This window comes from Lactiplantibacillus herbarum, from assembly GCF_001039045.1.
In the GTDB taxonomy this organism is placed as follows: Bacteria; Bacillota; Bacilli; order Lactobacillales; family Lactobacillaceae; genus Lactiplantibacillus; species Lactiplantibacillus herbarum.
The window spans coordinates 134383-229388 of record NZ_LFEE01000001.1 but is presented as its reverse complement, the minus strand read 5'-3'; the positions used below and the strand labels follow the sequence as shown (position 1 = coordinate 229388).

The 95006-nt window shown below is 44.4% G+C and carries 89 protein-coding genes, 1 tRNA gene, 1 pseudogene and 1 riboswitch; of the genes and pseudogenes, 29 read left to right on the top strand and 62 right to left on the bottom strand.

Annotated elements, in window-relative coordinates; genetic code table 11:
* Window positions 1-226 precede the first annotated feature (226 nt).
* Window positions 227-1335 (top strand): annotated as a pseudogene (locus tag ACG95_RS01050) (NADH-dependent flavin oxidoreductase).
* A gap of 88 nt (window positions 1336-1423) precedes the next feature.
* Here the strand turns inward: ACG95_RS01050 and ACG95_RS01045 are convergent.
* The 3 genes from ACG95_RS01045 to ACG95_RS01035 form a co-directional block, all read right to left on the bottom strand.
* A complete protein-coding gene (locus tag ACG95_RS01045; RefSeq protein WP_047998711.1) occupies window positions 1424-2950 on the bottom strand; it encodes a hypothetical protein in 1527 nt (508 codons plus the stop codon).
* Between the two features lie 226 nt (window positions 2951-3176).
* Complete coding sequence (locus tag ACG95_RS01040; protein WP_047998710.1) at window positions 3177-3740, bottom strand: cadmium resistance transporter; 564 nt, start codon at window positions 3738-3740, stop codon at window positions 3177-3179.
* 128 nt (window positions 3741-3868) lie between these two features.
* Entirely contained in the window at window positions 3869-4543 is a 675-nt protein-coding gene (locus tag ACG95_RS01035; protein WP_047998709.1) for a metal-dependent transcriptional regulator, read from the bottom strand.
* A 120-nt stretch (window positions 4544-4663) separates the two neighbouring features.
* On the opposite strand from ACG95_RS01035, the gene ACG95_RS01030 reads away from it, so the two are divergent.
* Together ACG95_RS01030 and ACG95_RS01025 are read left to right on the top strand one after the other, a co-directional pair.
* Window positions 4664-6268 (top strand): Nramp family divalent metal transporter, encoded by a 1605-nt coding sequence (locus tag ACG95_RS01030; protein WP_047998708.1) that lies wholly within the window; start codon window positions 4664-4666, stop codon window positions 6266-6268.
* A gap of 2 nt (window positions 6269-6270) precedes the next feature.
* On the top strand, window positions 6271-6702 hold the full coding sequence (locus ACG95_RS01025; RefSeq protein WP_047998707.1) for a universal stress protein: 432 nt from the start codon (window positions 6271-6273) through the stop codon (window positions 6700-6702).
* A gap of 113 nt (window positions 6703-6815) precedes the next feature.
* Here ACG95_RS01025 and ACG95_RS01020 read toward each other — a convergent pair whose 3' ends face one another.
* The 9 genes from ACG95_RS01020 to ACG95_RS00980 form a co-directional block, all read right to left on the bottom strand.
* Window positions 6816-8510, bottom strand: coding sequence for an oleate hydratase (locus ACG95_RS01020; RefSeq protein ID WP_047998706.1), 1695 nt, complete (start codon window positions 8508-8510; stop codon window positions 6816-6818).
* A gap of 577 nt (window positions 8511-9087) precedes the next feature.
* A complete protein-coding gene (locus ACG95_RS01015; protein WP_047998705.1) occupies window positions 9088-9543 on the bottom strand; it encodes a nucleoside 2-deoxyribosyltransferase in 456 nt (151 codons plus the stop codon).
* A 132-nt stretch (window positions 9544-9675) separates the two neighbouring features.
* Complete coding sequence (locus tag ACG95_RS01010) at window positions 9676-10548, bottom strand: aldo/keto reductase (protein WP_047998704.1); 873 nt, start codon at window positions 10546-10548, stop codon at window positions 9676-9678.
* A gap of 73 nt (window positions 10549-10621) precedes the next feature.
* A complete protein-coding gene (locus ACG95_RS01005) occupies window positions 10622-11470 on the bottom strand; it encodes an aldo/keto reductase (protein ID WP_047998703.1) in 849 nt (282 codons plus the stop codon).
* Between the two features lie 423 nt (window positions 11471-11893).
* Complete coding sequence (locus ACG95_RS01000) at window positions 11894-13087, bottom strand: CynX/NimT family MFS transporter (protein WP_047998763.1); 1194 nt, start codon at window positions 13085-13087, stop codon at window positions 11894-11896.
* A 64-nt stretch (window positions 13088-13151) separates the two neighbouring features.
* Window positions 13152-13451 (bottom strand): ArsR/SmtB family transcription factor, encoded by a 300-nt coding sequence (locus ACG95_RS00995; protein ID WP_047998702.1) that lies wholly within the window; start codon window positions 13449-13451, stop codon window positions 13152-13154.
* 95 nt (window positions 13452-13546) lie between these two features.
* Window positions 13547-14779 carry an MFS transporter gene (locus tag ACG95_RS00990; RefSeq protein WP_047998701.1) on the bottom strand — a complete coding sequence of 411 codons (1233 nt, stop codon included), beginning with the start codon at window positions 14777-14779 and terminating at the stop codon, window positions 13547-13549.
* Window positions 14780-15007: 228 nt separating this feature from the next.
* On the bottom strand, window positions 15008-15430 hold the full coding sequence (locus ACG95_RS00985) for an Hsp20/alpha crystallin family protein (RefSeq protein ID WP_047998700.1): 423 nt from the start codon (window positions 15428-15430) through the stop codon (window positions 15008-15010).
* Between the two features lie 153 nt (window positions 15431-15583).
* Window positions 15584-16057: a MarR family winged helix-turn-helix transcriptional regulator gene (locus tag ACG95_RS00980; protein ID WP_047998699.1), complete on the bottom strand. Its 474-nt coding sequence runs from the start codon at window positions 16055-16057 to the stop codon at window positions 15584-15586.
* A gap of 112 nt (window positions 16058-16169) precedes the next feature.
* Between ACG95_RS00980 and ACG95_RS00975 the strand changes: the two genes are divergently transcribed.
* The gene (locus tag ACG95_RS00975) at window positions 16170-16772 is read left to right on the top strand and encodes an NADPH-dependent FMN reductase (protein ID WP_047998698.1); all 603 of its coding nucleotides are present in this window, start codon (window positions 16170-16172) and stop codon (window positions 16770-16772) included.
* A 58-nt stretch (window positions 16773-16830) separates the two neighbouring features.
* Window positions 16831-17025, top strand: a complete 195-nt coding sequence (locus ACG95_RS00970) for a PspC domain-containing protein (RefSeq protein WP_047998697.1) — start codon at window positions 16831-16833, stop codon at window positions 17023-17025.
* Window positions 17026-17118: 93 nt separating this feature from the next.
* Here the strand turns inward: ACG95_RS00970 and ACG95_RS00965 are convergent, their stop codons facing one another.
* Window positions 17119-17886 (bottom strand): nucleoside phosphorylase, encoded by a 768-nt coding sequence (locus ACG95_RS00965; protein ID WP_047998696.1) that lies wholly within the window; start codon window positions 17884-17886, stop codon window positions 17119-17121.
* 290 nt (window positions 17887-18176) lie between these two features.
* On the opposite strand from ACG95_RS00965, the gene ACG95_RS00960 reads away from it, so the two are divergent.
* A complete protein-coding gene (locus tag ACG95_RS00960; protein ID WP_047998695.1) occupies window positions 18177-20912 on the top strand; it encodes a cation-transporting P-type ATPase in 2736 nt (911 codons plus the stop codon).
* An 85-nt stretch (window positions 20913-20997) separates the two neighbouring features.
* On the opposite strand, the gene ACG95_RS00955 is transcribed toward ACG95_RS00960, so the two are convergent.
* From ACG95_RS00955 to ACG95_RS00945, 3 genes are all read right to left on the bottom strand, one after another.
* Window positions 20998-21780 (bottom strand): alpha/beta fold hydrolase, encoded by a 783-nt coding sequence (locus ACG95_RS00955; protein ID WP_047998694.1) that lies wholly within the window; start codon window positions 21778-21780, stop codon window positions 20998-21000.
* 32 nt (window positions 21781-21812) lie between these two features.
* The gene (locus ACG95_RS00950; RefSeq protein WP_047998693.1) at window positions 21813-22502 is read right to left on the bottom strand and encodes a hypothetical protein; all 690 of its coding nucleotides are present in this window, start codon (window positions 22500-22502) and stop codon (window positions 21813-21815) included.
* A 106-nt stretch (window positions 22503-22608) separates the two neighbouring features.
* Window positions 22609-23979, bottom strand: a complete 1371-nt coding sequence (locus ACG95_RS00945) for an amino acid permease (protein ID WP_047998692.1) — start codon at window positions 23977-23979, stop codon at window positions 22609-22611.
* A gap of 231 nt (window positions 23980-24210) precedes the next feature.
* Here ACG95_RS00945 and ACG95_RS00940 point away from each other — a divergent pair, with 231 nt between their 5' ends.
* Window positions 24211-24669, top strand: a complete 459-nt coding sequence (locus ACG95_RS00940) for an NUDIX hydrolase (protein WP_047998691.1) — start codon at window positions 24211-24213, stop codon at window positions 24667-24669.
* 404 nt (window positions 24670-25073) lie between these two features.
* Here the strand turns inward: ACG95_RS00940 and thiE are convergent, their stop codons facing one another.
* The 3 genes from thiE to thiM are packed head-to-tail and all read right to left on the bottom strand — an operon-like array spanning window position 25074 to window position 27359.
* Complete coding sequence (gene thiE / locus ACG95_RS00935; protein ID WP_047998690.1) at window positions 25074-25721, bottom strand: thiamine phosphate synthase; 648 nt, start codon at window positions 25719-25721, stop codon at window positions 25074-25076.
* On the bottom strand, window positions 25711-26535 hold the full coding sequence (thiD, locus tag ACG95_RS00930) for a bifunctional hydroxymethylpyrimidine kinase/phosphomethylpyrimidine kinase (RefSeq protein WP_047998689.1): 825 nt from the start codon (window positions 26533-26535) through the stop codon (window positions 25711-25713). The genes thiE and thiD overlap by 11 nt, the downstream gene beginning before the upstream one ends.
* A 26-nt stretch (window positions 26536-26561) precedes the next feature.
* Window positions 26562-27359 (bottom strand): hydroxyethylthiazole kinase, encoded by a 798-nt coding sequence (gene thiM, locus ACG95_RS00925; protein ID WP_047998688.1) that lies wholly within the window; start codon window positions 27357-27359, stop codon window positions 26562-26564.
* Between the two features lie 78 nt (window positions 27360-27437).
* A riboswitch (TPP riboswitch) is annotated at window positions 27438-27543 on the bottom strand.
* 158 nt (window positions 27544-27701) lie between these two features.
* On the opposite strand from thiM, the gene ACG95_RS00920 reads away from it, so the two are divergent.
* On the top strand, window positions 27702-28673 hold the full coding sequence (locus ACG95_RS00920) for a zinc-binding dehydrogenase (protein WP_047998687.1): 972 nt from the start codon (window positions 27702-27704) through the stop codon (window positions 28671-28673).
* 206 nt (window positions 28674-28879) lie between these two features.
* On the opposite strand, the gene larE is transcribed toward ACG95_RS00920, so the two are convergent.
* Genes larE through larA form a run of 6 tightly spaced genes read right to left on the bottom strand, consistent with a single transcriptional unit; the run spans window position 28880 to window position 33834 of the window.
* Window positions 28880-29710 (bottom strand): ATP-dependent sacrificial sulfur transferase LarE, encoded by an 831-nt coding sequence (gene larE, locus ACG95_RS00915; RefSeq protein WP_047998686.1) that lies wholly within the window; start codon window positions 29708-29710, stop codon window positions 28880-28882.
* Window positions 29711-29739: 29 nt separating this feature from the next.
* A complete protein-coding gene (gene larD / locus ACG95_RS00910) occupies window positions 29740-30456 on the bottom strand; it encodes a D/L-lactic acid transporter LarD (RefSeq protein WP_047998685.1) in 717 nt (238 codons plus the stop codon).
* Between the two features lie 2 nt (window positions 30457-30458).
* On the bottom strand, window positions 30459-30893 hold the full coding sequence (larC2, locus tag ACG95_RS14875) for a nickel pincer cofactor biosynthesis protein LarC2 (protein WP_047998684.1): 435 nt from the start codon (window positions 30891-30893) through the stop codon (window positions 30459-30461).
* Window positions 30894-30931: 38 nt separating this feature from the next.
* Window positions 30932-31780, bottom strand: a complete 849-nt coding sequence (gene larC / locus ACG95_RS14870) for a nickel pincer cofactor biosynthesis protein LarC (RefSeq protein WP_047998683.1) — start codon at window positions 31778-31780, stop codon at window positions 30932-30934.
* Between the two features lie 38 nt (window positions 31781-31818).
* Complete coding sequence (larB, locus tag ACG95_RS00895; RefSeq protein WP_047998682.1) at window positions 31819-32559, bottom strand: nickel pincer cofactor biosynthesis protein LarB; 741 nt, start codon at window positions 32557-32559, stop codon at window positions 31819-31821.
* Window positions 32560-33834 (bottom strand): nickel-dependent lactate racemase, encoded by a 1275-nt coding sequence (larA, locus tag ACG95_RS00890; RefSeq protein ID WP_047998681.1) that lies wholly within the window; start codon window positions 33832-33834, stop codon window positions 32560-32562.
* Between the two features lie 252 nt (window positions 33835-34086).
* On the opposite strand from larA, the gene ACG95_RS00885 reads away from it, so the two are divergent.
* From ACG95_RS00885 to ACG95_RS00865, 5 genes are read left to right on the top strand one after another with little or no spacing between them, the layout of a single operon-like run.
* Complete coding sequence (locus ACG95_RS00885; RefSeq protein ID WP_047998680.1) at window positions 34087-34752, top strand: Crp/Fnr family transcriptional regulator; 666 nt, start codon at window positions 34087-34089, stop codon at window positions 34750-34752.
* Window positions 34753-34766: 14 nt separating this feature from the next.
* The gene (gene cbiM / locus ACG95_RS00880) at window positions 34767-35753 is read left to right on the top strand and encodes a cobalt transporter CbiM (protein ID WP_047998679.1); all 987 of its coding nucleotides are present in this window, start codon (window positions 34767-34769) and stop codon (window positions 35751-35753) included.
* Window positions 35728-36549, top strand: a complete 822-nt coding sequence (locus tag ACG95_RS00875; RefSeq protein ID WP_047998678.1) for an energy-coupling factor transporter transmembrane component T — start codon at window positions 35728-35730, stop codon at window positions 36547-36549. The genes cbiM and ACG95_RS00875 overlap by 26 nt, the downstream gene beginning before the upstream one ends.
* Window position 36550: 1 nt before the next feature.
* On the top strand, window positions 36551-37282 hold the full coding sequence (locus ACG95_RS00870; protein ID WP_047998677.1) for an energy-coupling factor ABC transporter ATP-binding protein: 732 nt from the start codon (window positions 36551-36553) through the stop codon (window positions 37280-37282).
* Between the two features lie 19 nt (window positions 37283-37301).
* Window positions 37302-37535 (top strand): hypothetical protein, encoded by a 234-nt coding sequence (locus tag ACG95_RS00865; protein WP_047998676.1) that lies wholly within the window; start codon window positions 37302-37304, stop codon window positions 37533-37535.
* Window positions 37536-37625: 90 nt separating this feature from the next.
* Here ACG95_RS00865 and ACG95_RS00860 read toward each other — a convergent pair whose 3' ends face one another.
* Window positions 37626-38387, bottom strand: coding sequence for an aminoglycoside adenylyltransferase domain-containing protein (locus tag ACG95_RS00860; RefSeq protein WP_047998675.1), 762 nt, complete (start codon window positions 38385-38387; stop codon window positions 37626-37628).
* A gap of 100 nt (window positions 38388-38487) precedes the next feature.
* Window positions 38488-39237 carry a hypothetical protein gene (locus ACG95_RS00855; RefSeq protein ID WP_047998674.1) on the bottom strand — a complete coding sequence of 250 codons (750 nt, stop codon included), beginning with the start codon at window positions 39235-39237 and terminating at the stop codon, window positions 38488-38490.
* A gap of 654 nt (window positions 39238-39891) precedes the next feature.
* On the opposite strand from ACG95_RS00855, the gene ACG95_RS00850 reads away from it, so the two are divergent.
* Window positions 39892-41535: a peptide ABC transporter substrate-binding protein gene (locus ACG95_RS00850; RefSeq protein WP_047998673.1), complete on the top strand. Its 1644-nt coding sequence runs from the start codon at window positions 39892-39894 to the stop codon at window positions 41533-41535.
* A 59-nt stretch (window positions 41536-41594) separates the two neighbouring features.
* Here the strand turns inward: ACG95_RS00850 and ACG95_RS00845 are convergent, their stop codons facing one another.
* Window positions 41595-42026 carry a hypothetical protein gene (locus ACG95_RS00845; protein WP_047998672.1) on the bottom strand — a complete coding sequence of 144 codons (432 nt, stop codon included), beginning with the start codon at window positions 42024-42026 and terminating at the stop codon, window positions 41595-41597.
* Window positions 42027-42212: 186 nt separating this feature from the next.
* On the opposite strand from ACG95_RS00845, the gene yaaA reads away from it, so the two are divergent.
* A complete protein-coding gene (gene yaaA / locus ACG95_RS00840; protein WP_047998671.1) occupies window positions 42213-42959 on the top strand; it encodes a peroxide stress protein YaaA in 747 nt (248 codons plus the stop codon).
* A gap of 105 nt (window positions 42960-43064) precedes the next feature.
* Here yaaA and pepI read toward each other — a convergent pair whose 3' ends face one another.
* Window positions 43065-43949 (bottom strand): proline iminopeptidase, encoded by an 885-nt coding sequence (pepI, locus tag ACG95_RS00835; protein WP_047998670.1) that lies wholly within the window; start codon window positions 43947-43949, stop codon window positions 43065-43067.
* A 153-nt stretch (window positions 43950-44102) separates the two neighbouring features.
* On the opposite strand from pepI, the gene ACG95_RS14570 reads away from it, so the two are divergent.
* A complete protein-coding gene (locus ACG95_RS14570; RefSeq protein ID WP_173425497.1) occupies window positions 44103-44255 on the top strand; it encodes a hypothetical protein in 153 nt (50 codons plus the stop codon).
* Window positions 44256-44351: 96 nt separating this feature from the next.
* Here the strand turns inward: ACG95_RS14570 and ACG95_RS00830 are convergent, their stop codons facing one another.
* Complete coding sequence (locus ACG95_RS00830; RefSeq protein WP_047998669.1) at window positions 44352-44660, bottom strand: ArsR/SmtB family transcription factor; 309 nt, start codon at window positions 44658-44660, stop codon at window positions 44352-44354.
* Between the two features lie 168 nt (window positions 44661-44828).
* Between ACG95_RS00830 and ACG95_RS00825 the strand changes: the two genes are divergently transcribed.
* Window positions 44829-45833 carry an NADP-dependent oxidoreductase gene (locus ACG95_RS00825; protein ID WP_047998668.1) on the top strand — a complete coding sequence of 335 codons (1005 nt, stop codon included), beginning with the start codon at window positions 44829-44831 and terminating at the stop codon, window positions 45831-45833.
* Window positions 45834-45838: 5 nt separating this feature from the next.
* The gene (locus tag ACG95_RS00820; RefSeq protein WP_047998667.1) at window positions 45839-46516 is read left to right on the top strand and encodes a type 1 glutamine amidotransferase domain-containing protein; all 678 of its coding nucleotides are present in this window, start codon (window positions 45839-45841) and stop codon (window positions 46514-46516) included.
* 117 nt (window positions 46517-46633) lie between these two features.
* Here the strand turns inward: ACG95_RS00820 and ACG95_RS00815 are convergent, their stop codons facing one another.
* The 5 genes from ACG95_RS00815 to ACG95_RS00800 all read right to left on the bottom strand — a co-directional run bounded on the left by ACG95_RS00815 (window position 46634) and on the right by ACG95_RS00800 (window position 50637).
* A complete protein-coding gene (locus ACG95_RS00815) occupies window positions 46634-47137 on the bottom strand; it encodes a GNAT family N-acetyltransferase (protein ID WP_047998666.1) in 504 nt (167 codons plus the stop codon).
* Between the two features lie 41 nt (window positions 47138-47178).
* Entirely contained in the window at window positions 47179-47355 is a 177-nt protein-coding gene (locus tag ACG95_RS14975; protein ID WP_420324091.1) for a hypothetical protein, read from the bottom strand.
* A gap of 15 nt (window positions 47356-47370) precedes the next feature.
* Window positions 47371-47595, bottom strand: coding sequence for a hypothetical protein (locus tag ACG95_RS00810; RefSeq protein WP_047998665.1), 225 nt, complete (start codon window positions 47593-47595; stop codon window positions 47371-47373).
* A gap of 189 nt (window positions 47596-47784) precedes the next feature.
* On the bottom strand, window positions 47785-49779 hold the full coding sequence (locus ACG95_RS00805; RefSeq protein ID WP_047998664.1) for an elongation factor G: 1995 nt from the start codon (window positions 49777-49779) through the stop codon (window positions 47785-47787).
* Window positions 49780-49965: 186 nt separating this feature from the next.
* Complete coding sequence (locus ACG95_RS00800) at window positions 49966-50637, bottom strand: type 1 glutamine amidotransferase (RefSeq protein ID WP_047998663.1); 672 nt, start codon at window positions 50635-50637, stop codon at window positions 49966-49968.
* Window positions 50638-50789: 152 nt separating this feature from the next.
* On the opposite strand from ACG95_RS00800, the gene ACG95_RS00795 reads away from it, so the two are divergent.
* Together ACG95_RS00795 and ACG95_RS00790 are read left to right on the top strand one after the other, a co-directional pair.
* Entirely contained in the window at window positions 50790-51236 is a 447-nt protein-coding gene (locus ACG95_RS00795) for an ASCH domain-containing protein (RefSeq protein ID WP_047998662.1), read from the top strand.
* Between the two features lie 84 nt (window positions 51237-51320).
* On the top strand, window positions 51321-52736 hold the full coding sequence (locus tag ACG95_RS00790; protein WP_047998661.1) for a 4-hydroxyphenylacetate 3-hydroxylase N-terminal domain-containing protein: 1416 nt from the start codon (window positions 51321-51323) through the stop codon (window positions 52734-52736).
* Between the two features lie 66 nt (window positions 52737-52802).
* Here ACG95_RS00790 and ACG95_RS00785 read toward each other — a convergent pair whose 3' ends face one another.
* The 9 genes from ACG95_RS00785 to ACG95_RS00745 form a co-directional block, all read right to left on the bottom strand.
* On the bottom strand, window positions 52803-54146 hold the full coding sequence (locus tag ACG95_RS00785) for a threonine/serine exporter family protein (protein ID WP_047998660.1): 1344 nt from the start codon (window positions 54144-54146) through the stop codon (window positions 52803-52805).
* A 221-nt stretch (window positions 54147-54367) separates the two neighbouring features.
* Window positions 54368-55039 carry a beta-phosphoglucomutase gene (pgmB, locus tag ACG95_RS00780; RefSeq protein ID WP_047998659.1) on the bottom strand — a complete coding sequence of 224 codons (672 nt, stop codon included), beginning with the start codon at window positions 55037-55039 and terminating at the stop codon, window positions 54368-54370.
* 256 nt (window positions 55040-55295) lie between these two features.
* On the bottom strand, window positions 55296-56837 hold the full coding sequence (locus ACG95_RS00775; protein WP_047998658.1) for a PucR family transcriptional regulator: 1542 nt from the start codon (window positions 56835-56837) through the stop codon (window positions 55296-55298).
* Between the two features lie 163 nt (window positions 56838-57000).
* On the bottom strand, window positions 57001-57654 hold the full coding sequence (locus tag ACG95_RS00770) for a nitroreductase family protein (protein ID WP_047998657.1): 654 nt from the start codon (window positions 57652-57654) through the stop codon (window positions 57001-57003).
* Window positions 57655-57681: 27 nt separating this feature from the next.
* Window positions 57682-58527, bottom strand: a complete 846-nt coding sequence (locus ACG95_RS00765) for an acetoacetate decarboxylase family protein (protein WP_047998656.1) — start codon at window positions 58525-58527, stop codon at window positions 57682-57684.
* A gap of 32 nt (window positions 58528-58559) precedes the next feature.
* Complete coding sequence (locus ACG95_RS00760; RefSeq protein ID WP_047998655.1) at window positions 58560-59420, bottom strand: SDR family NAD(P)-dependent oxidoreductase; 861 nt, start codon at window positions 59418-59420, stop codon at window positions 58560-58562.
* Between the two features lie 280 nt (window positions 59421-59700).
* Complete coding sequence (locus ACG95_RS00755) at window positions 59701-60537, bottom strand: metallophosphoesterase family protein (RefSeq protein WP_047998654.1); 837 nt, start codon at window positions 60535-60537, stop codon at window positions 59701-59703.
* Window positions 60538-60597: 60 nt separating this feature from the next.
* Window positions 60598-61065, bottom strand: a complete 468-nt coding sequence (locus tag ACG95_RS00750; protein ID WP_047998653.1) for a GNAT family N-acetyltransferase — start codon at window positions 61063-61065, stop codon at window positions 60598-60600.
* A 36-nt stretch (window positions 61066-61101) separates the two neighbouring features.
* Window positions 61102-61317 carry a DUF3923 family protein gene (locus ACG95_RS00745; protein ID WP_047998652.1) on the bottom strand — a complete coding sequence of 72 codons (216 nt, stop codon included), beginning with the start codon at window positions 61315-61317 and terminating at the stop codon, window positions 61102-61104.
* Between the two features lie 217 nt (window positions 61318-61534).
* On the opposite strand from ACG95_RS00745, the gene ACG95_RS00740 reads away from it, so the two are divergent.
* The 4 genes from ACG95_RS00740 to ACG95_RS00725 all read left to right on the top strand — a co-directional run bounded on the left by ACG95_RS00740 (window position 61535) and on the right by ACG95_RS00725 (window position 64291).
* Window positions 61535-61960, top strand: a complete 426-nt coding sequence (locus ACG95_RS00740; protein ID WP_047998651.1) for a flavodoxin family protein — start codon at window positions 61535-61537, stop codon at window positions 61958-61960.
* A gap of 169 nt (window positions 61961-62129) precedes the next feature.
* A complete protein-coding gene (locus ACG95_RS13905; RefSeq protein WP_053072624.1) occupies window positions 62130-62954 on the top strand; it encodes a DUF2785 domain-containing protein in 825 nt (274 codons plus the stop codon).
* Between the two features lie 210 nt (window positions 62955-63164).
* The gene (locus ACG95_RS00730) at window positions 63165-63812 is read left to right on the top strand and encodes a FusB/FusC family EF-G-binding protein (protein WP_047998650.1); all 648 of its coding nucleotides are present in this window, start codon (window positions 63165-63167) and stop codon (window positions 63810-63812) included.
* Between the two features lie 179 nt (window positions 63813-63991).
* Window positions 63992-64291, top strand: a complete 300-nt coding sequence (locus ACG95_RS00725; protein ID WP_047998649.1) for a bacteriocin immunity protein — start codon at window positions 63992-63994, stop codon at window positions 64289-64291.
* A 101-nt stretch (window positions 64292-64392) separates the two neighbouring features.
* Here ACG95_RS00725 and ACG95_RS00720 read toward each other — a convergent pair whose 3' ends face one another.
* Entirely contained in the window at window positions 64393-64974 is a 582-nt protein-coding gene (locus tag ACG95_RS00720) for a uracil-DNA glycosylase family protein (protein ID WP_047998761.1), read from the bottom strand.
* A gap of 169 nt (window positions 64975-65143) precedes the next feature.
* On the opposite strand from ACG95_RS00720, the gene ACG95_RS00715 reads away from it, so the two are divergent.
* Entirely contained in the window at window positions 65144-65554 is a 411-nt protein-coding gene (locus tag ACG95_RS00715) for a hypothetical protein (protein WP_047998648.1), read from the top strand.
* 60 nt (window positions 65555-65614) lie between these two features.
* Entirely contained in the window at window positions 65615-66331 is a 717-nt protein-coding gene (locus tag ACG95_RS00710) for an NADPH-dependent oxidoreductase (protein ID WP_047998647.1), read from the top strand.
* Window positions 66332-66862: 531 nt separating this feature from the next.
* On the opposite strand, the gene ACG95_RS00705 is transcribed toward ACG95_RS00710, so the two are convergent.
* From ACG95_RS00705 to yycF, 9 genes are all read right to left on the bottom strand, one after another.
* Window positions 66863-67624 carry a hypothetical protein gene (locus tag ACG95_RS00705; protein ID WP_047998646.1) on the bottom strand — a complete coding sequence of 254 codons (762 nt, stop codon included), beginning with the start codon at window positions 67622-67624 and terminating at the stop codon, window positions 66863-66865.
* Window positions 67625-67761: 137 nt separating this feature from the next.
* Entirely contained in the window at window positions 67762-69207 is a 1446-nt protein-coding gene (locus tag ACG95_RS00700) for a hypothetical protein (protein WP_152668253.1), read from the bottom strand.
* 94 nt (window positions 69208-69301) lie between these two features.
* Entirely contained in the window at window positions 69302-69781 is a 480-nt protein-coding gene (rlmH, locus tag ACG95_RS00695) for a 23S rRNA (pseudouridine(1915)-N(3))-methyltransferase RlmH (protein ID WP_047998644.1), read from the bottom strand.
* 557 nt (window positions 69782-70338) lie between these two features.
* Entirely contained in the window at window positions 70339-71601 is a 1263-nt protein-coding gene (locus tag ACG95_RS00690; protein WP_047998643.1) for a S1C family serine protease, read from the bottom strand.
* A 271-nt stretch (window positions 71602-71872) separates the two neighbouring features.
* Complete coding sequence (locus ACG95_RS00685) at window positions 71873-72688, bottom strand: MBL fold metallo-hydrolase (protein ID WP_047998642.1); 816 nt, start codon at window positions 72686-72688, stop codon at window positions 71873-71875.
* Window positions 72689-72830: 142 nt separating this feature from the next.
* Complete coding sequence (locus tag ACG95_RS00680) at window positions 72831-73694, bottom strand: two-component system regulatory protein YycI (protein WP_047998641.1); 864 nt, start codon at window positions 73692-73694, stop codon at window positions 72831-72833.
* An 11-nt stretch (window positions 73695-73705) separates the two neighbouring features.
* Window positions 73706-75034, bottom strand: coding sequence for a YycH family regulatory protein (locus tag ACG95_RS00675; protein WP_047998640.1), 1329 nt, complete (start codon window positions 75032-75034; stop codon window positions 73706-73708).
* On the bottom strand, window positions 75015-76889 hold the full coding sequence (walK, locus tag ACG95_RS00670) for a cell wall metabolism sensor histidine kinase WalK (protein WP_082137270.1): 1875 nt from the start codon (window positions 76887-76889) through the stop codon (window positions 75015-75017). The genes ACG95_RS00675 and walK overlap by 20 nt, the downstream gene beginning before the upstream one ends.
* A gap of 13 nt (window positions 76890-76902) precedes the next feature.
* A complete protein-coding gene (gene yycF, locus ACG95_RS00665) occupies window positions 76903-77610 on the bottom strand; it encodes a response regulator YycF (RefSeq protein ID WP_047998639.1) in 708 nt (235 codons plus the stop codon).
* Between the two features lie 318 nt (window positions 77611-77928).
* Here yycF and ACG95_RS00660 point away from each other — a divergent pair.
* The 3 genes from ACG95_RS00660 to ACG95_RS00650 all read left to right on the top strand — a co-directional run bounded on the left by ACG95_RS00660 (window position 77929) and on the right by ACG95_RS00650 (window position 81553).
* Window positions 77929-78001: transfer RNA gene (locus ACG95_RS00660), tRNA-Lys, on the top strand.
* A 166-nt stretch (window positions 78002-78167) separates the two neighbouring features.
* Entirely contained in the window at window positions 78168-78599 is a 432-nt protein-coding gene (locus ACG95_RS00655) for a pyridoxamine 5'-phosphate oxidase family protein (RefSeq protein ID WP_047998638.1), read from the top strand.
* Window positions 78600-78832: 233 nt separating this feature from the next.
* Entirely contained in the window at window positions 78833-81553 is a 2721-nt protein-coding gene (locus ACG95_RS00650; protein ID WP_047998637.1) for a glycoside hydrolase family 65 protein, read from the top strand.
* A 263-nt stretch (window positions 81554-81816) separates the two neighbouring features.
* Here ACG95_RS00650 and ACG95_RS00645 read toward each other — a convergent pair whose 3' ends face one another.
* From ACG95_RS00645 to proB, 8 genes are all read right to left on the bottom strand, one after another.
* Window positions 81817-83676 (bottom strand): glycoside hydrolase family 13 protein, encoded by a 1860-nt coding sequence (locus tag ACG95_RS00645; RefSeq protein WP_047998636.1) that lies wholly within the window; start codon window positions 83674-83676, stop codon window positions 81817-81819.
* A 16-nt stretch (window positions 83677-83692) separates the two neighbouring features.
* Entirely contained in the window at window positions 83693-86095 is a 2403-nt protein-coding gene (locus ACG95_RS00640; RefSeq protein WP_047998635.1) for a glycogen/starch/alpha-glucan phosphorylase, read from the bottom strand.
* A gap of 9 nt (window positions 86096-86104) precedes the next feature.
* Entirely contained in the window at window positions 86105-87544 is a 1440-nt protein-coding gene (gene glgA / locus ACG95_RS00635) for a glycogen synthase GlgA (protein WP_047998634.1), read from the bottom strand.
* On the bottom strand, window positions 87537-88709 hold the full coding sequence (glgD, locus tag ACG95_RS00630; RefSeq protein ID WP_047998633.1) for a glucose-1-phosphate adenylyltransferase subunit GlgD: 1173 nt from the start codon (window positions 88707-88709) through the stop codon (window positions 87537-87539). The genes glgA and glgD overlap by 8 nt, the downstream gene beginning before the upstream one ends.
* A complete protein-coding gene (locus ACG95_RS00625) occupies window positions 88706-89845 on the bottom strand; it encodes a glucose-1-phosphate adenylyltransferase (protein ID WP_047998632.1) in 1140 nt (379 codons plus the stop codon). The genes glgD and ACG95_RS00625 overlap by 4 nt, the downstream gene beginning before the upstream one ends.
* A 2-nt stretch (window positions 89846-89847) precedes the next feature.
* Window positions 89848-91743 carry a 1,4-alpha-glucan branching protein GlgB gene (gene glgB / locus ACG95_RS00620; protein ID WP_047998631.1) on the bottom strand — a complete coding sequence of 632 codons (1896 nt, stop codon included), beginning with the start codon at window positions 91741-91743 and terminating at the stop codon, window positions 89848-89850.
* A 420-nt stretch (window positions 91744-92163) separates the two neighbouring features.
* Window positions 92164-93402: a glutamate-5-semialdehyde dehydrogenase gene (locus ACG95_RS00615; RefSeq protein ID WP_047998630.1), complete on the bottom strand. Its 1239-nt coding sequence runs from the start codon at window positions 93400-93402 to the stop codon at window positions 92164-92166.
* Window positions 93403-93422: 20 nt separating this feature from the next.
* Window positions 93423-94220, bottom strand: a complete 798-nt coding sequence (proB, locus tag ACG95_RS00610) for a glutamate 5-kinase (protein WP_152668257.1) — start codon at window positions 94218-94220, stop codon at window positions 93423-93425.
* Window positions 94221-95006 lie beyond the last annotated feature (786 nt).

Below are 95006 nucleotides of genomic sequence, written 5' to 3'. Positions count from 1 at the left end.
CTTTTGTCGCACGTTTCGACTGTAAATATGCGAAGATGAAAAAACGAGTTTGGGCTTTGTCCCAAACTCGTTTTTGACTCCTGTATTATTCGACATTCAGAACCCCGTTATGCTGATAACGAATAGATAAGGGCGACTTTAAAATTGCTAACCCAGTTAAGAACCGCTAGACTAAAAGTGACTCTTACATAAAGTAAGCATTCTTAGCTTGAAAGGAAGTTTAACTGTGACTAATTTTAACGAACCACTTCAATTCAAATCTGGTGTCACCCTTCGCAACCGCTTGATGATGTCACCAATGACCACCAAACAGAGCTTTTACAATGGTAGTATCACTCGCGACGAGATCGGCTACTACACTCAACGCGCAGCTGGTCTAGGTGCTGTGATCACTGGTGCCGCCAACGTAGAAGATCTTGGCAAAGGCTGGGACGGCGAATTAAGTATCGCTCATGACACGATGTTACCCGGACTGAGTGCACTGGCTAAAGGGATTCAAAGTCAGGGTGCCAAGGCAATTGTCCAGATTGTTCATGCAGGACGAATGACTCAGCGCTCCGTTTTAGGTGGTCACCAAATTGTTTCAGCAAGTGCTGTCGCAGCTCTACGTGATGATGCAGAAATGCCCCGAGAGATGACTACTGAGGAAGTCCAACAAACGATTCAGGCCTTTGGTGATGCGACTCGCCGGGCAATCCAGGCTGGTTTTGATGGGATTGAGCTTCACGGTGCCAATACTTACCTGATCCAACAATTTTTCTCACCACACAGCAACCGCCGAACTGATCAATACGGCGGTGAGACGCCCCAAGAGCGTTATCGCTTCATTGATGAATTACTCACGGCCGTCTTTAAAGCAGTCGATCAGTACGCGGATCGCCCCTTTGTGGTTGGTTATCGTTTCTCACCAGAAGAATTTGAAACCCCAGGAATTCGTTTCAGCGACACCATGTGGCTCTTAACGCAATTACGTGAAAGTCGCTTAGATTACGTTCACGTCTATTAACAGACTACAATCGCGTGGCTCGTGACCCTGACTTCCAAGTTAAATCAATCATGAATTACGTCCACGAAGCCCTTCAAGACAAGCTTCCATTAGTTACTGTCGGTGGTGTTCGAACTCGTACTGATGTTGAAAACATTCTACAGGATTCTGAACTAGTTGCCGTTGGTCAGCAACTGATTTTCGACCCAACTTGGGCCGTTAAGCTGGCTCACAACGCCGATGACACCATGCTGACCGCACCTTTTGAAGAAGCGGTTGAGGTTGCACCTCTTAGTCGGCCACTGTACGAATTTGCAGCTGCTCGCTATCACAGCAAAATCAACATTTAGGCTAAAACAAACGCACCACAACTTTTAATCCGAAAGTTGTGGTGCGTTTTTACTTTGCTAGTTAAAATGTTTCACGTGAAACATCTTGTCACTTGTCGCCCTCTTGCAACAACCAACGGACATTCTGTAACGCCTGCTGGTGATTACCCGCATACTGATTAGCGGCATAATAGTAAGCTAACGTTTCTTGCGCCGTCGTCTGTTGATTCGACTCCAACTGATAATGTTCCATGAAGGTCTGTTCAAAATCAGCTAACGTAATATCTGCAACCAGCTCACGCTGACAAAATTGTTGTAGATCAGCTCGGCTTAACCGGTCGCGAGCAATGGTTTTGAAATCCAATTGCTTCGTTAATCGCCGATCTAGCTCACGTTGCATCGTTACGTCCGCATGCTTACTTAACCATTCATTTACCGCTGCAACATCTGTCCGTTCAGCCAATTGTTCAAACCAATCTAACGAGAGTGCTTGTCCCCAGCGCGTCGCTAATAACCGTTGCCAATCACCACGCTGCTGCGCTAGTTGTTTATAATGCCAGCCCCAGCAACTATTGAAGACATCATCGTAGAAGCGCGTTGTTTGTTGTTGATCCAGTTGTTGTGTCACTTGGTTGAGATCTTCGACAAATTGGTGATCCATCATCGCTAACCGGCGCAATTGGATTTTTCCAGTTTGACGGTACTCGGTGACCATTTGACCAAACTGATACGAATTCACCAGTGGCCGCGCTGTCTTCGGTGCTGATAATTTTTCAAACTGCTGTTTAGCTTGCTGACGATCTGGCCGCGTCACGATAATCCCCGCTAATTTAGTTAAGTAATGACGGTAAATTCGGCTCTGACGCAACTCTTGTTCAGCAGTAACCGCCGTTTCTTGTGCGCGCTGCTGTTGCTGTTCCTTGGTCTTTTCAATCTGCTGCTGAGCCGCTTGTTTAGTCGCTTGAATAGCCGTTTGCTCACTAGCAGCTAGCTGCCGATAAGTCTGTTCAGCTGGTTTTAACTGGGTTAATGGTAATTTCGTTGTTCGTCGTTTTAAATAAGTCGTCACAGTTTGCGTCGTTGTATGCCGTAATTCACGAGCTTGCGGTTGTTGCTCGACCGGCAACTGCGGCAGCCATGGCTGATCAAACATAATCGTCGGCACTACTGGCACAGCCGCTGTTAACGTCTGGTACTGGGCAACCGCGTAGAAGTTATCTTCAGTCGTAATCACCATTAGGTAGCGTGTTTCTGCGTTCATAAATTTCTTAACGCATTCCGACCCTACAACTAGTTCACGATGGTTATGCTTGTTTTGGACGTGATATTCATAACGAACCGGCTTATGACACAACTCGCAATGTTGCCAGTGCTGCCGTTCTTCATTAGGATTCACAACGTACGGCAGACTGGCTAACAATTGCCACTCATGGCTGCAAGTCGTTAACCACTGTGAGTGCTCTTTCAGAATTAAATTACGGACGGTTGGCTTCAAAAATTCACTGTCAGCTTTCACCGTAACGTGTTCCCGTAATAAGGGACTGATCTGTTGTAACGTCGATTTACGTCGCGCCCGTTCACTCAATAGAAAAAAGCGATTTTCGGCGGGTGTAATTAAAGTCGTCATTGCCGGCATGTTGTCGAACTCCTCTCAATAAAAATACCGTTCTAGCATACCATAATTGCAGCTAAAAATGCGAACGTTCGTTCTCAAAAATCACTTTTTCCTACCTCGCCATTACCAGACACACACCCTCAAGTTTTCCAACACTGTCCCTACAGAATCGCACCTAATAAAAAACCAACGCTTGCTGACCGCGCTGGTTACATGTTCTCTATTCAAATAAAAATGGCTAATACAATTAAAATAATGCCATGAGATGACTGATCAAACCACTATCCCAAAAGACGTAGAGCCCAATCAGAACGTAGCAGACTTTCATTAACCGTTCCCCCTGGGCCTCCATCACAGCAGATACAACCGGAATATTAGCAACTAGTTTGATGACGAGAACGACAAGTACCGTTAAAATACCAATAAAAACTAGGGTCATGAGGAAATTCATTCCCGTTTCACCAGCTAAAACTGGTAAGAAAATCGATAAATTACAGCCCGCACATACAGACAAATAAGTAACCAAGACACTCAAAGTCGGTGATTGATGCGTCTTATCCCCGTCGTCATCATCGTCATCTCGAAAAGCCATGTAAATTGGCAGAAAACCTAAGACTCCGAGTATCCACTCTGGTAGAAATGCCGCCAACGCCTTGCCAATAAAGAAGCTAGCTGTCAGTAAAATCAGGTTACCTAATAAGTACCCCACCATGACTTGGCGAACGCGATACTTCTTCAGCAAGAAAATTAACATAAAGAAAAAATCTAAATTAACGCTTAAAAATGTCAGTGCTAGAATCCAATAGTTCATGACCAGCCGCCCGCTCTCTTTTAATGTCATTTATTATATGCTAAAAGTGACATATGTCAAAACCTATTTAGCTAATAACTTCACGGGCATTGCGTAAATTAGATTGAACGAGTATGTTACTGACCCGGTTAAACCGTTGCAACCACCTCATTCTGGACTTCACCATACAAGTAACAAGCCACCGCAGCATTGATTAAATACTCTTGCTGCTGAGCATCCACCAAGGTAATGACCGGAATCGTTTTACTACAGTTAGTCACAGTCAGCACTTGTTGCAGCTGTAAACCCGTATGCTGAAAATACTTCACCGTACTCGAATTTTCCAAGTAGCTGGTCATCTTGATTCGACTACCGATTGGAACCCTATTTAACGATTCAGGTTGGTTGCCAAAACGTTGCTCGAAATCTGGTAAATGCAGCACGCCCCCAAATGGACTGACTCGGGGCTCTCCTAATTGGTGATTTAATTTAGCAATCAATTCCTGATCATTAATTTCTGACATCAACCAAGCTTGGGTCGGTATCCGTACCAACGGCAAATTAATTATTTTGGCTAGCCAAACTTCGCATAACCGATAATGATACATCCGTTCAGCCACTAATTGATACCCCGATTCCGTTAATGCGATCTCATGATAATTATTCCGAACAACTAATCCATCAGCCACAAGATTGTTGATAGCTTCAGTTACAGAGCCTGGTAGCACATCTAAAATAGTCGCAATTTGCTTATTACTCGTCCCCGCTTTTGTGTAGCTTGCTTCATAGATGGCTTTTAAATAATTATTAACACTCTTGCGCATTCTCATTCATCTCCAACTATATTTTTTGTAGGCGTACCTAAAAAAACATTTCCATTTTATATTATTTATTGTACAATAACAAATGCTCAGAGAGTTAAGTTCAGAAAGGTGGAGTTTTAATTGAGCCAAGAAAACAAAGGGAACGGTCGGAAGCATAAGTTAATCGAATATGCGAACGGTCCTTCGCTAGAAGAAATTAACGGAACCATCGAAGTACCTAAGAACCTCAGCTTTTGGAAAGCCTTATTTGCGTATTCAGGTCCTGGTGCCCTAGTTGCTGTTGGGTACATGGATCCTGGTAACTGGTCAACTTCAATTACTGGTGGGCAAAACTTCCAGTACATGCTCATGTCTGTCATCTTGATTTCAAGTTTGATTGCGATGTTGTTACAATACATGGCAGCCAAACTTGGTATCGTGAGTCAGATGGATTTGGCCCAAGCCATTCGAGCTAGAACCAGTAAATCATTAGGGATCGTTCTGTGGTTACTCACCGAATTAGCCATTATGGCGACTGATATCGCCGAAGTTATTGGGGCTGCGATTGCCTTATACCTCTTATTCCATATTCCACTAGTTATCGCAGTTTTCATTACCGTTTTAGATGTTTTAGTTTTGCTATTATTGACCAAAATTGGTTTCCGTAAGATCGAAGCCATTGTCGTTTGTTTAATTGTTGTTATCCTATTAGTCTTTGTTTACCAAGTTGCCTTATCGAATCCTGATTGGGGTGGTGTCATTAAAGGCTTGGTACCTACTGCAGCAACCTTCTCAACTTCGAAATCCGTTGCCGGCATGACACCATTATCAGGCTCACTAGGGATTATTGGGGCGACCGTTATGCCTCATAATCTATACTTGCATTCAGCGATTTCACAAACTCGTAAGATTGATCACAATGATGAAGAAGACGTTGCCAGAACCGTGAAGTTCTCAGCTTGGGATTCAAACATCCAACTGACCTTTGCCTTTGTCGTTAATTCACTGCTCTTAATCATGGGGGTTGCCGTTTTCAAAACCGGTGCCGTCAAAGATCCCTCATTCTTCGGTTTGTTCCAAGCTTTATCAGATACGTCAACTCTAAGTAACGGTGTCTTGATTGGTGTTGCCAAGTCAGGAATCCTATCCGTCTTATTCGCCGTTGCCTTACTCGCTTCTGGGCAAAACTCAACTATTACGGGTACTTTGACTGGTCAAGTTATCATGGAAGGTTTCGTGCACATGCGGATGCCACTATGGTTACGTCGCTTAGTTACTCGTTTAATCTCAGTAATTCCAGTTCTAATCTGCGTGTTGATCACTGGTAGTAAGAGCGCTATCGATGAACACGTTGCGCTGAATAATCTGATGAATAACTCACAAGTCTTTCTAGCCTTCGCGTTACCATTCTCAATGCTGCCATTGTTGATGATGACCGATAGCAAAGTTGAAATGGGCGAACGTTTCAAGAACTCAATGTGGGTCAAATTATTAGGTTGGGTTTCCGTAATCGGTTTAACTATCTTGAACTTGATCGGTTTACCAGACGCCGTTTTAGGCTTCTTCGGTGATAACCCTAGCGCTGCTGATGGCACGATTTCAAAAATTATCGCGTACATCTTAATTGCTGCGATCCTGGCACTTCTCGCTTGGACCACCTATGATTTGTACCGCGGTAACAAGCGGTATGCTGCTAAATTAGCTACACATGCAGATCGTCAATCTATTAGTAACGAGGGTGAATAATAATGGAAGCAGATTTTAATCGAATTTTAGTTGGGGTGGATGATTCTGCCGATGCCAAGTTAGCCTTTAAATACGCGATTCACCGTGCCAAACAGGATGGCGCTGAACTAGTGATTGTTTCCATCCTCGAAGACGACGATATGAACGTTTATCAAGCACTCAGCAAAGATTACGTTCACGGTGAACGTGACGAGCTTGAACAACATATTTTAAAATATCAAAAAGAAGCACAGGACGCCGGCGTTGAGAAGGTCCGCGCCATGATCGCTGAAGGTGAACCTGGGGAAACCATCGTTAAAGACGTGATTCCTCACGTCCAACCAGATATCTTGATCATTGGTTCTGAAGCCAAAAAAGGCATCAAACGTCACTTAGGTAGCCAAGCTGCTTACATGGCTAAGTATTCGCCAATCTCAGTATTGGTGATCCGCTAGACGTGTCTTAGCAATATTCAGAAATCCAAACAAATAAAAATAGAGCCGCTGTCCAACAACTAATTCGTTGTGGATAGCGTCTCTATTTTAGTCTCTAATTCTAACTGAGAAGACTATTCAAACATCTTCTTCGTAGCTTTAAGCAAGGTCTTAGGATCCTTGTCGTAACGTGGTGTCTTAACCAAGTTGTCCATTGGAACCCCAGCAAAGTGGAAGGCTGCGATTTCACCAGAACGAACTGCACTCTGTTCCGTGAAGATCATCTGGTATGGTTGTTCTACGAATTCACCGGTAAAGGCTAAGTTAGTAGAATGCTTTGGCAAGACTTCTGGCCGGTCAGACTTCGCACGGTTGTTGAACAGTGCTGAAGCGTATGGCATGTAGACTGGGATATTGTTAATGATGCTATCCAAGATTTCCTTTTCTTTGTCCTTGATGTTACCAGGACCAGGATCAACCTTCGATAATTGCCCAATCAATTCTTGTGCCATTTCTTTACCCGTCATTTCAATGTAAGGCTTGTGGATGAACTCACCTTGACGACGTGGGTAGAGGAAGTAGCCCCAGAGAACTGTTTCATTAGGGTTTTGAGTCGTGAAATGTGGTTGGTGGTGAACCACGATCGACATGTTAACATCCTTTTGATTCAATGGCGTGATTGGCGTCGTTGATAAGAAGGAATTCAAGGCATTCCCGGGTTCTTGAGTGGTAATCCGCACAATTTCATTCAAGAAGAGGTGATCCTTAGTCGTCAACGTGAAGCTTGACCATTCACTAGCGTTACGATCGTTGAAGAACTTGTCCGGCGTCCCTAAGTTGTAGAAGCGTTCCGTGGCTTTCTTCCAGAGAGCAGCACTGATCCCGTATTCCATATTTTCAGGTGCTGCAGTATTGTAGTCACCCATCGTTGCGGAGTCGGTAATTGAACCGTTCGTAAAGATAACGGCCGTATCTTCGTCAACTTCGACTTCTTCGGTTTCACCAGACTTAGCGTCTTCTACGACTAAGCCGGTAACGGTAATTTCATCTTGCATTGGTGTGTCTTTGAATTTCCAGTCAGTGACGATCTTGTTGTCGATGAAGGTCACATTCTGTGCTTGCAAGTATTTGATCAGTGGTAAGATCATACTTTCAAACTGGTTATAACGGGTCCGATTAACCCCAACTAAATGTTCAATTTGAGTGAATTCATAGATCATTTGGTGCATGTAACGACGTAATTCTTGCGCTGAACTTTGTGTTCTGAAGGCAAAGGTGGTTTCCCACATGTACCAGAAATTAGTTTGGAACATGTGGGGATCGTCTTTGAAGTATTCGGCGATCGTCACGTTATCCAACTTCGTTTCTTCACTATCAGGCATCAGAATTAATTTCGACATCAAAGTCCGGTCTTTATTGTTAAAGCCTAACTTGCTGGCATTTAAAATACCCTTACCACCCTCTAATAGACGGGCAATATCGTAAGTCCGATGTTTTGAATCGAAGTCACGTGTGTCTTCTGCTGCTGTCATCCCCGGTTCCGTTACTGACGGAATCCGGTCCAATAAATCCATTAAGTCAACGTAAGTCCGGTAGTTCAGCATCCGACCACCACGAGCAACGTACCCCGTCGTGTTTTCCATCGGATGATTCTTGTTCCAATATTCATTAGAAAAATCAGTCGTAACCCCACCATCATTGGCACCATGCATATCAACGCCGTAGAAAGTGATGTCCTTACCGTTCCAATGTCCATCTTGAATCAAATAGACTGCCGCGGCCATGTTTGATAACCCGGCACCAATCATAATTGCTTTACTTTTAACCATAAATAACGCCCCCAAAATTAGGTAATATAGGTACTGATAACGTTTACAACCTCATTATACAACTTGGATAATGATTGTCTAGTTTGAATTGAAAGTTTTTCACATCTTGCCACTTTCTTAAGGTTTTCAATTCGTTGTTATTTATTAACTTGTTAGTCATAGTAGCAGGCGTTTGTGACTTTTGTTGGAGTAAAAGGTTAAGTTTTAGGGGTCAAAGAGTGCGTTATCAGGCGCTTAGTTTGCGAGCATTAATGTGAAACCGGCAACTATTCCTGGGCTTGGAATAGTCGTTGGTTTCAGCGTTAAGCGGAACAAACTGCCTGAGAACGCACGTTTCGACACTAATTGAATTAGCGACAAAATAGGCTACTTCAGAAGTTTAATCTCTGAAGTAGCCTATTTTTAGTTATGCTCTGGCGCTCTTAATATTAATAGTCGAAACGTGTGGAATCAGGCAGCGACCTCCGTTTAGCTACGGACAAGCAACGATTGCACAGTACGCAATCATTACTTGTCCTAGGCTATACTCGGTCCCTAACCGCCTGATTCCACACTCTATCTTGACCATTCATTCAACTTACCGAATCGTACCCGTATATTGGAACGCATCCGACGTTGGATCCTGTAGAAACGCCTTTAAATCAGCCATATTTTCAATCGTAGCCTTACCAGACTTAGCTAACATGACGTTAAAAGTCCCCTCGTCCAAGGTTTCACCGTAGTAGGCCACCGGAATATCCAAACCATAAGCCGTACCCGTTTCCCAGATCGTCCCGGTATCAAAGCCATCAACAACGGCCACAATTAGCTTAGCTTGCTTGAGGTGATCGACATTGTCAGCAAATACCGCGTTACGGTCTGCTTCAGTCGCATCCGGCGTCAGATCAATGCCATCTAAACGGGGACTGTAATAAGTTAGTTGCATCTCATCCATCAACTGTTCAATCTTAGCCAAGCGTTCTGGCTGACCTTCCGTAAACCAAGGCCCAGCTAAATAAATTGTAGGTTGTTCACTCATAATCCGAGTACTCATCTTATCAATCCTCTTTCTAACCAATATTTATAATGTTTATCCATTTTAACTGTCAATTAGCCGTAATTCAAGGACTGGAATTGGCAGTAACCACCAAAAAAGGAGCCATTTTACCAGCTCCTTCCATAAAGTTTATTTAGTGCTTAACTGACTCAAACCATTGAAATCGGCCGTAGATAAATCCACGTTTGCCGCTGCAATGTTATCCCGTAAATGTTCCACTGAACTCGTCCCAGGAATTGGTAAGATGTTGTCAGAACGCTTCAATAACCAAGCCAACGCAATTTGAGCGGGACTAACTTGGTACTTCTGCGCCATCGTACTCAAAACGCCACCAGTTTGGGCTAGTTTTCCAGTTGCTAATGGGAACCATGGTAGAAAGGCCATATGCTGACTAGCCGCATAGTCCACCACGTCGTCATCGCGATGATCTGACACATTATACAAGTTTTCAATGGCATCGATCTTCGCCACTTTTTGCGCTTCCTTGATCTCTTCAACAGACACTTGGCTCAAACCAATGTGCTTGATCTTACCTTCGTCCTGCAGCCGTTTCAGTTCACCGACTTGTTCCGCAATTGAGAAATGCGAGTCGATACGGTGGAGAAAGACCAAGTCTTCGTGGTCGATTCCAAGCGTCATCATTGAGACTTCAACCTGTTGCCGCAAGTAATTAGGTTCACCATGTGGCGTCCAAATATTAGGACCTTGCCGCGTCTGACCGACTTTATCTGAAATAAAGATCTGATCACGGTTAGCCGCACCTTTTAGGCCAGCCGCCAAGTAACGATCGGCGAACCATGGCCCGTATGAATCGGCCGTATCAAAGAAGTTAACACCATATTCCAGTGCTTGCTTGATCACTTTAACACCGTTCTCAGGATCAGCCACTGGCCCCCACGTACCCGGACCAGTCAATTGCATGACGCCATAGCCTAATCGATTGACTTTAAACGTATCATCAAACGCGTAAGTGCCCGCGTTAGCAGCATTAATTGTTGTCATTTAATCGCTCCTCATTGTTTAGTTAAATCTAGTGTACTCCCATGAACTATGGTAACGTCACTATTTTGTCTCGTTATCCTTGCGTTGGATTGTGCCAAAAACTACCCGCTGCGTCTGGCATGTCATTTAATTTCTGCATGTCCGCCGCACTGATTTCAAAGTCGAGTTGGGTATTAGCTTGAATATGGTCTGGATTAACTGCCTTAGGTAAAGGTAAAACGCCATTTTGGAGGATAAAGCGGAGAGCTAATTGCGCAACGCTGACCCTATATTTATCCGCAACCATTTGAACCTGCGCATTATTGAGAACGCCCCCCGTTGCAAGTGGTGAGTAAGCTTCCACTAATAAACCGTTAGCTTCTGCAAAACTAGTAATTTTAGGTTCCGTAAATCCTAGGTAATATTGAATCTGATCAATCATTGGTTTGACCGTTGCTTGCTTGAAGATATTTTCAAGATCGCGCACCGCAAAGTTTGAAACACCGATTGCTTTGGCCTGACCGTTCTTATAGATTTCTTCCATCGCTTGCCAAACTTCTAAGTTGGCCTCGTCGTAAGGACGGCCGATTTGACTCCATGGCCATGGCGCGTGTACTAAGTAGAGATCAACGTAATCTAAGCCTAAGTTCTTCAGTGACTCGTTAAGATCCGCCAGCGTGCCGTCGTAAGACTTGGTCTCTGCTGGTAGCTTAGTCGTTACAAAAATCTGGTCACGAGGTATTCCTGAGTCTCGAATTGCCTGACCAACACTAGCTTCGTTACGATAGGCCAGCGCCGTATCGATATGCCGATAGCCTGCTTTAAGTGCTGCCGTAACAGAGTTATACGCTGCATCGCCACTAGGAATCTGCCATGTACCAAAAGCGACCTTAGGAATCTGAACACCGTTTGCTAGCGTGTAAGTATCCGTTAAAATTGTCATATTAATTATCTCCTCAGTTAAATGATTACTTAGTTAGATTTATTAGTTACTTCGTTTTTTAATTCGTTGCTGTTTAGTTGGATCGCCAACCAGGGTTACCGCGGCAATTGCCACAACGACAACCGTTAATACTTGAATAATCGCCATCAACCACGACCTCCTTATTTGAATAATTCATAGTCTAGCCCCTTAGAGTAGCTCTAAGGCAATTATAAAGTCTCGTAAGTCACATAAAAATTATCTGGTTGCTAAGTACTAGCTATAGAGACTGATAAACATCCATTTGCCCTATTAATTCACTTTAACTAAACGGGCACCACTATCTGCTAATTCCTATTTTCAGCTATTAATAATTAGACTTAGATACACAAAAGACGTTTGGAATTTTCTCCAAACGTCTAAATAATTTCTGCCCGTATTTAATTAATCATAAATTGTCCGGTGCCGGAAGATCACACCTCCAGCCAAAGTTAATGCGGCTGACAGCATAATGGCAATCCATAAAACGAGTGACCAACCTAGCTGACTCCCGAGCCAACCGAATAGCACTGGACCAACCGCAGCTAGTAAGTATCCTGCCGATTGAGCCATACCAGAGAGGTCGGCCGTTTCAAAACCATTGGTCGTTTTCTGGGTAAAGAAGACCACTGCCAAGCTGAAGGCAGCTCCTGATCCTAAACCAATCAAGACCGCTGATACGGCAGCCAATGCGAAGTTAGCTCCTGGTAATAAGACACCACCGATACCCGCAATAAAACCAATTCCAACAGACGCAATCATAGTCAGTACACCGGCCCGTTTACCGGACGTCGCTGGTACCAAGTATGACATTGGCAAGCCACTTAATTGCATGATTGTTACGAGATTACCGGCCGCAATCAATGAGAATCCATGGGCGGCAAATACCGTTGGCAACCAAGTTAATAGTGAATAGTAGACTAGCGCTTGCAGGCCGAAGAACGCCGTCACAACCCAAGCCAACGGCCGTCTCCAGACGCTGCCGTGCGACGACTGCGTTTTAGAAACCGATGAATTCGTTACTTCTGCAGGTGCTTTGTGATTATATTTAAGATTAGGTAACCATACAACCAGGTTCAGTAGACCGATTACTGATAAGACAGCCATAGTAAGTGGCAATGACCAGTGAGCGGCTAGCACGCCTGAAAGCCCCGTCCCTAAAGAACCAACTAACAACATTGATAGTGTGTATTGACTAGTCGCTACCGGAATATTAGTTGGAAAGTTATCTTTAATGATAGCCGGAATTAAGACGTTCCCACCATCAGCACCGATCCCGACTAGCAAGGTCCCGATAAATAGCGCGGGAATCGTTGGTATCACTCGTAAGTAACTCCCCAGCGCTAAAATCACGAGCATCACGTAAATAATTAATTCATTACCAAACCGGCGCCCCCACCGGGCAATCAAGGGTGACATCACGGCAAACGTTAATAATGGAATGGTTGTTAATAAGCCCGCCATCGAGCTAGGTAGCCCTAGCGTCCGTTTTAAACTACTAATCAATCCTGGCATCATCGTTATCGGCAAACGCATATTAGTTGCCGCTAACATCATTCCAAGGGTCAAATAACGACTGTGTTGATGTGTTTCAGTCATCATTATTGTTCATCCTCCTTCTAAAATTCTAATTCGATAAATATCGAACTAAAAAAGCAAAAAATTATAGGGTTGCTAAAAATCCAGGTAAATACCGCTCAAAAGTTGTGAACTGTAATGAGAGGTACTTTGTCTGTGCAACTTGTCGCGTATTAGTTAGTCCCACCAACCGTAATGCTTTGAAATGATAAGATACGGTCGACTTACTGATATTCAATTGCGCCCCCACTTCACTGCAAGTCATTTCCCGCTGTGCCTGATAGAGCACGCGGATAATCCGTAATCGATTGGCATCAGCTAACGCTTTAAATATCGCCACGCGTTGTTGATCATCTTGATGTTGTTGACTTATTTCGATATCCATAGAACTACCGTACACTCCTTGGCAGTAACGTGCAACTTTAGGCGCAATAAAAAGAGTAGTCGGCTATTTAATTAACCAACTACTCTCTACTTAAATTAAGCTGTTGTGTGGGACCCATTCTTCCATATTCCGGGAACCAGCCACAATATCAGCCCTAAATTAACCAATAATAGCACTGCCGTCATAATAAAAACTGCGTTGTAGTTGAACCAGCCAGCGACCAAACCACCTAACAACGCCCCCAACATATTCCCAATCGCTTGAAATGATTGATTGTAACTGAAGATCGTTGAAGTCAGATTAACTGGTGTGTTCTTAGTCAATACCGTTTGAATCTCGGGGTATAGCGCTCCATCTGAGATCCCAATAGCAAAGCGTAAAACACCCAATGCGATTACGCTCGTTACCATCCCTTGTGGGAAATACATAATCACCGCAAAGATATAACCAAACAATAGTACCTTACCCGATCCATGCTCATCACCGTAGCGTCCTAATCGAGGCGCACAGAAGATGTTGGAAATCCCGGGTAACGCGGCAATTATTCCGGCGACCACCGTAATTGGTCCGCGGTAATGCATCAACTCACGGACGTACAGACTGATAATTGGTGCAATCGAGGCATTCCCAAATTGCACGATAGCCGTTGAACAGAGCATCACCAGAATCAAGCGAGGATTCTGGAACGCCGCTAACGGATTACGGCTACTTCCTGGTTCACGTGTGTGTTCAACCGGCTTAAAGTGTTCCTGCACGAAGAACAGGCTCAGCAGGAATGCTCCCATTAACAATCCCGCTGTAATAAAGAAAGTGTTCCGAATTGAGAAGAGCTGGGCTAAGAAGCCCCCAATTACGGGTCCAAATAGTTGGCCACTGACCGCACCCGTAATTAAGGTGCTCAATGCCCGCCCACTATATTTACGTGGTGTCTGTGAGGCGACCAAAGCCTGGGCATTTGAGATAAAGCCCGCAAAGACACCTTGTAAAGCTCGTAAAGCCACTAACTGCCACACATTCGTGACAAAGCCCATTAACCCCATTGCTACGGCCATCCCTAATGAGGCCCGTAACAACATGATTTTGCGACCCTTTTTATCCGCAATGATTCCCCATAATGGTGCCGAAATTGCAGAGATCGCATAGTCAGCCGCAAAGGCCAAGCCACTATAGAAAGTGATCTGTGCCTTGGTGAAATCGCCCAGCTGACTAACAAATAATGATAGAAATGGCATAATTTCACTGAATGCCATCCCAGCAACGAACGTACAGAACCATAAGACGATCAAATTACGATGCCATGGTCCCTGCTCGCGTTCTGCGTCATCCACGCTTGTCATCTCCAAATCTAGTAATACTAATTTCTAGTAAGTATATCTCGATAACCAGCTTATCATATTTTGGCAGGGCCGATGCTAATTATTTCCCGGGAAATTTTTTGTGTGATTTTGAATTAAATACAGACTCAGCTACATCGTCTGCCAACCAATTAAAACCAATCTAAAAACAAAAAATGGTGCCGCAGACAGATTATCTGCGGCACCATTTTCATTTGTTGATTACTGAATTTCAATTTGACCATCATCATTACTTGGTTGAGTCTTAGGTAGGGTAATCGTTAAGACACCGTCAGCTTGTACCGCGGTAATCTTATCCGCCGCAATGTTTGGTAATGCATACTGACGTTGTAACGTGCCAGTACGACGTTCATTCATAACCACATTTTGGTCTTGATCCTCATGATCTTCAAAGCTGTCTTTTTGAACCTTAATCGACAACGTGTTATCGCGATAATCTAATTTGACGTCCTGCTTATCGATTCCGGGTACATCAACTTTAACTTGATATTGATCATCCGTTTCATTGATATCCGTCTTCAGCACTTGATCCAAGCTTTCCATTGGTTCCCACAAAGAACGTGCCATCCGTTCAAATGGATCTAACATCCCATAAGCATTCCGATTCATTAAAGTATTAGTCATACTAACAATCCCCTTTCAAAATTTTAATTGGTTATTGAAGCTGGTCAGTAATTCAAATATTCATTTGACCTTTCCTGACCTTCGACTAATATCTTAGCACCATCTTTTTAGAATGCAATTATTTAGCACTCGTATATAGCGAGTGCTAAATAATCAAATTTCAATCTCACGAATTCGACGCATCAACGTTACAAATCGGGCTAGCTCTTCCTCTGAATAATCATCCACAATGCTCTGCGCTTGTACCGCAATTGCTTCATCGAGTTGCGTATGTAGATCAGCAACCGTTTGACCAGTAGTGGTTAATCTCACCAAGACCTCTTTATTATTATTTAAGTCACGAAACTTAGTCGCCAGCTCTAATCGTGCTAGTTTCGTCAACCCGCGTGAAACCGTTGCTTGCGACAAGCCCGTCGGTTCAGGAAGGTCCTTAGCGTGACACGCCCCTAGCTGACCTAGGTAAGCAATTAACTTAATATCCGTGGTCGTTAATTGCTTAATCGTCGCCTGTAACTGGACATCCGTTGTCTGCCGCATCGCCCACCGTTTTTCTTGATCATCAACACTATCTTGGGTGATGAATTGATTTAATTCATCCATTAACTGATTGATTACGATCTTTGCCATGGTTACACCTCTTTTTTATTCATGTGAATAAATACTTGCGTATCTGAATTAGTACGTCTATAATAACATTTTGTATTCATATGAATCAATAAAAATTACGGAGGACTTAATTATGTCTACCATTGCTATTATCTTAGGAAGTACCCGGCCCCAATCCAACGGCCGTGCACTCTTCAATCACTTAAAGCTAACAATTAATCAACTAACACCCAACACAACTACTCAATTTACCTTTTTAGATTTAGCCGATTACCAGCTACCATTTTTTGACGAACCCTTACCACCGATGGCCAATCCAGATCGTCAGTTACCCGCTAACCAACAACGCTGGTTGACGGATATGGCGGCCGCGGACGGCTACGTTATTTTAACGCCCGAATATAACCATGCGATGCCCGCCGTTCTGAAAAACGCTTTGGACTTTCTAGCCTTTGAAGGTCAGCGAAAACCTGTGAAATTAATGTCTTACTCTGACAACATGCGTGGTGGACAATTTGGCGCTGCTTCTTTGGTCCCAGTATTGCAACGACTTGGCATGGTTGTGTTACCTAAGCCTACGCCAGTCGGAAACGTCCCACAAACGTTGCAAGCAGATGGCCAGTTCATCAGTGAAGCCCCACTACAGGCACGCTATCAACGAGCACTTCAGCAAGCACTGACTGAAATCACCTATTACACTGATGTACTAACAGCCAACCCTTTTCCAACCGTTTAAATAGCATTTCAAGGTAAATCCTTTTATAATATAGGTAGATTTATAAGGGGGTATAACTATGAAAATTAATATTCGTCGTTCTGCAAGTAACCGTGTTTTCGCAGGCGTCCTTGGTGGCCTTGCGGAACATTATAACTGGAATGCTAACGTTACACGTCTGCTATTCATCGTGTTGGCAGTCACACCCATGTTTCCAGGGATCATCGCTTACTTAGTTCTCTGGTTACTCATGAAAGATCCTAGCGAAGCATAAGCGCATGTTTTTACCTAATGTAACATTCAGAATACAGCAAGAGGCCATGACTTATGTCACAGCCTCTTTTTAGGTAGTAAGGATTATTATCAGCTAGTTCTTATCTACATTCACTAGGCAAGTTGCAGCCAGCTCAATCGTAGCAGCAATCCCTTCACTACCCCAGTGACGAGGATCATGCTGTGCTAGTTGTGCTAAGGAGTCGGCAGTATACAACAGCTGTCCAAACTTCACCTGTCGAAAAGCGGCACAGGCTGCCAGGGCAGCACACTCCATTTCCACGACCTGACAGCCCATGGTACGAACACTTTGAACCTTCGTGACCGTTTCACGGAAAAAGGCATCCGTCGTCCATGTCTTTACCGCCTGCCAGTCTATCCCAGCGGCCGTCAACGTGGCCTTCATCGTGGTTACAACTTCAGCATTTAACGTGACCCCATCAGCTGCCGGTAAATAATGAAACGACGTCCCTTCATCCCGCAATGCCGCGGTTGGAATTAACAGCTGATTTTCGGCAAGTTCCGTCAACGCTCCACAACTACCAACTGCGATAATGCTGTGAGCACCAAAATCAATCAGCGTTTCTAAATACATTGTGGCGGCTGGCGCTCCTAATGGTGCCTGCGCGACAGCCAGCGTTTGACCGTGATACTGAATTTGGTAGACCCAGCTCACCTTGGTTACTGTATCAAAATGACCTAACTGCTGCCCCTCATACTGCTCAATAAACGCTTGAAAGTTGTCATCACCCGTAAATATATAAAGCAGTTTAGCTGGGATCACAAAGCGGTCCGTAACCCCGGGATTAACGACTGCATTAGGGTCTGAGTCATACTGTAATAAAGTTAATTCTTGCGACATAGCAATTACCCCTTCCTTATCTGTACTATCAGAATGTTAGTATTAGCACCTTTTTAACGACAAGCTACCTAAAATCTGATATATTATTGCAACCAACGTAATAATTAGTAATTTAATTGTCGGGTATTTTACATAGTAATTATGCTAACGATTCGTATATAATATAATTTATATGATAGTTATAAGCAAGAAAGGATGTGGCGAAATTGTCCCACGTAATCCGCAATCGGCGGCAAGACTTTAGAGAACCTAATCGGTAATAATACAATTTAAAAGGAGCAGATTTTTTAATGACAGATAACAATAATCAGCAATTTCCCAACCAGGAGCAAAATGACTCCAAGAACCCTCCCGATGCAGATAACTTATGGCAGCTTGATGAATCAGCTTTAGCCACTAAGTACGCCACCGATCCTGAAAAGGGATTGAGCGCAACTGAAGCTGCCGACCGCCTACAACATGACGGCCGCAACGAACTGGAGACCAAGCGTACTTCTCGGTTCGTCCAATTCATCAAGCAGTTCAATAACAGTATTATCTATATTCTAGCGGCTGCAGCCATCCTGACCTTCTTCATGCACCATTACTCAGATTCAATCGTTATCGGCTTAGTGATCATCGCTAACGCCATTATCGGTTACATCCAGGAACGTCAAGCTGGTAACGCCCTAGAACGCATTCGTGAAATGCTGGTATCTAAAAACTTCGTCATTCGTGACGGCAAGAAACTTGAAATTGATGCCCGTGAATTAGTCGTTGGTGACCTGGTTAACCTCGAAGCAGGTGATGCCGTTCCCGCCGACATGCGTTTAATCTCTGCGGATAACTTCAACGTTCAAGAATCGATCTTAACGGGTGAAACGAACCCCATTGAAAAACAAGAAGAACCCATGACTGAAACGACCTTAGCCTTGGCTGACCGTAAGAACATGGTCTACGCTTCGACTGCCGTCACTAGTGGTTCCGCAATGGGGATCGTCACGGCAACCGCCGAAGATACTGAGATTGGTCATATCCAGCAATCAGTTAGCGACGTTAAGGAAACGACCACCCCACTGATGCGTAATCTAAACTCACTTGGGTTTGGTTTATCCATTGCGATCGTGGTCGCTGCCGTACTTCTCTTCCTATTGGGTATGTTAGTAGACACCTACAGTTTGCCAACGTTACTAATCGCCGTTATTACAATGGTCGTCGGTTCAATGCCAGAAGGGTTGCCTGCTAGTACGTCCGTCGTATTAGCGATGGGGACTCGTCAAATGACGAAGAAAAATGTCATCGTTAAATCATTGCCCGCTGTTGAAACACTTGGTGCCGTCGACATCGTTAACACCGATAAGACTGGGACCTTAACTAAAAATGAAATGACCGTTACCAAAGTCGTTACGCCGGATCATATCTTTGATGTGACCGGGGTCGGCTATGATGATAACGGTGACGTTAACTTTGACGGTCATTTAAAACTAGATGGCCAAAGAGTTGATTGGCATCACGATCAAAACATGGAATGGCTCGTGAACATTGCGGGTCAAACCACGGATGCTGAACTACACTTTGAAAACAACCGTTGGGAACTGACTGGTGAACCAACCGATGGGGCCTTAACAACTCTTTATCGGAAAATGACTGGGCACGATCCAGAAGTTGCCGAGATCGATTCGTTACCATTCGATTCAGCCTTCCGTTTCTCAGCTCGACTAGCTGATCTCGACGGTCAACGACTTTTAATGGTTAAGGGATCACCTGCAACCATTCTCCGTCTAACTGATCAAGCTAACCAGACGAGCTACTGGGACAATGCCATGGCAGACTTAACCGCAGACGGCTTACGAGTCGTTGCCTTAGCCTACCAAGTCGTTCCCGATACGATGACTGATATTGATGCACAAGCAATCAGTGGCCTTCATTTGGCCGGTTTAGTCGGAATCATCGACCCACCACGGGAAGAAGCTGCCGACGCAATCGCTGAATTACGCCAAGCCGGTGTGCAAGTTAAGATGATTACTGGGGACCACCCTGATACTGCCATGGCGATTGCCAACAAGCTTAACTTGGCAGCCGATGTCAAGGCCATCACTGGTCCTGAAATCGATGCGATGGATGACCAACAGTTAAACGAACATATCGATGACTACAACGTGTTTGCCCGTGCAACACCTGAAAACAAACTACGAATTGTTCGCGCACAACAAGCTAACAATCACGTCGTTTCAATGACTGGTGACGGGGTCAACGATGCGCCCGCCTTGAAGCAAGCCGATATTGGGGTTGCCATGGGGATCAAGGGTACCGAAGTCGCTAAGGAATCCGCTGATATGGTCTTAGCTGACGATGATTTCGCTGATATCGTTGCTGCCGTTCGCGAAGGCCGACACGTCTTCGATAACATCCGTAAAACGATCCGTTTCTTACTACCAACTAGTTTTGCGGAAGGGCTAGTCGTCATCATCAGTATCCTGATGGGTCACGATTTGCCACTCTACCCAACTCAATTGCTCTGGATCAACATGGTTTCAGCTTTAACCATCCAGTTCGCCTTCATTTTCGAGCCACCCGAGGCCGGGATCATGTCACGGGGACCACGTAACGTTAAGGCGGGATTGTTATCCAAACTTGATTACTTTGAGATTGGCTACGTCTCCCTCCTGATTTCAGGTTTAGGGATCTTGGCTTACGACTACTTGACTGCGTTAGGTTTGCCAAACGTTGTCGGTAGCACGATGACACTGAATATCATTATCTTTGGTAAGATCTTCTACCTCTTCAACTTGCGAAACGACCACCCGGTTATTTCCAAGTACTTCTTCCAAAACAGAATGGCGTTCTACATCATCGGGATCCTGATTCTCTTACAACTTGGGATTATCTACCTACCGTTCATGCAGTCAGTGTTCCACACGACTAGCATCAACTTCATGTATGGCTGGGGAATTCCAATCTTGTGCGGGATCGTTGTCTTGATTGTTACAGAGATTGGTAAGTTCATCCGTTTCCGAGCGTTGGAAAAATCGGACGCACTTAATTAGTTAAGATTACAAAAAATGCCTCACCAACTTTTATTTGTTGGTGAGGCATTTTTCTATTTACTGAATTAATGTTTCACGTGAAACCTCAACACGTCCCCAAGAATCGCATCAGCACAGCGTTAAACGCCGCCGACTGCTCCGCCATCACAATATGCCCAGCATCAGGGACAATAACGCTGTGTCCGTTTTTAGCCATCGTAGCAGTCACTGTAGCGAACTCGGGGTTAAAGAACGGCGATTGCGCACCCGCAATGATTAGAAATGGGACCGTTAATTGAGCCACCACGTCGCGCCAATCCTGAACCGCATGATTAACTAACAAGGGGAACATCAACTGTCGATCAAACGGCGCCTGTGCTTCCACTGCCTTGACCCGTGCGTAAGTCTCATCATCAACATACTTGTATGTTGATCGCCCTAATGGCATCCGGAAATAGTCTGGAAAATCGGACCACTGAATCTGTTTGAAGCCGTATGACCAATCACGCGTATTAACCATCTTAGGTGACTGATCGACATCGATCAGCGCCTTAATTTCGCTATCACCATAGAGTGACACGTAAGCAAACCAAGTCGCAGCGCCCATCGAATTTCCTAGCAGAATTGGCTTCGTTAGATGTAAACTTTCGATTAATTCATGTGCATCAATCGCCCGCCGACTCATCCGTAATCCCTTGACCGTGTGCTCTGACAAGCCTTGGCAGCGGCCATCCAAATTAATGACGCGGTACCCGGCTGCTATCAGAACAGGAATCTGTGCGTGCCAGATTTCCTTCGAGCCACCAAATCCCGTCAAAATAACAATTGGTTGGCCGTCGCCTTCATCCGTATAATCCAAACTAACATGATCTGACGTCATAAACCGCATTACGCTACACCCCTTTTGACTGTTCTTGCCACCTACTTAACAGTAAAATCCTGTACGGTTAACTTATTTAATCGCGTTAGCCACGCTTGCGTCTTTGAATCTAACTCATCCGTAGCTACCGGATCAGTCGCCATTACTGCCGGATTTAATAGACTGGCCACCTTAGCCCAGTCAATTACGTTGTCTGTCTGAAGGCCGGCTTGTAGTGCCATAACTTGTTCACTGGAGATCTGTACTAACGCTTTAGCATCGCGAGCCATTCCAAGTAAGGCATTGACCGCCAACTGTTCGGTCAATAATTGCTGCCACGTTGCCGGCGTTAAACGTTCAATCAAATTGACCCGTTCTTCTAACGGTACAGCTGGGGCTTCTTTGGTTAGAAAGGCCTGCCACTGGTCAAACTCGCGATCTATCAACGCATAACCTTGCCATGGCAATTGCCGATTAAATGCTTGTAAGGTCTGTTTCGTTAGCGCTGTTTCCGACCAAGTTGACCCCGATACGGCTTGTGCCTGATCTACCCACTGTGCGCTCCATCGTGCCATCGTTTGGCGCGTCGCGAGCCGTTGTCGGGCTGCTTGCGTTAAATGGTAACGAACTTGTAAAAATTCGCCGACCGCAGTCGTTGCAATCACCCGATCCTGATGAACTTGGTGTCGCTGTTTAAGCTGCCGGATCTTTTTTTGTTTACTAGCTTTCGCGTACTGTCCCTGTTTAACCATCCTGCCACCGCTCTCTCAAATCATAATTAACTATGATTTTACCGCAACAAACGACCAAAATAAAAGTACTTACCAAATTGGTAAGTACTTCTTTGCAAGACTTAATCTATTTTGTAGCTGATTTCTTACCCTTACCCGCAAACTTGCGGAAGTAAACCACTGTCATAATCAATAGGAAGACCACCCCGACTAAAATCGAGTAGCGCGTTTCCGGATTAATGAACATGAATACCAACGTCAACGCTAGAAAAGCCAACGTTAGGTAGTTGGAATATGGTGAAAATGGCATTTTGAATGGATGGTTGACCATCTTATCAGCATTTTGCTTACGAAAGGCAATCTGACTGATCAAAATAACGACCCATGGCACCATCCCAGGAAGTACACTTGAGCTATAGACCATTACGAAAATCTCACTCGCACTGGTAAAGAACATCGGTAGTACTACGTTGAGCACCACTCCGATAAGGATACCCGTTGAAATCGCAATTACGGAATAGAATGGAACCCCATGACGATTTAACAACGTCATTTTCTTAGGTAACTGCTGATTTTCAGCTAACGTGTAGGTCATCCGACTAGCACTGTAAATCCCCGAGTTAGTCCCGGAAAGTGACGCCGTAATAACTACAAAGTTGATGATCGACGCAGCGGCCGTAATCCCAATCTTAGCGAAAGTTTGGACAAACGGTGACCCAATCTGGCTCAGTTGGTTCCATGGATAAATGCTGACAATCACGAAGATGGCCCCTACGTAAAAAATGAGAATCCGTGCAACCGTTGACCGAATGGCCTTAACGATCGTACTCTGTGGATTTTCAGCTTCACCGGCTGTGACCCCTATCAATTCAATCCCTTGATAGGAGGCCAACACAATGGCTAGTGCAAACACAAAGCCTTTGACACCACCCGTAAAGAAGCCACCGTGCGTCCATAAGTTACTGATCCCGATGGCTTGGCCATGATTACCAAAACCAAAGAGAATCAAACCTAAACCGGCAATAATCATTAAGATAATCGTCACAACTTTGATGAGTGAGAACCAGGTTTCCAAGGTTCCAAACATCTTAACCGAAATCAGATTGGCCGCACATAGGAACCCGATTGCAATCAATCCTGGCACCCAGTCCGGCAAGTTCGGCCACCAGTAACGACAATAGCCGCCCAGCGCGATCATTTCACTCATGCCGACCACTACGAATTGGAAGATGTTACTCCAAGCCGTTAAATATCCGAATACCGGGTGAATGTACTCGGAAGCAAACTTGGCAAAGGAACCGGTATTTGGGTCAACGTACAGCATTTCACCCAAAGCTCGCATAATCAGGTATAAAAAGGCCCCTGATACGATGTAAGCAATTAGCACTGACGGTCCGGTCCACTTGATTGTTGAGCTCGATCCCATGAAGAGACCGACCCCAATCGTGCCACCCAGTGCAATCATTTGCATCTGGCCCGTACTTAATTTTCTTTGCATAACTTACTCTCTTTTCATTAATTCAAAGATCATTCACTGTCACTTAACAGTATATAGCCTTTATCTTAGCTAAAAACGGGCAACGACGCAAACTGGTTTCACTATTGAGAATTGGTGCGAAGCGCGCCTTGATAGGCCAGATACCCCTTACATAGAAATTAATCAACGCAAGCAACTTTCTTCCTAATTATGCGTATAATAAGGTTAGCAAATTCGAAAAGAGGTTTTTCCATGGCAAATTATATTAAAGAGATTCGAGCTTTAGTTGGTCACAAACCGATTATCCTAAATACATCTGGCGGTATCTTAGTCAACGATAAACAGCAAGTCTTGCTTAACTTACGAGCAGATACCCATAACTGGAGTCTGCCAGGCGGTTACTTAGAATACGGTGAAACCTATGCTAAAGCTTGTGTTCGTGAATATAAAGAAGACAGTGGCATTGATGTTGAAATCGTTGATCAAATTGCTATCTTTGACCAAGGCGAAACAGCTTACCCCAATGGCGACATCGCTCAGACAATCAGTGCACTATTTTTAGTCAAAGCAATTGGTGGCCAAGCTCTCACTAGTGCCTCGGATGAAACGCTCAAATTGGATTACTTTGATTTCGACAATTTACCACCCTTACTCAACCAGCAAACCGCTGACATGATTCAAGCGGGACAAAAATATTTACAGTCACATTAATTAATATAAAGAGCAGCTAAATCATGAGATTTAGCCGCTCTTTATATTTTGACTAATCAGTCAAAATAGTTAGATTTATTTTTTCTGAAACTTTCTAACCTTCTACAGGCAGACGTTGATTGTAGATACTCACTAATAAACACAACTTAATACCGTTCCGTTTGTCGTCAGAGCTAGCTCAGCCGAAACAAGGTACTCATATTCCAAAGCGCCTCTCGAATTATTAGCACAATCGAACTACACTCCAGATAATTATGTTCAGCTAACCAAACAGTATTATCAAATAATCGGCCGATTCTAATTTAGTTTAGATGTTTCACGTGAAACATTTCATGCCACACAACTAACTGCGTAAAACCCTTGCGTACTTCCAAGCTCCTTAACAACAGCCAGGTGAGCCCTACTTAATCCGTAGCTACTAACATTCCCGCTACAGTTTGCCGCATATCATCACTCTGCGTTAACATTGTAATCACAGCAGATCCTGCCGCACCAGTAGCCGCAATCGCCGTCAATTCAGTCTCAGTAATACCACCGATTGCCACGATTGGTCGATCGGAGGCAACTACTAACTGATGCAACCCATCTAATCCCACAACCGGATCCGCATCATCCTTAGACGTTGTTGGAAAAATAGGGCCACTACCCAAGTAAGCAATCCCCTCAATTTGATTTGCTAGCTGAACCTCAGCCAACGTGGAACATGATAACCCCACAAACATGCGACCAGCAACGCGCTGAATCACTTGAGTCACATAATCGTCCTGTTGACCAACGTGAATTCCATCTGCACCTAGTTCTAAGGCTAATTCAACATCATCATCCACAATAAATGGGACCCCTGCAATCGCACAACGTTCACGTATCTGTTGTCCTAGTTCCAAGCGTTCCGTCGCTGTCAATCGACTAGTACCCTTATCTCGATACTGAAACGCTGTGATTCCAGCATCCAACGCTGTTTGCACAACTGCTAGTAAGTCTTGTTGGGGGACGTCTTGCGTTCCACAAACAAAGTAGGCCCGTAATTGGTTAGGATTAAAACTAAGCGTCATTCGTCGTCACCTCGTTACTCAAAGCCGCCCAATGATTCAAAGGCCCATGTCCGTGACCGACTTGAATCGACGCCTTAATTGTCCCCGCAACATACGCCTTAGCCGTCTTAATAGCATTCATCCTCGACTGACCTTTTGCCAGTTCAGCCGTGATACAAGCCGATAATGTATCACCAGTTCCATGCGTTCGCACCGTATCAACTCGCGGTGCTGACAACCAGAAGGACGTCCCATCTGCCAATAACACAAAATCATTAGCAGACTCAGGATCGGTCTCGTGACCACCTTTAATAATCACGTTTTTGGCACCCAAATCCTGTAAGGCATGACCTGCAGCCACCATATCATCATTACTAGTAATTGATTGGCCGGTCAATCGTTCCGCCTCGGGCAAATTAGGCGTTACCACCGTTGCCAATGGGATCAGTTCGTCACGAACCGTTTGAATCGCATCTTCAGCCAATAAGGGCGCACCGCCCTTTGCAATCATGACTGGATCGACCGTTAGTGGTCCAAAATCGACGCGTTTCAAATTTTTCACAACCGTGTGAACGTGCTCAGCATCCGCCAGCATGCCTGTTTTACAAGCCCGAATTTTAAAATCGGCTGCTAGCGATGCAAACTGCTCGTCAATTAACTGTGTCGGCATCGCCATAAAGTCTTGGACACCCAAGGTATTTTGGGCCGTAACGGCTACCACGACTGCCGTACCAAAAACATGTCGTGCCTGCATCGTTTTTAGATCAGCCATTACGCCAGCGCCGCCACCACTATCCGTACCGGCAATCGTTGCAACTTGTGGAAATTCATTCATCTTTTAAACCTCCCTTTCTGTGGAGTCTACCCTTTGATGACTTTAGCAACCGTCTGAATTTCGTCAATCGTAATCAGACTGAGGCGATCAATCAAATCAACTGCAAAAGTGGCCGGTCGTGGTGCCGTTAACTGACTATCGACCAACTCGCCCGCGGCCGCAAGTACTAGGCAAGCGACTTGCGCTGCTTGATAATAATTTGACGTGCTCACCGCCGTAAATGCCGCAACGATACTCGACAGTAGATCACCAGAGCCAACGTGTAGCTGGAACAACGGGCTACCATTGGAAATTTTAATAACCTGCTGACCGTCCGTAATCACATCAGTTGGCCCTGACAAGACAACACAACAGTCAAACTTTTGTGCACACGCTTTAGCAATTTCAACCACATCGCCCTGACCGCTCCCGGCATCAATCCCCTTAGCCTGCCACTCCATATCAGCAAGGGTCGCAATTTCGCCCGCATTTCCGCGCAGTACGTCCACTTGAAACGACTTTAATAAATCAAGCGCCACTCGTTTTCGATAGGGCACAGCACCTACTGCTACTGGATCAAACACCACTGGCTTGTGATACTGATTAGCAAATTTTCCAACTGCTCGCATTTGTTCTACTTGTTGCGTTGTCAGTGTTCCTAAGTTCAGGCAAACCGCATCCGCAATCTGGACAAGCGCTTCGGCCTCCTCGATTTCTGCTGACATAATGGGTGATGCCCCCAGCGCATTCAACCCGTTGGCAACATCTTGAACGGTGACAAAGTTAGCTAGATTCAACACGATTGGTTGTTTTTTCCGTAATGCGGCTAATAATTGTAGTTCCATCTCAATATCCCCCTTAGTTCATCCGGCAAAACAAAAAAACGACCACTGATCAGCCTACATTGATCCAGTGGTCGCTAGTGATGCGCAACAACACTTTCCTACGCAAGTTTGAGCTTACAGGTTCAAAGGGATCAGTGCGCCCAGCGCTATCTCAGTCCATCTATGGACACCCCTAGTGTTTAAAAATATTCAGTTGTTATTCCTAGTTTAACGAGTGTAACCGCTAACGTCAATTATTCCGACAACACATTAACCGTATCGATTAACGCTTTATTACAAATAAAATGTGGCTAGACGGGTATAATTAAAACTAAATCAACCTTTAGAAAAGAGTGGTCATCTATGCAAGCCCTAGTCGTTCCTAATTCATCTGCCAAGACCCTTGATCAATTAACATGGCAAGAACGTCCCATGCCACCCCTTGCACCCAACGAAGTTATGATTAAGACTCAAGCAGTCGGTTTAAATCCGGTTGACTTCAAGTTAGTGCTTAACGGTGATGCTGCTTGGCAATATCCCCATACGCTCGGTCTTGATACGGCCGGAATCGTCGAAGCAGTTGGCGCTGACGTCACTGATTTCCAGCCCGGTGAACGGATCTGCGGTCACGCGAATCTCGCACATAACGGCACGTTTGCGGAATACGTCAGCTTACCTGCCGCAGCACTTGCGCGAATCCCAGACATTGTCAGCTTTGAGACTGCCGCAGCTAGCCTCTGCGCCGGTTTGACCGCTTACCAAGCACTGCTTCGCAAAGCCAACCTGAATGCCGCACAAACCGTCTTAATTCATGCTGGTGCGGGCGGTGTCGGTAGTATGGCAATTCAACTCGCTAAAGCAGCTGGCAAAACGGTTTTCACGACCGTTTCTCAGGGTAAACAGGACTTTGTGTCACCGTTGCACCCCGACGCCCAACTCGACTATCACCATGAGGACGTCACCGCACGCATCCAAGAACTCACACACGGCCAAGGTGTTGATCTGATTATCAACACGGTTGGTCATCCTGACGCTGACTTACCACGGCTAGCCTACAATGGCCAATTAGTCTGTGTACTCGACACGCCTGCTAACTTTCAAACTGACCGTGCCATCACCATCAGCGATTTAGACTTAGGCGGCGCACACCGCAGTGGCAATCCTGCCCAAATCGCTGACCTTGGCACCATGGCAACCGCCTTACTTGCCCTCATCGCAGCGGGTAAGGTTGATCCGCTGATCAATCAGGTCTTGCGGCGTGACCAGCTGATTGACGGTCTACAACAGTTACAGGCTAGTCAGGTTACTGGCAAGCTCGTGGTGACTTTCGATTAAGCTATAAATAGCAAAACAGCGAGTTGGAGGAATAATCCCCCGGCTCGCTGTTTTTGTGTATGTTGACGATTTATTGCCGAAACGTGCGCCAAGAGCCAGTTGCTTCCGCTTAGCTACGGAAGTCCAACGATTGCCAAGTGCGCAATCATCGGCCTTCCTAGGCTATGCTCAGCAACTACCCGGCTCTTGGCCCACTCTACTAAACTTTACGCAAATGTTGCCAACTGTTGCTTCGTCAACGTATCGTTCATCCGACCACTCCGGAAACCACCTAAATCAAGGGTGACGTAACGGAAACCAAGTGATTGTAATTCACGGTTGACCCGGTCATTGAAGACCAAGAAGTCGCCGATACGGGCTTCTGGCAATTCGATCCGTGCAATTTCGTGATGGAAACGTACTCGTACCGTTGGGAAACCTAAGCTCCGTAAGTATTTTTCAGCAGCCATCACTTGGGCAATGTTTTCGTGAGTCAACGTCGTTCCGTATGGGAAACGTGATGATACGGAACAAGAAGCAACCTTGTTCCAGTTCGTTAAGCCTAACTCTTGAGCAAGCGCACGTACATCCGTCTTGAAGAAGTCAGCTTCTTGCAACAAACTACGGGCACCGGCTTCAGTCCGGGCCTTCAAACCTGGACGATAATCGTTTTCGTCATTCTTGATCATTCCATCAAGGACAGCAGCACTACCATTTGCGGCTGCCATTTCGTTCAAACGCGTATAGAACATCTTTTTAGCATAGTACCAGCTATCAGCGGTGTTATTTTCGATGTGTTCGTCACTCAAATAATCTAACATCGTCGTTTGAACCGTTGCGCCTAATTCTTCAGCCAAGCTAACGGCCTTATCGAATTCTTCGTCCGTAAATAATTCTGAGTTAGCAACGACGGCAGTCACGTTGTCGCGACCTAAGACGTTGAGTGCCATTTTCAAAACTAACGTACTGTCAATCCCACCAGAGAATGCGACGGTTACCTTTTGTAATCCAGTTAATAACGTGGTTAATTCTGCTTTTTTTGCTGCTAAAGTTGCCATTTTTAATATCCTTCTTCTATATGATTAATTTAGTTGATTCCAAAAAATCCGTGCATGAATAAGGCCGCACAAGCTGCGCCAACGAATGGTGCAATCCCTGGGACGATAATCCCGTACTGCCAATCGCTTTCAGCCTTGTTAGCGATTGGTAAGATTGCGTGCGCAATCCGGGGTCCCATGTCACGAGCAAGGTTCATGGCGAATCCAGTTGGACCGCCTAACCCCATCCCGATGGCCCAGACTAAGAGTCCGACGCCAATTGGCACGATTCCGGGCGTTTTAACTTCTGAGATCGCTAAGATTCCAGAAATAAAGATAAACGTGTCGAAGAATTCAACGAAGAAATTCCGTGGTAAATTACGTACAGCTGGTGCCGTACAGAACAAATTGCGAATCGTAATTGGTGAAATTTCGCCCGTAGACGCCTTGAAGTGGTCCGCGTACATAATCCAAACGATTACTGAACCAAAAACACCACCAAGAACTTCCGCAATGGAATACGGAATAAAACTACTCCAAGCTAAGTTCCCTAATAGACACTGTGCCAAGACCATTGCGGGGTTGATACAAACATTCCCAAAAATAAAAAGTGCAATTGTAATCCCAAAACCCCACGTTGTAATGGCAAAGATATGTCCAGAACCACGATACTTCGTGCCTTTCAGCACGGTACTACAGTGAACCCCGACCCCAAAAATAATCATTAGGGCGGTTCCCATAAATTCAGCCATCAATTGATGTAACAAATCTAATCATCCTCATTATTTAATTGTTCAACGGCTACCAAAGCTGCTTGATAGACCGTTCTAAACGGAATATGAAACTGCTGTGCAAGTTGGGCACAGTCTGCATACTCCGGCATGCGTTTCTCAATACCTTCATACGTCGCCACTTTAACTTGAACGTTGCCGTACGGCGTTGCAACTGTTACGAAATGACGCTGCATGATCGTCCGTTGCCAAGTCTGGTAGCGAACCCCAATCGTCGTCGTTTCGGCTAAAATCAACTTAGTGAGAGCTGCCCGTTCTTGCGGATTTCCCAATACCGTAAGTTTAATGGCAGGGCGGTTTTTCTTCATCTGGATCGGCGTGAAGAAGACATCGTATGCCCCCGCCGTTAACAACTGATCCATGACATAGCCCAGGCCTTCACCCGTTTGATCGTCCAAGTTAGCTTCGATCATTAAGACATCATCTTTCGTCTGGTTAACAATCTGATGACTTAGTTTTTTTTTTCGAATAAAACGGCTCGCAACGCGTTAAAACCACCCGTATCACGTTTACCAAAACCGTAGCCCACCTTAAGTGGCACTTCGGTCTCAGGCAATGGCCCAAATTCATGGACTAGTGTCTTAACGAGACCCATACCAGTTGGCGTAATCAATTCAGTGTGCACGTCTAAGCGCTGTTGGATCGGAATCTTGCTCCCAACTCGCATCTGCATTACTGCTGGCACGGGGACAGGCATTTGACCATGCGCAACGTTGATAAAGCCACTGCCGTCACTCAATGGTGAGGACGTGATCTCATCGATCTGCATTAACTCTAGTGCCACACAGCAGCCGACAATATCCACGATTGAATCCAACGCACCAACTTCATGGAAATGAACATCGGCTAGTGGCATGTGATGAACTTCTGCTTCCGCCTGAGCGATTTCAGTAAAAATCGCCTGTGCACGGTGTTTGACCGTTTCCGATAAAGCACTGTCATCGATCAACTTAATGATCTCGGCTAGATGCCGCGCATCATGGTGATGGTGTACTTCGCCACTTGCATGATGGTGATGTTCTTCACCGTTGGCATGTTGATGGGTGTGCTCTTCGTGATCGTCATGGTGATGTGGGTGTTCCACAAAACCATGATCTTTACCACCGGCAACTAGTACGTCAAAACTGGTTCCATAAATACTACTCTTCGCTTCGCGCTCATACGTCAGCTCGTAACCATGAACGTGTAATTTTGCTAATTCTGTCTTTAATTGGTCAAAATCGAGACCCAGATCCAACAAGGCACCTAGAAACATGTCCCCGCTAATCCCAGAAAAAGCGTCTAAATAAAGTGTCCGCATTTCATCCTCCACTGTTCAGTTCGGCTAACTGAACAAAACTATAACTGATTGATCATACTCGCCGAATACGCCGCACCAAAACCATTATCGATATTAACGACGGTAATTCCTGACGCACAGCTATTCAGCATCGTTAGTAACGCCGTCATCCCTTGGAAATTAGTCCCATAACCGATACTAGTCGGTACCGCAATCACTGGTTTATCAACTAAGCCGCCAACAACACTAGCTAGCGCACCTTCCATCCCAGCAATCACAATCACGACTTTAGCACCACGAATGATGTCTAGATGGGCAAACAACCGGTGAATCCCAGCCACGCCGACATCGTAGACCCGTTCGACACGATTACCAAACGTTTCCGCCGTAATCGCCGCCTCTTCGGCTACTGCCAAGTCAGACGTTCCCGCCGTAACGATGGCCATGTAATCATCCGTCTTAGGGGTTAGTGCATCGCCAACCGTCATACAACGCGCCGCTTCGTGATAGACCGCAGTTGGTAGTGCTGGCTTCAACGCGTCGAATTTTTCGGTAGATAAACGCGTGGTTAAGATCGGTAAACTCTGCTGCGATAAGGCGTTAACAATCCCAACGATTTGAGTAGCGGTCTTACCGGCACCATAAACGACTTCAGGAAAGCCGTTGCGGTTCTTCCGACTCAGGTCAACGTTCGCAAAACCCAATGCCGCCGTCTGCGTATTTTCAAGCTGTTCTGCTGCCAACTGTGGGCTTAATTTTCCCGCTGCTACTTGTTGTAGAATCTCAGTTGTCGTTGCCATCTATTTCACGATGACGCCTAAACCATCAGGAACAACGGTTACTTTGGCAGCTTGACCTTCGCGAGCGTAAGCCATGGTCATTGCTTCATCCAACGTCTTAGCCAATTCCATGTGCATCCCTGAAATCAAGGCAGGATCAACCAAGTCTGAAACGAAGATAACGTGATGGTGTACTAAGATCCGGGCAAAAATCTGTGCAGTCCATTGATCAGGAATCGTCTTTAAACGTGGCGTATTGATCGCTTGGTCCAAGAATTCCTTAGGATCATCAACATCAGCTAAATTATGGTAGAAACCATCACCACCGTGACCATCACGCGCACCAGCAACCATAATAATCGTTCCGTTTTCCTTGTTGGTTGCTTCAGCGGCAGTCATCCCCTTAACGGCTTGATAAATATTTTGATCAAGCGGGTAACCACCGTTCGTTGAAATTGCGATGTCACAATCGATTGCAGGAACACTCGAAAGGTCCTTAACAAAGTCACAACCGACCTTGTGAGCAGCTTCCATATCACCGGCAAACGAACCAATGATTTTTTTATCTTCGTCTAAAACAACGTTAATAATGAAAGCTAATTTAGCCGTTCGTGCAGCGTAAACCATGTCTTTATGGATCGGATTGTGCATCAAGTTACCAGTCCGTGCTTTAGGCGAGTTGATAAATTCACCTGAGTGGTTGGCCATGATCGTCTTATATGACGCAATCCCTGGTAATACTGACTTACGACCACCTGAGAACCCGGCGAAAAAGTGTGATTCAATAAAACCTTCGGAAATTAATAAGTCCGCTTCCGCTGCAACCTTATTAATAATGCAGTCACCACCAGAAGGTAGCTGGCCGATCTTAACCATTGAATCGTCATCCATTGAAAAATGCATCACGATTTCTTCATTCGCCACAATCTCTTCGCCGTACTTGTTGACGAGTTCTTCATGAGTTGATGGTCGATGGAATCCAGTTGCGACCAAGATACGAATCCGAGCATCCGGTGCTACTGACCGTAACCGCCGTAATAGAATGGGCGTTATGATATGTGACGGTACTGGCCGTGTGTGGTCAGAACTAATAATGACAATGTTCTTTTTCCCTTGTGCTAATTCTTCTAATTTAGGCGTTCCAATCGGATTATCCAGTGATTGTTCGACCGTTTCTTGTTCAGATAATTTGTTATGATATGTTGCTGCTTGTGAGACTAATTTGCCGGCGAAATTATCATCATTAATTTCGGCCGTAATTGTCCGCTTGTCATATGGTAAATCAATTGAAACCATGACTATTAGGCATCCTCTTTCTCTGTAAAACTAATTTTTAACACGCACCTTTTGTTATACTAGTGGTATCGCAGCTTGTCTGCTACATTTTAAGTTCCCAAAAATAGTTAACAAATGTATACTTTAAATGCGATTGTACCAATCACAAAAACCGCTATGCTTGAGTAGTGTCATTATCGTGATTGGTATTGAGAGTCGCAATTTGCATCACCCTCAACCTAAATTTATTCACGAAAGAACTGAAAAACTAAGATGGTATTAACTGATATTGAATATTTACTGAGTTATTTGGAAGCACACAACGTTCCCACCATTAAGAAGAAACGGCATACCTATCTGACTTATCATGGACTAGCCGAACACTACACCTACGTGTTAAAAGACGGCATTATTAAGAACAGCATCATCTTACAAGACGGTCGGGAATTTAATCTTTCCTACATCGCCAAGCCTGATGTGATCTCCTTGTTGCGCGATGAAGTTTCGCGTTCAACGGATCAGCCGTTCAACGTCCGGATCGAGTCTGAATACGCCACCTTTTATCAGGTTAACCGGGTCGCTTTTTGGAAGTACGTTAACAGCACTCCTGAGCTACAGAACTACGTTAAGAACTACTATCGTAAGAAACTTTCCGAAAACATTTTCCGGTTGCAGCGAATGGTCATGAACGGCAAAAAAGGTGGGATCTGTGCCTTTCTTTACAGTCTGATCGACCTCTTCGGCCGCAAAGTTAAGGAAGGGATTTTAATCGACTTTATCGTCACCAACGACGACATTGCCGGCTTCTGTGGTATCAGCTCGCGCAGTAGTGTTAACCGGATGCTTAAGGAATTACGTGACGATGGTGTCATCACGGTCCAAAATCACAAGTTTATTATTCAAGATGTCAGCTACCTCCTAGATCAAATCGCAAATTAGTGAGGTGCTCATCCGTGCATATTCCGGATAATTATTTAAGTCCTGCTACCTGTGGGACACTCATCGCAGCGATGGCCCCAATCTGGACCGTTGCTGGTATTAAAGTTAAAGCTCAAATTAAACGTCATCACGAAACCTTGCCAATGCTCGGGATTGCCGCGTCATTGGCTTTTTTGATTATGATGTTTAACTTACCCATTCCTGGTGGTACTACGGCACACGCGGTCGGAGGAACGCTACTAGCGGTGCTGATTGGCCCGTGGGCAGCCTGTTTGGCGCTAACCGTCACCTTGCTTCTCCAAGCGCTGTTATTCGGCGATGGTGGAATCTTGGCTTTTGGTGCCAATGCCCTCAACATGGCGGTTATCATGCCATTTGTTGGCTACGCTTGTTACCGCTTAGGTCAGAAGTTACATCATGAAAAATTAGGACTCGCAATTGGGGCCTACGTTGGTATCAATACAGCGGCCCTCGTTGCCGGAATTGAACTTGGACTCCAACCACTACTGGCTCACACTGCTAGTGGCGCGCCATTGTACTGTCCATATGGGTTAAACGTTGCCGTCCCTGCCATGTTAACGGCGCACTTACTGATTGCCGGATGGGTTGAAGTGGCCTTCACGTTACTCGTGTTCCAATTCGTCAAAAAAGTGGCTCCTACTAATCTGTACCAAGTGCCCGCGCGCACTAATCAGCGGCCTTGGATCGCACTACTGCTTGGATTAGCAGCACTTTCGCCACTCGGCCTATTAGCTAGCAACACCGCTTGGGGTGAATGGGACGCGACGGAACTCAAACAGCGACTGGTTCAACAACACGTTAGTACCAGTGCCCCGCGAGGCATGGTCCATGGATTCCATTTTCAAGCGTTGTTCAGTAACTACGACATTGCTGGGTTGCCAATCAGCATGGGTTACATCCTGTCCGCGTTAACTGCCGTCCTGATTTTTCTACTTTTGATTCGAGGCCTTCAACATGAAACCAACACCATCAACCACTAATTTACCTGAATGGCTATCAAATCCGACAACCAGTCCGTCACGGCCGTCAAAAGTTAACTTTTGGCAACGTAATCAGCGGCATTTGCGCGGACTACTGAACCACTTAGCTCAACCAACCCCCATTGTGACTGACCAGCGCTGGCACATTACACCCCAGATCAAGTTGATCCGTTTACTCGCATTAGTGATTCTAATTGCACTAATTAATAACGTTGTGTTGCTGTGGGGATTAGCCCTACTACTTGGAAGCCAGTTGCTCTGGTTACCGCCACAACAGTTACGCCAATTTATGAGCCACTGGCTAGTTAGCATCGGCATTGCTGCTATCTTCGTTCTGCCTAGCTACTGGCTTGCTGGCCCAGCTACGTTAGGATTTTTCATTTTTAAAACGAGTTTAATGTTGGCAAACGCGCAGTACTACCGTTTCACCACATCGGTTCAAGACTTACTGACTGGATTAAAAGCACTGCATTGTCCTGACATTTTCATCATGACGCTTGCCATTGCGTTGACGTACCTCCGAATGCTAGGCCAGCACCTGTTGCTCACAATGGAAGCCTTAGAGCTACGGACCGTGGCGCCTACCAAACATCCGTATCGCTTAATTGGGGCATTATTCGGTAATTTATACTTAAAGAGTTATACGTACGCGCTAGAATTATACGCAGCCATGGAAGCACGCGGCTTTAACGGTCACTATTCTCGGGGTATTGCCAGCTCCAATCATTGGCGTGATTACTTGGCACTTAGTCCAGCATTAGTTGCTTGGATGCTATTTATTTTCTGGGGGCGTTAACATGCTATTGCTTAAATTGGTAAATATTTGCTATGATTATCCTAATACGTGTGGTTTAGACCAACTCAGTTTAGATATTCACGCGGGTGAGTTCGTTTGCTTAATGGGGCCTAATGGTTCTGGCAAATCAACCCTACTCCGGATTCTGAGCGGTTTAGCAAGTCCAACAACTGGTGACTACCAGTTTGACGGTCAGGCGATTACCGCCACGTACTTAGCCGATGCACAACGGCGTCAACAGTTACATCAGCGGATTGGAATGGTTTTTCAAAACACCGATGTCCAACTGTTCAATACGTCAGTGGCCGAAGAGATTGCCTTTGGTCCCCGCCAACTGGGATTAGCATCCGCAGTCATTGAACAACGTGTCACCGATTGCCTGGAGCTCACAGATTGTCAGGACCTACGTGATCGGATTCCCTACCAGCTTTCTGGTGGCGAAAAAAAGCGCGTGGCTTTAGCCAGCGTGCTTGCTTTGAATCCTGAAGTATTACTGTTAGATGAACCGCTGAACGGCTTAACGATTGCCGCTCAGCAGCAAATGCTAACCCTCCTACAACGGCTACAAGCTAGTGGCAAAACCATCATCATGGCTAGCCATAACTACCAGCAAGTCCAAGCCGTTGCTGAACGTTTCATTATTTTTAACAGTACCCACCAAATCGACGCTGATCTAGCGCGGGCTGATCTTAACCAGCAGCCGGACCGTCAAGCGCAATTGATGACTTTATAATTAAGAGGAGTTGAGAAGATTGATTAATCCAAACGGGGCCATTCATCGTGGTTGGAATCGGCGTGTTGTTACCGGTAAAAGCTTATCAGAATGTGACGAACGCCTTGTAAAATACTTGAATGACCAAGACTACGGTTCAGGCGAATTCATGGTTTTACATGAAAATGATGGTAGTAACCAAAACACTGGTTATGATTTACCAGAAGGCGATACTTGTTACATTAGTTTCTTAATTTACAACAGTCGTCTTTAATAATTAAAACGTCGGTGCTGAAATTCAGCATCGACGTTTTTTTAGTCTTTAATTTAAGTGATCACAAATCATTCTACAGAACCTCGCTTCTCAAAGGCCCAGACGTTGCAGCATACTATCTGAAAAATCTTGTAATTCTGTTAGCGACCACTGTTCGTCAGATACTTGACCAGCATAGCTCTTCAGCGCTTGATGGATCAATGGTTGCCACTGAACTGGTAAGTGAGCTAGTCCCCACTCACCGCCCGTCTGTTTGGATAGAATAAGACCATCCTGACGATAAGCAAGCACTCGGCACAGATTTAAGATTGTATACATCGGCTGGTCGTGGATGCCGATAGCCGCATTTTCAACATCAAATTTTATACTGTCCCAGTAATCAATGGCAGAAACTGGACCAAAGACTTCCTCAATGGCCGGTCCTACTAGCACTTGTCCGGCTGCATGCATAATCGTTAAATGGGCCGCTAAGTCTAGATCAGTTCCTTGCATCTCCCGTAAGTAACGTTCAGGATTGCGCTGGTAGTGTTGATAATGATATTTCGAAAAGTGAAAATCAAACGAACACGGGTGGATAAAGTGCTGTGTCGCAGACAATAACAAGACATGAAATTCCAACCCTTTTTGTGGTGCTAACGGCCATAACTGATCGAGCGTAACCGTCATTAGTTGCTGTTTTTCAGTGATTGTTAATTGATGATGAACAACTACCACGTAATCGAGATCGCTAATTTTTTCGTTATAGGATCCCAATGCATAAGACCCATGAAGGTAAATCCCAACCAGATTGGCTTTTAAAATATCCTGATAAGTCGTTTTTAAAAGCTGTAATAATTGCTCGGTTCGTTGCACGCTTACACCCCACCTTAGATTGCTATTTGTATCAAATCAACACACCGGATAATCTGAACAATCAATCTAGGCTACAATGTTTCACGTGAAACATTAGCCATTATCCCGGATAAATACGAGTCAACACTGCCAACAGTTTATCATTGGCCTCACACGCATCCTGAATACTCTCTAGCATTTGTTCAGTATCATCTGTCTGTTGCGTTAAATCATACCACGCCTTCACTTCAGCATGATGCGTATCATCAATTAAATGGTCCGGGACACCCTTAGCTAAGCGAATATTGCCTACTGATTGTTGCTGTATCTTCTGGCCGATTTGATCAACGACCACTGCTAAATCAAGTAATGGGGTACGGACGGTTTCATCAAAATCAGCACTCAACTGGCGAAAGCCACTGCCGTCACCAATCTCCCAGTTACCACTAAAACCGGCTTGTGCCACCGGATCAGTCGTCCGATGATAAGTCACATAGTGCACCGGCATCGGCCCCTGAACTAACAGCCCTGGCATCGTTTCTAAGTTAGTATTCAGCGCAGCCAACTCAACCTCACGAAAGTCATGTGAATTCAACTCATAACGCGCGCCAATCAGCTGATAATCTACCAATCCCATTGCGTGTACTAACCCTGCTTGCACCTTATAGCCATCGTAGCCCACTCGTAACGCATCAAAAACGTCAATGGCTTGATGGTCCGTTTTAATACCAAAATTGGGACCTGCACCTTCTGGAAAAACTAAATTACACTGATATTGAAACGTAATCCCAATTACGTCTAAGTCCAGATTAGCTTGCTTAGCCTCATCCGTGAACTCACCAAAATATCCTGCCACTACTCTAAAATTCATACGTCAGCCTCCTCAACCAGCCACTAAATGTATTCGCTTTCGCTATTGATATCATTATAAATTTTACGCGGCTAAATTAAAAGTTATTAGTCACAATAACACTCGTACTCAGCTTATATTTTTTAGTGAATTGGCCTGACTTTAAGCTGTCCTTTTTCAACTCCTGAAAATAATGCTCTACTCATTTTGAGTCATCAATTTTATTTTCATCCTTGACAATTGATTTTCAAAAGCAGTATACTTCTCTCAACAAAATATCGTCCTTATAAACCAATGAGGTGGAGATCAAGATTATCGTGCCCGCACAGAGAGTCATCGTTGCTGAGAGTATGGCCGAACGCAGATAATTAAATGGACCACCGAGGGCTTTTCCGAAATCAGCGTGCTGAGAGTACGGAAAGACGTGTGACATACGTCAGTTGTCAGGGGAATGTTGGTTCCCTGTAAAGAGGAGTTCACAGCTAGTTTTTTGGACTAGTGTGAGCTTAATTAAGGTGGCACCGCGGGTAAAACCGTCCTTAACAACAGCATTGGCTGATTAAGGACGGTTTTTTTGACTTTAAAACGGGGTGAAATATATGGTATCCACACGATGGCAACGCTCAATGATTAACTTAACCGCACACGACACTACTTTTGGAGGACAGTTATATCATGAGCTTATCAACATCACACAAACTATTATTAACCATCGGCGGCGTTGCCATTATTGGTGGCATCACCTTCGCCGTTAAATCGTCTTCACATCCAGCTAAGGCCACTCAATCGCAAAGTATTAGCCTATCAACCAGTTCCAGTATCATGACCCTCGACCCAGCTAAAATGACCGATGGCGTCTCAAGCACACAACTGACTCAAATCGACGAAGGACTCTATCGTTTGAATAGTAAAAGTCAGGCCACGAACGCCCTCGCCACTAAAACAACCGTTTCAGATGGCGGTCACGTTTATACCATCGATCTACGGCACGATGGTCGCTGGAGCAACGGCCAAAAAGTCACTGCTCACGACTTCGTTTATTCATGGGAGCGGACGGTTGACCCTAAAACTAAGTCAGAATTCACTTATCTATTTACTAACATCAAAAATGCCGACGCAATTTCGGCCGGTAAGCAATCGCCTAAGACGCTTGGTGTTCAGGCCGTTGGCGACTATCAACTGAAGATTACGTTAAGCAAACCCGTCTCCTATTTCAAAAAGATACTAGCCGGCGCGACATTCTACCCTGTCAGTCAGCAGGCCGTGAACAAGTATGGTAACAAATACGGTACCTCAGCAGCCAAAACCGTCTATAACGGGGCATTCACCCTCCAAGGCTGGACTGGGACCAACAATTCATGGACTTTGAAGAAGAACCCCACTTACCGAGCTCATCAAACGGTGAAACTCAACCGCATCAATTACCAAGTCTTGAAATCAAACACGACCGCTTATAATCTGTATCAAGCTAAAAAGTTAGACGCCGTTACGTTAAGCGGCGAAGAAAACGTTCAAAATCAAAATAACAAAGATTTGAAAACATTGGCTGGTGGTCGAATTGGCTTTATCCAATATAACCTTCACGACAAAACAGCGGCTAATCAGAATCTCCGAACAGCAATTTCATTGGCGATCAATCGGAAACAACTGACTAACAAAGTTCTCGCGAACGGTTCAATTCCAGCTACCAGTTTTGCCGTCCGTAATATGGCTAAGAACCCCAAGACGGGCGCTGACTTTGTTGACGATGCTACTGTCAAAGGAACCACTAGCTATGATTTAACGGCTGCTAAGGCTGCTTATCACAAGGCTCAAAAAGAACTTGGCAGCAAACACCTCACCTTAACGATTACTTGCGGTGACGATGATGTCACCCACCAAGCGGCTGAGTTCATTCAAGGCCAGCTCACAAGTCACTTACCCGGCTTAAAAGTGACCATCAAGGCGATGCCATTCACTGCCATGATTGGCAAAGTCTCCAAGGGTGAATTCCAGATGAACCTGACGAGCTGGAGCATGGACTACGCAGATCCTTCACAATCGCTCACGATTTTGACCGGCGACAGCAATTCCAACATGGGCCACTATCAAAGTAAGACCTTTGATCAGGCCATGCAGGATGCTGACGGCAAGGATGCGTTAAATGCCACGGCGCGGTATCAGGACTTAGTCAAAGCGGCTCAGACAGCGGCTAATGACCAGGCTGTGACACCACTGTATGATGGCCGCTCTCACGTCCTAGTTAACTCAAAACTCAAAGGTGTCACCTACAATAACTTTAGCGGTGCAGCCGATTATCGAACGGCGTACGTTAAGTAATAAATAGTCAAAAAAAGGCCTATCCATGAATAAAAATTCTGGATAAGTCTTTTTATTATTTAGAAATGTAACGTTTCTTTTGGTTGACCAACACCCGCATCAACATAGACATCGGTTAATTTCAATTCAAAAACTACTAGTGTCTTGCCGATTGCATCCCAAACCTGTTGGTAATTCGGAATGGTCTTCAAATATTGAGGTAACAAATCGGTCATCGTTTTATCCGAGTGCCGTAATTGAACGTGTTGCGCACGGAGATACGGATTATTAGGCGTCCCATCATTTGGAATAGTGATGAAAGCAATGTCTGGCTGTTGCTCATAAATCTTCAAAGCGGGACTAGTGTTAACTGATGAGAAGTATAACGTATCTGGCTGTTCTTCATACCAGACAAAATTCACAATTTTGACATCTGCTTCGCTATTCAATGCCGTACTAAGTGCAATCTTATTCGTTGTACCAGCGACCTGTTTTAAGCCTGAAATGTCCATGATGACGTGACCCCTTTAATATCGAATTTATTAGTTTAATTATACCGCAATCCTTCTAAAAGGGGAACATAGGTTTGTGATATACTAATAAAAACCACTTATCTTCTAACACTATTGGGCGATGTATTTTAGCAACAAGCCAATAGCTCATTAACACCAATTCAAGCAGTAGAAAGTAGTGACCCCATGAAAATCATTATCGCCCCAGCTAAAAAAATGCTTGTCGATCAGGACTCGTTCCCTATCAACACTACACCACAATACTTAGCTCAAACGGAACAACTACTACAACGATTACGTCAATTAAATTACACTGAAATAAAGTCACTCTGGCACTGCAGCGATAAAATTGCGCAGCCTAATTACGACTTGTTACAGCAACTAGACCTCCATCAACACTTAACGCCAGCACTATTAAGTTACAGTGGGATTCAATACCAATACATGGCCCCCAATATTTTTACGGAGGCTGCCCTGCAATACGTTCAAGATAATCTTCGCATTCTATCCGGTTTTTATGGTATTTTACGTCCCTTTGATGGCGTCGTCCCATATCGGTTAGAGATGCAGGCAAAGTTAACCATTGGTGACGCCAACAACCTCTACACTTTTTGGAATAGTCAGCTTTATCAATCCTTAACACCCGAGCCAGAACCAATTATTAACTTAGCTTCCCAAGAGTATGCCAAGGCAATCACGCCCTACCTTGCACCTAACCAGCCTTTTATTGATATCGTCTTTGCCAGCATCATTGACGATCGGCTCAAAGTTAAAGCAACCTTAGCTAAAATGGCACGCGGCGCGATGGTTAGATTTTTAGCTGAGCATCAAATTCATGATGTTGCAGCAATCAAGAGCTTTGATCACCCGGATTATCAGTTTTCTGAGGAACGCTCTTCTGCCAAGCGGCTAGTTTTTATCTATCAACACTAAAAAAACATCTGACTACATTACTAGTCAGATGTTTTTTATCTTAATTATGTTCATTACACACTCACTTAATTTCCCGGGAAATAATTACTAGAAAATTTTACGACATTAATCATGAACCACCAACCATTCCTGCAATCTTTCAAAGTAATCTGCTGTTTCATCAATAAATGCCATATGCCGACTATGTGGAAATAAAGTCCACTCAGCATTTGGTAGCTGATCATACATCGTCTTGGCAATCAACGGCGTACATAAGTCATCGGTGCCACTAGTAATTAACGTTGGCACCCGTAACTGACTTAACTTCTGAGTATAGTCATAGTCCGCTAACGTTCCAGTTGGGCAATATTCGTTAGGCCCCCACGCGACATGGTAAGACTCAACACCCACATTTTTAGCACGTCGTAAAAATTCAGGATCAGCTAGCGTAATTGGTCCGGCAGCATGCTGTTCCATGAAGTGCTGGTTGGCCGTTTGATAAGCCGTATCAGTAAAATCATTTTGGGTTTCAGCCGCAGCAATTGCATTTTGGTCAGTCGCTGACATTAATTTAATCATTCGATGCTGTTCTTGAGCCCAGAGCGATGCTGATGACAAGGTACTTGCAAGTATCAAGCTTTGCAATCCTTGTGGCTGATAATCACATCCATAAATGATGGCCAACATGCCACCCCATGACTGTCCTAATAGATGAACTCGTGTTAACTGTAAGTGTTCTCGTAAAGCTTTTAACTCGGCGACCCACGTTTCTGCTTGCCACAATTGCGGCTTATCTGGCATTGAAGACCGACCACACCCCAACTGGTCATACATGATAACAGGCCGTCCAGTTTCTTCGACAAAGCGATCAAAAACCTCAAAATAATTATGCGTTGAACCCGGTCCACCATGTAACAGTAATAATGGGATTTTGGACGATTGCAAATGACCAACAACCCGGTAATAAGTTTGATAGCCACGAAATGGCATATAACCTTCCTGAATATCCAAGTACACTCACCTCCGCTTTGTTTAAGTCCATTATAACCACTACCTATTTTTTGAGAAGTGAATCTTTAGTTGATTCTAATCTGAATCAAATGACGACAATTGTGTAAGCGCTGTAATTAAGGCGTAAATAATTCAGAGACAGGTGATTTAATTATGACATTGAGTGTTATCACAATCTTGGGAATCGGATTAATCACGGCAACTGGCGCTCATTTTATTAAAGGTGCTCAGGCAATGCATGTCGGTACTATCGGACAACATACAGGAAGTATGCCAGCAAACTTACATCAAATTGATTTCCATTAATAACTAACAGTAACAAAAAAGTAGTGATCGGTTCAAAATGCCAATCACTACTTTTTAATATCGAAATATTAACTTATAAAGCGTATAAATATTCATTTACTTACTAGCAATATCTGCTTCTAATGACGCCGCCAGGTCCTTCAATAACGTCAGCGTTTCATCCATATTAGCTCGATAATATCGTTCTGTACCGATCTGGTTCACTGCTAAAATCCCTGCATCTAGCATCAATTTCAAATGATGTGAGATTGCTGGACGTGACAATGATAATTGCGCCGTAATCTGATTAACTGTCATTTGATCTGTCTTACACAGCATCACTAATATTTGTTGCCGGTTCGTATCTTGCAACATCGTAAAAATTGGCACCCCTGCTTTAAAAATTTCCATTGTTCGTTCTGCCAAAAGATCACGTCCTTTCACGCATCAGCGTTTATGTTCTTAAACCATTTAACGCTCGCCCTTATCGAAAGTCAAATAGTAATCGTCGACTTTTTGTAAGCAACAGCATAGAATCATTGGCATGGTTCGTTCAAGATGTTAAACATTTAAACGCTTATGGAGGAATTACCAATGAAGGCTGCCGTTATTACAAAATACAAACAAGAATATCCCGTCATTACCGACGTTCAAACACCAATAATTCAACCCAATGACGTTTTAGTCCGGATTATCGCTGCCAGCATTAATCCTATTGACCTCAAAACTAAGGATGGCGGCTTAAAAGTCTTACTAAAATATCAACTGCCGCTCACTCTAGGCAGTGACTTTGCTGGTATAATCACTGCAGTTGGCCCCTCAGTAACTAATTTTCAAATTGGTGACGCGGTATACGGCCGAGCTCCTAAAAATCGGATTGGCACCTTTGCTGAATATATCGCAATTGATGCTACTGCAATTGCGTTTAAACCCCACAATTTAACTTTCGAAGAAGCCGCTGCCGTTCCACTAGTCGGTTTAACTAGCTATCAAGCGCTCCATGACATCATGCAAGTTCAACCCGGGCAAAAAGTGCTCATTCAAGGCGGCTCTGGGGGAATCGGTACCATTGCCATTCAAATTGCCAAACATCTAGGTGCCACCGTTGCAACCACGACGAGCGCGAAGCATTTTGAGCTCGTAAAGTCCCTCGGCGCAGATATTGTCATTGACTATCACCAACAAAATTTTGCCGATGTTTTATCAGATTATGACTTTGTCTTTGATACTCGTGGCGGAAAAACCTTAGAAGACGCGTTTAAAATTATTAAACCAGGTGGCCAAGTTGTTAGCATCTCTGGACTACCTAATGCTCGTTTCAGTAAAGCGTACGGCGTTCCCCACTGGCAGCAACACTTATTCGGGTTGCTGACGCATCGACTCAGCAAACTTGAAAAACAGACTAAAGCAACTTACACGTTTCTCTTTATGCAACCCAGCGGCGCGCAACTCGATATTTTGCGACACCTCATTGAGCACAAGTCTTTAAAACCCATTATCGACCGAGTTGTGCCCTTTAAAGACATTAATTCAGCGTTACAATATTCGTATTCTGGCCGGGCGACCGGTAAGATCATTTTAAGGATAGCTGAGGAGTGAATTTCATGAAAAAAGTCTTAATCGTTGAAACTAACGTTGCTCATTACGGTGGCACCACTGACCCCACCGGTTTATGGTTAGGTGAAGCCGCGGAATTTGTTGATGAAATGCAACGCGCCAACATCGCTGTCGACTATGTCAGTCCTCACGGTGGTTTCGTACCACTCGATCCACGTAGTATGAAATACACCGATGAAGCTATCATGGCTATCTATGAGAATTCAGACTTTATCGAACGCGCCCTGACTAATACTTACCGACCAGATCAAATTGTACCGACTGATTACAGTGCCATCTATTATACAGGCGGCCACGGTGTTATGTGGGATTTCCCCGACAACGCCGAACTCCAAGCCATTACCCGTACCATTTATGCCAATGGCGGGTACGTTACATCCGTCTGTCATGGTATTGCGGGTCTTCTTAACGTCAAAGATCAGACTAACCACTACTTAATCAAGGATAAGAAGATTACGGGTTTCACAGCTACTGAGGAAGTCATTGCGGGCAAAAAACGAGTCGTTCCCTTTCTCAACCAACAAGCAGCTACGGCCCACGGTGCTCATTTTAAAAAACGCCGCTTTTATCGTGAATATGCTGTACGCGATGGCCAATTGATTACTGGTCAAAACCCATTTTCAGTTCGAGCGGTCGCTAAACAATTAGTTAGTGCGTTGGCTTAATAACAAGCCTCACTAGCAATCTTTTTTCAATTTATTGCAACCAAAAAGCATTTAGGAAAAGTGTCTCACAATTATTCAATAAATAATTGTGACCTACTTTAAAATCCTAAATGCTTTTTATCGTTTCACCTGCCATTCGAAAATCTGTTCACGTAAATCACCAAATGGCGCATGATCAACGTATATCTGTCTGGTATCCTGAAAGCCACAGCGCTGATAAAAACGTTGGGCACGCACATTATCAGCTAATACCAATAAATAAATTTGGGTGAAGTTACGTTGCAATCGCTGTAAAGCTTGTTCAATCAATTGCCGTCCGACACCCAGACTTTGATAGTCTGCCTGAACATAGATGGAATACAGTTCGCCACAGCCAGTTCGAGCTGCATGCCGAGCTGGGCCAAAGCTACATACACCTATGACTTTACCTGACATGGTTGTTGCCAATAACATATTCTGCCAACGACGTTCTGGATGCCACGTGGCCGGTGTAAGCTGTTGTAAATAGGATATTGGCAACAAGTTGCGATAGGCTGACTGCCACGTATCATAATATAATTGTCGAATCTCATTAAAATCACTGTTCGCCCGCGCATTTACGATTTGATAATCATGAGTCATCTAGTCAGCCCCCTTCCTTAAATTATATTCATATTAGCGGTTCACAACCTTTTATACAAATAGTATGTGGTAATACCCTCAAGTGGCACATCTGCTAGTTGTCCATAGAGCTGATATCCTGACTGTTGATAGAATCCCAATGCTTGGTAGCTTCGCGTTGAGAGCGTACTAGTGATAATTCCTTGTTGTCGCGCCCAAGCTTCGGCTACTTCCAGCAACCGCGATCCAATTTTTTAATGGCGATAATTTGCTAGCACTGCTAAAGTGGTTATTTTTACCTGCTTGTCTATCTGATGCATCAATAACCCACCAACAAGATACTGGCCATCATACATCGCTAATCCTTTAGTTACTCGCATAGACACCTGATCTAACGCTAATTGTTCTTGTCGTTGTCGGTCAAGAATCATTATTAAAAATGGTTCTACCGTTTTGGGTGCTACTGTTCGAATAATCATCTTTCACTCCCCGTTTTTCTCCGACTATACTAGAAATTATTCACGGCTTCCCATATTTTATGCTGTTCGCAAAATTAACGGACCAACTAACGACCAGATTTAACTTAGCTAATGTTCCATGTGAAACATCAAAAAGCATCACCGAATTGGTTATTTTCCGGTGATGCTTCATCATTTAGCTACTACATATTATTCAGTTAGTGCAGCTAATTCCGCCGCCGTATACCGATACGGCACGTGCGCCATCGCCGGCACTTGATCCCAAGCTACCGGATAACCCGCACCGTGTGCACAAAAAACGGAGTCCGGTGTATTCTCTAAATCAGCTGTCGGTACATATTGTGCCGCTTCCTGCACTTCAGCCGCATTATGACAAGGTCGATAACCGTCGACAAGACACTCTAATTGCCCCTGACCATGTGTATACGCCCGCACTTCCTGCGAATAGGACTGCATTTCCGCAACCGGTGCTAAGCCGGTTAAAGTGGTCAGTGCCGTCCCATCCGTTGCCACACTAGTGTTGGCAACGGGAGGATCAAATTGCCCCTGCATACGTTGAATATCATTCATTGCCCGCCCAATTTGATCTTGCCCAACTTCTAATCGGAACCGGTACCAAGGTTCCAGCAATTGGCACGCCTCATCTTGTTTAAGCATCATCAGTCCTTGCCGCAATGACCGCCAAGTAGCTTCCCGAAAGTCACCGCCGACTGAGTGAACAATGCTGGCTTTCCCAGTAACGAGCGTGACTTTCACATCCGTCAACGGTGAACCAGTAAGAACACCTAACTGAGTTTTAGCCTGCAAATTAGCTAAAACTTGATGCTGCCAATTTCGTCCCAAAGTCTCGAGCGAGCAATCAGCCGCAAATTGTAAGCCGCTGCCAAGCGGTGCTGGTTCTAGTAACAGATGAACCTCCGAATAGTGTCGCAACGGTTCAAAGTGCCCGACACCTTCAACTGCTTTAGTAATCGTTTCTTGGTACAGAATACTTCCCGTGCCAAAACTAACGGTCAATTGGAACCGATCCTTCAATAACTGTTGCAAAACTTCGAGCTGAATCGTTCCCATAACCTGTACACGTAGTTCCTGTAACGGCTCTGACCACGTTACGTGCAATTGTGGGTCTTCATCCTCCAGTTGTCGCAAAGCTGTTAAGCAAGCGTGTAAATCGGCTTCTTGAGGCTCTAGCGCGTAAGTTAAGACCGGCTGCATCACCGGTTGTTGTGCATCCGCTGCCTGACCCAATCCCTGTCCCGGATAAGTTCCTGTCAATCCCGTTATCACACAAACATCGCCGGCCATAACTTCCGGCTGTGTCGTATACTTCGTCCCATTATAACGGCGTAACTGATTAACTTTTTGTTCTGCTAGAACCAGGTCTTTAGGTTTGATCGAACCACCCGTGACCCGGACCCACGTTAAACGCTCACCCTGTTCATCATGCGTGATTTTAAAGACCTGCGCGCCAAATTCGTTAGTCGTTTCCCGTGACATGGTCCAGTTATCGAATCCCGCCATTAGCTCATCGACACCGGTTAATTTAAGGGCCGCACCGAAGTAACATGGAAAGATTTCGCGCTGTTGAATCATCTGGCGTACCGTCTCATCAGCTAATTCACCGGTTTCCAAGTAATCAGCTAACACGTCTTCATTTTGCATCGCAATATTTTCAATCGTATCATCTGACAATACTGGCTTATCGCCGTTTGCCGACTTAAATCCCACACAACCGGGAGCTAAGGTTTGTTGCAGTTGACTCAATAATTGCGCCTCATCCGTCCCCGGCGCATCCATCTTATTCACAAAAATAAAGGTCGGCACATGGTAGCGCGCCAATAATCGCCATAACGTCCGCGTATAGCCTTGGACACCATCCGTTGCTGAAACGACCAGCACCGCGTAATCCAAGACGCTCAATACTTGTTCAGTCTGAGTCGCAAAATCAACGTGTCCCGGTGTATCTAGTAAGGTTAACTCCAGATCACCGTACTTCAGATTAGCTTGGTGCGAGAAAATCGTAATCCCCCGCTGCTTTTCCAAGTCATCCGTATCCAAAAAGACATCCCCATTATCGACTCGTCCCAGTTGCCGCAGCGCACCCGAACGGTAGAGCAATGCTTCGGAGAGTGTTGTTTTCCCAGCATCGACATGGGCGACGATGCCCGCTACAATTTGTTTCATCTATTCTGGCTCCTTCTGTCGTAAAATTCTCGTTACTTGTAGTATACCGGTTATATCGCCATAACGAACGAATAAACTCGGCAATAAGCTTCAATATTGGTTAAAACGAGCTTATCCAAACATCATATTAAATTCAGTTTTCTAAACAAAAAGCACCACCGATAAAAATATCGGTGATGCTGCTTCCTAATTTTCAGTTGTTAGATAATCTAAAATAGCAAATAACGCTTGCTGGTTTTCTTCCGGCACCGGTGTTTGTAAAATTTCAGTCGCCGATTGCTTCAACACCGATCCCGCAATATACGCACCATCATTTACGACCATTTCACGGACATTATCCGCTTGTGGTTCAAAATGAAACTGCATCCCTGCCACCCGATGATTCATCACAAACCCTTGATTCTTAACCGCCGCACTAGAAAATAATAACGTCGCAGCGGCTGGAATTGCAAACATCTCTTCATGCCAATGTAAGACGTTGAGTTCTGCTGGCAGAGCGGAAATGATCGTTGATTGCCGATAGACCGGTTCCCAGCCAACTTCTTTAGCTGGCGCTTTCGTTACCGGATAACCCAATGTTTTAGTAATCTGCTGAGCGCCATAACAAGCCCCGAACATCGGCGTATCACGATCCAATAGCTGTTGAATCAGGACTCGCTCTTGCTTGATCCAAGACAAATCATCGTTAGGACTCATCGGTCCCCCGAGAATAATTAGCATATCCGTTTCATCAGCCGTTGGAAGTTGACCAAACTGGTATGGGTGATACACATACATCGTATGGCCGTGGGCGTGAATCCAATCAGCAATCATACCAGGACCCTCATTAGGGGTATGTTGTAAGACATTAACGCGCATTAGTGATCCTTTCTACCAACGGCAATGTTTGGACTGGGTATCGCCTGCAATTACCCAAGATGACGTCAGTATAACATATCGGCCATATTGTACTGCCGATACGCCTATGATTAGTATTATAATAAAAGCACTAGGTCTCATTGGAGGATTTTATGGATGCACAGATTTTTTTCACTCAAGCTAAACACCAACTACACTTGCCTGCAGATACCCCATTGCGGGATGCTTACCAATTCGGTGCCGAAGCTGACACGCTGGCACAATTAGTCTTATCTGGTATTAAAACGGCCACTACTAGCGCCTACGACCTATACGAAGTGGATGAACCAGTACCAGAAGTTGGTGGTTACGACGTAATTCTTAACAGTCACAATGTTCCCGTCTGCGTCACGATTACCGACCAAGTTACGATTAGTCCTTACTTAGCGGTTGATTCCACTCACGCCTATCTCGAAGGTGAAGGCGATCGCACTTATGCCTATTGGCGCCGCGTTCACGATGCTTTTTTTACGTCGGAATACCGCGCGAATGGCTTAGTCTTTAATCCTAATACTGCGCAAGTTGTTTTGGAACGTTTTCACGTGGTCTACCCGTATTAGCCATGTATAAATATTTTAATTTGATAACCATTTAAAAAATGATGATATAAAAATAACCATGATTTAATCAAAGGAGGCAATTCCATGCATACAATCGAGCAACTCGATGACGGCCGGGCCGTTTACCTGAATGGCCAACGCATTAATGTTTCAACGATTCCAATCTTTCGCCGCACATTGGAACTGAACAACCAGTATTATCGCTTGCAACAGCAACACCCAGAAGTACATACCTATGAAGAAGATAGGCAAACCTATGATATTGCCTTTAAAGTCCCCCGCACCCTAGCTGATCTCCAACAGAAACATCAAGCCTATCAAGAAATTGCGCAGAGCAACAACGGGATGCTAGGACGCACTCCTGATTTTTTAAATACTGGGATGGCCGTTTTAGCAGAGCGTAGTGCCTTTCTAGGTCGCAACCGTTACACTGACTTCGCGGCTAATGCCAAAAGTTATGCGCAGTGGATCAAAGCTAATGACGTCTTCATCAGTCACGCACTCCAAAACCCACAGTTAGACCGGCAAAGAGCAATCAATGCTATTCCTTCAGGTTATGCTGGCGTCCATACAGTAGACCGCAATCAAGATGGTATCTTTGTTTCAGGAGCCAAAATGGTCAATACGATGGCACCGATTGCCGACGAGCTGCTCGTCTTTAATCCGCCCGAGTTGCTGCTGGAAAAGGGTGATACGAGTTACGCCGTAGCTTTCGCAACACCAATCAAAAGTCCTGGCGTCAAAGTTATCTGTCGTAAATTACTCGACCACCCTGACTATGGAACGGACGATTATCCATTAAGTAACGCACTCGACGAAATCGATGCCTACATTGTTTTTGACCACGCCTTTATCCCATGGAAGCACGTCTTTGTGGAGAACAACGTTGAGATGAGTAACCGATTCTTTATCGACTCTGGGATGTTCATTCATACGTCTCATCAAGATGAAGTCAGGGGTATCACCAAATTAGAGTTTGCCACCAGCGTTGCCATTCGAGTGGCACACATCCTCGGACTCGACGGATTTCTGGGCGTACAGGAGAAACTCGGCCGCCTTACCGCTAATCTGGAACTCATTAAGGGCACGATCAATCGTTCAGAAGAGCAGGGCCATCTAGATGAACTCGGCATCTACACGCCGAGTTTACAAGCCTTACAAGCCGTTCGTTCCACCCTTCCAGAGTTTTATGATGAAGCGTTAAAAGTCACCCAACACCTCGCCGCTGGTTCCATGGTCGGCGTCCCCGGCTTTGGCGAATTTACTGGTGAAAATTCAGCGCTTGTTACCCAGGCATTGACAACTGACCGGGCAACAGCCGAAGAACGTACCAAACTGCTCAACCTAGCTTTTGATTTAACGAGTTCCGGTTTTGGACAGCGTCAACTGATGTACGAATATTATCACGGTGGCGATCCGATGCGGATTCGATCACAGCACTATCAGCATGCTGACCTACAAGCCGGCAATACGATGCTTGATCACTTGCTAAAAGATTAAATCAAACAAAAAAATCCGACAAATTTGTCGGATTTTTTATTTAAAATAGCTTTATTCTAATAATATTTAATCAAAGTGCCGCCATTCGTGGTCTAATAGCGCACGAGCCACAAATAAGCCAAGCGGTAAGAACATAATAATTAGAATAGCCTTCGTTAACCACAACGAGCCTACTCCGATTTGATCACTACCGATACTGTAAATTCCCCGGTAAATATACAACCCGGGCACCATAATAACGATTGATGGTACCGTTAACGAAATTCGCGGATAACCATTGTAACGATTGATCAATGAGGCAATGAGACCAGCCACTAGTGCGCCACAGAAAGCAGCGGCAGCCGGTGGCATTGCCGTCAGCTGAACTAATTCTAATCGCAGGGTATTCGCAATCGCACCGATAAATCCAGCCGTCATGGCCATCTTCTGCGAGCTATTAAACATGATTGAGAATCCGTAGACTCCACAGAAACTAGCCGGTAGTCGCAACAGAAGCAATAACATCGGCGATAATCCTAATGGCAGAAAATCAGCCGGCTTGAAATTAACTAATGTGGCGACTAGCCAGCCTACCAACGTTGCAATCAAGGTGATCATGATCGCGTAGGCCAGCCGTTCCAATCCTGAGCGCATATCTAGTTTGGAAATATCAAGCATACTCGTAATGAACGGAAAGCCAGGAATCACGAAGAGCATAGCCCCAATGTATCCCGCCTCATGCTGGGACAATATCTGGAAGAAGTATTCAAAGGTCTTAAAACTCACCATGTACATTAGGCACGCAACCGCCACAGCAACGGCAATTCCCGCAATGGTTGTCAGCGAACGTTTCCCCATCCATGCCCGAACGTAGTTACCAAGGCCAGCGCCTAAAAATGTGCAGATCATTTCAGGAATCCCGCCACCTAGTAGAAAAATAAATCCGCTACAAGCTAATCCTGCTGCCAAACCAAGCACTAACGGCGAGTACTGTTTAGGACGGCTCTGAACTTCATCAATGGCCGTATGTACCTGTCTAACGGTTAACCTGGCATACTCTGAATCGAAATCTTTAACAAACTTCTCTAAGATATTCAGTTTATCCGTATTCACACCGGTATTGGGCAACGATAGCACTTGTGTATAACTGCGATCGTGATGAAAACACGTGTACTGAATTGAGATCAATCCGATATCGGCCGAACATGTTAAGTTCAAACTACGCGCCACGTGATTCATGGCGTCGCGGACCCGCCACGCCCCAGTTCCACAAGAAAGCATTAGAATGCCAATTCGACCAACAATCGAGGTCCGTTCTTGTAAACTAGCATGCTTAGCCGGAGCATCTTCATTACGAATGAAGTCCTTCCACGGAATCGTCATATGATGACGTTGTGAAAGTGGCACGGCCGGCTTACTATTTTTATCCATATTTACCTCCATGTTGATTACCAAAAACTTAAGTCTCTTTACATTCTAAGCCAGTTATCGTCATTTTAATAGTTCCGTTGTGACTTTCTTCTCCATCGAATCGACTTGCTAATTATTATGAATGTTTCACGTGAAACATTCTGCTAGTCGCGCATTGCGTCAAAAAGGCACCCAATCTCATTCAGATTGGATGCCTCAGTCATCATAATTCAGTTAGAAGCTTAGGCTAGTGCCGCTTCAATATTAGCTAAGGTTAAGTCACTAGTTGCGGTAAAGTTGACGTCTGCACCCGCTAAAACAGTGGGGTCGCCAATACCAATAGAGGTTTCACCAGCACCGTTGATCGATTGAATACCAACTTTGGCATCTTCAATCCCAGCACATTCTTCAGGCTTAAAACCTAGAACTTCAGCGCCACGCGCAAAGATTTCAGGATCAGGTTTGCCGTGTTTCAAAGTCGTTGGATCGACCCGCGCTTCAAAGTAATGAGCCAAACCTAATTGTTCCAAAACTAATGGTGAATTCTTAGATGCTGAAGCTAACGATAACTTGTAGCCATGGTCAGCAAGATCTGTCAAAAACGCTTCAATACCAGGCAAGATTGCGGTCTTGTCCATCCCCTTCAGCAGGTTCAGGTAGTTCGCATTCTTCTTTTCAGCATAGGCGACTTTTTCCGCTTCGCTATAGTCGTTTTCTTTACCACCAGTTTTAAGAATCAGGTTCAGGGAATCCATTCGACTAACACCCTTTAAGTTGTCAGCCAATTCGTCGCTCCAAGCAACACCCAATTCATCGGCTAATTGATGCCAAGCCTGTGAATGATAAACCGAGGTATCTGCAATCACACCATCTAGGTCAAAAACAAATCCTTTAATATCTGAAAATTTACTCATGACGTTCTCCTTAATAATCTTTGTTAATATTCATCAACGTGATAACGTTTCCAAAGATTATTATAAAGCGCTTACTGCGTTAATGCAATCGGTTGCACAAAATAATTATTTTTAGCCTAATATCACTAAATTATTCAGATGATAACAATCTCATCAATACTGGGATATCGGCGATGTTATACCTATCTATTAGCGTTTAGTAAACCATCAAAACTAACCATCTTTCATTCAACCGGTTGCATATAATTGCATAAGGCTATTCGTGTAACTCGTCCCGTGTTGGTATCGGCAAGGCCGCACGATACTGGTTACGTTCTAAGAATCGCTGCAGTTTAAAGCTCGCCGCTAATTTAAAACAAGTTTCTGCATCCCGCAGATCGCACCCCGTTAACTTCGTAATGTGCTGAAGCCGATTACGCAGAGTATTCGGATGCACATACAACTGCGTAGACGTTCGCGTTAAATTGCAGGTTGCACGTAAATACGTATCTAGGGTTGCAACTAACTCCGTGTGGTTACACGTATCATAAGTCATCAGTAATCGTAACGCCGGATTAATAAAGAACGGTAAAATTTCCAAGTGATTTACTCGCGCAAGTGCTAAGTTATAGAATTGGTCTTCACTAAAGACCACCCGCCCACGGACTGTTTTTAGTTTGGCAACCCGCTCACAAACCGTATACGCCGCAAAGGTATCCTCGGGATTACTGTAATGTTGCGACACAATCAAACGACAATCAGCCTGCTGAGTGATGAGTTGCAACGTATCCCTGAAGTCAGCCTGATTATAGGCCGCTAAATCAATCGAAATCAACGCAACGCACTGCTGATTGAACGTCGCTACCAAAACCTGCTGAAATTTTGGCAACATCAAGTATTGTAGCCGTTGTTGTAAGATCATCGGTGCTTGATCAGCCAGCGGTTCACAGCGCACTAACACCATTGCAGCAGGTAACTGAACACCTTGTTCAGCAAACTGATCCGCAAATGTCGTCCCCTGTCGTTCTGTTAATAACATTTTAAGTAATCGGTCGCGCTGCGATTCCGCAGTCGGCATAATTTGATTTTTGACTAGTGAACCCGCAATTACCTGACCAATCGCGTTGATTAGCAGTGCTTGACGGTCATTTAGCGGCTGATTCAAGGCCGGCATGACCAAATAACCGATTGGTTCATCCCCATTAGCTAGCGGCGTAATCAGCATCGGTCCGGCTGAGAGCTGATCCTGCGCAACGTACACTTGGGTCAAGAAATTAGGCGTATCAGGCGCAAAACCATGATCCAATAACCAGCGCCCCACCTTGTTACTCTCAACCGCTGCGTGAATACTAGCGCCATTCAACTGAGTCGTATGTGAGCGCGTCAAAATCTGACCATTTAAATCAATGATTGCTAGCGGATTCTGAAGCAAATCCACTGCTTGCGCTAGTGTTGTATCAAAATCCGCTGTAATCGCGCTGATTGCTAAAGTATTGATCATCGCTTGTAGTTCGATATCGTGATGCAGGCATTTACCCATCGTCATTAATAGTTTTAGTAGTTGATTCTGCCCCGCAATTACCGTTGTGATCCGTGTCCCCAATATCACTTGACCCACAATTTGTTCCTGTCCATGCCAACCATAACTCAGACGTACTAGCTGATTGGCCTGTGGCTCTAAATATAACCGGTTTGCTTGCAGTTCTCCCGTTGAACTAACAAACTGTACCTGCCGAATCTCCGGATTATGAACCAAGTCGGTCGTTATATTAATCTCAAAAGTAGCTGAAAGCTGCCGAATTAATGATTTAAGCTGCATGACGTGGACCCCCTTTTTACTCATTCGCATCATACCAATTGCCTTCATCATAGTTAATGTAAGCGCTATTGTAAAGTCGGTATTTACAGTAAAACCCACCGAATCGGAATCCATCCAATTCAGTGGGTTTTATTTTAAGCATTTAGCTACTACTATGTGTTCGTTATGCTAAGAAGTCAATCTGGGTCTTAGCGTCGTAACGAGTGGTGTGTAGCGGTTCCTGAGCTGATTTACCAATCGCAATCCCCATTACTGGGACATAGCGCTTAGGATCAAGATCAAGCGTTGGAATCATCTTTTCAAAATCAATTCCGGAGAAGGCGTTAGCGTCATAGCCGTGTGCACGCGCCATCAATAGCAATTGCATGCCGACAATTGAACAATCAATCGTCGCATCAAATTTCAAGAAGTCAGGTGTCGCATTTTCATACAGTGGTAGGAAGGTCCCCAAGATCTGGTCCAACCGTTCCTTAGTGATATTGCCATCTTCGTAGACCTTATTCCAAACATCGCGGTAAACCAAGTGTGACTGGGTATCACCGGCAATGAAGACGATGGCTGAAGCACTGTCAACTTGCGGATAGTTGAACTTCATAACGGCTTTTTTGAACTTTTCTTTGGCTTCTGGCGTATCGATAACGACGAAGTGCCAAGACTGCAAGTTGCAAGCGGAAGGTGCGGTCGCAGCTTCTGAGATCATTTCTTGTAATTCATCACGAGAAATCTTAACTTCAGGATCAAACTGACGAACTGAGTGACGATCAAAGACGACGTCCGCTAAATCATTGTTTACGAATTTTTTTGTTGCTTCTGACATAATCAAAACCTCACTTTTATGACCAAATTAGATGATGTAAGTCGTAGCTTTAGGATTGAAGAAGCCCCGGTCATAACGCCCCGTTAATAATTTTGGCATCGTCGTTTCAGCGTCGACTTCATCGAGTTTCAAGGTGTTGTACATTACTGACGTGTCCATGTGGAACCAAGCAGCCCCTAATGGTTTCAAGACTTTTAATTCACCAAATGGATCGTCATCCGTCGAATTCAATTCAATACTCAACTTGCCGGGTTCAACTTGATCCGTTAAGGAACGCAGCTGGCTCGCAATCAATTGAACGTTAGTAAAGTGGTTAGTCCCATCTTCATGTTGGTCAATACCATACTTGTAGAAGAAACTGTTCATTTCAGCTTCCTTGCCAAGGGCTAACTGACCAGCAAACTGTTGCATGATTGATGGATCATTCAATTCGCCAGCTTCCCATTTAACATTCAACAAGGTCTTGCCGTGACGAGCAACCGTTGCCGTCGCACTGTTGTCATTACGACGTAATTCGATAGCGTCAGCCAATTTCTTAGGAATCCCAGCACCTTCGCGACCAGCAATCACACCATTTTCAGCACCTGGGCCGTGTAGGAGTAAATTGATTGGGTAGGCGCCCATCATCTTGTCTTTATAGCTAACTAGTGCGAATAGGCTTTCTTCAAGGTATGGTGCCCCAAAGGTTGGTTTGCCCATGTGAACGACGTAGCCACAAACAACTGGTGCGACTAATTTCAATGGTGCGGGAATCAATTCTTTGAGGACTGCTTCGTCAGTTGCGTATGCAAAGCCAATCCCTGCTTGATCATTCATACTTGGTGAATTCAAAAAGTTTTTAACGTCTTCGTTGCTAGCAATTAATTTTGTCATAGTAAAACACTCCTTTGCTGATGATGCTAAATTTACATCAGGCCATCCATCACGTGTACATCTGGTGCGCCATCTTCAACGATCCGTTTTACCCGATCCTGAATGAGTGGATTGAATTCTGGATGAGTCAAAACGTAGAAACGATTGTCTTCTAAGGCTTTGAAGACGGTGTCCGCAATCGTATCGATTGGTTTACCGTTCGTAATCACATACTTCGCAAACTGCTGGCCCTTTAAGAAGGCTTCACTTTGATAGTATGGGTCCGTTGCGTCGGTGTATTGTGCTGGACGATGCTGTTCCGTGTGATATAAATCAGTTTGAACAAATCCTGGGCACATGACATGCATATCGATGTCGATGCCCGCCCGTTGTAGGTCGTAGGCAGTCGCTTCAGTCATCCCAACGGAGGCAAACTTGCTAGCGTGGTACGATGGCATTCCGGGAGTGTCAACTAACCCAGCGATTGATGCGACGTTTAGAATATCGGCATGGGTCTTCTGTTGAATCATGATTGGAATGATCCGTTTCATGGCATAAACCTGACTCATCAAGTTGATATGCATGATCCATTCCCAATCGCGAGTTGGTAATTCCCAAATCCGTCCTGGTAACGCGATTCCGGCGTTATTAATCAATAGGTCGATCCGGCCAAACTTGGCCATCGCCTGATCAACCGCGTCATCAACACTGTCTTCCTTAGTGACATCAGCGGTAATCATCAACGCCTCGGCACCTTTATCAAGCACTGTTTGATAAGTTTCCTTTAGTGCAGGTTCATCAATATCAACCATGACGATCTTCATACCGCGGTCAGCAGCCCCTTCGGCAATCACTTGACCAAACCCGTGTGCTGCGCCAGTAATGAACAATACTTTATCTTTAAAATCTTTCATGATGATGTGAATCCTCCTCCAGTTAAACTTTGTGATTAATTACTTTAAGTACATTGACTAAGACTGGTTGACCGGCTAACCATCTTAACTACAACTATATGGTAACGCTTACATAAATAAGTAGTAAGGGGTAAAAAGTCTACATTTACCTACCCCAAATTGGAGGTTTTCTCCATGCGTAATTATTCACAAAAAATTTACTTTGGATCATGGACGCCCAAAAAGGGCTTGGAATCCTATCCCAAGTCCTACTTAATCCGTTCACTTATCGTCTATTGTTTTAATTAACCCGTTTCAATACCGTTTGAAACCAGTCTTGATAACCGAGTTTATTCGTCACACGCGCTAAAGTCTCATCATCGTGAGTATAAACAGCCCCCGTTTTTAACTGTTCCGCATAGAGTTCTAGGTACGGTAGCTGACGTTGGCTGGCCAAGGCCAGTTCCGATTCAGCATCGTAAGCGACCTTGCGAAAATCGACAGCTGGTAGTCCGGCGTCATCTAACGTAATAATTGCGTACTGGGCCCGCAGATCCGTTAAGAAGCGCTCCCAGTGTGGAAACGGCATCCCAACCGTTCCTGGATTAATGATAAGCTGGCCCGCGCTACTCTGCCGTAATAATTGATGATGTGTGTGCCCGTACAGGACGATGTCGGCTTCAGAACCAGCTAATTCGTCAAAATTAGCTTGATCCGCTGCAGGCATGAGTTCCCCACCATAGTCTTTCGTTAGCAGGTTATGCGACAGCTGAAATTTAACGCCTGCGACCGTCATCATTTGACTGGTTGGTAAGTGCCGGATGCGTTTGATTTCAGCCGTCGAAAGCTGCTGCAGTAGGTTATCACCTAAGATGGTTAAGTACATGGAACCGGCCGTCGTATCCGTAATGGGACCGTCTATAACTTCGAATAGTCCTTCCTCCCAATTACCACGGATATACGCGGTTACATGAACCTCATCGAGAAGTGCTAATAAGTCACTGGTACCGGGGCCCGGCAAGAACAAGTCACCGAGAAACCAATAGTCCGTACAGTGCTGTTCCTGAGCGTCAGCCAAGACCGCTTTTAAAGCCGTCACATTTCCATGAACATCCGAAATAACTGCAATTTTCCGCATCGACTCACTTCTTTCGTAATCGGTAACCCCAGCATACTACTGAACTGCACGCTTCGTAAACTACTGTGGGTATTTCTGAATCATTTGCACAAATGGATAGTGTCCGCCGTTGGTTGCTTGCAGATGTTCACCACTGACTTGAAATCCTAATCGCTGATAGACAGTCTGGGCGCGGACGTTGAACTTAGCAACGTCCAGTACAATTCGACTAGGATGTTGCTGTAGCAGGACCTCATTGATGACGTTGCGAACAAATGCCATGCCGTTTCCCTGACCGGTTAAATCTGGCGCCATTCCCAAGCCAACTTCGACTTCATCCATATTATCCGTTGCTTCAACAACAAAATAGCCAATCAACTGATTTTGTTCAAGAGCTTGATAATAATTAGTGCCACGTTGCTCCGGCGTTACTAATTCCTCGTAGTCTTCAGGATCAGCAGTCGCGTCATAAAACGCATACTCATCTGGGTAGTGCCAATGATCCGCAATCAATTGCGCATTACTTTGCGTTAATCGTTCAAATTTCATTTCAATTCTCCTATCTGGTATCAAATAATGCCTAGTTTACCGTTTAAATGCTTTAATAATCAGATGTACGATCACTTCGATAACCACTATTAGCATGAAAAAGCCGACTAAGGTTGCGATTGCTAATAATCTTGAAGCTGGTGTTTCAACGTGCCCAGCACCATCAACTTGGCGCACCAAGATAAGCACAATTCCAAAAAATACGATAATCCCGACTCCTCCGTTCAGCAGCCACCATCGTTTGCCTTTCATCCCTAACCTCTCTGTTGAATATGACTCCACCAGTACTAACAATCTGTGGACCAGTGAAAGCTATTAACCCTACTATCTAATTTATAACCAAACGACTTTGTAATCGATTACAAGACGACTTATACTTAATTTAGTTCTATCCATAGATTACCAATTTAGGTAGACTTTCTCAAAACAATCTTTTAATAATTCTGATTAATTTTATGGAGGGATTCACATGACAATCGCAGTTCGTTATCAAACACGTAACGGTAATACTAAGGCATTTGCAGAACAGATTGCAGCCATTGCTGGTGTAGCAGCTCAGAGTACCAACACACCTGTCGAACAGGCTGACACTTTATTCTTCGGTGGTGGCACCTACTTTATGAAACCGGACAAAGCTGCCTCAGCATTCATGGATACGCTCGATCCAACAAAGGTGAAACAGATCGCCCTCTTCACTACTTCTGGCGGTCCTGAAATGGTCACCGACAAAGCTTTGACCAAGATTGCTGCAGACAAAGGCATTCCCGTGATCGGTCACTTTCACAAAGTGATGGGTGGCAAAGGAATGAAAATCCTTGGCCAATCCGGCGGGGTTCTGAAGGACGATCAGATTACAGACGTAAAGGATTTTGCGCGGAAGATGTTGGCAGAATAACTAAAATCACCCTTAATAGAACCACTGTAAACCTGATTTTCAAGTTTACAGTGGTTCTATTTAATATGATCATTATTGCTATGTTTCACGTGAAACATTCTCCTAAACTTTGATTGCTATCCGCAATAGCGTAAAATAACTAGCAATATTAACTAAAGGTGATGATTTTATGTCAGAAAATTTTAACTCACTACAAGCACTCCTCAATAAACCTGATTTACATTTTACAGACATCCAAGTCACCACCTTATTAAATCACGTCGGTGACCTCGATCCTGATATCCGGGATAGTTTAGTCTACACACTCTTCTGTCGTGGCTTCGAAGAACACGCCTTTACTCCCCAGCAGCGGCAGCACATTGCTCAACCACTTTTACAGGAACACTGGCTATTCAAAGCTATTGATCAACCAACTAATGATTTTGTCTTTTTACGGACATTTACCGCCCTATTAACAACTGAAATCCTTCTCAGTGATGCTGAGTCCGGCTGGCTATCTCTAACTGAACGGCAACAATTTTTCAACGATGCGCTAACTTATTTATCTGCTGAACATGATCAACGTGGTTTCGTCGAAGATAAAGGCTGGGCGCACGGCATTGCTCATGGTAGTGATTTACTAGGTGCTGCTTGGCAACATCCTGAATTCCCTAACCAATCATCTAAAGCGGTTTTAACCGAACTACAAGGCGTCATTATTCGTCAGACACAGCCTTTTATCGCTGACGAAGAACCGCGATTAGCACAACCACTATTACTGGCTTTACAACATAATAAGCTGACAGATTCAGACTTGAGCGATTGGCTACGTGCGACGGATCAGTTATTGTGGCACCCTACCACCAAGTCTAATTCAGCAATGAATGCCAGCCTACATAATTGGGTCAGTCTTATTCATCATTTATACTTTTTGCTACCTGAAACCAATATTAATCGCCAAGTAATTACTGACTTAAGTAACTACTATTATCGCCAAAATGGCTATTTACAGTAAAATTTACTGCAAGCTCAAAACAGCTCCATTGATATTCCAATCATCTTTTTATATACTGTTTATCACTGCCACTAAACTGGTAGATCACAAGGAGATGATTAATGATGATGGCATCGTCATCTGTACAGAAAAGTGCTGCGAGTTAGCGACACTTTTCTGCACGACCTTTCAGAGAAGTGTCTGGTTTGAATCTGAAAGGAACATTTATTTATGAAACCGACAATTACCGCCTATCAATACAGTTATATTACCCAGCAAGTTAATCAGCTCATCAGTGCTGAACTAGCCGTCAACGACCTACAAATCCGTACCGTCATGCGCGCCAATGCAATCGCACGGATTACACCGTTATTGCCGCCAGAACAGCCTGTGACAACAGCGTTTCTACACTACTTAGAAACTGAACGATTGACGCGAGCAAAAGCACCTCAATTGCTGGCAACGTTGATTCCAATGGTGATTCCATTTCCAACCCTTAGCACCAAGCAGCTCAGTAAGTTGTTCCGTAAGGTGAAGAAACTCAATCAACCAGCATGGTCTGAGCTTGAACTGCATGAATTAACGTACCTAGGCTGGAACGATAGCGGTAGTCAAAAGAAATATCTCGTCGCCCCCTACCATGATCAATTGATTGGTATTCAAGGCGACCTTGCACCACAAACGGTCAAGGGTCTCTGTGCAATCTGCCAGACGATCGGTAGCGTCGCGCTCTTTATGTCGACGACTAAATCATCCGGGCGTGGAACCTACACGCGTAACGGTAACTACATTTGTCGTGACAGCGCTCAGTGTAACCGCCAATTGACAGACCCGCAGTCACTAACCGATTTTTTGGCGGTAGTGCGACCGAAACGTTAATCTTAAATTAATCACAATCCCCCTTTAGTATCAGCGTATTTAGCTGGTTCTAAAGGGGTTTTATAGTTGGAACTGATTATCCTAAATTAACGTTTATCACCAATAATTGTACGTTTAGGAATAAAATGATTTTTATAAATTTAATGTGCTATACTCCCAACATATGGGGAGATGATTGAATGTTAAATAATAAAAAGGCTGAGCGCTTGTTACAACAAATCGGCGCAGCTTATAATGATCCAGAAGTTGCTGAGGATGCTAAGTTACGGGAAGACTTACTTGCTTGTGCACAAGAATTAGATAAAACGGGGAATTATTTGAGCGTTGCAACTAAGGTAAATGGCGTTACCACACGCGCAGCGCGACAACATTTAAAACGACCACTTAAAGCTATCAACACGCTATATCAGCAAACTGCTTTAACCTCAAATTACTATTGGGGTACTGCGGCAGTAACTATGACTGCAGGGCTTAATTAATTAGATAATTGAAAACAGGATTTCATGTCAGTCATATTGAGACTGGTATGGAATCCTGTTTTTTGAAATAATATATTTAATATTAATTAGGATAATACGCGCTATTTAAGTGCTACTTTAACTCGTGCTTGTAAATCAGGAACCACATCTTCTTGGAACCACGGATTTTTCTTCTGCCAGCCGTAGTTTAACGGTGATGGGTGTACTAATGGGAAGTATGCTGGCAAATAATCCTGATAATTTTGAACCGTTGCTGTTAGCGTCTTCTGCCGTTCCCGTCCGAGGTAGGCTTTGATGGCATACTGGCCCACTAATAGCGTTAACTGGACGTTTGGCATCATCTCTAGCAAGGCTTCGTGCCATTTATCCATGAAACCCTTGCGTGGTGGCAAATCGCCACTCTTGCCCTTACCAGGGTAGTAGAAGTCGAGGGGCATGACTGCAATTCGATCACTATTATAGAATTGATCACGTGTCACACCCATCCAGTCACGTAACCGATCCCCACTCGCATCGTTGAAGTACGTTTCCGTAGTCTGCGCAATGCGCCCAGGAGCTTGGCTGATTACCAATATCGTAGCCGTTGGTAGGACGTGAAACAGTGGAATCCAGCCCTTAGCGGTGTATTCGGCGTTATCTGGATCATTTATAATTGCTTGCGTAATTTCTTCGATAGTTGTGATGATTGGACACCTGCGATTCTTAATAATTCGGATATTTTTCTTTATATAATAATGATACCCCTTTGCTATTTTACAAGCAAAATCCATCAAGTGTTTATGTTTTCACTTGTACCTGGCCCACACTACTTTTACACTGGTGACTGTAAAACAAATTCTAGGAGGTGTAGCAGTGACTGTTTCTAATCCAAAACGATTCTATATTGCCGGTTCTTTCAGATTGCTCACTCTAATCACTGATATCTCCCGGAAAATTGAAAATACGGGATTAATACGCACTTATGATTGGGCTAAAAACACCCAACAGCCTAATTTAGATCAGCTTCATGATATTGCTGAGCAAGAATATCAAGGACTCATAAATTGTGATTTTTTCGTTTTTATCTTTCCAGGTGGAAAAGGATCAAATATTGAATTCGGCATCGCCACCGCGCTACACAAAAGAATTTACATACTTGATACGACCGGGAAAACTGATGATCCCGAAGAAACCAGCAGTTTTTATCTTATGGAACACGTCGCTAGATTCCATGGCACTACAGACGCCTTTATTGAATTTATTTTAAATAAAGAGACAAATTAGAGTCGATTTCAAAAAAGACAGCTAAAATACTATTTATATAATTTCGAAGGAGTGACTCGCATGACTCACCGTACAATCCGTCAATTCACCGACCAACCAATCGGAAAACCAATATTGCAACAACTCATTACAGCTGCCCAAAATACAGCTACGTCACATTTCCTGCAATCATTTAGTATCATTCACATCACCGATCACCGCTTACGCCAACAGATTGCCGGAATCAGTAAACAATCCTATATTGACGGTAACGGTGAGTTGTTGATTTTCCTAGTCGATCATCATCGCGCCGCTTTAGCCGCTGATCAACACGATACCAGTGGCCTTCATACCGCGGATAAATTCATTCAAGGCGCTTCTGATACACTGTTAGCTGCACAAAATTTGGTTGCTACTGCTGAAAGTATGGACTTAGGAACCGTCATTCTGGGCAGTATTTTGAATGATCCCATGCAGTTGATCAAACTTCTGAACTTACCACCGTTAGTATTCCCAATCTGTGGCGTTATCGTTGGCTATCCTGATCAGCAACCACAACTTAAACCACGTATGCCGCAAGATCTGATGTCGTTTGAAAATACCTACCAACTTCCAGAAGATTGGCAGAATCAATGGGACAGTTATGATGACGTCATTCGTGAGTATTATGCAATGCGCGATACTAACAAACGCGTCGAATCATTCACACACCTTTTGACTAATGGAGCTGGGACTACTCCGACTAAACGTGGGGAATTGTTGGCGGCATTACAGCGACAGGGATTTTTATTAAAATAGTCAATTATATTGGTAAAAATAACTTTCTAAATCAGTACCAATTTTAACTTAGATGATTACTTCTGCCATATCAGTGTGGTGATTATATGGAATCAGTCACTACCGTTAGCGCCTTCTGCATCATCTGCGTAACCTGTTCTAGTGTTGCTTCACACCCCTGTTTCACCCATTTTGACAGCAATCCAATCAATTCTGCAGTCAAAATGTCGACAACAGAATCACCTTCATCCGCATTCAAGTCATCTTCGGGAAAAAGACACCGCCCCAGATTAGTAGCATGTGATAAAATCGGTATAGCTCCGCAAGCAGCTCATCATGGGTCCATCCATCCTGAGAAAAACGCTGCAAAGAAATCCTCATCAGCAACTAGTATCCGTGCCAAGAGCTCACGCAATACACCATCACACTCATACGCTAATAACACATCTGGCAAACAAACTGTAGAATTGATTAAGATATAGCTATTCTTAACGAAGTAAAGAAACCGGATATCCATTTGATAGAGGTATCCGGTTTCTTATTTATTAGGTATTAATCAACTTTCGTATTAAACGAAATTTCAACTGCATTTATCAGGTCCTCTATTGAATCACCAATAACGATTGTTTGTTTCCTCAAATCACCAATTCTGATATTATTATGACTTCTTTTTAAGATTTTTAAACCTCCTTCTGTAGGAAATAATATAAATCTATATTCATATTCACCTAAAAACTTATTTTCTTTCACTAAGTTTGCTGCTAATACCGAGCCTATTCTCGGCTGAATACCACTAAACTCAGATGTCATGGCAATATTCTGAGCTTCTTCTGCCATGTATCCTCGCTCTACATAATGGATTGGCCCCCTCAATTGTCTCAAAGGTCCATTTGCGTAAAACTTATTTAATCGTTGGACTATTCTATCACTAACAATATTAAAATTTTTAAACCCAACAATTGTTTTTTCATATTGTGTATCACTCATTAGTGAATCATATAAATTAATAATCACATCTCGTTTAATTCTACTGTCTGTTTCTATCCCTGGATGAATTTGTACCACACAAAATATGTTTGCAGGATACTTTAGACTTACATTATTTGGTAATCCTAATAAAGTCTTATGAGGATAAAAACCAGTATATTTTACCGCTGGATTAAAAACACCCTCATTTCTATCTCCAATACCAATATTTCCATTGATTTCTTCAATTTCTCTATATGAATCTGTTGAACCAAAATGTAATTCTCCATATCTCAAAAAAGAATTCAAATGTTTCTTATCTACCAACTTTAAAACTAATGTTTCCACAAATACCTAAACCCCTTATCCCAAAACATTTCACTTATAAGATAGTAATTCATCTCATAAAGTAGTCACTATTAAATTAGATAGCTAGACTTAGCGTTATTCGATTTCTTCCGGTCATTAATCTTGTATTGGGTTGTTTACTTTTTTTGTTCGAACAATTTGAGACCAAACCACACTCCACCAATCAATATTGAAAATAAAAGAAGTACACATCCATAATTTACCAGTTGAAGAAAAGGCGACATACTCTTTCCGTATACCAATTGATAGAATGGTTTACAAATGAATTCAACCACTGCTGATGTTGATAAAAGAAGTGATACAAAGGCTAATATATTCTGAAAAAGCGTATTACGAAGATTATTTGCTACTTTTGCTTTTTCAAGAAACACGTCTGAAATTTGAGTCACATCATCAATGGCACAATCAATGTCAAATAAAGTTGTTGCAATATAATTCATAATGTCATGAAACATTAGTGTGCGCCCATACTTATTTCTAATCGAATGTCTTAGTTTCAATAAACCTTGTTTTACTTCAAGAAGTTCTGTAATACTTGAACTCTCTTCAATAGCATCCGTATAACTCTGAATTTTTGCATTCAAAACACATATTTCATCACAAATTATATTCGTTGGAACCGAAAGTTCATAAATATCTCCCAATGATAACGTCACTCTTCCTGATACATATAAATGAGCGTGCTCCCACTGACTAAAATCATTCAATTCAGTTAAATAACGTGAATTAGTTGTTTTAGATTCCACATCATACAAAAGAAGTCGAATTTCAGAATCCGATAAATTTTTATTACTTACTGTTATTGCAATTTGGCTAAACCAAGTATACCCTTCATATTTCACTAACATAGAAATAAATCCAGCTGCCAAGCTTAAAACGTTACGATACCGTATGCTTGTTAGACTCGCTAAAAATGTGTCTCCACCTTCAAAAGAAAATTTTTCAACTGTTTTTTCGTCAAATGATAAAGATAACGCAGAAATATATTCCATTGGAAACTTAACATCCGAAAGCACTGTACTTGCTTTAAGTATCATATCAGCAAAATCTTGAACTACAATCTCATCATCATTTGGAAAATAATGGAACTCAACTATTAAAATTTGATTGTCTTCAATTTTAATAGTTGGATAGACTTGTATATCCCAACTATCTTTGCCAGAAGTACTTATCACAATTGGTGAAAACACAAAATAATCATACTGCTCTTCAAATGCACTACCTTCTACAAAGAAAAAATCCCGCATTGCATATTCAGCAATAATTTCAGTAAGGTAATGTGTCTCAAACGGATTACAATCATCTAGAGAAGCTCCTTTAAGACGAAAGGTTGCTCCTGGTTGATCATGTTCAGAATCATATTCAAGATCAAAATTTTCAAATTCATTATTTTGAAATCGAATAAAATTCAAATCTTTTGTTACTGCACAATATAGAGCCTTTGACCTCAATAAGTTTTCAATATTTGCGACATCAATTCTAGCATCTAAGCAAGCAAATGCGATACTCGTTTTTGCTCTGTAATCTTTAATAATCTCCGTACCCTTTTTACTATTTTCCAATACATCCCCTAGTCCCATATAAATTAAGAAACAAAAAAGTCCCTCAAAAAATTAGAAAATCACTCTCCAAAAAAACTGTAATATATTGATCACATCACTTGTGATAAGGACTCCCCACATTAATCATAAACGCCCGATACACCTGCTCCGACAGCACCAACCGCATCAATTGGTGTGGTAACGTAAACCGCCCAAACGAAATCTGGGTATCTGCGCGCTTCAATACTTCCGGCGCCAAACCGAGCGAACCTCCAATCACAAAATCAATATCGCTGTGACCATACGTTGTCAGCTTATCGATTTCTGCCGCAAATTCTTCACTCGTACGTTCCTTACCTAAAATCGCCAACGCAAAAACATAGTCTCGATCTTTAATCTTTTCTAAGATCCGTTGACCCTCTTTTTCCTTTACCGTTTCCATCTCTGCGTTACTTAATGACTCCGGTGCCTTTTCATCTGGGACTTCGACAATCTGGAATTTTGCAAATTTACTCATTCTTTTCGCATATTCCTCGATCCCCTGCTTATAGTATTTTTCCTTTAATTTACCGACACAGATAATTTTGATGTTCATAATTGACCGCCTCTTCACAAGTTATTAACATAGTTATCCACAGGTGCATAACTAGTGCATCTATATATTGTGTTGAACACCAGTTCGTCACAATATTTATTTACGACTAATTTGTCAATACCCTTCCGACTTATCCACAGTTTTCAACAGCAACGTTTGTTCGTAGACGCCGGTTACAAAACCTATTATATCAAGAATCCAGACAACTTAAAATAACTTTTTGAATTTCAATCCACAGGCACGCTCGCCCCTTGTGGATAACTTCTGAACAAGCCTAATCGCCGTCATTCCGGCTGTTAATAAATTTTGACCAAACGACTAAAATTTTATCCCCGAAATTATCCACAATTTTGCACATTGATTAGAACCAACCAAAATACTCGCTGCCCAACTTCCCTTTTTCGTTCGGTTCTAAAATGTATATTCCCCAAGAACACCCAATTCATCAGCACACTGAAAGTCGAACCTTCGTTTTTTCACCAAAAGCCCTATATAACGCGAAAAAGCGCGCCTAACTGCTACTCACAGTCAGGCGCGCTTATGAAAATCTCATTATTTTAGTTACTTTGATTAGTCAACGTTTTGGTAGTTTCCGTCAACTTCATGTTGGTTGTCTTCAACTTACCTTGGTGATAATACTTAACCGTAACGGTATCATTCACTGAGTGCGCGTATAAGGCGCTCCGTAACGTTGCAAGGCTCGTAACCTTCTTACCACCCAGCTCCGTAATCACATCGTACTTCACCAAACCAGCCGTCTTAGCGGGGGACTTTGAGTAAGTCTTCATGATCACAACCCCAGAAGTGACGCTAGTAGGCAACTTCAAGATAGATTTCTGATCACTCGCTGAGATATTGGATAAATTATAGGTCGCAACCCCTAAGGCTGGCCGTACCACTTCACCGTTCTTAACGAGTTCATTGATGATCTTCACAACTTCATTACTTGGAATTGCGAAGCCCATCCCTTCAACACTCGTCCCGGAATTATCCGAAGCCAACTTCATTGAGTTGATCCCGATAACTTGACCGGCGATGTTAAATAATGGTCCACCCGAGTTCCCTGAGTTAATAGCCGTATCCGTTTGAATAACGTTCGCATAGCCAGTCGTTTGACCAGAAGTATTCGTCGTTGCAACGGTCCGTTTCTTCGCGGAGATGATCCCTTGCGTCAAGGTCGTCGCGTAGTTAGAACCCATCGGCGAACCAATTGCTAAGGCCGTTTCACCAACTGAGATGTTATCAGAGTTCCCAAAACTAGCTGTCTTAGTAACTTTTGAAGAGTTGATCTTCAATACGGCTAAGTCGGTCACAGAATCGGTTCCGACAAGTTTGGCTGACAGCTTGGTGCCATCACTCATAATCACACGAATGGCACTAGAGCCACTCACCACGTGATTATTGGTCACGATATAAGCTGCATCACCACTCTTCTTATAGATTAAGCCGGAGCCTTCACTATATTCTTCTAACTTGCTGGAACTCGAGTTAGAACTTGAGCTTGAACTACTATCTGATGAGTCATCACCGCCAAGAATTCCACTTATTGTGCTTGATGATGTCTTCTTCTGCAAGTTAATTACAGACACAACCGCCGCCTTGTTATCACTAAAGACTTTAGAAGCTTGTGAACTGACGTTAACTTTAACGTTGGTGGTTCCCGTTGAGCCCGTCTTGTTCGACCCCGTCGGTACACTCGTTGATGACGTGGTCACGTTACTATCTTGGAAATAACTGATCCCACCATAGGCCACACCACCACCGATTAAACCGGCGACCAGTGCGGTTACTGCAACTTTGATTAATGATTTATTAGCCATATTTGCGCGTCGAAACGCGATCCCTCCCTACATAGTATTAATTTTAAATCCTATTCTAGCGAAAAATTATGATTTTTTTATGACTGAAGCATTGTGGAATTATTAAGTCTGTTTAGACTTAATAAAAAAACGATTAATCACTGCTATTCTCACAAAGAAAGCGTATGCGTTGAAACGCTGATTAATCGCTAAAAGTTAAGCAAAACTAACCGACTTTTGACGATTACTTGTTCGAAAAACTACCCGGATTTCACCCTTTTCCAGAGATCAACTAGAGTGTAATTAATTTAGTCGCCTGTTCCGGATCAGTATCGTACAGTTGGAAATCATGTTCCACGCCAAAATCGTGTTCTTGCATCATGGATGCCACGGTTAGGTGAGCCAATGATTTCATATTGTTATCCTGACTACGATGCCCGAGATAGATTCGCTTAGTCCGGTTGCCAATCACATCCATTAATGCATTAGCACCGTCTTCATTGGATAAATGCCCCTCATCACCAAGAATACGCTGCTTCAAAGGCCATGGATAACGCCCCATTCGCAACATTTCAATGTCATGATTACACTCAAACAAATACGCGTCAGCGTCACTGATCACACCAGCAACGTGCTCTGACACGTAACCGGTATCCGTGATAATCGCAAACGACTTGCCGGCATGGTGTAATTCATAGAATTGCGGTTCAGCCGCATCGTGCGAGACACTGAACGATTCCACATCCAAATCACCTAAGCCTAACGTCGTATTTGGGTCAAACACATGGCACAGTTCAGCCGGAACATCGCCAATGCGGTGCGCCATGGCGTCCCAAGTCCCTTGATTGGCATAAACATCCATCCCATATTTACGCGCTAAGATCCCCGCAGAATGGCTGTGATCCGTATGCTCATGACTGATAAACAGACTATCGACTTCATTAATGTCACGATCAATCGAAGCCATCAAGTTGGTAATCTTTTTACCACTGAGACCAGCGTCAACCAATACTTTGTGTTCTGGCGTTTCGATGTACGTGACGTTGCCAGTACTTCCCGAAGCCAGAATACTGATTTTCATATCATCCGTTGCTAATTTTAATACCATTATTTAGGTTCTTCCCATCTCTGAAATCCGCTGTTATCTCTCCATGATACACGCTTTTACCAGGGTTGAAAAGCAAGCAACCCGCACTAACAAAAAAGCCGACCGAGCAATGACGCACTCAATCGACCTATCTTGATTTAACTTATTCAGCACGCCACAGCATACCTGCCGCGGTTCCTAGGCCAGTTACCCCAGCCGTAGTTGTTGTCGCAGTCGTGTCGCTCTTCATCGCAGCCCCCGTAAAGGCGTTGATGCGGTGAATCGTCACGTTCGAGCTATTTTTACTCCGAACGGCAAAGATCCATGTCGGCACATAAACACTACTATCCTTCAGTTTTAGCAATCGTGAATAGCCTAATTTGGCCCACATAATTCGTGAACTATTGGAAACCTGATTGTACTGATAGAGTGCGACTAACGCCTTTCTTTCGCTGATGGTAACGGCCTTTTCACGCAACGTCTTAACATTATCAACGTAGGTTTGCGTGTAGCTAATCAGCTGATTGCTCTTATTGACAGTCAGATGAACTTGACCCGCACTAGTTAGAATGTCCCCATCCGCAACCTTTTGTACGAAGACATACTCACTCTTCGAGGATAAGTCCGCATCATAGACGTATTCATCACCGTGAATGACATTGGTACTCTGCTTCATAAACGTCGTCAATTCGGACTTAGCCTTATTGGCCGTTATGGTCTGCACCGTCCGCAATGTACTTGTTAGCTTACCACTACTTTCAATCCGAGCGGTCTGTTCAGTTAACTGACTGATTCGTTGTTTCAAATCGTTATCATTGCTACCTGCGATGTAGTATCCGGTACTTTCGCTGGTCTTTGGATCACTAAAACTAATGTTATCCGCTCGCATTTCACGAATGACCGTCGTTGCCGTATCACCAGAAGTCGTCGTTGACTTAGAACTCGTTTGCACGAACATAAACCCTAAAAAGACGTCCAGAACGACAAATGCAATTAGGAAAATCCATTCAATTCTTCGAAAATTCATCTGGCCACCCCCTAAGATCCATTAAGCATCGACGTGTACGTCCGCCAACTACCATTGTAGTAGACGTAATACGTTGGTGTGAGGTCGATAACTAGCTTGGATGACTTATTCTGTGACCATTCATAGCCCAGCTCGATACTACCGAGCTTGCTATCTTTATAGCCAGCATCAATGAGCTTCTTCAGAACACTCGTGGAGCTTGGTAACGTTACAGCCTGTTTAGTGCCAGTTGTTGGAACTGGCACTTGCAGACTGTATAACGAGAAGTAGTAACGATCTAACCCGTTACTAGTTAACTGAATCCGCACATCGCCATTCTCCGTCTGATTAAAGATTGGGAAGCCTTCAACGTAACTACGATAGATGACACTGCTACTTGTCGAATCATAGTTATAGTAGCGAATATTATCCATCGGCACACCCAGGCTAGACAGATAGGTAAAACTCTTCTCTAGCTGACTCGTAAACGATAACTTGCGCGTCGTCCCCGAATCACTGTAATCTTCAAAGTATACCGTCCCTAGCTTAGTGTCGGTGGTCATGCGCTTATAACTACCAGTCGCGTATTCCTGCTTACCGTTACCACGATTGTGTACAGAAACGGTTGAATTTCCATCCGCATCCAATAACCGGTTCGCAATCTCACTGGCAACGGCCTTACTCATCAGGTAGCTATAGTGCTGCATCGTTACGGGTTGCGTGTAGTCAATGTACGTTTGGTTGTTTTCATACGTCATTTTAACCGCAAACCGTTTTACTTTACTAGATTGCAGTACTGAACTCAGTGGCTTCAGCGACTTCTTCTTCAACCGAACACTGTAGATTTCATGGTGGTTATCGTTCAACAAGTAAATATGATTGGAATCATTCACCGGAATCACGATACGACTGAATTTAGAAGACTTGAAGTTGCTGAGATGTTGCTTAAAGACCGTATTAAACATGTTGATGGTAACACTATCTGGAAAGTTCAAAACGTACGTCTCTTCACCATTCAGCAGTGCTTTGTAACTGTTCGCAGATGTGATCCGCACTTTGGAAATACTACGCGCGTCCCACTTGCGGAGCTGTTCACTGAATTGGCTCACCAGACTGACATTCTTATTGATCAATAACGTCTGCTTACCTTGCTTATTAGTATAGATCAGCTGCGTCGGTAAATAGATATCGTCAATCGTCCGCGTCGTTAACGTCGAGTTAGACGACGTGGTACTAACTTTGCTTTCACGTTCATACCGGGACGGATTCATCCAAATATAGACGGAGAGGCCCACACTCAGTATGACAAGTATTGTCAGTATCGTGGGTAACATAAAGCGACTAAACTTGTGAGTCGTCATCCCAAAGGTCCTCCTCCTCATAAGGTTCATATGGTAAGGAAATGTAGAACGTTGAGCCCTTACCCTCAACACTATCGACCCAGATACGACCGCCTAGCATCTGAACAACTTCCTTAGAAATTGCTAATCCTAGTCCGGTACCACCCTGAGCCCGTGAACGCGCCTTATCGACCCGGAAAAAGCGGTCGAAAACGTGTCCCAAGTCAGCCCGTGGAATCCCGAGACCTTGGTCACTAATACTGATAATGACCTGATTATGCGTCTCTAATAGCCGACAAGTAACAACGCCACCATCGGGCGAGTATTTAATCGCATTATTCATAATATTATCAAGCACTTGTGTGAACTTATCCGTATCGATTTCAACCCACAAGTCACGTTTGGTAAACTCACGCTTGATCGTATAATACTTAGCTGGATTGTCATCCTTCTTCAAGATCATATCGAAGCGATTGAGCACATAGTTGAACAACTCGTTGATATTAACCAGTTCCATATCGACTCGGGTCGTCCCAGAGTCCATCCGTGACAGGCTCAGCAACTCATTAATCATGCGAATCATACGGTCAGTTTCTTCCTGCGTGACCTTCAAGAAACCAGGGGCCACCTCAGGATCTTTCCACGCCCCATCACTCAAGGCTTCAATGTAACTCCGTAAACTCGTTAATGGCGTCCGTAATTCATGGGACACGTTCGAAACGAACTGTTTACGATCGTTATCGATCTTCTGTTGTTCAGTAACATCGTGTAACACACAGACTAACCCACTGATAAAGCCAGATTCACGCTGAATCAACGAAAAATAGGCGTTTAAAATCAAGTCGTGTTCATTGGACGAAAAGTCGAGCATCAATTCATCTTGGTTTTCGATCAAATCGCGTAATGAATAATCATCACGGATTTTCAAGACATCCAAGATTGAATTACCAATTGCTTTTTCATCACTGACATCAACAAACTCTGATGCCGTTTCATTAATAATCGTAATATTCCCCCGCCGATCAGTCGCAATCACACCATCACTCATGTGTGAGAGCACACTATCTAGACGGCGACGCTCAGCTTCAGTTGATTCTTGTGATTCTTCAACCCGAATCGAGAGGTTATTAATCGCACCGGCAAGTTGCCCTAGTTCATCATCACTGTAGACTCGCACTTGGCTTGCGTAATCTCCGCGCGCAATTCGCTGAGTTTGCTGCCGCATTTCTTCGATTGGTCGAGTTATTGCCCGGGCAATAATGATCGCGATTCCCAGTCCCAGCACCATTGCCACTAACGAAGCTAACACAAAGATACCCATGATACTGTTGATCGTACTGTAGACCGACTTCATATTAGCTCGGACATACAATACCCCAACTAACTGACTGTTATTACCCGTTGAGCTCGTCGCGTACAGCGGGACAATTGAAACGTAATAACGGCCGTTATTTTGCGTATCATAAGTGTTCTTCGTATAGGTTCGGTTATTATAGATGGCATTCTTAATATTACGGTCAGTGGTCTTCTGACCGACTACCGATTGATCATTAACGTCACTGGTCCCCCGAATCGTCCCTTTGCTATCAACGACTCGGATTTCGTCCACGTTAGTATTGTTGTAATTAGACAAGATCGTCTTAATCTGACCATTAGCCTTACGCGTGCTGCTCACCGTTAGCTGTTCTGCCAGCGAGTTATCAATGTAAGTTGGGATTTGAACGGACGTTTTAAAGTCCTGAATATTCTTCGCTTCCAATTGCTTAACGAAGATCGCGCCAACAATTTCCAACGTAATGAGCAGTAACAACGCAAAGACCAACGCAATTTTGAAGTTAATTGATTTAAAAAAGTTCTTCCGTTTAGATCTCAACACGGTTTAGTGACCTCTACTCATTTTCAGGATTGCGGAGATAGTAACCCACACCCCGCCGTGTAACTAACCACTTAGGATGACTTGGATTATCTTCAACTTTTTCACGTAAACGACGCACCGTTACATCGACGGTCCGGACGTCTCCAAAGTAGTCATAACCCCAAACGGTCTGCAATAAATGCTCCCGTGTCATCACTTGGCCGATATGTTGGGCCAAATAGTGTAGCAATTCGAATTCACGATGGGTCAGTTCAATGTTGTCACCACGTTTTGAAACCATGTAGGCTTCTGGATGAATCACTAAATCGCCAACTTCAATATCCGAATTCTCTTCTACTTCAGTTGCTTGCGCACTAGGCGTGTTCTGACGCCGTAAATTCGCTTTAACCCGAGCAACTAATTCCCGGTTTGAGAACGGCTTAGTAACGTAATCATCGGCGCCTAGTTCCAAACCTAAGACTTTGTCTAACTCTGAGTCTTTGGCCGTAACCATGATAATTGGCATGTCGTAATTCTTACGAACCTGGCGAGCAACTTCTAGACCGTCCATCTTAGGCAGCATGAGATCAAGTAGAATCAAATCAGGATGGACTTCTTCCACCTTCTGTAAAGCTTCTTCACCATCAGCTGCAACGTGTACTTCATAACCCTCTTTAGTGAGGTTAAACTTCATAATATCGGAAATTGGTTTTTCATCATCAACGACTAAGATTTTTTTCATACAATTCTTCCTCCTTAGGGGAAATCAGGTTTAAATTTATTTTTAGGGTGTTGCGCGATAAGTTACGGGAATTCACACGTTCTCCCGCGTCAGGTTGGCCAAATTTTATTTCAGCGCTAAATTTAGTATATCACAAATAGCGTTGGCTTTCTTTGAATGTCAATCCGCGTGGCCGTAGTATTTCCCGGGAAATTACACCTCGTTTTCAGGAAGTATTTCACACTTAATTAACACTAATTTACACTTTTTTTGAAAAAAGTTTTAAAATAGTATTGTCAGAAGTCAAAATTCATGATATTATATTTTCTGTTAGGTTATGGGCAGTTAGCTCAGCTGGCAGAGCAACGGACTCTTAATCCGTGGGTCCAGGGTTCGATCCCCTGACTGCCCATCATAACCACCACTAATCAGTTTTCACGCCGTGATAATCCACCGTGAAAGCTGATTTTTTTGTTTTCAATTATATAATATTACTGTTAACTTTACCACTTTCCTGTGCGTAACGTATGACTTCCAGCTCCCATTACGGCATACTGGACGGTAAAGAGGTGGTCTCCATGCAACATACAACCCGGCAGACAGCGCTACATATGATTCAAGCTGCCCCCGTTTTTACGGTCGCAACCATTGATGCTAGTGGTTATCCAACGATGGTCGCACTCAGCCCCCTACCGACTAAACGCAGTCTCGAACAACTCTTCTTCTACACGAGTCGCCAAACGACCACGGCTCAAAACATCCAAAATCAAAAACAAGCTAGCCTGTTTTGCTACCACTTAGCTGACTATACCTCCATCATGCTACGCGGGCAGTTAACGCTAGTTGGTAACGATGTCTTTCAACATGATTGGCACGACGAACTGACGGACTTTCAGCAACAGCTTGCCTATAAAGATCCCGTCATTTTAAGATTTCAAACCAACTCAATTAAGATTCGCCAGATGATGAAGATGGATCATCTTGAACTAATAACCAATCCTGATAACTAATCATCCGTAACCGGCTGTGACAATACTGGAGACCCACTCCTAAGTCACGGCCATTTTTTGTGTCCGCACTTTTGTTTATTAAGTTTCATAAGCAAACCCCGCTTTTTTCTCATAATGCCTGATTACCGGCTGCAATATTTGCGGGCTATTCTGAAGGAGCTTAGGCTATGTGCATAGTCTTTTGTTACGGCTCCCAATCGAGTTTATGATTCTAAATAATGGAGTGTGTACTGATGAAATTAATTAGATTGCGAATTGAAAATAACACGATGGATATCGCCTATCATCCCGTCCCCAATCAAGCCGCTACTGCCCACTACCTCATTGATTATGATACCGAACAACCGCTAGATAAAAATCTCGAAACTATCAAGAATCGCCTAGCAGGATTGCCGTTTGATGCGGTCATTCTCGACAACGGTCTAACTTATTCGTTCTCTGATACCATCGTCGCCATTAATAACGTCCGGCTTGATATTGGCTTGGCACTAACGAAGTTACTCAATATCCCCGTTGTTAGCCGTACTAGCGTGGAACAACTCGGCTTAACTGCCGCTATCAAGGCTAAAGTCGCTTATCTAAAATGGCATCTTGATTACTACGGCTTTGACCACGGCGCTCGTAATCGCGGACAGGAAGCCATGTTAACGATCGGTAATGGCTATTTCGGCTTACGAGGGGCCCTAGTAGAGAGCCGCGCTGATCAGGATAATTATCCTGGGACGTACGTTGCCGGCGTCTTTGATTCAGAAACCACCACGATTCAGGATCACAAAATCACAAACGAAGATCTCGTCAACCTACCAAATGCCCAATTCATGACGTTTGGCATCGATCATCAACCATCATTCACCCCTGATCACCATAATCTGCAGGATATCTACCGGAGTCTCGACCTCAAGATGGGGCTACTGACAACGACTGAAATGATTCAACTTGCTTCGGGCCACCAATTACAAATAAAAGTCCAAAAGATTGCCAACATGCACGCTTGGCACCGCTACAGCATCCGTTATCAAGTAACGCCACTGAACTTTTCCGGTAGCCTACAAATCTATGCTGAAATCGACGGCAGTGTGGTTAACAGCAACGTCAGCCGCTACAACGTCTTTGAGCAGCACCATCTAAAAACTGATGATATTACCGCTGCTACCAACACAGTCTGTCTAACTGGGACGACCAAAAATTCTAATATTGCTTACATGCTGGGTGCAAAACTCACCAGCCCTGACGTCACTACACCAGACGCCTTTAGTAATACGGAATCTCCACAAAGTGTTCAACAGATCGTATCGTTGAACGTCACTGCCGGACAAACTTACACGTTTGATAAGAACGTTGTCATCGCAACTAGTAATTCCCAAGATGATCCAAAACTCACTAACGTTGCATCCGAATTGGAACAGTCGAGCTTTAATTCGACCGTTGCGGCTAGCTTGAAATACTGGGACCAGACTTGGCGAAATACGGACATTAAAGTGCGGGGCGACATCACCAGTCAACGATTACTGCGCGTCAACATCTACCATAGTTTTACCTCCGCTGAAGCCATTGAAAGTGGCCAATTAGATGCTTCCGTAGGTGCTCGCGGACTTCACGGTGAAGCTTATCGCGGACACGTCTTCTGGGATGAAATGTTCATTTTGCCATTCTACACGCTACAGCGACCTGAACTAGCTAAACAACTGCTGCTTTACCGTTACCGACGTTTACCCGCTGCTCGAAAAAACGCCCAATCAATCGGCGCGGCCGGTGCCATGTATCCTTGGCAATCAGCCTCAAAGGGTGACGAACAGTCCCAATTCACCCACCTCAACCCGCTTACGAAGACGTGGGATCCTGACAATAGTCGGTTACAACGACACGTTTCCTTGGATATTGCGTATAATGTCTGGTTTTACTACCACGTCACTCAGGATCGTGACTTTCTCGATCACTATGGCATGGAAATGTTGCTCTCAATTGCGGCCTTTTGGCTCGACAAAGCAACTTACAATCAACAGACTAAGCGCTACGACATTAGCGGCGTGATGGGTCCAGATGAATTCCATGAAAATTACCCAAACAGTACTACGCCTGGTCTTAAAAATAACGCCTACACCAACATCATGGTGGCATGGCTATTCAAGACAATCACCAAATTGCAGGAAACGATGACGGATCACGACTACCAACAAGCCATCAAGGCCGCGCATTTCAATTCTGATGATGCGGCCAAGCTGACCATCATTGGCCGGCAATTAACGCTCAGCATCAATCATAGCGGCATCATTGCTCAGTTCGAAGGCTACTTTGACCTGCCGACACTTGACTTCCATGCCTACCACCAGCGTTACGGCGACATCTCACGGATGGATCGCCTTCTAAAAGCTGAGGGTAAAACACCGGATGCCTATCAAGTTGCCAAACAGGCGGATGCGCTAATGGCCTTTTATAATTTCGATGTTCCCACAGTTCAAGGCATTATTAAGGACATGGGTTATCAGCTACCCGCTAAGTATCTGGCGCATAATATTCAATATTACCTAGCACGGACCACCCACGGCTCAACGCTCTCTCGGATCGTATACGCCGTTTTGAATCAACTAGACGGCAATTATGACGACGCTTGGAGTTTCTTCTCCAAGGCCCTTGTATCTGACTATTACGACATTCAGGGTGGGACTACGGCGGAAGGAATCCATCTAGGCGTCATGTGTGCAACGCTTAACCTAGCAACTCGTAACTTTGGTGGCGTCAATCCGTTAGCCGATCAATTACAAGTCGATCCGCAACTCCCCGACCATTGGCAAGTTCTAAAGTTCAAACAGTGTTTCCAAAACGTGCACTACATCTTCATTATTGATCACCAACACGTCACCGTGACCGCGGATCAAGCCTGTTCAATTCGCGTCATAGGCCAGCAGTATCAGTTGCAGGCCCACCATCCCTTAGACGTCACTTATACCAATTAACAGGACTAAGCAAAACTTCTCAGCGACACTAAAATAAACGCGGCATGTAACTCAAAATGCGCTACTTCAGAAAAAATCTGAGGTAGCGCATTTTTATCTTTCAATGACTTAATAATGCTAAATCTCAGGCCAACCAAAAAGGCCATGACAAAATCAAGGAAAGTCATGACCTTCTAACGTCTTCTCAAGGATAGACGGCGTTCTCCCTAATAACTAAATCGCGGGGTGCTTGATTAGGAAGTTCTCTAACAATATAACGTTAACTACTTGGTTCCACTATCAACTTCGTGTAAACTTTGCGTAAAATTTTCAACAAGCTGACAAGCATTAGCCCCTAATGTTCGCCCAGCTGACCATTTGCGGATTGCCCGTTCTATATAATCTGGTAGTCCGCTTAATTCAAGATCCGTTGCGGTCAATCGTTGGCTTATTGCAGTCACATTAATCATCACAAATATTGCTCGTGACCCTTGCCAGTAAACGTAGCCGATACCATAATCCGCAGCGTAAAAAGGCCTAAAGTTAGCCGTATTCAACCACGCTTGCTGACGCCGCCACGTCACCCAGTACGTAACAAATTGACGTAATTGTTGGTCAGCCGTCTTCCACGGATAAAACGCCCGGTTGTCGGGATCCTTACCACCAGTCATACCAGCTTCATCCCCGTAGTATAGACATGGTACCCCTGGCAGCGTTAGTAACATCTGAATAGCAATCTGGAGGTGTACCCGATCATCCGCCAGTACCGTTAAAATCCGCGGCGTATCGTGACTGCCCAGATTATTAAAGTTAGCTTGAAACGTCGATGCCGGATAATTTTCTTTCAGTGTCATTAACTTGCGCCACCATTCACTAGGCATTAACTTACCGGTCAAAACCTGCACAATCAGTTGCCGCAGTGGATAGTTCATGACCGCTTGTAGACAGCCGCCCTCCAAATAGTGGCGTCGAGAGCCGTAAGCAATCTTATGGGACGCATCTTCCCAGACTTCACCGATCAACACTTTATCCGTGTAACGATCCAGCGCGTGACGGATGCCCGTAATAAATGAATCCGGTAATTCATCTGCCACGTCCAAACGCCACCCATCAACACCACGTTTAGTCCAATAATCAATGACAGAATCTGAACGACCATAGATAAAGTCTTGATAGCTCTGATTCATTTTATCAATCGTCGGTAGATCACGAATGCCCCACCAACTCTGATAATCATCCGGGTAGTGCTTGAATGAAAACCACGGATAGTAAGGACTGTCCTTAGACTGTACCGCACCAACTATCGCGTAATGACCGGCTTGATTGAAGTACTTAGAATCGGCACCCACGTGATTAAAGACACCGTCCAAAATCAAGCGAATCCCGGCTTGATGTAACGCCGCAACTAACTGATCAAAATCAGCTAAATCACCCAATACCGGATCAATTTTGAAAAAATCTTCCGTATCATAACGATGATTGCTGCTGGCTTGAAAAATCGGCGTTAAATACAGAATCGTTACACCCAGTTGTTGCAAGTACGGTATTTTCAACCTAATCCCACGCAGGTTGCCGCCATAGAAGTCCCACCGTAAAATCTCTTGCTGTTCATTACGAATGTAGAGTGGTGCATCCGTCAACTGACCATAAATAAAGCTATTGGCTTTCGGCGCATTGACGTGGCCATCAGCATTACCATTTGCAAACCGATCCACAAAAATCTGGTAAGCCACCCCTTCACGATACCATCGCGGCAATTGCTCTATCGCTTTCAACACCGTCAACTGATACATCTGTACCTGATTCCGTTGCTGATAACTGATTCCGGAACCACCATAGCCGCCATCAACACAGCCGTAGAAGACTGTCTCAGTCGCCATTTGAATCCTAAAGTAGTAGAAGTAAAGCCCCACCTGACTGGGCTTATAGGTCGTCGTATATTGAGTTGTACTGGCCTGATCAGTCTGAACCCGCACCATGGGGGCAACTTGCTCCGCGTCCCACTGACCATCATGGACCATACATAGTTCTACCCGCACCGCGGGGCCGCTGACCTGCACCTTAAATTGCACTTGGGTATGACGCAGAACTGCCCCAAACGGCACCTTAAAGTCAGTAGAAAATGAATTATACTTCACCTGCATATCGTCCCTGCTCCCTTTAGGTCAACTGATCGTGTGGCACTTGCCAGATATCTTCAGCATAGCGTGCCACTGCCGAGTCAGCGGAAAAATAGCCCGCCGTTGCAATGTTGACTAAGGCTCGTTGTTGCCAAGTTGGCTGATCCTGAAAATCATGACTGATCTGCCGTTGTTGCTGGGTGTAACTCGCATAATCGGCCAACACAAAGAATTCATCATTATACTGAATCAGCGAGTCAAAGATTTCGCGACCAACCGTTTCAACTTCGGGAATCGTGCCGTCAATCAAACTGTCCAAAATCCGTTTTAATTCCGGATCAGCGTGATAAAAGTCGGCGGCGTGGTAATTACCATGTTCATAGTAGTGATAAACTTCAGCTGCGGTCAGGCCAAACGGGTACTCATTCTCCGCTCCGGCCACATGGATAATATCAATATTAGCCCCGTCATGTGTGGCGAGTGACAGCGCCCCGTTAGCCATTAACTTCATGTTACTCGTCCCGGAAGCTTCCTTCGAGGCCGTTGAGATCTGCTCACTGACATCAGCTGCTGGGATAATCAATTCAGCCAGCGACACCCCGTAGTTAGGGATAAAGACCACTTTTAACTTATCGCCAATCACTGGATCTTGATTAACCATGTCAGCTACTGCGTTCATTAATTTGATAATTGATTTGGCATAGTGGTAGCTGGGAGCCGCCTTCGCACCAAAGACGTGTACCCGTGGAACAACGGCTTGTTCCGGATGATCCTTGATCTTAAAGTATTCCCGTAAGATTTCAAAAACGTGCAATAGTTGACGCTTATACGCGTGAAGTCGTTTAATCTGGACGTCATAGATAGCATCCGTACGTAACTTAATCCCCATATTTTTCTGTACGTACGCTGCCAGGGCCCATTTATTCTGCTGCTTAACCTCTAACAATTGATGCAAGAAATGGTCGTCCTGTTGGTATGGAATCAACTCCTGCAATCGATTAGGATTGCGGCGCCAGCCCTTGCCGATCGTTGTATCGATCAATCCCGATAGAGGTTCATTCGCCAACTGGACCCAGCGACGCATCGTAATGCCGTTAGTCTTATTATTAAACCGCTCTGGATAGACTTGATACAGATCTCGTAAGACGTCCGTTTTTAACAACTTTGTGTGCAGGGGCGCAACCCCGTTAACACTGTGGCTACCGATTACCGCTAAGTACGCCATCCGCACTTGCCCATTACCCAAAGGCGCCGTCTGATCAACAATTTTTTGACCAAAAATCGGTAATTCTTGGCGCCGATAACGACGATCAATTTCGGTCACAATCTGATAGATTCGTGGTAGTAACGTTTTAAACATCTCAATTGGCCACGTTTCAAGCGCTTCTTGCAAGATCGTGTGATTCGTATAACTCATCACTTGCATGGTCAATGTCCAGGCAACGTCCCACGAGCAATCATGCTCATCCAGCAAGAGGCGCATCATTTCTGGAATCACTAAGGTGGGGTGCGTGTCATTGATATGGATGGCAATCTTCTTACCTAGCTGTTGGAGGTCATCGTTGTTCTCACAAAAGTCCCGGACAATGCTCTGTACGCCGGCCGATGAGAAGAAGTTTTCCTGCCGTAATCTTAATTGTTGACCGGCAGTATTAGAATCATCAGGATACAGTACTTTGGTAATATCGCTGACCCGATCACGCTGTTCCTGCGAATAGTATGTCTTCGTCACGCTAGGTGGCAGTTCTGCCGACCAGAGCCGCAACGTATTGGTAATATCATTGTGGTAGCCCACAACACCAATGTCGTACGGCACAGCCAAAACATCCTCCGTATGCTCATAATGAGCCTGCAGATGCCCATCCGGCTGCTTTTTCAGCCAAGTATTGCCACCAAAACGAACGACACAACTCTTGTTATCGCGCCGCGTCTCCCAAACGTTCCCAGTGCGTAACCAGTCATCCGGCAACTCAACCTGGTAACCATTCATGAAGATCTGTTTGAATAAGCCGTACCGGTAGCGGATGCCATTCCCATTACCCGCAATTCTCAGACTAGCCATGGCATCCATATAGCACGCTGCCAAACGTCCTAAACCACCATTACCTAGCGCTGGATCAGGTTCGGCCTGACTGATAGTCTCAAAATCCAGACCTAATTCACTCAGTCCACGTTTGAAAGTCGACAATAAATTCAGACTCAGTAAATTCATGGCTAACAACCGTCCAGGCAAGAATTCAATTGAAAAATAGTAAACTTGTTTTTGCTGGTGGTCACGATAGCGCTTGGCCGTCCGCGTCCAACTCTGACTGTTATAGCGCCGCACTAAGTGACCTAACGCAATATATTGCTCGATATTGGACGTGTCAGCAAGCGCGGTTGAATACAACGTCTCAATCTCACTTAAAAAATCCTTTTTGAACTGTGCACTCGTTAATTTCACATTGTCCTCCTAACTCAACATCTTCTGATAAATCCCCTGATAGCACTGTGCAGATGACTGCCAGCTAAAATTGCGTGTCATCGCTTGCCGTTGCAGCTGTCGCCATACCCGCGGCTCATGCCGATAGATCGTGACCGCCAACGTCATCATCTTCCTCAACACCGCGGGTTGATAGTCGTCAAAACAGAAACCCGTACCCTGACCGGTATACTGATTATAAGGAATCACCGAATCACGCAAACCGCCGACCGCATGCACAATTGGTAAGGTGCCGTAATGCATCGCCATCATCTGTGACAAGCCGCACGGTTCAAAAGCAGAGGGCATCAAAAAACTGTCGCTACCCGCATAGATCAATTGCGCTAATTGAGGATCAAAGCTATTTATTACTGCGACTTTTTGCGGATATGCTAGCTGATACATTTGAAAAGCTCTTTCCAGTGGCGGTTCCCCGGTCCCTAAGACAACCAGCTGAACATCTTGTGTTTGCAAGAATGGATCCAACGCGTCTAGTAACAGATCCATCCCCTTTTGTTTGGTTAACCGTGAGACGACGGCTAGTACGGGTACTGATCTGACTGGCAGACCAAATCGTCGTTGCAACGTTGGCTTATTCTGTTCCTTCAGCTGCAAGTTCTGAACTCGATAATTGGTCGTCAGGTTAGGATCATGTGCCGGATCGTACAACGTCGTGTCGATTCCATTTATGATGCCACTGACTTTCCCGCGATTCGCACGCAGGATGCCGTCTAGTCGTTCACCAAACGCGGTCGTTTGAATCTCACTGGCATACGTTGGTGAAACTGTATTAACGGCATCTGCGAAGTTAATCCCCGCTTTGAGCCAATTGACCTGATTACCAAATGCCACCCCATCCTCGTTAAAGGTCTCTACCCCAATTCGAAATAAGCTGTCCAATATAACCGGATCAAAAACACCTTGAAAAGCTAAGTTATGAATGGTGAGCAACGTCTTAATCTTTCGGTAGGCTTCAATCCAATAGTACTTTTCAACTAATAACACTGGAATAAAAGCAGTGTGCCAGTCATTCAGATGTAAGACATCCGGAATATAATCGATGCGCTCCATCATTTCACAGATTGCCATCTGAAAAAAAGCGAAGCGCTCCCCATCGTCCCAATAACCATATAGCTGATCACGACCAAAATAAGCCAAATTATCAATTAAATAATACTGAATCCCCGCGACCGTTAAGGTTTTTATGCCACAATAGACCCGCTTAGGACCAACCTGTACCTGAAACATCTTCAGCGTGACTAGCTGCGACCGATATTGTGCGGGTAACAATTGCGGATAGTACGGAATGACGACCCGCACTTCACTTCCCGCTGCTTGCAGGGCACGGGGCAATCCCAGGCCCACATCGCCTAGCCCGCCAGTTCTGTAAAAAGGGGCCGCTTCAGCCGTTGCAAATAGAATTCTAGTCATCTGCTGCCACCTCCACTTGCTGAAAGAGTTGCTGGCCTTTCCGAATAACTAGTGGTTTTTCAGGAGTGCCTTTTAAACTCAGATTAGGACCAATCACCGCATTTTTATCAATGACGACGTTCTCTAACTGGCAACCCGTACCAATCCGCGTCCCCTGCATGATGACTGAATCCTTTACCTTGGTATTCTGATTAATCGCAACGTTACGAAAGACAACGCTGTGCTGTACCTGCCCTTCGATATAGCCACCAGTCCCAAAGAGACTGTCTTGGCACCGCGTTCCCGTTGTGAAAAAGGTGGGCACTTCATTTTTGACCTTAGTGTAGATTCGCCGTGAGCTGTAGAAGAGCGCTCGAAAATTAGTTTCGTTCAGAACCGACATGTTTGCTGCAAAGTAACTTTGAATATCGTGAATGTTGGCCTGATAACCCGTATACTCGAACGCATTGGCCGTATGTTGAATGACGAACTGACACAGGAGTTGTTCTAGACTGATCATCGCCCCCCGCTGATTTGCTTCCTGTAGTAAGGCAATCAAATCGACTGTACTTAGCAAATAGATCGACATACTTTTCGCAAGTTGTTTCGTTGACGGGGCAGCTTTCAGCTTGTTCAGCGGCAGAACTGCCGTCGCCTCATCATTAGCCGTTAATTGTAAAACGGTATTTTCAGGTGTCAGATCACTTCGAGCAACTCGCTTATAAACAACCGTGACGGGGCGATTACGCTCTTCGTGATAACGTAATAGGGCTTTAAGATCAATATTACTTACATTGCGAGTACTCATGATAACCGTGTACTCACTCTGACTACGTTTTAAAAATAGGATGGAATCATCGTAATAATGGTATATCAACGTCAGCTTTTTCTCCGGCGCCACTAGCTTCAAGTCATTATAAGGCGATAAAAAGAGACCGCCACGAATCGTATTGAGACTCCAATCGCTGCCGCTTCGTAAATGATCCGCCACCGAACGTCCTGAACGTGGAACGGTCACCATGACGTTTTGAATCCCGGCATTAACGATACTTGATAACTGAAAATCAATTAGCCGATAGCGACCGCCGAATGGCAACATCCCCACCGGTCGGACTGCGGTTAATGGTTGCAGCTGATCCTCTGGTTCTAATAAGTTAATGATGGCACTGACTCGTTCACGTTTCATGATTGTTCCACCCCCACCGTTTCGTGGTACCCAACTACGGCAATCCGTTCTTTTGTACCGATAATCCGGGCATCATCACCAACGACCGCTTCTTCACCAATTAAGGCGTGATCAATCACCACGTTCTTCCCGATGGTTGCTCCCGGCATAATCATGCTATCGATGATGCGACTGCCCATCCCAACGGAAACGCGCTGTGACAAGATCGAATGATCAATTTCACCGGCAACGTAACAGCTATCAACAATCATGGCGTTACTCAGTTGACTAGTTGCCGTTAAAAACATGGGTGGTAGCACTTCCGCCTTAGAATAGATTCGCCAATACTGATCGGCGATATTCAGCCGGTTATGCGGCGTCAAAAATTCCATGTTAGCCTGCCATAGACTCTTGATTGTCCCAACATCTCGCCAATACCCTTTAAACGCGTAAGCGTAAACTGATTCATTATTAGCAAGGTAGGATGGAATCACGTTCTTGCCAAAATCCTCAAGCGACTTATCCGTGGCATAGCTCTTCATCAAGTAACTGCGCAAGGTTGCCCAATTGAAAATATAAATCCCCATAGAAGCCTTATTACTCTTGGGATGAGCTGGTTTTTCTTCAAACTCAATAATCCGATTAGTCGCATCCGTATTCATCATGCCAAACCGTTTAGCTTCTTCATATTTAACTGGAATAACGCCAACCGTCAGTGCCGCCTTTTTTTCTTGATGATATTTCAGCATCTTACTGTAATCCATCTTATAGATATGGTCCCCGGAAAGAACTAACAGGTACTTAGGCTGCTGTTGATCGATGTACGCGATATTCTGATAAATAGCGTGCGCTGTCCCCTCAAAAAACTTTTCACCTTCGCTGGATGAGTAGGGTTGCAAGACTGTCACCCCACCGTTCAGACTGTCAAAGCCCCAACTTGCGCCACTACCAATATGGGCGTTCAATTCCAATGGTTGGTACTGCGTAATCACACCGACCGTATTGACCCCTGAATTAGCACAATTACTCAGCGTAAAATCAATAATGCGATAGCGACCGCCAAAGGGCACGGCGGGCTTCGCCGTATCCTTGGTTAACTTGCCAAGCCGGGTTCCCTGACCCCCAGCTAGGATAATTGCTAACATCTCATCTTGCATCTTCAGCTCCCCCTTCTGACACTCACTGGTCGGATAAGTAGTGCGCTCATTGCCGGCAACGTTACTGTAAAACTGGCTGGCTGACCGTGATAGGCATGCGCAACGGCTGTAAAATCAGTCTCTAGTTTCGTCCACGTGCCACCAAAAGCCTTTGCTTCGGTATTCAGCAACAGTTCATACTGACCGCAGTAAGGTACCCCAATGCGATACTGTTGGCGCTCAACAGGGACAAAGTTGAAAGTCGCCACCACAAAATTAGCTTTACGCTTCGCTTGGCGAATAAAACTCATGGTGGAACTTTCCGGATCATCCGTGTAGGTGTAGCGAATTCCAGCTTTAGCGTGATCTTGTTCCCACAATGGCCGATTCTGCTGGTAAAGCTCATTGAGTACCGTTGTAAAATATTGCATCCGATCATTCAGTCGATCCTTAAGATCAACCCATTCTAGTGCGCTCCAATCGCGCCACTCCAGATACTGGCCCCATTCTGAGCCCATAAAGTTCAATTGTTTCCCGGGAAATACGGTCATATAGGTCAACATCGTTCGCAAGTTAGCAAACTGGTTATAGCGATCCCCCGGCATCTTATTCATCAGTGATTTTTTTCCATGAACAACTTCATCGTGTGAAAATGGTAGGATGAAGTGCTCATCAAACATATAGACGAACGCAAACGTCAGTAAATTAAAGTGGTCATGCCGATACAGCGGATCCATAGTAAAAAAATCAAGCGTGTCGTGCATCCAGCCCATATTCCACTTGTAGTCAAAGCCAAGTCCCCCAGCAGTTACGGCGCCAGTCACATGCGGATAAGCCGACGACTCCTCCGCAATCATTAAGATGTCAGGATGTTGCTGATGAACGACCGTATTTAATCGCTGTAAGAAGGCAATCCCTTCCAGATTCCGGTTGTCACCGTACTGATTAACTTGGCCCGTGCGTCCCTCGTCATAATCCAGATATAGCATGTTTGAGACAGCATCAACCCGTAGTCCGTCCAAGTGATACGCGGATAGCCAAAATAACGCGCTAGAGATCAAAAAGCTCTGAACCTGCGCCTTGCCCAGATCAAAGTTCCACGCGCCCCAACGATGATTATCGGCCCGATTAACATCCGCGTATTCAAAAGTTGGCGTTCCGTCATACTGATAGAGTGCATCGTAATTACGAATGAAGTGGCTTGGAACCCAGTCAACCAGCACACCAATATTAGCCTGATGACACTGATCGACAAACTCACAAAAGCTTTGCCGGGACCCAAACCGACTGGTCGGCGCAAAGTAGCCAAATTGTTGATAGCCCCACGAAGCATCCAATAGGTGTTCCATAACCGGCATCAATTCAATATGCGTATAACCCAATTTTGTAACGTACGGGATCAACTCATCAGCTAATTCAGCGTAACTATAGTACTGACCATTGGGATGACGCCGCCACGAACCTAAGTGCACCTCATAGATATTAACCGGACGGCTGCTAGCATGCGTGCGTTTACGACGAGCCAACCATAAACTATCGTGCCAGCTCATCGTCAGTGGGGCAACGACCACCGCTGCATCCCCCGGTTTACGTTCAAACTGTTGCCCAAATGGATCAACTTTAAGCCGCACTTGCCCGTCAATCGCCGTCACTTGAAACTTATACAAGTCCCCGACGTGTACTTCTGTAAGTTGACCTTGCCAGACCCCCGTTGTATCCAGTGGTTTTAAGGCCGTTGCTTGCCAGTCATTAAAATCACCAACAACTGCGACCGCCTTCGCATTAGGCGCCCAGCCACGAAAAACAGTCTGTCCCGTTGTCGTCCAATGACAGCCCAAATAATCTTGACTTTGAAAACCAGCTCCCACGTTGAATAAGTAGCTGGCATCAGTCGTATCCAGTGATAACTTTTCCACCATGCCACACCCCCTAATGTGATCAATCAAAAAGCTAACGATATTAGCTCCATTATAAGAAGCTACGCTAGACTTGCCCATCCTTGATAAGTTTGCCTAACTTAACGTTGTTAGACTGACCAAAGCCCTTATCACTAAGGATTGTGGCTCGTCACTAACTTATATTAAGAATTGCTTCAAACCAACTAAACGCGTGCCTATGAGCTTTCTCGCTAAAACCCATTAGTGACTAAAAAAGCCCGAAAAAGTTACCTTTTTTCGGGTCAGTTAATTTATTTAATTACGAATCTCCACTTTATCCTCAACAATTACTCGTGAGCCACTAGCTTTTTATAGTGCACCATACGTGGATCAAGCTCACTTAAAGCAAAAAAAATTGGAACCTAGCTATTCACCTTAGCTAGATTCCAATCCCATCATTCATTAGGCACGGACTTGTCCGTTACCGTCAATAACGTATTTATAAGACGTTAATTCAGCCAACCCCATCGGTCCACGCGCATGCAACTTTTGCGTTGAAATACCGATTTCAGCACCGAACCCAAACTCAAAGCCATCCGTAAACCGCGTTGACGCGTTGATATAGACACAAGCTGCGTTAATCCGTTGCTGGAAGACCTTACCAGCCTGATAATTATCCGTCACAATCGCTTCCGAGTGTTGCGTATTATACCGGTTGATATGGGTAATCGCCGCGGCTTCAGAATCAACCACTTTGACTGCAATAATCAAGTCATTATATTCCATAGGCCAATCAGCGTCCGTAGCAGGCACAACGTCCGGCACAATCGCCTGAGTCGCTTCATCACCACGCACCTCGACACCATTATCTCGCAAGGCTTGAATCATACTTGGTAAGTAAGCAGTCGCAACGTCTCGATGGATCAGTAATTTTTCCGTTGCGTTGCAGACAGAGGGCCGTTGAACCTTACCATTGATGACGATGGCCGTTGCCATCTCAAGTTGGGCATCCTTATCAACGTACACGTGACAGTTACCGGCTCCCGTTTCGATAACGGGCACCGTTGCTTTAGCCAGCACTGTTTGAATTAAACGGGCACTTCCCCGTGGAATTAAGACGTCCACGTAGTCTGTCAGTTGCATGAACTTTTCCGCCATTGCGTGCGAGGTATCTTCGATTAATTGAATGGCGTTTTCATCAACTCCAACCTCCCGTAACGCACCACGTAGTACCCTTACCAAGGCTTGATTAGAGTGAATTGCTTCCTTACCACCCCGTAAGATAACGGCATTACCGGTCTTAAAGCACAATGCTGACGCATCCGCCGTCACATTTGGCCGTGCCTCAAAGATCATGCCGATAACTCCGAGTGGCACCCGTTCCTTAGCAATCATTAAGCCTGCGTCATTGCGCCAAGCTCGGTCGACATTGCCAATTGGATCAGCTAACGCGGCAACCTGCCTAAGCCCCGTTGCCATATCTTGAATTCGTTCCGAACTTAGCCTCAAGCGATCAATAAACTTAGTTGGAACCTGAGGATTTTCCAAATCTTTAGCATTTGCAGCCAGTATTTCATCTTGGTGTGCAATTAGCGCCTTAGCCATTGCTAATAAACCATCGTTTTTTTGCGTAGCAGATAATAATCCTAGTTCATAACTAGCCTGTTGCGCTTGCTGTCCTAATTGAGTTAACTCAGTCATTATCCTTTTCCTCCTTGGCTTTATCCAAATAACGTTCCAACGGGTTCGCCCGCTAGAATCTGAAAAATGATTGTAGGATCTTCACCGTTTGCCAGAATCATCTGGCCATCCGCATCAATCATCCGCTCGGCAGCTTTTAGTTTGGTAACCATACCACCGGTTCCGAAACGACTACCACTGCCGCCCGCTAATTCATACGTCTGCTGGTCAACTTTAGCAACGTGCGCCAACAATTGTGCTTTATCATCCGCATTCGGATTACCCGTATAGAAGCCATCAATGTCCGACAGCATGATCAACAAGTCTGCACCAATATTAGTTGCCACAATTGCGGATAACTGGTCATTATCACCAAATTTAGTTTCATGATCCAATTCATCAACAGCCACCGTATCATTTTCGTTAACGATGGGAACCACGTTTTGCTTTAACAAGGCTTCAAAAGTATTCAGAACGTTGTGGTGACTCTTCGGATAGACAAAAATATCCCGCGTTAATAATAGTTGGCCAATCTTCTGTTCATAAATTGCAAAGCGTTCTTTATAGATTGAAATCAATTCAGTTTGGCCGATAGCCGCAATCGCCTGTTGTTCTGGAATTGCCTTTGGACGCTGTTTTAAGCCCATATAGTTAAGGCCAACACCAATTGCCCCGGAAGATACCAAGACCACTTCACGACCGCGATGCCGCATCGCACTGATGACGAATGCTAACTGGTCAATAGCACGTAAGTTGATTGAGCCATCCGGATAGACCAGTGTACTCGTACCGACCTTAATTACTACCCGTTTCGAACGTAACTTCCGCATTATTTCCACTGCTATCACCAAATTTCATCTTATTTTGTTTCACGTGAAACATTGCTCGCAATAGTAACTCGCTGTCTGCTTTCCAAGTCACACTAAACATTATGGCCCTGACAATATCATTGCCAACCGCTCATTAGCTATTATCAACCAGTTTGCCACCAACTAATGAATCTGTCTATTTTTATTACAAAAAAAGCTGTTACTCATACCTAAAAATGGTTACTGCGACGCTAACTCTTCTGAATTGTAACTGAAAACTAAAAATTCTAGACCAGCTGGAGCAACTGCTAGACCAGTGATTGTTGCTTAGAAATTAATTTCAACACATTATTCATCGCTCCGCCAGCTAGGAAAACGTGCCATGGCTGACTCCGCTGATACTTGATTCAATGACCACTCTATTAGCAAGCAATCAGCCAACCATCTTCGCGAACTAATATTAACGATATTTATCATGGGTATTAACCAGTTTAGCCGGAGGTGGGCAGTACTAGCGGTATGGTGAAGGGGCGTTAGTTCGGTGGTGCTTTTCCACTGGACTTACACCACGGACGCCCTTGGTCATTGGCGAATTGTGCCAAGGATCAAGGCGAGGGTTAAGACCGCTTCTCAGGCTTAACCCGGTCCCCACAGCTGAGCTAGTACTGACCACCGCAGGCGAAAGTAGTGACCAATTTTAGCTTTCCAATCATAGTCATACCAGCATGTTCAGTGAACCATTAATTTTTTTGTATTAAAAAATGGACTACAGCTTATGTCATAGTCCATTCCAATATTAATAGTCGAAACGTGTAA

What these genes read in the sequence shown, in the direction of transcription:
- ACG95_RS01045 (WP_047998711.1), bottom strand. Translation starts at nt 2,950, where the DNA reads ATGCCGGCAATGACGACTTTAATTACACCCGCCGAAAATCGCTTTTTT.
- ACG95_RS01040 (WP_047998710.1), bottom strand. Translation starts at nt 3,740, where the DNA reads ATGAACTATTGGATTCTAGCACTGACATTTTTAAGCGTTAATTTAGAT.
- ACG95_RS01035 (WP_047998709.1), bottom strand. Translation starts at nt 4,543, where the DNA reads ATGCGCAAGAGTGTTAATAATTATTTAAAAGCCATCTATGAAGCAAGC.
- ACG95_RS01025 (WP_047998707.1), top strand. Translation starts at nt 6,271, where the DNA reads ATGGAAGCAGATTTTAATCGAATTTTAGTTGGGGTGGATGATTCTGCC.
- ACG95_RS01020 (WP_047998706.1), bottom strand. Translation starts at nt 8,510, where the DNA reads ATGGTTAAAAGTAAAGCAATTATGATTGGTGCCGGGTTATCAAACATG.
- ACG95_RS01015 (WP_047998705.1), bottom strand. Translation starts at nt 9,543, where the DNA reads ATGAGTACTCGGATTATGAGTGAACAACCTACAATTTATTTAGCTGGG.
- ACG95_RS01010 (WP_047998704.1), bottom strand. Translation starts at nt 10,548, where the DNA reads ATGACAACAATTAATGCTGCTAACGCGGGCACTTACGCGTTTGATGAT.
- ACG95_RS01005 (WP_047998703.1), bottom strand. Translation starts at nt 11,470, where the DNA reads ATGACAATTTTAACGGATACTTACACGCTAGCAAACGGTGTTCAGATT.
- ACG95_RS01000 (WP_047998763.1), bottom strand. Translation starts at nt 13,087, where the DNA reads ATGACTGAAACACATCAACACAGTCGTTATTTGACCCTTGGAATGATG.
- ACG95_RS00995 (WP_047998702.1), bottom strand. Translation starts at nt 13,451, where the DNA reads ATGGATATCGAAATAAGTCAACAACATCAAGATGATCAACAACGCGTG.
- ACG95_RS00985 (WP_047998700.1), bottom strand. Translation starts at nt 15,430, where the DNA reads ATGACTAATACTTTAATGAATCGGAATGCTTATGGGATGTTAGATCCA.
- ACG95_RS00980 (WP_047998699.1), bottom strand. Translation starts at nt 16,057, where the DNA reads ATGGCAAAGATCGTAATCAATCAGTTAATGGATGAATTAAATCAATTC.
- ACG95_RS00975 (WP_047998698.1), top strand. Translation starts at nt 16,170, where the DNA reads ATGTCTACCATTGCTATTATCTTAGGAAGTACCCGGCCCCAATCCAAC.
- ACG95_RS00970 (WP_047998697.1), top strand. Translation starts at nt 16,831, where the DNA reads ATGAAAATTAATATTCGTCGTTCTGCAAGTAACCGTGTTTTCGCAGGC.
- ACG95_RS00965 (WP_047998696.1), bottom strand. Translation starts at nt 17,886, where the DNA reads ATGTCGCAAGAATTAACTTTATTACAGTATGACTCAGACCCTAATGCA.
- ACG95_RS00960 (WP_047998695.1), top strand. Translation starts at nt 18,177, where the DNA reads ATGACAGATAACAATAATCAGCAATTTCCCAACCAGGAGCAAAATGAC.
- ACG95_RS00955 (WP_047998694.1), bottom strand. Translation starts at nt 21,780, where the DNA reads ATGCGGTTTATGACGTCAGATCATGTTAGTTTGGATTATACGGATGAA.
- ACG95_RS00950 (WP_047998693.1), bottom strand. Translation starts at nt 22,502, where the DNA reads ATGGTTAAACAGGGACAGTACGCGAAAGCTAGTAAACAAAAAAAGATC.
- ACG95_RS00945 (WP_047998692.1), bottom strand. Translation starts at nt 23,979, where the DNA reads ATGCAAAGAAAATTAAGTACGGGCCAGATGCAAATGATTGCACTGGGT.
- ACG95_RS00940 (WP_047998691.1), top strand. Translation starts at nt 24,211, where the DNA reads ATGGCAAATTATATTAAAGAGATTCGAGCTTTAGTTGGTCACAAACCG.
- thiE (WP_047998690.1), bottom strand. Translation starts at nt 25,721, where the DNA reads ATGACGCTTAGTTTTAATCCTAACCAATTACGGGCCTACTTTGTTTGT.
- thiD (WP_047998689.1), bottom strand. Translation starts at nt 26,535, where the DNA reads ATGAATGAATTTCCACAAGTTGCAACGATTGCCGGTACGGATAGTGGT.
- thiM (WP_047998688.1), bottom strand. Translation starts at nt 27,359, where the DNA reads ATGGAACTACAATTATTAGCCGCATTACGGAAAAAACAACCAATCGTG.
- ACG95_RS00920 (WP_047998687.1), top strand. Translation starts at nt 27,702, where the DNA reads ATGCAAGCCCTAGTCGTTCCTAATTCATCTGCCAAGACCCTTGATCAA.
- larE (WP_047998686.1), bottom strand. Translation starts at nt 29,710, where the DNA reads ATGGCAACTTTAGCAGCAAAAAAAGCAGAATTAACCACGTTATTAACT.
- larC2 (WP_047998684.1), bottom strand. Translation starts at nt 30,893, where the DNA reads ATGATCGAAGCTAACTTGGACGATCAAACGGGTGAAGGCCTGGGCTAT.
- larC (WP_047998683.1), bottom strand. Translation starts at nt 31,780, where the DNA reads ATGCGGACACTTTATTTAGACGCTTTTTCTGGGATTAGCGGGGACATG.
- larB (WP_047998682.1), bottom strand. Translation starts at nt 32,559, where the DNA reads ATGGCAACGACAACTGAGATTCTACAACAAGTAGCAGCGGGAAAATTA.
- larA (WP_047998681.1), bottom strand. Translation starts at nt 33,834, where the DNA reads ATGGTTTCAATTGATTTACCATATGACAAGCGGACAATTACGGCCGAA.
- ACG95_RS00885 (WP_047998680.1), top strand. Translation starts at nt 34,087, where the DNA reads ATGGTATTAACTGATATTGAATATTTACTGAGTTATTTGGAAGCACAC.
- ACG95_RS00875 (WP_047998678.1), top strand. Translation starts at nt 35,728, where the DNA reads ATGAAACCAACACCATCAACCACTAATTTACCTGAATGGCTATCAAAT.
- ACG95_RS00870 (WP_047998677.1), top strand. Translation starts at nt 36,551, where the DNA reads ATGCTATTGCTTAAATTGGTAAATATTTGCTATGATTATCCTAATACG.
- ACG95_RS00855 (WP_047998674.1), bottom strand. Translation starts at nt 39,237, where the DNA reads ATGAATTTTAGAGTAGTGGCAGGATATTTTGGTGAGTTCACGGATGAG.
- ACG95_RS00850 (WP_047998673.1), top strand. Translation starts at nt 39,892, where the DNA reads ATGAGCTTATCAACATCACACAAACTATTATTAACCATCGGCGGCGTT.
- ACG95_RS00845 (WP_047998672.1), bottom strand. Translation starts at nt 42,026, where the DNA reads ATGGACATTTCAGGCTTAAAACAGGTCGCTGGTACAACGAATAAGATT.
- yaaA (WP_047998671.1), top strand. Translation starts at nt 42,213, where the DNA reads ATGAAAATCATTATCGCCCCAGCTAAAAAAATGCTTGTCGATCAGGAC.
- ACG95_RS14570 (WP_173425497.1), top strand. Translation starts at nt 44,103, where the DNA reads ATGACATTGAGTGTTATCACAATCTTGGGAATCGGATTAATCACGGCA.
- ACG95_RS00825 (WP_047998668.1), top strand. Translation starts at nt 44,829, where the DNA reads ATGAAGGCTGCCGTTATTACAAAATACAAACAAGAATATCCCGTCATT.
- ACG95_RS00820 (WP_047998667.1), top strand. Translation starts at nt 45,839, where the DNA reads ATGAAAAAAGTCTTAATCGTTGAAACTAACGTTGCTCATTACGGTGGC.
- ACG95_RS00815 (WP_047998666.1), bottom strand. Translation starts at nt 47,137, where the DNA reads ATGACTCATGATTATCAAATCGTAAATGCGCGGGCGAACAGTGATTTT.
- ACG95_RS00810 (WP_047998665.1), bottom strand. Translation starts at nt 47,595, where the DNA reads ATGATTATTCGAACAGTAGCACCCAAAACGGTAGAACCATTTTTAATA.
- ACG95_RS00805 (WP_047998664.1), bottom strand. Translation starts at nt 49,779, where the DNA reads ATGAAACAAATTGTAGCGGGCATCGTCGCCCATGTCGATGCTGGGAAA.
- ACG95_RS00800 (WP_047998663.1), bottom strand. Translation starts at nt 50,637, where the DNA reads ATGCGCGTTAATGTCTTACAACATACCCCTAATGAGGGTCCTGGTATG.
- ACG95_RS00795 (WP_047998662.1), top strand. Translation starts at nt 50,790, where the DNA reads ATGGATGCACAGATTTTTTTCACTCAAGCTAAACACCAACTACACTTG.
- ACG95_RS00790 (WP_047998661.1), top strand. Translation starts at nt 51,321, where the DNA reads ATGCATACAATCGAGCAACTCGATGACGGCCGGGCCGTTTACCTGAAT.
- ACG95_RS00785 (WP_047998660.1), bottom strand. Translation starts at nt 54,146, where the DNA reads ATGGATAAAAATAGTAAGCCGGCCGTGCCACTTTCACAACGTCATCAT.
- pgmB (WP_047998659.1), bottom strand. Translation starts at nt 55,039, where the DNA reads ATGAGTAAATTTTCAGATATTAAAGGATTTGTTTTTGACCTAGATGGT.
- ACG95_RS00775 (WP_047998658.1), bottom strand. Translation starts at nt 56,837, where the DNA reads ATGCAGCTTAAATCATTAATTCGGCAGCTTTCAGCTACTTTTGAGATT.
- ACG95_RS00770 (WP_047998657.1), bottom strand. Translation starts at nt 57,654, where the DNA reads ATGTCAGAAGCAACAAAAAAATTCGTAAACAATGATTTAGCGGACGTC.
- ACG95_RS00765 (WP_047998656.1), bottom strand. Translation starts at nt 58,527, where the DNA reads ATGACAAAATTAATTGCTAGCAACGAAGACGTTAAAAACTTTTTGAAT.
- ACG95_RS00760 (WP_047998655.1), bottom strand. Translation starts at nt 59,420, where the DNA reads ATGAAAGATTTTAAAGATAAAGTATTGTTCATTACTGGCGCAGCACAC.
- ACG95_RS00755 (WP_047998654.1), bottom strand. Translation starts at nt 60,537, where the DNA reads ATGCGGAAAATTGCAGTTATTTCGGATGTTCATGGAAATGTGACGGCT.
- ACG95_RS00750 (WP_047998653.1), bottom strand. Translation starts at nt 61,065, where the DNA reads ATGAAATTTGAACGATTAACGCAAAGTAATGCGCAATTGATTGCGGAT.
- ACG95_RS00745 (WP_047998652.1), bottom strand. Translation starts at nt 61,317, where the DNA reads ATGAAAGGCAAACGATGGTGGCTGCTGAACGGAGGAGTCGGGATTATC.
- ACG95_RS00740 (WP_047998651.1), top strand. Translation starts at nt 61,535, where the DNA reads ATGACAATCGCAGTTCGTTATCAAACACGTAACGGTAATACTAAGGCA.
- ACG95_RS13905 (WP_053072624.1), top strand. Translation starts at nt 62,130, where the DNA reads ATGTCAGAAAATTTTAACTCACTACAAGCACTCCTCAATAAACCTGAT.
- ACG95_RS00730 (WP_047998650.1), top strand. Translation starts at nt 63,165, where the DNA reads ATGAAACCGACAATTACCGCCTATCAATACAGTTATATTACCCAGCAA.
- ACG95_RS00725 (WP_047998649.1), top strand. Translation starts at nt 63,992, where the DNA reads ATGTTAAATAATAAAAAGGCTGAGCGCTTGTTACAACAAATCGGCGCA.
- ACG95_RS00710 (WP_047998647.1), top strand. Translation starts at nt 65,615, where the DNA reads ATGACTCACCGTACAATCCGTCAATTCACCGACCAACCAATCGGAAAA.
- rlmH (WP_047998644.1), bottom strand. Translation starts at nt 69,781, where the DNA reads ATGAACATCAAAATTATCTGTGTCGGTAAATTAAAGGAAAAATACTAT.
- ACG95_RS00690 (WP_047998643.1), bottom strand. Translation starts at nt 71,601, where the DNA reads ATGGCTAATAAATCATTAATCAAAGTTGCAGTAACCGCACTGGTCGCC.
- ACG95_RS00685 (WP_047998642.1), bottom strand. Translation starts at nt 72,688, where the DNA reads ATGGTATTAAAATTAGCAACGGATGATATGAAAATCAGTATTCTGGCT.
- ACG95_RS00680 (WP_047998641.1), bottom strand. Translation starts at nt 73,694, where the DNA reads ATGAATTTTCGAAGAATTGAATGGATTTTCCTAATTGCATTTGTCGTT.
- ACG95_RS00675 (WP_047998640.1), bottom strand. Translation starts at nt 75,034, where the DNA reads ATGACGACTCACAAGTTTAGTCGCTTTATGTTACCCACGATACTGACA.
- yycF (WP_047998639.1), bottom strand. Translation starts at nt 77,610, where the DNA reads ATGAAAAAAATCTTAGTCGTTGATGATGAAAAACCAATTTCCGATATT.
- ACG95_RS00655 (WP_047998638.1), top strand. Translation starts at nt 78,168, where the DNA reads ATGCAACATACAACCCGGCAGACAGCGCTACATATGATTCAAGCTGCC.
- ACG95_RS00650 (WP_047998637.1), top strand. Translation starts at nt 78,833, where the DNA reads ATGAAATTAATTAGATTGCGAATTGAAAATAACACGATGGATATCGCC.
- ACG95_RS00645 (WP_047998636.1), bottom strand. Translation starts at nt 83,676, where the DNA reads ATGCAGGTGAAGTATAATTCATTTTCTACTGACTTTAAGGTGCCGTTT.
- glgA (WP_047998634.1), bottom strand. Translation starts at nt 87,544, where the DNA reads ATGACTAGAATTCTATTTGCAACGGCTGAAGCGGCCCCTTTTTACAGA.
- glgD (WP_047998633.1), bottom strand. Translation starts at nt 88,709, where the DNA reads ATGAAACGTGAACGAGTCAGTGCCATCATTAACTTATTAGAACCAGAG.
- ACG95_RS00625 (WP_047998632.1), bottom strand. Translation starts at nt 89,845, where the DNA reads ATGCAAGATGAGATGTTAGCAATTATCCTAGCTGGGGGTCAGGGAACC.
- glgB (WP_047998631.1), bottom strand. Translation starts at nt 91,743, where the DNA reads ATGGTGGAAAAGTTATCACTGGATACGACTGATGCCAGCTACTTATTC.
- ACG95_RS00615 (WP_047998630.1), bottom strand. Translation starts at nt 93,402, where the DNA reads ATGACTGAGTTAACTCAATTAGGACAGCAAGCGCAACAGGCTAGTTAT.